This is a genomic window from Herbiconiux daphne (assembly GCF_024979295.1).
Classification (GTDB): domain Bacteria; phylum Actinomycetota; class Actinomycetes; order Actinomycetales; family Microbacteriaceae; genus Herbiconiux; species Herbiconiux daphnes.
Genome location: NZ_JANLCJ010000003.1, coordinates 230,687 through 342,575, shown reverse-complemented (window position 1 = coordinate 342,575; position 111,889 = coordinate 230,687). Strand labels below are relative to the sequence as shown.

General features: G+C 70.7%; 113 protein-coding genes, 1 tRNA gene and 1 other RNA gene (2 of these 115 cut by a window edge). 63 read left to right on the top strand and 52 right to left on the bottom strand.

The features are described from left to right. Positions 1-592, bottom strand: partial view of a pyridoxal phosphate-dependent aminotransferase gene (locus tag N1032_RS10385; RefSeq protein ID WP_259538993.1) — the beginning only. Its footprint begins 614 nt before the window's first position; 592 of the gene's 1,206 nt are visible here — the first part of the coding sequence; the start codon lies at positions 590-592; its stop codon lies off the left edge, out of view. A 150-nt stretch (positions 593-742) separates the two neighbouring features. On the opposite strand from N1032_RS10385, the gene N1032_RS10380 reads away from it, so the two are divergent. The 5 genes from N1032_RS10380 to N1032_RS10360 all read left to right on the top strand — a co-directional run bounded on the left by N1032_RS10380 (position 743) and on the right by N1032_RS10360 (position 6,860). Next, positions 743-2,506, top strand: coding sequence for a S1C family serine protease (locus tag N1032_RS10380; protein ID WP_259538992.1), 1,764 nt, complete (start codon positions 743-745; stop codon positions 2,504-2,506). Between the two features lie 199 nt (positions 2,507-2,705). After that, complete coding sequence (locus N1032_RS10375; RefSeq protein WP_259538991.1) at positions 2,706-3,770, top strand: glycosyltransferase family 2 protein; 1,065 nt, start codon at positions 2,706-2,708, stop codon at positions 3,768-3,770. 2 nt (positions 3,771-3,772) lie between these two features. Beyond that, entirely contained in the window at positions 3,773-4,585 is an 813-nt protein-coding gene (locus N1032_RS10370; RefSeq protein ID WP_259538990.1) for a CDP-alcohol phosphatidyltransferase family protein, read from the top strand. 10 nt (positions 4,586-4,595) lie between these two features. After that, positions 4,596-5,486, top strand: coding sequence for a glycosyltransferase family 2 protein (locus N1032_RS10365; protein ID WP_259538989.1), 891 nt, complete (start codon positions 4,596-4,598; stop codon positions 5,484-5,486). An 87-nt stretch (positions 5,487-5,573) separates the two neighbouring features. Continuing rightward, positions 5,574-6,860 carry a hypothetical protein gene (locus N1032_RS10360; protein WP_259538988.1) on the top strand — a complete coding sequence of 429 codons (1,287 nt, stop codon included), beginning with the start codon at positions 5,574-5,576 and terminating at the stop codon, positions 6,858-6,860. 44 nt (positions 6,861-6,904) lie between these two features. Here N1032_RS10360 and N1032_RS10355 read toward each other — a convergent pair whose 3' ends face one another. Then, positions 6,905-7,153 carry a hypothetical protein gene (locus tag N1032_RS10355; RefSeq protein ID WP_259538987.1) on the bottom strand — a complete coding sequence of 83 codons (249 nt, stop codon included), beginning with the start codon at positions 7,151-7,153 and terminating at the stop codon, positions 6,905-6,907. A 98-nt stretch (positions 7,154-7,251) separates the two neighbouring features. After that, positions 7,252-8,091 (bottom strand): hypothetical protein, encoded by an 840-nt coding sequence (locus N1032_RS10350; protein ID WP_259538986.1) that lies wholly within the window; start codon positions 8,089-8,091, stop codon positions 7,252-7,254. Between the two features lie 49 nt (positions 8,092-8,140). Between N1032_RS10350 and N1032_RS10345 the strand changes: the two genes are divergently transcribed. The 5 genes from N1032_RS10345 (at position 8,141) to N1032_RS10325 (ending at position 11,411) form a co-directional block, all read left to right on the top strand. After that, complete coding sequence (locus N1032_RS10345; protein WP_259538985.1) at positions 8,141-8,878, top strand: acetolactate decarboxylase; 738 nt, start codon at positions 8,141-8,143, stop codon at positions 8,876-8,878. 44 nt (positions 8,879-8,922) lie between these two features. Further along, entirely contained in the window at positions 8,923-9,450 is a 528-nt protein-coding gene (locus tag N1032_RS10340; protein ID WP_259538984.1) for a YbhB/YbcL family Raf kinase inhibitor-like protein, read from the top strand. After that, positions 9,435-10,004, top strand: a complete 570-nt coding sequence (locus tag N1032_RS10335) for an MOSC domain-containing protein (RefSeq protein WP_259538983.1) — start codon at positions 9,435-9,437, stop codon at positions 10,002-10,004. Before N1032_RS10340 ends, N1032_RS10335 begins: the two co-directional genes overlap by 16 nt. 159 nt (positions 10,005-10,163) lie before the next feature. Further along, on the top strand, positions 10,164-11,135 hold the full coding sequence (locus tag N1032_RS10330; RefSeq protein WP_259538982.1) for an LLM class F420-dependent oxidoreductase: 972 nt from the start codon (positions 10,164-10,166) through the stop codon (positions 11,133-11,135). 9 nt (positions 11,136-11,144) lie between these two features. Next, positions 11,145-11,411: a hypothetical protein gene (locus N1032_RS10325; protein ID WP_259538981.1), complete on the top strand. Its 267-nt coding sequence runs from the start codon at positions 11,145-11,147 to the stop codon at positions 11,409-11,411. A gap of 637 nt (positions 11,412-12,048) precedes the next feature. Here the strand turns inward: N1032_RS10325 and N1032_RS10320 are convergent. Continuing rightward, positions 12,049-12,912: an SDR family oxidoreductase gene (locus N1032_RS10320; RefSeq protein ID WP_259538980.1), complete on the bottom strand. Its 864-nt coding sequence runs from the start codon at positions 12,910-12,912 to the stop codon at positions 12,049-12,051. 123 nt (positions 12,913-13,035) lie between these two features. On the opposite strand from N1032_RS10320, the gene N1032_RS10315 reads away from it, so the two are divergent. After that, positions 13,036-13,413, top strand: a complete 378-nt coding sequence (locus tag N1032_RS10315) for a winged helix-turn-helix transcriptional regulator (protein ID WP_259539182.1) — start codon at positions 13,036-13,038, stop codon at positions 13,411-13,413. Positions 13,414-13,429: 16 nt separating this feature from the next. On the opposite strand, the gene N1032_RS10310 is transcribed toward N1032_RS10315, so the two are convergent. Further along, positions 13,430-14,356, bottom strand: coding sequence for an aminodeoxychorismate lyase (locus N1032_RS10310; RefSeq protein ID WP_259538979.1), 927 nt, complete (start codon positions 14,354-14,356; stop codon positions 13,430-13,432). 67 nt (positions 14,357-14,423) lie between these two features. On the opposite strand from N1032_RS10310, the gene N1032_RS10305 reads away from it, so the two are divergent. Both N1032_RS10305 and N1032_RS10300 read left to right on the top strand, forming a co-directional pair. Beyond that, positions 14,424-16,067 carry a CYTH and CHAD domain-containing protein gene (locus N1032_RS10305; RefSeq protein ID WP_259538978.1) on the top strand — a complete coding sequence of 548 codons (1,644 nt, stop codon included), beginning with the start codon at positions 14,424-14,426 and terminating at the stop codon, positions 16,065-16,067. A 7-nt stretch (positions 16,068-16,074) separates the two neighbouring features. Then, positions 16,075-16,875: a class I SAM-dependent methyltransferase gene (locus N1032_RS10300; protein ID WP_259538977.1), complete on the top strand. Its 801-nt coding sequence runs from the start codon at positions 16,075-16,077 to the stop codon at positions 16,873-16,875. Positions 16,876-16,896: 21 nt separating this feature from the next. On the opposite strand, the gene N1032_RS10295 is transcribed toward N1032_RS10300, so the two are convergent. Then, positions 16,897-17,859 carry a helix-turn-helix domain-containing protein gene (locus tag N1032_RS10295; RefSeq protein WP_259538976.1) on the bottom strand — a complete coding sequence of 321 codons (963 nt, stop codon included), beginning with the start codon at positions 17,857-17,859 and terminating at the stop codon, positions 16,897-16,899. Positions 17,860-18,073: 214 nt separating this feature from the next. On the opposite strand from N1032_RS10295, the gene N1032_RS10290 reads away from it, so the two are divergent. From N1032_RS10290 to N1032_RS10280, 3 genes are all read left to right on the top strand, one after another. Continuing rightward, entirely contained in the window at positions 18,074-20,275 is a 2,202-nt protein-coding gene (locus tag N1032_RS10290) for an acyltransferase family protein (protein WP_259538975.1), read from the top strand. A gap of 92 nt (positions 20,276-20,367) precedes the next feature. Then, complete coding sequence (locus N1032_RS10285; RefSeq protein WP_259538973.1) at positions 20,368-20,769, top strand: ArsR/SmtB family transcription factor; 402 nt, start codon at positions 20,368-20,370, stop codon at positions 20,767-20,769. Continuing rightward, positions 20,766-21,287, top strand: a complete 522-nt coding sequence (locus N1032_RS10280) for an SRPBCC family protein (RefSeq protein WP_259538972.1) — start codon at positions 20,766-20,768, stop codon at positions 21,285-21,287. Before N1032_RS10285 ends, N1032_RS10280 begins: the two co-directional genes overlap by 4 nt. Positions 21,288-21,293: 6 nt before the next feature. Here the strand turns inward: N1032_RS10280 and N1032_RS10275 are convergent, their stop codons facing one another. The 4 genes from N1032_RS10275 to N1032_RS10260 all read right to left on the bottom strand — a co-directional run bounded on the left by N1032_RS10275 (position 21,294) and on the right by N1032_RS10260 (position 24,463). After that, entirely contained in the window at positions 21,294-22,067 is a 774-nt protein-coding gene (locus tag N1032_RS10275) for an SDR family oxidoreductase (RefSeq protein ID WP_259538971.1), read from the bottom strand. Next, on the bottom strand, positions 22,064-22,849 hold the full coding sequence (locus tag N1032_RS10270; RefSeq protein ID WP_259538970.1) for an SDR family oxidoreductase: 786 nt from the start codon (positions 22,847-22,849) through the stop codon (positions 22,064-22,066). The genes N1032_RS10275 and N1032_RS10270 overlap by 4 nt, the downstream gene beginning before the upstream one ends. Before the next feature lie 85 nt (positions 22,850-22,934). Continuing rightward, positions 22,935-23,576: a DnaJ family domain-containing protein gene (locus N1032_RS10265; RefSeq protein ID WP_259538969.1), complete on the bottom strand. Its 642-nt coding sequence runs from the start codon at positions 23,574-23,576 to the stop codon at positions 22,935-22,937. Beyond that, positions 23,540-24,463 carry a DMT family transporter gene (locus N1032_RS10260; protein ID WP_259538968.1) on the bottom strand — a complete coding sequence of 308 codons (924 nt, stop codon included), beginning with the start codon at positions 24,461-24,463 and terminating at the stop codon, positions 23,540-23,542. Before N1032_RS10260 ends, N1032_RS10265 begins: the two co-directional genes overlap by 37 nt. Before the next feature lie 40 nt (positions 24,464-24,503). Between N1032_RS10260 and N1032_RS10255 the strand changes: the two genes are divergently transcribed. After that, positions 24,504-24,992 (top strand): MarR family winged helix-turn-helix transcriptional regulator, encoded by a 489-nt coding sequence (locus N1032_RS10255; protein WP_259538967.1) that lies wholly within the window; start codon positions 24,504-24,506, stop codon positions 24,990-24,992. 35 nt (positions 24,993-25,027) lie between these two features. Here N1032_RS10255 and N1032_RS10250 read toward each other — a convergent pair whose 3' ends face one another. The 4 genes from N1032_RS10250 to N1032_RS10235 all read right to left on the bottom strand — a co-directional run bounded on the left by N1032_RS10250 (position 25,028) and on the right by N1032_RS10235 (position 28,203). Further along, the gene (locus N1032_RS10250; RefSeq protein ID WP_259538966.1) at positions 25,028-25,441 is read right to left on the bottom strand and encodes a GNAT family N-acetyltransferase; all 414 of its coding nucleotides are present in this window, start codon (positions 25,439-25,441) and stop codon (positions 25,028-25,030) included. Positions 25,442-25,464: 23 nt separating this feature from the next. After that, positions 25,465-25,926, bottom strand: a complete 462-nt coding sequence (locus tag N1032_RS10245) for an SRPBCC family protein (RefSeq protein ID WP_259538965.1) — start codon at positions 25,924-25,926, stop codon at positions 25,465-25,467. After that, positions 25,923-26,762, bottom strand: coding sequence for an alpha/beta fold hydrolase (locus N1032_RS10240; protein ID WP_259538964.1), 840 nt, complete (start codon positions 26,760-26,762; stop codon positions 25,923-25,925). The genes N1032_RS10245 and N1032_RS10240 overlap by 4 nt, the downstream gene beginning before the upstream one ends. Before the next feature lie 265 nt (positions 26,763-27,027). Beyond that, positions 27,028-28,203: a baeRF2 domain-containing protein gene (locus N1032_RS10235; RefSeq protein WP_259538963.1), complete on the bottom strand. Its 1,176-nt coding sequence runs from the start codon at positions 28,201-28,203 to the stop codon at positions 27,028-27,030. Between the two features lie 109 nt (positions 28,204-28,312). On the opposite strand from N1032_RS10235, the gene N1032_RS10230 reads away from it, so the two are divergent. Beyond that, the gene (locus N1032_RS10230) at positions 28,313-29,545 is read left to right on the top strand and encodes an epoxide hydrolase family protein (RefSeq protein ID WP_259538962.1); all 1,233 of its coding nucleotides are present in this window, start codon (positions 28,313-28,315) and stop codon (positions 29,543-29,545) included. Between the two features lie 170 nt (positions 29,546-29,715). Here the strand turns inward: N1032_RS10230 and N1032_RS10225 are convergent, their stop codons facing one another. From N1032_RS10225 to N1032_RS10210, 4 genes are read right to left on the bottom strand one after another with little or no spacing between them, the layout of a single operon-like run. Next, positions 29,716-30,462, bottom strand: a complete 747-nt coding sequence (locus N1032_RS10225) for an SGNH/GDSL hydrolase family protein (RefSeq protein WP_259538961.1) — start codon at positions 30,460-30,462, stop codon at positions 29,716-29,718. Positions 30,463-30,505: 43 nt separating this feature from the next. Next, positions 30,506-30,859, bottom strand: coding sequence for an iron chaperone (locus N1032_RS10220; RefSeq protein WP_259538960.1), 354 nt, complete (start codon positions 30,857-30,859; stop codon positions 30,506-30,508). Further along, on the bottom strand, positions 30,852-31,349 hold the full coding sequence (locus tag N1032_RS10215; protein ID WP_259538959.1) for an SRPBCC family protein: 498 nt from the start codon (positions 31,347-31,349) through the stop codon (positions 30,852-30,854). Before N1032_RS10215 ends, N1032_RS10220 begins: the two co-directional genes overlap by 8 nt. Next, entirely contained in the window at positions 31,346-31,681 is a 336-nt protein-coding gene (locus tag N1032_RS10210; protein ID WP_259538958.1) for an ArsR/SmtB family transcription factor, read from the bottom strand. The genes N1032_RS10215 and N1032_RS10210 overlap by 4 nt, the downstream gene beginning before the upstream one ends. Before the next feature lie 75 nt (positions 31,682-31,756). On the opposite strand from N1032_RS10210, the gene N1032_RS10205 reads away from it, so the two are divergent. Continuing rightward, on the top strand, positions 31,757-35,758 hold the full coding sequence (locus N1032_RS10205) for a Pls/PosA family non-ribosomal peptide synthetase (protein WP_259538957.1): 4,002 nt from the start codon (positions 31,757-31,759) through the stop codon (positions 35,756-35,758). Next, positions 35,755-37,065: a M1 family metallopeptidase gene (locus N1032_RS10200; RefSeq protein WP_259538956.1), complete on the top strand. Its 1,311-nt coding sequence runs from the start codon at positions 35,755-35,757 to the stop codon at positions 37,063-37,065. Before N1032_RS10205 ends, N1032_RS10200 begins: the two co-directional genes overlap by 4 nt. Before the next feature lie 71 nt (positions 37,066-37,136). On the opposite strand, the gene N1032_RS10195 is transcribed toward N1032_RS10200, so the two are convergent. From N1032_RS10195 to N1032_RS10185, 3 genes are read right to left on the bottom strand one after another with little or no spacing between them, the layout of a single operon-like run. Then, positions 37,137-37,928 (bottom strand): 4'-phosphopantetheinyl transferase family protein, encoded by a 792-nt coding sequence (locus N1032_RS10195; protein WP_259538955.1) that lies wholly within the window; start codon positions 37,926-37,928, stop codon positions 37,137-37,139. After that, positions 37,925-38,836: a polyphosphate kinase 2 gene (gene ppk2, locus N1032_RS10190; protein WP_407933030.1), complete on the bottom strand. Its 912-nt coding sequence runs from the start codon at positions 38,834-38,836 to the stop codon at positions 37,925-37,927. The genes N1032_RS10195 and ppk2 overlap by 4 nt, the downstream gene beginning before the upstream one ends. A gap of 58 nt (positions 38,837-38,894) precedes the next feature. Then, positions 38,895-39,920, bottom strand: a complete 1,026-nt coding sequence (locus N1032_RS10185) for a PHP domain-containing protein (protein WP_259538953.1) — start codon at positions 39,918-39,920, stop codon at positions 38,895-38,897. A gap of 96 nt (positions 39,921-40,016) precedes the next feature. Between N1032_RS10185 and N1032_RS10180 the strand changes: the two genes are divergently transcribed. The 9 genes from N1032_RS10180 (at position 40,017) to N1032_RS10140 (ending at position 47,080) form a co-directional block, all read left to right on the top strand. Next, the gene (locus tag N1032_RS10180; RefSeq protein ID WP_259538952.1) at positions 40,017-40,388 is read left to right on the top strand and encodes a DUF2255 family protein; all 372 of its coding nucleotides are present in this window, start codon (positions 40,017-40,019) and stop codon (positions 40,386-40,388) included. Next, positions 40,385-40,753 (top strand): hypothetical protein, encoded by a 369-nt coding sequence (locus tag N1032_RS10175; protein ID WP_259538951.1) that lies wholly within the window; start codon positions 40,385-40,387, stop codon positions 40,751-40,753. Before N1032_RS10180 ends, N1032_RS10175 begins: the two co-directional genes overlap by 4 nt. A 90-nt stretch (positions 40,754-40,843) precedes the next feature. Then, complete coding sequence (locus N1032_RS10170) at positions 40,844-41,650, top strand: IclR family transcriptional regulator domain-containing protein (protein WP_259538950.1); 807 nt, start codon at positions 40,844-40,846, stop codon at positions 41,648-41,650. Positions 41,651-41,688: 38 nt separating this feature from the next. Continuing rightward, positions 41,689-42,921 carry a CaiB/BaiF CoA transferase family protein gene (locus N1032_RS10165; protein ID WP_259538949.1) on the top strand — a complete coding sequence of 411 codons (1,233 nt, stop codon included), beginning with the start codon at positions 41,689-41,691 and terminating at the stop codon, positions 42,919-42,921. After that, on the top strand, positions 42,918-43,736 hold the full coding sequence (locus N1032_RS10160) for a citryl-CoA lyase (protein ID WP_259538948.1): 819 nt from the start codon (positions 42,918-42,920) through the stop codon (positions 43,734-43,736). Before N1032_RS10165 ends, N1032_RS10160 begins: the two co-directional genes overlap by 4 nt. 5 nt (positions 43,737-43,741) lie before the next feature. Further along, positions 43,742-44,605, top strand: a complete 864-nt coding sequence (locus N1032_RS10155; RefSeq protein WP_259538947.1) for a DODA-type extradiol aromatic ring-opening family dioxygenase — start codon at positions 43,742-43,744, stop codon at positions 44,603-44,605. Continuing rightward, on the top strand, positions 44,602-44,976 hold the full coding sequence (locus N1032_RS10150; RefSeq protein WP_259538946.1) for a hypothetical protein: 375 nt from the start codon (positions 44,602-44,604) through the stop codon (positions 44,974-44,976). Before N1032_RS10155 ends, N1032_RS10150 begins: the two co-directional genes overlap by 4 nt. A 45-nt stretch (positions 44,977-45,021) precedes the next feature. Further along, complete coding sequence (locus N1032_RS10145) at positions 45,022-46,521, top strand: amidohydrolase family protein (protein WP_259538945.1); 1,500 nt, start codon at positions 45,022-45,024, stop codon at positions 46,519-46,521. Positions 46,522-46,525: 4 nt separating this feature from the next. Further along, entirely contained in the window at positions 46,526-47,080 is a 555-nt protein-coding gene (locus tag N1032_RS10140) for an NADPH-dependent FMN reductase (RefSeq protein ID WP_259538944.1), read from the top strand. Here the strand turns inward: N1032_RS10140 and N1032_RS10135 are convergent. Continuing rightward, entirely contained in the window at positions 47,064-47,429 is a 366-nt protein-coding gene (locus N1032_RS10135) for a VOC family protein (RefSeq protein WP_259538943.1), read from the bottom strand. The two genes, N1032_RS10140 and N1032_RS10135, sit on opposite strands and share 17 nt — an antisense overlap. Positions 47,430-47,532: 103 nt before the next feature. Between N1032_RS10135 and N1032_RS10130 the strand changes: the two genes are divergently transcribed. Beyond that, positions 47,533-48,561 (top strand): LLM class flavin-dependent oxidoreductase, encoded by a 1,029-nt coding sequence (locus N1032_RS10130; RefSeq protein WP_259538942.1) that lies wholly within the window; start codon positions 47,533-47,535, stop codon positions 48,559-48,561. Positions 48,562-48,673: 112 nt separating this feature from the next. After that, positions 48,674-49,030: a hypothetical protein gene (locus tag N1032_RS10125; RefSeq protein ID WP_259538941.1), complete on the top strand. Its 357-nt coding sequence runs from the start codon at positions 48,674-48,676 to the stop codon at positions 49,028-49,030. A gap of 46 nt (positions 49,031-49,076) precedes the next feature. Here the strand turns inward: N1032_RS10125 and N1032_RS10120 are convergent, their stop codons facing one another. After that, entirely contained in the window at positions 49,077-50,099 is a 1,023-nt protein-coding gene (locus N1032_RS10120; protein ID WP_259538940.1) for an aldo/keto reductase, read from the bottom strand. A gap of 311 nt (positions 50,100-50,410) precedes the next feature. Between N1032_RS10120 and N1032_RS10115 the strand changes: the two genes are divergently transcribed. Beyond that, a complete protein-coding gene (locus tag N1032_RS10115) occupies positions 50,411-50,902 on the top strand; it encodes an FBP domain-containing protein (RefSeq protein WP_259538939.1) in 492 nt (163 codons plus the stop codon). A 51-nt stretch (positions 50,903-50,953) separates the two neighbouring features. Beyond that, positions 50,954-51,211 carry a hypothetical protein gene (locus N1032_RS10110; RefSeq protein WP_259538938.1) on the top strand — a complete coding sequence of 86 codons (258 nt, stop codon included), beginning with the start codon at positions 50,954-50,956 and terminating at the stop codon, positions 51,209-51,211. A 13-nt stretch (positions 51,212-51,224) separates the two neighbouring features. Here the strand turns inward: N1032_RS10110 and N1032_RS10105 are convergent, their stop codons facing one another. Continuing rightward, the gene (locus tag N1032_RS10105; protein ID WP_259538936.1) at positions 51,225-52,310 is read right to left on the bottom strand and encodes a Gfo/Idh/MocA family protein; all 1,086 of its coding nucleotides are present in this window, start codon (positions 52,308-52,310) and stop codon (positions 51,225-51,227) included. Positions 52,311-52,468: 158 nt separating this feature from the next. Here N1032_RS10105 and N1032_RS10100 point away from each other — a divergent pair, with 158 nt between their 5' ends. Continuing rightward, complete coding sequence (locus N1032_RS10100; RefSeq protein ID WP_259538934.1) at positions 52,469-53,317, top strand: HpcH/HpaI aldolase/citrate lyase family protein; 849 nt, start codon at positions 52,469-52,471, stop codon at positions 53,315-53,317. A gap of 6 nt (positions 53,318-53,323) precedes the next feature. Here N1032_RS10100 and N1032_RS10095 read toward each other — a convergent pair whose 3' ends face one another. From N1032_RS10095 to N1032_RS10065, 7 genes are all read right to left on the bottom strand, one after another. Then, on the bottom strand, positions 53,324-54,232 hold the full coding sequence (locus tag N1032_RS10095; protein WP_259538932.1) for a DMT family transporter: 909 nt from the start codon (positions 54,230-54,232) through the stop codon (positions 53,324-53,326). A 10-nt stretch (positions 54,233-54,242) separates the two neighbouring features. Continuing rightward, a complete protein-coding gene (locus N1032_RS10090) occupies positions 54,243-54,440 on the bottom strand; it encodes a hypothetical protein (RefSeq protein WP_259538931.1) in 198 nt (65 codons plus the stop codon). 44 nt (positions 54,441-54,484) lie between these two features. After that, positions 54,485-55,981 (bottom strand): DHA2 family efflux MFS transporter permease subunit, encoded by a 1,497-nt coding sequence (locus tag N1032_RS10085; RefSeq protein WP_259538930.1) that lies wholly within the window; start codon positions 55,979-55,981, stop codon positions 54,485-54,487. Positions 55,982-56,074: 93 nt separating this feature from the next. Next, positions 56,075-56,791: a hypothetical protein gene (locus N1032_RS10080; RefSeq protein WP_259538929.1), complete on the bottom strand. Its 717-nt coding sequence runs from the start codon at positions 56,789-56,791 to the stop codon at positions 56,075-56,077. Between the two features lie 69 nt (positions 56,792-56,860). Then, positions 56,861-57,964, bottom strand: a complete 1,104-nt coding sequence (locus N1032_RS10075; protein WP_259538928.1) for a Gfo/Idh/MocA family protein — start codon at positions 57,962-57,964, stop codon at positions 56,861-56,863. Further along, entirely contained in the window at positions 57,937-58,635 is a 699-nt protein-coding gene (locus N1032_RS10070) for a ThuA domain-containing protein (RefSeq protein WP_259538927.1), read from the bottom strand. Before N1032_RS10070 ends, N1032_RS10075 begins: the two co-directional genes overlap by 28 nt. After that, a complete protein-coding gene (locus tag N1032_RS10065; RefSeq protein ID WP_259538926.1) occupies positions 58,632-59,636 on the bottom strand; it encodes a LacI family DNA-binding transcriptional regulator in 1,005 nt (334 codons plus the stop codon). Before N1032_RS10065 ends, N1032_RS10070 begins: the two co-directional genes overlap by 4 nt. Before the next feature lie 114 nt (positions 59,637-59,750). Between N1032_RS10065 and N1032_RS10060 the strand changes: the two genes are divergently transcribed. The 5 genes from N1032_RS10060 to N1032_RS10040 all read left to right on the top strand — a co-directional run bounded on the left by N1032_RS10060 (position 59,751) and on the right by N1032_RS10040 (position 65,755). Continuing rightward, positions 59,751-61,040, top strand: a complete 1,290-nt coding sequence (locus N1032_RS10060) for an extracellular solute-binding protein (RefSeq protein WP_259538925.1) — start codon at positions 59,751-59,753, stop codon at positions 61,038-61,040. A 9-nt stretch (positions 61,041-61,049) separates the two neighbouring features. Continuing rightward, positions 61,050-62,081, top strand: a complete 1,032-nt coding sequence (locus N1032_RS10055) for a carbohydrate ABC transporter permease (protein WP_259538924.1) — start codon at positions 61,050-61,052, stop codon at positions 62,079-62,081. Further along, positions 62,078-63,016, top strand: coding sequence for a carbohydrate ABC transporter permease (locus tag N1032_RS10050; protein ID WP_259538923.1), 939 nt, complete (start codon positions 62,078-62,080; stop codon positions 63,014-63,016). The genes N1032_RS10055 and N1032_RS10050 overlap by 4 nt, the downstream gene beginning before the upstream one ends. Positions 63,017-63,105: 89 nt before the next feature. After that, complete coding sequence (locus N1032_RS10045; protein ID WP_259539181.1) at positions 63,106-65,406, top strand: beta-xylosidase/alpha-l-arabinosidase; 2,301 nt, start codon at positions 63,106-63,108, stop codon at positions 65,404-65,406. A 70-nt stretch (positions 65,407-65,476) separates the two neighbouring features. After that, on the top strand, positions 65,477-65,755 hold the full coding sequence (locus tag N1032_RS10040) for a PadR family transcriptional regulator (RefSeq protein WP_259538922.1): 279 nt from the start codon (positions 65,477-65,479) through the stop codon (positions 65,753-65,755). 100 nt (positions 65,756-65,855) lie between these two features. On the opposite strand, the gene N1032_RS10035 is transcribed toward N1032_RS10040, so the two are convergent. Next, on the bottom strand, positions 65,856-66,530 hold the full coding sequence (locus tag N1032_RS10035) for a TetR/AcrR family transcriptional regulator (protein ID WP_259538921.1): 675 nt from the start codon (positions 66,528-66,530) through the stop codon (positions 65,856-65,858). Positions 66,531-66,590: 60 nt separating this feature from the next. On the opposite strand from N1032_RS10035, the gene N1032_RS10030 reads away from it, so the two are divergent. After that, positions 66,591-67,460, top strand: a complete 870-nt coding sequence (locus N1032_RS10030; RefSeq protein ID WP_259538920.1) for an SDR family NAD(P)-dependent oxidoreductase — start codon at positions 66,591-66,593, stop codon at positions 67,458-67,460. A gap of 572 nt (positions 67,461-68,032) precedes the next feature. Here N1032_RS10030 and N1032_RS10025 read toward each other — a convergent pair. Beyond that, positions 68,033-68,527, bottom strand: coding sequence for a GNAT family N-acetyltransferase (locus N1032_RS10025; RefSeq protein ID WP_259538918.1), 495 nt, complete (start codon positions 68,525-68,527; stop codon positions 68,033-68,035). 68 nt (positions 68,528-68,595) lie between these two features. Between N1032_RS10025 and N1032_RS10020 the strand changes: the two genes are divergently transcribed. Then, positions 68,596-69,486, top strand: a complete 891-nt coding sequence (locus tag N1032_RS10020) for an alpha/beta hydrolase (RefSeq protein ID WP_259538917.1) — start codon at positions 68,596-68,598, stop codon at positions 69,484-69,486. A gap of 555 nt (positions 69,487-70,041) precedes the next feature. Here N1032_RS10020 and N1032_RS10015 read toward each other — a convergent pair. Next, entirely contained in the window at positions 70,042-71,328 is a 1,287-nt protein-coding gene (locus N1032_RS10015) for a M18 family aminopeptidase (protein WP_259538916.1), read from the bottom strand. Between the two features lie 35 nt (positions 71,329-71,363). After that, positions 71,364-72,713 carry a Rossmann-fold NAD(P)-binding domain-containing protein gene (locus N1032_RS10010; RefSeq protein ID WP_259538914.1) on the bottom strand — a complete coding sequence of 450 codons (1,350 nt, stop codon included), beginning with the start codon at positions 72,711-72,713 and terminating at the stop codon, positions 71,364-71,366. A 434-nt stretch (positions 72,714-73,147) separates the two neighbouring features. On the opposite strand from N1032_RS10010, the gene N1032_RS10005 reads away from it, so the two are divergent. Then, positions 73,148-73,588: a hypothetical protein gene (locus tag N1032_RS10005; RefSeq protein ID WP_259538913.1), complete on the top strand. Its 441-nt coding sequence runs from the start codon at positions 73,148-73,150 to the stop codon at positions 73,586-73,588. A 91-nt stretch (positions 73,589-73,679) separates the two neighbouring features. Here the strand turns inward: N1032_RS10005 and N1032_RS10000 are convergent, their stop codons facing one another. The 3 genes from N1032_RS10000 to N1032_RS09990 are packed head-to-tail and all read right to left on the bottom strand — an operon-like array spanning position 73,680 to position 76,621. Beyond that, positions 73,680-74,729, bottom strand: coding sequence for a TetR/AcrR family transcriptional regulator C-terminal domain-containing protein (locus N1032_RS10000; protein WP_259538912.1), 1,050 nt, complete (start codon positions 74,727-74,729; stop codon positions 73,680-73,682). Between the two features lie 42 nt (positions 74,730-74,771). After that, the gene (locus N1032_RS09995; RefSeq protein ID WP_259538911.1) at positions 74,772-75,632 is read right to left on the bottom strand and encodes an ABC transporter permease; all 861 of its coding nucleotides are present in this window, start codon (positions 75,630-75,632) and stop codon (positions 74,772-74,774) included. Further along, entirely contained in the window at positions 75,629-76,621 is a 993-nt protein-coding gene (locus tag N1032_RS09990) for an ATP-binding cassette domain-containing protein (RefSeq protein WP_259538909.1), read from the bottom strand. Before N1032_RS09990 ends, N1032_RS09995 begins: the two co-directional genes overlap by 4 nt. Positions 76,622-76,760: 139 nt before the next feature. On the opposite strand from N1032_RS09990, the gene N1032_RS09985 reads away from it, so the two are divergent. Continuing rightward, positions 76,761-77,534 (top strand): PhzF family phenazine biosynthesis protein, encoded by a 774-nt coding sequence (locus N1032_RS09985; RefSeq protein ID WP_259538908.1) that lies wholly within the window; start codon positions 76,761-76,763, stop codon positions 77,532-77,534. A 159-nt stretch (positions 77,535-77,693) separates the two neighbouring features. On the opposite strand, the gene N1032_RS09980 is transcribed toward N1032_RS09985, so the two are convergent. Beyond that, on the bottom strand, positions 77,694-79,220 hold the full coding sequence (locus N1032_RS09980; RefSeq protein ID WP_259538907.1) for an MFS transporter: 1,527 nt from the start codon (positions 79,218-79,220) through the stop codon (positions 77,694-77,696). A gap of 101 nt (positions 79,221-79,321) precedes the next feature. Between N1032_RS09980 and N1032_RS09975 the strand changes: the two genes are divergently transcribed. Together N1032_RS09975 and N1032_RS09970 are read left to right on the top strand one after the other, a co-directional pair. Beyond that, positions 79,322-79,972 (top strand): TetR/AcrR family transcriptional regulator, encoded by a 651-nt coding sequence (locus N1032_RS09975; protein WP_259538906.1) that lies wholly within the window; start codon positions 79,322-79,324, stop codon positions 79,970-79,972. Between the two features lie 64 nt (positions 79,973-80,036). Beyond that, complete coding sequence (locus tag N1032_RS09970; RefSeq protein WP_259538905.1) at positions 80,037-83,798, top strand: TM0106 family RecB-like putative nuclease; 3,762 nt, start codon at positions 80,037-80,039, stop codon at positions 83,796-83,798. On the opposite strand, the gene N1032_RS09965 is transcribed toward N1032_RS09970, so the two are convergent. Beyond that, on the bottom strand, positions 83,761-84,048 hold the full coding sequence (locus tag N1032_RS09965) for a hypothetical protein (protein ID WP_259538904.1): 288 nt from the start codon (positions 84,046-84,048) through the stop codon (positions 83,761-83,763). The two genes, N1032_RS09970 and N1032_RS09965, sit on opposite strands and share 38 nt — an antisense overlap. Positions 84,049-84,088: 40 nt before the next feature. Between N1032_RS09965 and N1032_RS09960 the strand changes: the two genes are divergently transcribed. From N1032_RS09960 to N1032_RS09945, 4 genes are all read left to right on the top strand, one after another. Further along, on the top strand, positions 84,089-84,580 hold the full coding sequence (locus tag N1032_RS09960; protein ID WP_259538903.1) for an SRPBCC family protein: 492 nt from the start codon (positions 84,089-84,091) through the stop codon (positions 84,578-84,580). Positions 84,581-84,592: 12 nt separating this feature from the next. Beyond that, entirely contained in the window at positions 84,593-85,618 is a 1,026-nt protein-coding gene (gene mgrA / locus N1032_RS09955; protein WP_259538902.1) for an L-glyceraldehyde 3-phosphate reductase, read from the top strand. 7 nt (positions 85,619-85,625) lie between these two features. After that, positions 85,626-88,148, top strand: a complete 2,523-nt coding sequence (locus N1032_RS09950; RefSeq protein WP_259538901.1) for an ATP-grasp domain-containing protein — start codon at positions 85,626-85,628, stop codon at positions 88,146-88,148. Between the two features lie 142 nt (positions 88,149-88,290). Further along, complete coding sequence (locus tag N1032_RS09945) at positions 88,291-88,590, top strand: helix-turn-helix domain-containing protein (protein WP_259538900.1); 300 nt, start codon at positions 88,291-88,293, stop codon at positions 88,588-88,590. Positions 88,591-88,605: 15 nt separating this feature from the next. Here N1032_RS09945 and N1032_RS09940 read toward each other — a convergent pair whose 3' ends face one another. From N1032_RS09940 to N1032_RS09925, 4 genes are all read right to left on the bottom strand, one after another. Next, positions 88,606-88,911 (bottom strand): hypothetical protein, encoded by a 306-nt coding sequence (locus tag N1032_RS09940; RefSeq protein ID WP_259538899.1) that lies wholly within the window; start codon positions 88,909-88,911, stop codon positions 88,606-88,608. Between the two features lie 82 nt (positions 88,912-88,993). Beyond that, a complete protein-coding gene (locus N1032_RS09935; RefSeq protein WP_259538898.1) occupies positions 88,994-89,731 on the bottom strand; it encodes an ABC transporter ATP-binding protein in 738 nt (245 codons plus the stop codon). A 2-nt stretch (positions 89,732-89,733) separates the two neighbouring features. Then, the gene (locus N1032_RS09930; protein ID WP_259538897.1) at positions 89,734-90,537 is read right to left on the bottom strand and encodes an ABC transporter permease; all 804 of its coding nucleotides are present in this window, start codon (positions 90,535-90,537) and stop codon (positions 89,734-89,736) included. Between the two features lie 71 nt (positions 90,538-90,608). Next, on the bottom strand, positions 90,609-91,301 hold the full coding sequence (locus N1032_RS09925) for a phosphocholine cytidylyltransferase family protein (protein ID WP_259538896.1): 693 nt from the start codon (positions 91,299-91,301) through the stop codon (positions 90,609-90,611). Between the two features lie 316 nt (positions 91,302-91,617). Here N1032_RS09925 and N1032_RS28390 point away from each other — a divergent pair, with 316 nt between their 5' ends. From N1032_RS28390 to N1032_RS09910, 3 genes are all read left to right on the top strand, one after another. After that, the gene (locus tag N1032_RS28390; protein WP_407933021.1) at positions 91,618-93,024 is read left to right on the top strand and encodes an ABC transporter ATP-binding protein; all 1,407 of its coding nucleotides are present in this window, start codon (positions 91,618-91,620) and stop codon (positions 93,022-93,024) included. After that, positions 93,000-94,571 carry a hypothetical protein gene (locus N1032_RS09915; RefSeq protein ID WP_259538895.1) on the top strand — a complete coding sequence of 524 codons (1,572 nt, stop codon included), beginning with the start codon at positions 93,000-93,002 and terminating at the stop codon, positions 94,569-94,571. The genes N1032_RS28390 and N1032_RS09915 overlap by 25 nt, the downstream gene beginning before the upstream one ends. A gap of 76 nt (positions 94,572-94,647) precedes the next feature. After that, on the top strand, positions 94,648-94,941 hold the full coding sequence (locus N1032_RS09910) for a DUF3039 domain-containing protein (RefSeq protein ID WP_259538894.1): 294 nt from the start codon (positions 94,648-94,650) through the stop codon (positions 94,939-94,941). Positions 94,942-94,979: 38 nt separating this feature from the next. Here N1032_RS09910 and N1032_RS09905 read toward each other — a convergent pair whose 3' ends face one another. Next, entirely contained in the window at positions 94,980-96,287 is a 1,308-nt protein-coding gene (locus N1032_RS09905; protein ID WP_259538893.1) for a nicotinate phosphoribosyltransferase, read from the bottom strand. A gap of 38 nt (positions 96,288-96,325) precedes the next feature. Here N1032_RS09905 and murI point away from each other — a divergent pair, with 38 nt between their 5' ends. The 4 genes from murI to N1032_RS09885 all read left to right on the top strand — a co-directional run bounded on the left by murI (position 96,326) and on the right by N1032_RS09885 (position 99,596). Further along, positions 96,326-97,162, top strand: a complete 837-nt coding sequence (murI, locus tag N1032_RS09900; protein WP_259538892.1) for a glutamate racemase — start codon at positions 96,326-96,328, stop codon at positions 97,160-97,162. Beyond that, positions 97,159-97,917, top strand: a complete 759-nt coding sequence (gene rph / locus N1032_RS09895; RefSeq protein WP_259538891.1) for a ribonuclease PH — start codon at positions 97,159-97,161, stop codon at positions 97,915-97,917. The genes murI and rph overlap by 4 nt, the downstream gene beginning before the upstream one ends. 11 nt (positions 97,918-97,928) lie before the next feature. Then, complete coding sequence (rdgB, locus tag N1032_RS09890; RefSeq protein ID WP_259538890.1) at positions 97,929-98,525, top strand: RdgB/HAM1 family non-canonical purine NTP pyrophosphatase; 597 nt, start codon at positions 97,929-97,931, stop codon at positions 98,523-98,525. 147 nt (positions 98,526-98,672) lie between these two features. Beyond that, a complete protein-coding gene (locus N1032_RS09885; RefSeq protein ID WP_259539179.1) occupies positions 98,673-99,596 on the top strand; it encodes a cation diffusion facilitator family transporter in 924 nt (307 codons plus the stop codon). Between the two features lie 83 nt (positions 99,597-99,679). Here the strand turns inward: N1032_RS09885 and N1032_RS09880 are convergent, their stop codons facing one another. From N1032_RS09880 to N1032_RS09870, 3 genes are all read right to left on the bottom strand, one after another. Beyond that, positions 99,680-100,432 (bottom strand): DedA family protein, encoded by a 753-nt coding sequence (locus N1032_RS09880; RefSeq protein WP_259538889.1) that lies wholly within the window; start codon positions 100,430-100,432, stop codon positions 99,680-99,682. Between the two features lie 74 nt (positions 100,433-100,506). After that, positions 100,507-100,588 (bottom strand) — tRNA-Leu (locus N1032_RS09875). A 41-nt stretch (positions 100,589-100,629) separates the two neighbouring features. Next, the gene (locus N1032_RS09870) at positions 100,630-101,868 is read right to left on the bottom strand and encodes an MFS transporter (protein ID WP_259538888.1); all 1,239 of its coding nucleotides are present in this window, start codon (positions 101,866-101,868) and stop codon (positions 100,630-100,632) included. A gap of 95 nt (positions 101,869-101,963) precedes the next feature. Between N1032_RS09870 and prfB the strand changes: the two genes are divergently transcribed. The 4 genes from prfB (at position 101,964) to smpB (ending at position 105,993) form a co-directional block, all read left to right on the top strand. After that, positions 101,964-103,073 (top strand): peptide chain release factor 2, encoded by a 1,110-nt coding sequence (gene prfB, locus N1032_RS09865; protein ID WP_259538887.1) that lies wholly within the window; start codon positions 101,964-101,966, stop codon positions 103,071-103,073. 102 nt (positions 103,074-103,175) lie between these two features. Continuing rightward, positions 103,176-104,525: a cell division ATP-binding protein FtsE gene (gene ftsE / locus N1032_RS09860; protein ID WP_259538886.1), complete on the top strand. Its 1,350-nt coding sequence runs from the start codon at positions 103,176-103,178 to the stop codon at positions 104,523-104,525. Beyond that, complete coding sequence (gene ftsX, locus N1032_RS09855) at positions 104,522-105,436, top strand: permease-like cell division protein FtsX (RefSeq protein WP_259538885.1); 915 nt, start codon at positions 104,522-104,524, stop codon at positions 105,434-105,436. Before ftsE ends, ftsX begins: the two co-directional genes overlap by 4 nt. An 80-nt stretch (positions 105,437-105,516) precedes the next feature. Beyond that, on the top strand, positions 105,517-105,993 hold the full coding sequence (gene smpB, locus N1032_RS09850) for an SsrA-binding protein SmpB (protein WP_259538884.1): 477 nt from the start codon (positions 105,517-105,519) through the stop codon (positions 105,991-105,993). A 7-nt stretch (positions 105,994-106,000) separates the two neighbouring features. On the opposite strand, the gene N1032_RS09845 is transcribed toward smpB, so the two are convergent. Both N1032_RS09845 and N1032_RS09840 read right to left on the bottom strand, forming a co-directional pair. Next, complete coding sequence (locus N1032_RS09845) at positions 106,001-106,936, bottom strand: oxidoreductase (RefSeq protein ID WP_259538883.1); 936 nt, start codon at positions 106,934-106,936, stop codon at positions 106,001-106,003. Continuing rightward, entirely contained in the window at positions 106,933-107,607 is a 675-nt protein-coding gene (locus tag N1032_RS09840; RefSeq protein ID WP_259538882.1) for an SIMPL domain-containing protein, read from the bottom strand. The genes N1032_RS09845 and N1032_RS09840 overlap by 4 nt, the downstream gene beginning before the upstream one ends. 141 nt (positions 107,608-107,748) lie before the next feature. Here N1032_RS09840 and ssrA point away from each other — a divergent pair. After that, positions 107,749-108,147, top strand: a transfer-messenger RNA (tmRNA) gene (gene ssrA / locus N1032_RS09835). 77 nt (positions 108,148-108,224) lie between these two features. On the opposite strand, the gene N1032_RS09830 is transcribed toward ssrA, so the two are convergent. Both N1032_RS09830 and N1032_RS09825 read right to left on the bottom strand, forming a co-directional pair. Continuing rightward, complete coding sequence (locus N1032_RS09830) at positions 108,225-108,884, bottom strand: histidine phosphatase family protein (RefSeq protein ID WP_259538881.1); 660 nt, start codon at positions 108,882-108,884, stop codon at positions 108,225-108,227. Next, complete coding sequence (locus tag N1032_RS09825; RefSeq protein ID WP_259538880.1) at positions 108,869-109,714, bottom strand: DUF72 domain-containing protein; 846 nt, start codon at positions 109,712-109,714, stop codon at positions 108,869-108,871. Before N1032_RS09825 ends, N1032_RS09830 begins: the two co-directional genes overlap by 16 nt. A gap of 44 nt (positions 109,715-109,758) precedes the next feature. Between N1032_RS09825 and N1032_RS09820 the strand changes: the two genes are divergently transcribed. Both N1032_RS09820 and N1032_RS09815 read left to right on the top strand, forming a co-directional pair. After that, a complete protein-coding gene (locus N1032_RS09820; protein WP_259538879.1) occupies positions 109,759-110,994 on the top strand; it encodes an NAD(P)/FAD-dependent oxidoreductase in 1,236 nt (411 codons plus the stop codon). 69 nt (positions 110,995-111,063) lie between these two features. Beyond that, a protein-coding gene (locus N1032_RS09815) for a S1C family serine protease (protein ID WP_259538878.1) crosses the window boundary here: on the top strand, positions 111,064-111,889 show its 5' portion. It continues 686 nt past the right edge of the window; the window shows 826 of its 1,512 coding nt (coding positions 1-826); it begins with the start codon at positions 111,064-111,066; its stop codon lies off the right edge, out of view.

The following is a 111,889-nucleotide window of genomic DNA, read 5'->3' as shown; positions in this document are numbered from 1 at the left end:
CGACGATCAGTTCGAGCGTCTCGCGCGGCAGCACGGTGCCGGTGGGGTTGTGCGGCGTGTTGATGAGGATGACCCGGGTGCGATCGGTCACGGCCGCCCGCAGCTCGTCGTGGTCGGGCAGGAAGTCGGGCCGCCGCAGCGGCACGGTCTTGTGGATGCCGCGGGCGAGCGAGATGAGTCCGCCGTAGGCGTCGTAGAAGGGCTCGAGGGTCACCACCTCGTCGCCGTCGTCGACGAGCGCGAGGATGGTCGCCGCCAGCGCCTCGGTCGCTCCGGCGGTGACGAGCACCTCGCGGTCGGGGTCGACGCGCAGACCGTAGAACCGCTGCTGGTGCTCGGCGATGGCCTGGCGGAGCGCCGGGATGCCGGTTCCCGGCGGGTATTGGTTCACCCCGTCGGCGATGGCGCGGCGCGCGGCGTCGAGCACCTCGGCCGGGCCGTCTTCGTCGGGGAAGCCCTGACCGAGGTTGATCGCTCCGGTGGCCTGCGCGAGCGAGCTCATCTCGGCGAAGATGGTGGATGCGATGCGTCCGTCGGGTGCGAGCAGTCCTGCTCCGCGCGCAGTGCGTTGCCACGATCCGCTGATGGTCATTGTGTCCCCGGCATTCTGTTCGGCTTCCAACTTAGCCGCTGGCCGATCTAAGCCGAGTCATAACGACACGGCAGTCTGCGCACAGCCTGTCCATAGAGAACCCTCAGGTTCGCTGACGATGCTTGCGAGTGCTTGGAAGGAGCACCCCACATGTCAGACAGCACCGAGAACCGCGACGGCATCGGCGACGACGCGAGCGTGCAGAAGGACGCACAGCACTCGGAGTCGAACGCCGAGGTCGTCCCCACCGCCGAGAACACCCCTGGCGACGCGACCCGCACAGCCGAGACGACCCCCATCGCCCCGGAGTTCCCCTACCGCGACAACACCACCGTCGTCGCCCCGGTCGTGCCGGCCCAGCCCACGGCAGCGCAGCCCACCACCCCGCAGCCCACCGTGCCCCAGCCCACGGCAACGCAGCCCACCGCGCCCCAGCCCACGGCAGCGCAGCCGACGCCCCCCTACACGCAGCCGGCTGGCTACAACCAGCAGGCCCCCTACGGCCAGCACGCCCCCTACGGCCAGCAGCAGACCCCGAACTACGGCAACGGCTCGTTCGGCACCCCCACGGGCAGCACCCCCTCCTACGGAGCGGTGCCCGACCCCAACTTCAACTCGGCCATGTACGCGGCCTCGGGAGCCTACGCCAACCAGGCCCAGGCCACGGCGGCCCCCGCCAAGAAACGGCGCGGAGGCGTCGCCCTCATCGCCGCGCTCGCGATCGGCGCCCTGATCGGCGGCGCATCCGGTGCCGGCGTCACCGCCTGGGCGGTGAGCCAGAACGGCGGCTCCACCACGAACTCGGCCTCGAGCCCGTCGAGCATCACGGTCAACAACCCCGACGACGCCAACCTCATCACCGCGGTCGCCGCCAAGGCATCGCCCTCGGTGGTCACCATCTCGGTCTCGAGCGACCAGGCGGCCGGCACCGGCTCGGGCGTCGTGCTCACCGACGACGGCTACATCGTGACCAACACCCACGTGGTCACCCTCGACGGCGCCACCGCCGACGCGACCATCAAGGTCGAGACCAACGACGGGCGCATCTACGACGCCACCGTGGTGGGCACCGACCCCGTGGCCGACCTCGCCGTGATCAAGCTGACGGATGCCTCGGGCCTCACCCCGATCGAGTTCGGTGACTCCTCGAAGCTCAACGTCGGCGACGTCGCCATCGCGATCGGCTCGCCGCTCGGCCTCAACGGCACCGTGACCAACGGCATCGTGAGCGCTCTCAATCGCAGCATCACCGTCGCCTCGTCGGCCGCTCCCGACGACACCGAGACGAACCCGACCCCGGATGACGGCAACGGCAACGGCGACCAGGGCCCCTACGACTTCTGGAACTTCGACATCCCGGGTCAGGGCGGGCAGAGCCAGTCGCAGACGCCCACGCAGCAGTCGTCGATCTCGCTGTCGGTCATCCAGACCGACGCCGCGATCAACCCCGGCAACTCGGGTGGAGCGCTGCTTGACTCCGAGGGCAAGCTGATCGGCATCAACGTGGCCATCGCGAGCGCGGGCTCGGGCGACACCGGTGCGCAGTCGGGCAGCATCGGTGTCGGCTTCTCGATTCCAGAGAGCCTCGTCAAGCGCATCACCGACGAGATCATCGCCAACGGCGCGGCCACCCACGGTCTGCTGGGTGCGACGGTCGGCGACGCCGCCTCGCAGGAGAACAGCACCACGGCCGGCGCGGTCATCCAGTCGGTCTCGTCGGGCGGCGCGGCCGAGAAGGCCGGCCTCCAGGCCGGTGACGTCGTCACCGAGTTCAACGGCCTGCCGATCACCGACTCCATCGACCTCACCGCGCAGGTGCGCACGCAGCCCGCCGGCGGCGACGCGAAGATCACCTACACCCGCGGCGGCACCTCGAAGACGGTCGACGTCACACTCGGCCAGCTCGCGGGGTAGCACGCATCACCACCACCGGGCGGAGGCCTCCCACGAGGTCGCCCGCGAACAGGCTGGTAGGCTCGTCGTCGCTGTATGCGGCGGCGGCCCGCCGGCCTTTTTCGCGGTGAGCCGCAGCGCGGAGCCGCAGCGCAGCCGCGACGCGGACCCGCCGCGTGCGGCCGCGACACGACGCCCGAACCACCGACGAGCGGATGCGATGACCGAGCACACACCCGACGACCCCATGGCAGAGCTGCCCGGGGTCTCCTACGTCATGCCGGTGCTCAACGAGGTGACGCACGTCGAGGCGGCCATCGCGAGCCTGCTCGACCAGGACTACACCGGCCCGTTCGACGTGATCGTCGCGCTCGGTCCGTCGATCGACGGCACCACCGAGCTGGTGGAGCGACTCTCGACGGTCGACCCGCGCATCCGGGTGATCGACAACCCCACGGGCTCGACTCCGAGCGGCCTGAACGTGGCGATCGGGGCATCCGGGTACCCGATCGTGGTGCGGGTCGACGCGCACTCCCTGCTGCCGCGCGACTACACGCGCATCGCGGTCGAGGCGATGCAGCGAACGGATGCCGCGAACGTGGGCGGCATCATGAAGGCCGAGGGCACGACGCCGTTCGAGCGCGCGGTTGCGATCGCCTACGGCTCGAAGGCCGGGCTCGGCGGCGGCGCCCACCACGTCGGCGGTGAGGAGGGGCCGGCCGAGACGGTCTACCTCGGCGTGTTCCAGCGGGACTGGCTCACCCGGGTCGGCCTGTTCAACGAAGACATCCGGCGCGGGCAGGACTGGGAGCTCAACCGGCGCCTGCGGGCCGCGGGCGGCGTGGTGTGGTTCACGCCGCGCCTCGTGGTGATCTACCGCCCCCGCCCGTCGCTCGAGCGTCTCGCCCGCCAGTTCTTCTCGACCGGCCTCTGGCGCGGCGAGCTGGCGCGCCGGTTCTTCACCGGCAACGCGCTGAAGTACTTCGTGCCCCCGGTGACGGTCACGCTCGCGCTGCTCGGGTTCGTCGCGGGTGTCGTGGGCCTCGTGCTCATCGCCGCCGGCGCCTCCGCGGTCGGCGCCGGGCTGCTGTTCGGCTTCATCGTGCCGGTGGTCTACCTGCTTTTCGTGGGCGTCGCGGCGATCGACGCGGCCCGGCGGGGCGGCGGTCGCACGGGGGCATGGTTTCTCGTAGTCTTGCCCTGCATCCATTTCAGCTGGGGGCTCGGCTTCATTCTGGGCTTCCTCAAGCTGACGAAGAACATCACGGCGCACACGGGAAGGTGACAGTGTCGCAACTTCCTCCGCGCGCGGCGCGTCCGTCGTCGATCGCCGAGCTCAAGGCCGTGGCGCAGCCCCCCGAGGTGCGGGGTCGCCGAAATGCCGAGCACTGGACGGCGTCGCTCTACCTGCGCCGTCTCTCGCCCTACGTCACGTGGCTGCTGCTGAAGACCTCCATCTCGGCCAACGGCGTGACCGGGCTGATGATCCTCACCGGCTGGGCCACCGCGGCCGCGCTGCTGATCCCGGGCTTCGCGGGCCCGGCGCTCGCGCTGGTGCTGGGCCAGCTGCAGATGCTCATCGACTGCTGCGACGGCGAGGTCGCGCGCTGGCGCCGCACGTCGTCGCCCGCGGGGGTGTTCCTCGACAAGGTGGGGCACTACACCACCGAGTCGCTCATTCCGATCGCCCTCGGCATCCGGGCGGCCGGCTACCCGTTCGACACCCCCGACGACTTCCTCTGGACGACGCTCGGCCTTCTGCTCGCCCTCGTCATCGTGCTCAACAAGGCGCTCAACGACATGGTGCACGTGGCCCGCGCCAACGCCGGTCTCGACAAACTGGCCGACAAGCAGGGCGAGTCCGAACCCTCGCAGGCGCTCGTCGCCCGCCTGCGCCGGGCCGCGCGGTTCCTGCCGTTCCACCGTCTCTACCACTCGGTCGAGCTGACCATCCTCATCTTCGTGTTCGCGATCGTGGGGCTCGTCATCGGCGGTGTGCTGGCCGACCGCATCCTGCTGATCGCGCTCGTGCCGCTGTCGATCCTCGCCCTGATCGGACACTTCGTGGCGATCATGGCCTCGAAACGGGTTCGCTCCTGAGAGGCCCGGCATGACCGCGGAGCCGCCCACCATCGGCGTCGTGCTGCTCACCCAGGGCACCCGCCCCGACGACCTGTGGCGGGGCGCCCTGTCGCTGCTCGCGCAGCAGGGCGTCGTGCTCGACATCGTGTGCGTGGGCAACGGCTGGGTGCCCACGGGGCTTCCGGATGCCGCGGCCCCGATGTCGCTCCGCACCCTCGCGCTGCCCGAGAACATCGGCATCCCGGCCGGCCGCAACGCGGGTGCGGCGGTCGTGTCGGGGGAGTACATCTTCTTCCTCGACGACGACGCCAGCCTGCCCGACCCGCGTTTTCTCGCCGACGCGGTCGCGCGCATCCGGAACGACCCCGGCATCGGGCTGCTGCAGCCTCGCGTGGTCGACCCGTCGGGCGCGACGAATCCCAGGCGCTGGGTGCCCCGCATCCGCAAGGGCGAGGCGACCGAGTCGGGAAACGTGTTCTCGGTCTGGGAGGGGGCGACCCTGCTGCCGCGGCGCGTGTTCGACGCCACCGGCGGCTGGGCGGCTCCGTTCTTCTACGCGCACGAGGGCATCGAACTCGCCTGGCGGGTGTGGAACCAGGGTCTGCGCACCTGGTACGACGGCGCACTCGTGGCGAATCATCCGGCCATCGAGCCGACCCGGCACGCCTACTACTACCGGCTCAACGCCCGCAATCGCGTGTGGCTCGCGAAGCGCAACCTGCCCTGGGTGCTCGCGCCGGTCTACGTGGCCACTTGGACCGGCATCCAGGTGCTGCGCTGGGCCCGTCGTCCGTCGGCACTCGCGGCGTGGTTCGGCGGCTGGGCCGAGGGCTGGCGAACGGATGCCGGCGAGCGGCGCCCGATCTCGTGGCGCACGGTCTGGCGCATGACGAAGGCGGGGCGGCCACCGATCGTCTGAGCGCGCCAAGGTCACGATTGCCTAAAGAAGCACCCTCACAGGAGCGATCCGCAGGGGGCGCCGCTCTGGCGTGATTAGCCTTGAAACGTGGGTGTGCTGAACGATCTGAAGCTGGGCTGGAACGTCGTTCGCGACCTGGTGAAGGCCCGCTCGATCCGTTCGAAGCTTGCCGGCCAGCTCGCGGCGCGCGCTCCGCTGCCGCCGCGCCGGTTCGAGATCGGCGTCTACTTCGCCGACGGCGACGTGAACCTCTACCAGATCCGTCAGTGGTACAAACCGCTGGCAGAGCTGTCGAAGACGCATCCCGTGGTGATCTTGAGCCGCAACCCGAGCGGCGCGAGCGCGATGCTCGACGAGTCGCCCGTTCCGGTCGCCTACGTGCGCAGCGTGAGCGACCTCGAGAGCTTCCTCGACGACCACGACCTCAAGATCGTGCTCTACGTGAACCAGAACGCCCGCAACTTCCAGATGATGCGCTACGGGCGCCGCTGGCACGTGTTCGTCAACCATGGCGAGAGCGACAAGATGTACATGACGACCAACCAGTTCAAGGCCTACGACTACAGTCTCGTGGCCGGCGACGCGGCCGTCTCGCGGCTGCAGCGGGTGCTCTGGGACTACGATTTCGACAAGCGCGCCCTGCCGATCGGTCGCCCGCAGGCCGACCACTACGGAGGCGGGCCCGCGCTGCCCGACGACGGTCGCACCGTGGTGCTCTACGCCCCGACCTGGGAGGGCGACCGCCCCGCCGCGGCTTACGGGTCGATCGCCAGTCACGGCGTTGCCCTCATCCGCGACATCCTGTCGTCGCCCGCGCACCGGCTGATCTACCGGCCCCACCCCCGCAGCGGTGTGCTCGACCCCGCCTATGCCGCGGCGAACCGCGAGATCATCGCGGCCATCGCCGCCGCGAACCGCGACGACCCTACGGCCGGGCACATCCACGACACCGGGGCCGAGCTCGGCTGGCAGCTGGCGAAGGCGGATGTCGCGGTGGTCGACGTGTCGGCCATGGTCTACGACCGGCTCGCCACCGGCAAGCCGCTGCTCATCACCCGGCCGGTCTCACCCGATGCCGAGATCGACACGGGCGGCTATCTCTCCGACAGCGAGTGGCTGCTCGCCGACGACGCCCCACGCGTGCTGGAGCGCATCGAGCAGGTCTCGCACGACTCCGCCGCGGGCGTGCGCCTCGGCCGGTGGGTGACGCACTACTTCGGCGACACGTCACCGGGTGCGGCCACGAAGCGCTTCCACGCGGCGATCGAGCAGTTGCTCGCCGAGTGGGACCGCAACGCCGCCCTGCACGCCCGCGACGAACCGATCGATGAGCACGACGCCGAGGCGGCGATCGAGGTCGACGACCGAATCTGATCGCGGCCGGTCATCGCGCCCGGTGGTCGCCGGGCGCGGAGTGGTCAGGAGTGGCTCGACCGCGTCAACGCGTACTTGGCGATGATCACCGTGATGCCGGCGATCAGCAGCACGACGGCCGCCGTGATGAGCATGGGCGTGAAGTCGTAGCCGGTTTGCGCCAGAGTGGGCTGGGCCGCGGGGTCGTCGGCCTCGGAGACCCGCAGAGCGGCGGTTCCCGCGAACGCGGCCGACGCGCCGAGGCCCAGGAAGACGAAGGTGGCGAGCATTGCAGCGGAAACTGCGGCGATCATGCGCTTCACGGCTTCCCCCCAAACGTCGCGATACCTGTGTCTCTGTGTCAAGCCCCTGCTGGTGTCAAGGCTACCACTCCGCTGTGAATAGCCCGCATTCAGATGCGGATGTCAGGAAGTTCGTCCATCGTGTCGCGCGCCGGTGCCGGCGCCTCGATCGCCTTCTTGGCGTTGCGGCCCGGCAGCAGCTTCTTGAGCCCGGTCTTCTCGCCGACCTCGCGCCTCTTCGGCGCCTTGACCTCGCGCGTCTTCGGCGCCTTCACGGTGACCGCGAGCTCGGCCGGGAACGTGAACGGCGCGGGCCCGAACGCCGTGCGGGCACTCTGGATGACCGTGCGCCCGAGCACGAGGTTGCCGACACCGCCGATGGCCGCGCCGATGCCGAAGGGGATGGCGCGCCCCACGATGTTGGTGCCCTGACCCACGGCGAACCGCCGGATGAACACGTTCTTCAGCTGATCGGCCACCGGTCCCACGACGAACTGCGGCAGGCTGCTCGTGACCACCTGCCCCCAGTAGGCGTTGCGCGTGACACCGCCGGTGGCCTGCCCGGCGATCTGCTTCAACAGGTCGCTGCCGGCCTTGCCCATCAGGAGCGTCATCACGAGGGCGCGGGCGCGGTCGGGGTCGTCGACCGCGATGCCGTGCACCTCGGTGACCGACTGCGCGAACAGGGCGGTGGTCTCGAGGAACCCGGCGGTCTCGGCCGCGCTCAGCCCGAGCGAGATGCCGGTGCCCACGAACGGCAGCATCGAGCTCGCGCCGACCGCGGCGCCCCCGGTGGTCACGGCCGTGACGTAGCGGCGCTCGAGGATGACGAGGAGTTCTTGCGGGCTGGCCTGTGGGTGGAGGCGACGGATGCCGCGCAGATGGGCGAGAACCACCGGGCGGTGAACGCTCAGCAGTCGGTCGATGTTGCGCTCGAGTCGAGTGGCCATGCTCCTACTCTGGTGCGTTCTGCTGGGGAGTGCGCGAGAATGAGCGCTTATGCGCCGAAATGCAGCCCGTGAAAAGGTCGTCACCCAGTTCTCGATCGTCGACGCGCTCGTCGCGGGTCTGTTCGACGGGGTCTTCACCGTCGAACAGGTCGGCCGCAGCGGCCATCTGGGCCTCGGCTGCGGCGACCACATGGACGGCGAGCTCGTGGTGCTCGACGGCGTGTTCCGGCTGTTCCACGGCGACGGCACGGTGACCGTGCTCGACGCCGGCGAGTCGGTCGCGTTCGCCGAGGTGGTCGACTTCGAGGCCGACAGCAGCGAGCTCGTCGAGACGGTGCCGTCGCTCGACGCGCTGGTGGCCGACATCCGGCAGCGGGTCGTGAGCGAGAACGTCTTCCACGCCGTGCGGTTCGACGCGCACTTCGCGAGCGTGAGCCTGCGCGAGGCGAAGCGCCAGGCGAAGCCCTACCGTCCGCTCGCCGACGCCGTGCACGATCAGCGCGAGGCGGTGGTGACGGATGTCGCGGGCACCCTGCTCGGGTTCGTCGCCCCCCGCTTCTTTCAGGGCATCAGCGTGGCCGGCCCGCACTTCCACTTCGTCAGCGCGAGCGGCGAGGTCGGCGGCCACGTGCTCGGGCTGACGGATGCCACCGGCGAGCTCTCGATCGAGACCTACGCCGGGGTGACGGTGCGGCTGCCCACCTCGGCCGACTACCTCGCGGCCGACCTCGATCTCGACGACGTCGACGGAGCCATCCGGCACGCCGAGTCCGACCATCAGCACTGACTCCGGCAGCACCGCTTTCCACCATTCAACCGACAGGAGCATCCATGGCAACGCCCTACGACCGCATCGGCGACGTGCCGGCCTTCGAGCTCACGAGCACCGACGTGACCGAGGGTGGCCGCCTGCCCACGGCGCAGGTCAGCGGCATCCTCGGCGCCGGCGGCGGCGACGTCAGCCCGCAGCTGAGCTGGAGCGGGTTCCCGCCAGAGACCAAGAGCTTCGCCGTGACCGTCTACGACCCCGATGCCCCCACGGGGGCCGGGTTCTGGCATTGGGCCGTGGCCGGCATCCCGGCATCCGTCACCTCGCTGCCGAGCGGAGCGGGCGACGAGGGCGGCGCCGCGCTGCCGGCCGGCGCCGTGCAGTTGCGCAACGACGGCGGACTGGCCCGCTACGTGGGCGCGGCGCCGCCTCCCGGCCATGGGCCGCACCGCTACTACATCGCCGTGCACGCGCTCGACGTCGACGACCCCGGGGTCGACGCCGACTCGACGCCCTCGTCGCTCGGGTTCGGCATGTTCGGCCACACGCTCGGCCGCGGAGTGATCGAGACCTGGTGGGAGGCGCAGTAACCACGCGCGAGGTCGAGATCGTGCACCTTCTCGCCTCGTCGCTGCACCGCTACGAGGGGCGCCCCGCCGACGGGCCCCTGCCGGCCCGCGAGGGCGAGATCGAGTCGCGCGAGTCGATCGAGGTGCGGGCCCATCTGGGCGTCGTGGGCGACCGCTACTTCGGGCGCCCGGCCCACCGGCGTGCGGCCGTGACGGTGATGGCGGTCGAGTCGCTCGAGCACGTGCAGTTCGCGCTCGGGCTCGACGCCGCGCTCGATCCGGCCGCCGCCCGGCGCAACATCGTGCTGCGCGGGGTCGACGTCGACGCGCTGCGGGGTGTCGAGTTCAGTCTCGACGCAGGGCTCGGGCCGGTGCTCTTCCAGGGCCACCGGCCCGCGAATCCGTGCGCGTGGATGAACGTGACGCTCGCCGAGGGCGCGCACAAGGCGCTCCGCGGCCGCGGTGGCGTGCGGTGCGAACCCCTGACCGACGGCACGTTGCGGCTCGGCCTGACGCTGCTGCGTGCGCCCGACGGCATCCTCGACGACGTCGGCTCGGCAGCACAGTTGTTCTGAGCCGCGGGTTCTGAGCCGCAGGTTCTGAGCCGCCTGTTCTGAGCCGCGTGTTCTGACCCGGGCGCGCCGTCAACCCCCGTGCGGCTTCGGCGACACCGTGGCAGCGTGGAGGCCGAACGGATGCCGCGACCAGCGGCTGCACGATGAGCGGAGGATGACATGGTGCGCTTCGGCTACACCCTGATGACCGAGCAGAGCGGTCCCAAGCAACTGGTGCGGTACGCCGTGGCCGCCGAGGAGCTGGGCTTCGACTTCGAGGTCTCGAGCGACCACTACTCGCCCTGGCTCACCGAGCAGGGCCACGCCCCCTACGCCTGGACTGTGCTCGGCGCCGTCGCCCAGGCCACGTCGCGCGTGGAGCTTGCGACCTACGTGACCTGCCCGACGATGCGCTACCACCCGGCCGTGATCGCCCAGAAGGCCGCGACGCTGCAGATCCTCTCCGACGGCCGGTTCATCCTCGGGCTCGGCTCGGGTGAGAACCTCAACGAGCACGTGGTCGGCGAAGGCTGGCCGGCCGTCGACGCCCGGCAGGACATGCTCGAGGAGGCCGTGCAGATCATCCGCGAGCTGCACACGGGTGAACTCGTGACCTGGGAGGGCGACTACTTCCGGGTCGACTCGGCGCGCATCTGGGACGCCCCCGACGGGGGCGTGCCGATCGGGCTGGCCGTCTCGGGCGACAAGTCGATCGCGCGCTTCGCGCCGCACGGAGACCACCTCATCGCGGTGGAGCCCGACGCCGACCTCGTGGCGGGCTGGAAGAAGGCATCGGGCGGTGGGTCTCCGCGGTCGATCGGGCAGATCCCGATCTGCTGGGGGCCCGACAAAGAGGCGGCCATCGCCACGGCGCACGAGCAGTTCCGCTGGTTCGGCGGCGGTTGGTCGGTGAACGCCGACCTGCCGACGCCCGCCGGCTTCGCCGCCGCCAGCCAGTTCGTGCGGCCCGACGACGTCGCCGAGTCGATCGCCTGCGGCCCCGACCTCGACGAGATCGCCGAGAGCTTCCGCCCTTATCTCGACGCCGGTTTCACTGACATCGCGCTGGTGCAGGTGGGCGACGAGGGTCAGGACCGGTTCCTCGCCGAGGCCGCGGGCCCGCTGCTGGAGAAGCTGCGCGCCCTCTCCTGATCGGTTCTGGTGGAGGCGGAGACTCTCGCCGCCAACGGCGCGCTGGCATTCCACAAGATCGCAGCCTTGGCGAACCGCGCCTCGACCTCGGTCACGATCGACGGGGTCAAGACGAGCGGCGCGATCGCGTCGACCACCGGCGGGACAGTCCTGTGCCTGGGCGAAACAAAGACGGGAACCCGCCATCTCAATGGCAGCTGCGTGGCCTACGCCACGGTGCAGCGTGTGCTGTCCGACGCTCAGATCGCAACGGCGCTCGCTACGATGATCGCCTGATCACCAGCGGTCGGCGCGATCCTCGTCCGTCTCGGTGAGGACGCGGTAAGGGCTCTTTGGTCGTTCTAGCTGATGCGGTCGAAGATCGCGTCGAGCGCGATGAGTTCGGCCTGCACGCGGTCTCTGATTCGCTGGAGAAGCGTCACTCAGGATTCCTTCGTCTTCAAATTCGTGGAGACCCTCGGTCGAGCAGCCTCATTGCTGGTCACTCGACCGAGGTGTCCCAAGCACGAGTGCCTGGTACGTGCAGCCGCTCGGTTGGGGACCCGAGCTGGCCATCTAGCCCGCCGCCCGGGTGGGGACCTGAAGCGGCTGGCCTCCGTCAGAGTAGGGCTGACTGCGCGTCGCGAAACCGTGCGGAATCCGACGTTGCGGGATTTTTGCGGTTTATGCAGACGCATGCGGTTAACCGCAACGCTGCGGCACCGGGATCGCCGAAGACTGAGCTGATCCCCCAGGTTCAGCCCAGCCGGTGCTGTCGCATGCGATCCGACTCCCTCGAGTCGAATCGGTACGGTCAGCACGACTGTTATTCGGAGCGGCTTCGTGCCTGGATTGCGGTCTTCTCCATCCAACCGGGGTGGCCGGTCCGCCCTGTCGAGGAGCGGCATCGACCCGATCGAGCGTTTCCTCCCGATCAGGCCGAGACGGTCTGGGCCCGGAAGTAGTCGACGAGCGGCTGGGTGGGGTGACCGATGAGTCGCGCGAGCGACCCGTCGGTCTCAGCCAGCAGCCCGGCGCGGATGTTGGCGTCGAGGGCGATGACGAATCCCGCCGTGCCCTCGTCGAGCCCGGCGTCGGCGAGGATCTGCACGTGCTCCTCGGGGGTCACCGAGCGGTAGAGCACCTCACGGCCGAGGGCTTCGGATGCCGCGGCCGCGAACTCGTGCCCGTTCCAGGCGGTGTCGCCCGAGAGCTCGTAGACGGCACCCTCGTGGCCGTCGCCGGTCAGCACGGCGGCGATGGCCTCGGCGTAGTCGGAGCGGGCCGCGCTCGCCACCCGCCCCTCGCCGGTGCTCGCGACGTAGACGCCGGTCGCGGCCACCTGCGGAAGGGTCGCCGCGTAGTTCTCGTGATACCAGTTGTTGCGCAGGATGGTCGCCGGGATGCCCGAGGCGGCGATGAGCTCCTCGGTCACCTTGTGCTCGGGAGCGATCACGAGCTCCGACGTCGTCGCGTGCGGCGCGCTCGTGTAGACGATGCGGCCGACGCCCGCGCGCTTCGCCGCATCGATGACAGCACCGTGCTGGGCCACACGGTGGCCGACTTCGCTGCCCGAGACGAGCACCAGGCTCTCGGCGCCGGCGAGCGCGGCGTCGAGCGAGGCGGCATCCGCGTAGTCGACGACGGCGGTGCCGACGCCCGAGGCGGCCAGCTCGGCCAGCTTCTCGACGTTGCGGCCGACGCCGACGATGCTCGAGGCGGCGACGCCTCGTGCCAGCAGGTGCTCGATGGCGAGGCGGCCGAGGTGGCCGGTGGCTCCGGTGACGACGATGGTCATGGGTGATCTCCTTGTCGTGACCCGCCCGCGCGGGTCGTTCGAGGAGTGGAACCCGGATGCCGCGGTCTTACTTCCCGACGGCGGGTACCCACTTTTCGGTAAGCTAGTGGCGTGCAGGAAAGCATCTGGAACGCCATCCACGCCGACGAGCCGCCCGCGACCACGCCGTTCGCATCGAACTGCCCGAGCCGGGTGGTGCTCGACCACGTGACGAGCAAATGGGGCGTGCTCGTCGTCGTGGCGCTCTCGCGCCGGTCGATGCGCTGGGGCGAGCTGCACCGCTACGTCGAGGGCATCAGCGAGAAGATGCTCGCCCAGACCCTCCGCCTGCTCGAGGGCGACGGCTTCGTGCTGCGCGAATCACAGGGCACGGTGCCGCCCCGGGTCGACTACAGCCTCACCGAACGGGGGCGCGAGCTCGGCGAGCTGCTCATCCCGCTGGTGCAGTGGGTCAGCGACACCGTCGCCCGCACGGATCAGCCGCTCCGCGCGAGCGCCTGACCCCGGCCGTCCGCGCTCAGGCGGGCCCGGCCGCCGCGAGGTGCTCGTTCAGTTGCGCCGTGAGCGTGCGGTCGAACCCCACGTCAGCGCCGTCGAGCTCGATCACGGCGACCGCCTGACGGATGCTCGAGAGCAACCAGATGGCGTCGGCGCGCTTGAGCTCGCTGGCGCGCAGGCGCACGGCATCCGTTTCGAATCCGTAGACGCGCAAGAACTCGAACGCCCGCCGCTGGGTGGTGCCGGGCAGGATGCCGAGCTCGGCCGGCGGCGTGCAGAACCGGTTGCCCTCGCGCAGCAGCACGCTCGCCGTGGGCGCCTCGAGCACGAAACCGTCGGAGCTGATGAAGATCACGTCGTCGGCGTCGCGGCGCGCGGCCTCGCGCAGGGCTGCGGCGTTGAGGGCGTAGGAGAGCGTCTTGGCGCCCTGGAGCAGCCACGGCGAGGTCTGCGCCACGTCGTGGCGGTAGCCGCGATCGAGCGTGACCACGCGGATGCCGTTCTCGCGCTGAGCGGTGAAGTCGCGGGCCGCCTGCGCCACCACCCACCCGGTGGGGCGCCCGGTGCCCTCGATGCCCCGGGTGAGCACGAGCTTGACGGCGAGCACCGGCACCCGCGGGTGCAGGGCGACCGCGGCGGCGATGGCCGAGGTCCAGACGATCTCGTCGGGTTCGGGCAGGTCGAGCAGCCGGGCCGACTCGGCGAAGCGGGCGAGGTGGGCATCGATCGCGGGCGCCTGACCGGATGACACCATGACGGTCTCGAAGATGCCGTCGCCGCGCGTGACGCCGAGATCGAGCACGCTCAGCTGCGGCTCGGAGGCCCGGGCGACCACGAAACCGAGGTCGGAGTGCGGCACCTGGGCCGGGGTGCCGGCGGCATCCGTTCGCTCACCGGCTACGCCCGTGACAGGTCGTGTGACCAGAATGAGAGTAGGGACCGACACACTGTCAGTGTCCTCCGAATCGCATCGTGCAGATGCGGAACGCGCCGTGAAGGAGGAGACCGGATACATGGCCCACACAGTGCAGACCGAGATCGAACGCAAGTACGCCGTCGAGGAGGGAGCCCGGTTGCCCGACTTCACGGGCGCCGGAACGGGGGAGGTCGAGGTGGCGAGCATCGAGACACTCGAGCCCCTCACGCTCGAGGCGGTTTACTTCGACACGGAGGACGGCGCTCTCGCGTCGCACCGCATCGCCCTGCGCCGGCGTCGCGGCGGCCACGACGAGGGCTGGCACATCAAGCTGCCGGCCGACGAGGGGCGCACCGAGCTGCAGTGGCCGCTGTCGCTGGGGGAGGGCGGCGCCGACGGCGAAGGAGCAGGTGGCGACGCGGTGCCCCGCGAGGTGGTCGAGGCCGTGCTCGTGCACGTGCACGTGCGCGACCGCCCGCTGACGCCGCTCGCGCGGGTCGAGACGACGAGGACGGTGAGCAACCTGCTCGACGCCTCGGGAGCCGTGATCGCCGAGATCGCCGACGACGACGTCACCGCCGCCGACGCCCGGCAGGGCACGGTGCGCCTCTGGCGGGAGTGGGAGGTCGAGCTCGGCCCGGCCGCGCCCGAGACTGCGAAGAAGCGGTCCGCCCTGCTCGACGCGCTCGAGAAACGGGTGCTCGCGGCCGGCGCCACGGCGTCGCCGAGCGTGTCGAAGCTCGCCCAGGCGCTCGGGCGCACCGGCCTCGGCGCGTCGCCGGCCGGTGGCGGCACGCCCGACGGAGACAGCGTCGGCACCGGCGTCGAGCGCACGGCCGCCGGCTTCGTGGCGGCGGGGGTGGCGGAGCTCGTGGCAGCGGTCGTCGAGCTCGACCCGGCCGTGCGCGCCGACGACGACGAGGCCGTGCACCGCCTGCGCACCACCGTGCGCCGGCTGCGCAACGTGCTGGCCACCTACCGGCCGCTCTTCGACCAGCCGCCGCTCGAGACCGTGCGCGACGACCTGTCGCGCTTCGGCTCCGTGCTCGGTGAGACCCGCGACCTCGAGGTGCGGGCGGAGTGGGCGGCCTTCGCGCTCGACGAGCTCCAGGCCGACCGTGGCGTCGACGACCCGGATGCGCGCCGCCGCCTGGTCGACGACATCCGCGCGGAACACGACGGCGCTCACGCCCGACTCGTGGCGATGATGTCGGGGCCGGCCTACTTCCGCCTGCTCGACGAGCTTGAGGCGTTCGTGGCCGCGGCGCCGTCGGCGCAGGCGGATGCCGCGGCCGCCTCTGCGCGCAAGACCGCCAAACGCGCCCTGCAGAAGACCGGCAAACGGGCCATCGCGCGCTCGGTCAAGGCCCGGGAGGCCCGCCGGGTGCTCGGCCCCGACATCGTGGCGGCCGCGGGCGCGCTCGGCGCGCTGCACGACGCCCGCAAGGCCGCGCGCCGGTTGCGGCACGCCGCCGAGTTCTCGACCGAGGGCGCCGCGGGCGTGCTGGGCAGCCACGCCGAAGAGATCGGCGACCGCGCCGAGGAGCTGCAGGATGCGCTCGGCTGGCACCGCGACGCGTCGCTGTTCGCCGAGTTCGTGCTGCTGACCTCGCGCCGGGCCGAAGCCGCGGGCGAGAGCTCGTTCACCTATGGGGTGCTCTACCAGCGCTCCGTCGATCAGGCCCGGCGGGCGCTCGACCTGGCCGACGACGCCCGGCGTGCCCTCAAGCACACCCTGTGACCGGGCCATGACCGAGTCGCCCGAGACCGCATCCGGCCACGACGGCGAGACCGGGCCGGAGGTGTTCGTGCCCGACGAGACCTGGTCGCAGATCGCCGGGGAGTGGTCGGCGCTGTGGGGGTCGTTCGCCGATCCGGTGCGGCGTGTGCTGATGCAGGCGACGGGCGTGCGTGCCGGCATCCGGGTGCTCGACGTTGGATCGGGCAGCGGCGAGTTCCTCGAGATGCTCGTGTACGCCGGGGCGGATGCCACCGGCGCCGACCCGGCTCCCGGCATGGTGGAGCTGGCCCGGGACCGGGTCGCCGACGCCCGGGTCGTGCTCGCGCGAGCCGAGGCGCTGCCGTGGTCCGACGCGACGTTCGACGTGGTGGTGGCGGTGAACTCGCTGCAGTTCGCCGGCGACGGGCTCGAGGCGCTCGACGAGCTCACCCGCGTGCTCGTTCCCGGCGGCCGCCTCGCCGTCGCCAACTGGGCCGAACACGCCGAGAACGAGATCGACGCGGTCGAGGCGGCCGTCGCCGGCTACTGGGGCGAGACGCTCGCGCCCGACGACGACCTGCGGGTCGCCGGGGGGCTGGAGCGGCTGCTGACCGGCCTCGAGATCGTCGACGCGGGGCTGGTGGAGGCCGAGTGGGCCGCGGCCGACGACGACACCCTCGTGCGCGGCGTCCTCCTCGGCGAGGACGCGGCCACCCAAGCCGATCTCACGCCGGTCGTGGTGACGGCGGCGCAGCCGTTCCGCACCGCCGAGGGCGGCTACCGTCTGCGCAACGCCTTCCGCTACGCGGTCGGCCGCGTGCCGCACTAGGGCAGCCGAGCAGGCCTGCCGCTAGCCCGGTCGCACCGCCTGGCGCCGGCCGCGCAGGGCCGACGGGGTGGTGCCGGTGCCGGCGTTGAGCGCACGCCGCAGCTCGGCGTCGTTGCGGAATCCGGCACGGGCCGCCACCTCGGCCACGGAGAGCGAGTCGCACCGCGCGTCGCCGAGCATCACGATCGCGGCATCCAGTCGCTGCTGCCGGATCTCACCCGCCACCGTCGACCCCGCTTCCTCGAAGGCCCGCTGCAGTTGCCGCAACGACACGCGCAGGCTGGTCGCGACGCTCTTGGGTGACAGCCCGTGGTCGCCGCGGTAGGCGGCGATGTGGGCGACGGCCTGTTCGCGCAAGGGCTGACGGATGCCGCCGGGCCCGCGCCCCGAGCCCCGCGCCTCGACCACCAGCGCCTCCACCATGGCGCGCAGTATGTCCTCGAACAGGCGCGCGGCCAGCGGCTCCCGGTTGGCCGGGATCGCCAGAGCGCTCTGCACGAAAGCGCGAACGGACGGCACGAGCGACGAGTCCGCGGCCGGGTGCGGCGGCAGCGGGCCGTTCAGCTCGCGGCCGTTCAGCACCGGGCGGGCCGGCAGCGCGCCGTTCGGCACCGCGCCATTCGGCATCGCGCCGTTCGGCATCGCGCCGTTCGGGATCACCTGGCCGTCGCGACCGCGCACCGGCAGTTCGACGCAGACCACGTCGCACGGTCTCGCGCAGTAGAGCGCGGCGGTCATCCACTCCGGCAACCAGGTCAGCGACTGCAGACCGACGACGTACTGGTCGCCATCGCGTTCGCGCACCAGCAGCGGCGCATCCAGCGGCAGCAGCAGGTGCACCGTCGGGTCGCTCACGGCAGCCGAGGGCCGCACCACGACGGCGCCCTTCGGCATGCGGATCACGGTGATGTCGACGGCGCCGATCGACGACGAGCGCGTGCGGAAGCGATTCGTCAGGTCGTGTCTGGTCAGCGTCGCCGTCATCACCGTGTCCCACCCGGCAGGATCGTGCGAACGAGCCGTCGCGCTGCCGTGCTGTCACGGTAGATCGGTGCCGCGTGTCTGCACCGGCGAACCGGTAGAGCCTCGGTAGTGCGCTCGGTAGTGCGGCGGGTGTCGCGCCCGGGGGTGCGACGGCCCGCAGCCCGGGGAGCGGCCGGTGCGTCGACGTCACCGGCGCCCGCTATGCTCATCTGCGATGAAGACCGTGGGGCCTGACGCCGAGACGACCGAGATCGCCGCGGCGACACCGAACGCGAGGCGCGCGGTGCGTGCCGACATCCAGGGTCTTCGGGCCCTCGCCGTGGTCGCCGTCATCCTCAATCACGTGATCGGCTGGCCGGCCGGCGGCTTCGCGGGCGTCGACGTCTTCTTCGTGATCTCAGGCTTTCTCATCACCGGCCTGATCGTGCGCGACCTCGACGCGAACGGGCGTGTCTCGCTGCGCCGGTTCTACGGCAAGCGCCTGCGGCGCATCCTGCCGGCGGCGGTCACGGTGCTCGTCGCCACCTCGGTGGCCGCATGGTTCCTGTTCAACCGGCCGCGGGCCGTCGCGACGCTGTGGGATGCCGTCTACTCGTTCTTCTTCGTGTCGAACTGGCATTTCGCGGCCGAGGGCACCGACTACTTCCATGCCACCGACGCCGTGTCGCCCCTGCAGCACTTCTGGTCGCTGTCGGTCGAGGAGCAGTTCTACCTGGTATGGCCGTGGCTGCTGGTCATCCTGCTGTTCGTCACCGCGAAGCTGGTGCGCACCCGCGCACGCCGGCTGCTGATCGTGGGCGCGGTGGTGGCGGTCGTGATCGCCGTGTCGTTCGCGTTCGCGCTGTGGGAGACAGCTGCGAACCCGACGGTGGCCTACTTCTCGACCTTCTCGCGCGCCTGGGAGCTCGGCGCCGGTGCGCTGCTCGCCGTCGCCGCCCCGCTGTTCGCGAAGCTGCCGATCGCGGTGCGGTTCGTGCTGGGCTGGCTGGGGCTCGCCGGTGTGGTCTGGTCGTTCTTCGTGGTCTCGAGCGAGACGCCCTTCCCCGGCCCGTGGGCGGCGCTGCCCGTGGCCGCGACGGCGCTCGTGGTGGTCGCCGGCATCGGCGGCCCGCAGCGCTATCTCTTCCCCCTGCACAACCCGGTGAGCGTGTTCCTCGGCGACATCTCGTATTCGCTCTACCTCTGGCACTTCCCGATCCTGGTGTTCCTGCTGATGCTGATGCCCCAGCAGACGCAGACCGTGACCCTCATCATCCTGGGGCTCACCCTCGCCGTGTCGATGGTGTCGTACTTCCTCGTCGAGCAGCCGATCCACCGCTCGCCGTGGCTGCAGCGGGTGGGGTCGCAGGAGAGCGACGCCGAGGCCCGGCGCGACGCCCGGCGCGACGCCTGGCAGTCGTGGCGCGACCGGTTCAGTGCACAGTTCATCCTGTCGTCGCTCGGGCTCGTGGTGATCGTGGTCGCGGTGGTCGTGACGGCCCAGGTGACCGTGCGCGGCGGTCCGTCCGCCGCGGGCCCCGGCGGTGGCGCGCCGGCGGCGGCCCCGGCCGACGGGGCTGCGGCAGCGCCCGTGAACCCCGAAGACCAGCTGCAGGCCGATCTCGCCGCCGCGGCATCCGCCACCGAGTGGCCCGGAAACCTGTCGCCCTCGCTCGACGACGCGATCTCGCACACCTCCGACCGCAACCCGGCCAAGAAATGCTTCGACATCGGCTCCACGCCCGACTTCGGCTCGTGCACCTGGGGCGACGGCAACGCACCGAACCACCTGTACCTCGTGGGTGACTCCACCGCGCTCGCCTATGCGCCCGCGTTCAAGGCGTTGGCGGAGTCGAGCGGCGGGCAGTGGAAGATCACCACGATCGGGCTCTACGGTTGCCGGTTCACCGACGTGCTGATGCAGAACGACGGCGCCGGCGTGATGGATGCCTGTCCGCAGCGCAAAGACGACATCGCCCGCGAGATCGCGGCGAACGCCCCTCAGCTGGTGGTGGTGTCGAACGCGTTCGCCCTGGGCAAGTCGGCCGACGGCCGCGCGCTGTCGACGACCGACATTGTGGCGTCGACCGGCGCGGAGGTGGCGCAGTACGGCGCGGCCGGGCGAGTGGTCTACCTCGCCCCGCCGCCGCTCGGCGCGTCGCTCGGGCAGTGCTACTCACCGGTGTCGAGCCCGCAGAGCTGCAACGTGGGTGTCGACCAGGCCTGGCAGGACTTCCTGGCCGCCACCACGGCCGCCGCGTCGGCCACTGGCGACCACGTCGTGAGTTCGCTGCCCTTCAGCTGCGCGAACGGGGTGTGCCCGGCGTTCGCCGGCACCCTGCCCACGAAATACGACACGGTGCACATGACGCCGGAGTACTCGGCGCACATCGCCCCCGCGCTGCGCTGGGAGTTCGCGGCGCAGGGCCTCATGTGACCGGCCACGGAGCCGGCCGTCGGGCGCGACGCCCCTGAGCCGACCCGCACCGAGCCCTTCCTGGCGGCGGCACCTCCGTGATACTTTGCCTTATGGCTCAGTATTCGGATCGGCTCGACGGCATCTTCCAGGCGCTGTCCGACCCCACGCGCCGCGCCGTGCTGCGTCGGCTCGGTGCCGGCCCGGCCAGCGTCGGCGAGCTCGCGGAGCCGTTCGACATGGCGCTGCCGTCGTTCCTGAAGCACATCCGGTCGCTCGAGGCGAGCGGATGCATCCGCACGCGCAAACTCGGCCGGGTGCGCGTGTGCGCGATCGAGAAGAAGGCGTTCACCGCTGTCGAGAGCTGGCTGTCGGCCGAGCGAGCCGTCTGGGAAGGGCGCACCGACCGTCTGGAGGCGTTCGTCACCGGCGTCGCCGGTCCGTTCCCGAACCACACGCTCCCGAACCACGCGCGCCCGTCCGGTCGCCCCTACGAGAAAGAACCCCCGAGATGACCGCGTCGACCTCGAGTTCGGCCCGCACGACCGCTCCGCAGCATCCGGAGCTCGACCTCGTGATCTCGCGGGTCATCGCCGCCCCGCGGGAAGTGGTCTGGCGCGCCTGGACCGACCCGGCGAGCTTCGAACAGTGGTGGGTGCCGGCCCCCGCCGCCTGCCGGGTCGTCGCCATGGAGCTGCGCCCGGGAGGCGCGTTCACGACCGAGATCCGTGAGCCGGGCGGGGAGTTCGGCGCGCACATCACGGGGTGCTTCCTTGCGATCGACGACCTCGAACGGATCGTCTGGACCAACGCGCTCGTCGAAGGCTGGCGCCCGGCGGAGGAGCCGTTCCTCACCGCCGAGATCACGTTCCGCGATCACCCCGAGGGCACGGAGTACGCCGCCCGGGCGATGCACAAGAGCCCGGGCGACGCCGCCCAGCACGCCGAGCTGGGCTTCTTCGACGGGTGGGGCGCCGTGACCGCTCAGCTGGCCGCCCTGGCCCAGGGCCGGGCGCAGGCCGGGGCGCGGTAGCGCCGGTCAGCCCGCCGCGACAGCGGCCGGCCGCACGCCCTTCAGCCACTGATCGAACCGCAGGCTCGAGAGAACGGCGCGGTCGCCGGGTAGCAGCTCGCGCTCGGTGAGGGCACTGCCGAAGTAGCGGGCCAGCGGGTCGGCGCGCACCTCGCGCACGTCGTCTCCGGCCGTGAGCAGGCGTCGCACGAAGTAGTCGAGCCTCCCGGGTTCGGGACCGGCGAACTCGGTGACCGCGCGGGTCGGCGCGCCGAGCGCCGTGCGCACCACGGCGTCCGCCACGTCGTCGGCCGCCATCGGCTGCATCAGCGCCTGCGCCACCCGCACCCGGCCGTCGCGGCTCGCGCTGTCGGCGATGTCGCCCACGAACTCGAAGAACTGTGTCGCGTGCACGATCGAGAACGGCCGGCTCGACGAGCGGATGAGGTTCTCCTGCTGCTGTTTCGCCTGGAAGTAGCCACCCTCGCCCCGGGCGAGCCGGTCGGTGCCCACCACCGAGAGCGCCACGTGGTGCGCGACCGCCGCCGCTGCTCCGAAGGTGAGCAGGTTGAGCGTGGAGGTCTCGAAGAAGTCGAGTGCGCCGGCCTCGTCGAGGTAGGACGAGTTCGAGACATCCACCACCGTGCCGGCGCCGGCCAGCGCCTCGGCGAGCCCCTCGCCGGTGTAGGAGTTCACCCCGGTCGCGCGCGCGGCCACCACGGGATCGTGGCCGAGGGCGCGCAATCGCGCCACCACCTTGGTGCCGATGAGGCCGGTGCCGCCGACCACGACGATCGTCATGACGCGGCCGGTCGTGAGGCCGCTGCCGCGGTGGGGTTGTTCGACGGGAACCAGTCGGTGTAGCTCGTGTGCGCGATCTCGGCGTCGGCCGCGGGCAAGAGCGTCTGCTCGCCCAGCACCTCGCCGAAGTAGCGCGCGGCCGGGTCGGTCACCACCGGCCGGTCGTCGCCGCGAAGACGCAGGCCGGTGCGCACGAACTCGTCGAGCCCGAACGTCTGGGGTCCCGCCACCTCGTGGGTTCCCTCGAGCGGTGCGCTGACCGTGACGCGGGCGAGGGCCGCGGCCACGTCGTGGGCCGCGATGGGCTGAACGCGCGCAGGGGAGAGGCGCACCACCCCGTCATGGGTCGCGGCATCCGCGATGCTCTTCACGAACTCGAAGAACTGGGTGGCGTGCACGAGCGAGAACGGGATGCCGGAGCCGCTGATCAGGCGCTCCTGGGCCACCTTGGCCCGGAAGTAGCCGCTCTCGGGCAGCCGCTCGGTGCCCACGACCGACAGTGCCACGTAGTGGCCGACCCCGGCGGCCTTCGCGGCGGCGATGAGGTTCGTGGTCGAGGTGGTGAAGAAGTCGAGCACCGCCTGGTCGTCGAACGAGGGGGAGTTCGACACGTCGACCACGACCTCGGCGCCGTCGAGCACAGCGGCGAGTCCTTCGCCGGTGAGGGTGTCGACACCCGTGGCGGGTGAGGCGGGCACGGCCTCGTGCCCGTGGGCGCTGAGCGTCGCGACGAGTTTCGAACCGATGAGTCCGGTGCCGCCGATGACCACGATCTTCGACATGATCGACCTTTCTGTCGTGCGGGGCGGCTGATCCGCCACCGTCACTGAAGAATGACCGGGCACCCGGTCGATCTGTGACGCGCGGTCAGAGACCGCGGCGCTCGCGCAGCACGCGCCGGCGTTCCCGGCGGCTCAGTGAGGCGAGGTAGGCGGCATCCCGCTCGCGTTCCTCGTCGGCGGCCCGGCGCCTCGCCGCCCGCCGCTCGTGCCAGCGGGCGACCTCGTCGTCGACGTCGCGCACGGGCGTGACGACCGGCGGGCCGCCGAGCAGCTGCCGTCGCGCCTCGATCACGCGCGCGTTGAAGTCGGTCAGGATGTCGCGCACGGCGTTCTCGGTCGGCGCGGCGTCGAGGCGCTCGTCGAGGCCGGCGTTCTCGGTGCGCAGCGTGAGCGCGGGCGGCCCCAGCCCGGTGAGCTGCTCGCGCTCGATCTTTCGCCGGATCCACCAGTTCGGGTCGTGCGTCTGCGTGAGATGGGTGAGCGGCTTGCCCGCGCCCGGGAGGTCGTCGAAGTCGCCGCGGCGCATGGCCTGGGCGATGGCGATCTCGACGAACTGCGACCGCTGCTCCATCGTGGGCCGGCCGGCGTCGTTGTCACCCTCGGGTTCGGGCTGCCCGGCGCCGACGGCCGGAAGTGCCTCGTCGTCACCGGTCTCGTGGGCCAGGCGCTCGACGCGATATCGGGCGACGTTCAGTCGCGAATCACTTCGCTCCCGCTTGCCGGCCACGACGTCAAGCCTAGGTTTTCGGGGCGCATCCGTCGAGTCGGCGGCCGTCGGTGCTGCCCGAGCAACACGCCCGCCAGCACGAGCGCCGTGCCGAATGCCTGGCGCCAGCCGAACGGCTCCGCGGCCAGCAGGGTGCCGAGCAGCACCCCGGTCACCGGGTTGAGCAGCCCGACCAGCCCGACGGTTCCGGCCGGCAGGTGCCGCAGCCCGGCGAACCACGCGACGAACGCCACCGCCGTCGCGATGACCGTGACGTAGGCGAACCCGGCGAGCGCCGGCCCGTCGAGGGCCGGCACGCCGCCCTCGAACACCAGGGCGAACGGCAGCACCAGCAGACCGCCGCCGATGAGCTGCCACGACGTCACGGCGAGGATCTTCTGGTCGGCCGCCCACTTCTTGGTCAGGATGAACCCGGTCGACGACATCAGCATGGCCGCGACGGATGCCGCCACCCCGAGCGCGTCGACGCCACCCGTGTCGCCGAGCAGCATGACGGCGACCCCGGCGAAGCCCAGCAGCGCGCCGAGGGCGGGCAGCAGCGTCGGTCGGTCGGCGAGGAGTGGCCAGGCGAGCAGCATCAGCACGCCCGCCGACGTGGCCATGATGGTCGAGGCGACACTCGAGGGCAGGAGCTGCGAGGCCAGGTAGATCAGCACGAAGAAGGCGCCGACGTTCAGGGCGCCGAGCACGAGCGACCGCCACCACCACGAGCCGTGCGGGCGCGCGCGGGCGACGGCCATGAGCAGCAGTCCGGCCGGCACCGCGCGCAGCACGGCCCCCCAGAGCGGGCTGTCGTCGGGCAGGAACTGGCGCGTGACGTAGTAGTTCGACCCCCACGCGACCGGGGCGATCGCCGTCACCAGAATCCAGCGCCATTTAGCTTCCATGGAAGCGACTATAGCTTCCCCGGAAGCTATAGTCGAGACTATGGACGACATCGATCACGTTGCACGCATCCAGCAGGAGTGGCGGCGCGAGCGCCCCGACCTCGACGTGTCGCCGCAGGGCATCATCGGCCGTCTGCACCGGCTGGCGGCGCGGCTCACCGACGAGCTCACCGAGGTCTACGCCCGGCACGGCCTGGGCGAGGGGGAGTTCGACGTGCTCGCGACGCTCCGGCGTGCCGGGGCGCCGTTCGAGCGAGCCCCGGGCGAGCTCGCCGAGCACACCATGGTGACCACGGGCGCGATGACGAAGCGTCTCGACCGCCTCGCCGAGGCCGGGCTGGTGGTTCGGCGGGGCGTCGAGGGCGACGGCCGTCGCCGGGTCGTCGCCCTCACCGAGCGCGGCGTCGAGGTGATCGACGCGGCCTTCACCGAGCACATGGCGAACGAGCGTCGCCTCGTCGACCAGCTCTCGGCCGCCGATCGCCGCGCGCTCGAGCCCATCCTCACCCGGTGGCTCGCCCGCGTCTGAGGGCCACTGACAGCGACCCACCCCGGACTGCGACGCTACTCCGCCGGCGCCAGCCTCGGGCCGAACACCGTGCGCACCGCCGGCACGCCGCTGTGGTCATCGCCGTGGTCGTCGCCCATGCGTCGCATGCCGATCTTCTCGGCCACCCGCCCCGACGCCGTGTTCTGCGGGTGGATGATCGCCACGAGCTCCGGCGCGAGCTCCAGCTCGCGGGCGAGGTCGCGGCACGCGGCGGCGGCCTCGGTGGCGTAGCCCAGCCCCTGTTGGCCGGGCAGCACGTGGTAGCCCACCTCGAGCACGCGCCGGCCGCCCGCGACCTGCCAGGTCAGCCCGCAGTCGCCCACGAACTCGCCGTCGGAGGTCTCGACGATCCAGAGTCCGTAGCCCTGCGTGGCGTAGTTGCGCAGATTCCACTCGATCCACTGCCCCGATGTGGCCTTCGGCAGCACCTCGACCCTCGCTCGGGGCTCGCTCAGCCGGCCACCGGCGTCTGGCCGAGCAGCTGGGCGAGCTCGTCGAGCGCGCCGTCCCACCCGTCGTAGAAGCTGTCGTCGCCGCGCATGCCGTCCGCTCCGCGCAGGTCGAACACCAAGCGGGTGAGTTCGCCAAGGGGCTCGATCGACACGGTGACGAGCATGGCGTCATCCGGATCGCCCGACGGGTCGCCCCAGGTGAAGACGAGCTTCTCGTTCGGCACGACCTCGCGGTATTCGCCCCCGGTGGGGTACTCCTCGCCCGAGGCGTCGTCGACCATCGTGTAGGTGTAGAGCCCGCCCACCCGGGCGTCGATGCTCACCGAGTCGCGCGGGGTCGACAGGCCGGCCGGATGCCACCACTGGGCTGCCTGGTCGGGATCGGTCCACGCCTGCCAGATCTGCTCCGGGGTCGCGTCGTAGTTGCGCGTGAGGGTGAACCCCTTGGTCGTGTCGGTCATCTGCCGTTCCTTTCCTTCGTGTCGGTCGACGGAGCGACCTGCCGCAGGATGCGGCGCCACTCCGACACCAGTGCCAGACGCCCGGCCCCGGCCACCCGCACCACCCGGGTGCGCGAGCGCGGCATCCGGCGGCGATACCACCGCCCGTCTTCGACGAAGGCCGACGGGTCGTCGTCGCCGTAGACCAGCAGACTCGTCGCCGTGATGCGCCGCAGGCGTCTGGTCCAATCGCCGTCGCGGATCGCGGTGAAGTCGGCTTTCGCGCCGGCGAGGCCCTGTTCGGAGCCGTCGTCGAGCATGCGGGCGAGCCGATTGCGCAGCCCCGCCCGCTCGAGCACGCGATCGCGCTCGTCGACGCCGAGGCTCGCGAGCGTGAAGGGCAGCCGCTCCTGCACGTCGGGGTCGAACGCGAGTCCGACGGGCGACGCGGTGGCCACGGTGGCCACCCGGTCGATGAGGTCCGGATGCCGCGCCGCGAGAGCGAGGGCCACCATTCCCCCCGTGCCCCAGCCGATGGCCCCGGCCGAGCCGAAGTCGACCCCGCTCTGCGAGCGCGCCGTCGACACCGCCGCCCGCAGGTATTCGGCGAGATCGTCGGCCTGGCGCTCGATCGTGGGCGGCTCGCCGGGACGCAAGGGTTCCGAGGCGCCGTATCCGGGGCGGTCGAGCATCAGCAGGTGCACGCCCGATCGCTCGGTGACCGACGGATCGGGATCGAAGCCACCGGCTCCCGGCGTCGGGTGGCAGAACACCACCAGGCGGTTCGACACCGGATCCCCGGCGGCCGACACCCCGACCGTGCGTCCCGACGCGAGCGTGAACAGGTGATTGGCCATCGCTGGTCCTTCCGGCGGGTCGAAGCAGTGCGCCTCTGGCCAGCATGATCCGGTCGACCGAAGACGGCAACCCCCGTCGATCTGAACCGCCGGCCGGCCTCCGCGGTCGACACTGATCCGAAGGCCGGTCGAGCGGACCGATCACAGGCCACGCAGCGATGTCGTCCGGGCTAGTCACCGGCGACTCTGCCAATGGAAGCGGTGCGGACACCTCAGCGGGCCGAGCTCATCCTACGTCGATTACGACGCCAGTTGAACCCTCGATTCAGCTCTCTGTTCCCGGAACCGGCGGTCCGGTCTGCCAGCGCAGCAGTGCGGCGGCCGCGGCCCCCTCGGGAAGGGTGAGCGGATCGTCGTCGAGCCCGGCCTCGCGCGTGTAGTAGACCCGCGCATCCGTCAGCAGGGCCGCCCGCAGCAGGGCGAGCCGGGCCGGCACCTTCGCGATGATCGACGCCGTCAGGGCGTCTTCGGGCGCGGTTGCGATCCACGGTGCGCCGTCGAGGGCGAGCAGCTCGCGGTCGCCGAGGGCCGCGTCGTCGATCAGCAGTGCGTCGACCTGCGCCGACTCGAGTGCGTGCACGATGCCGCCGACGGTGAGCTCGGCCCGGTTGTCGCCGCGCCCCTCGTGCAGCGCGATCAGGTCGGCGATCGACTTCTCGTCGTCGCGCACGATGCGCTCGACCTCGGCGTCGACCCATTCGGCGAGTCGGGCGTCACTGGCGTCGAACGGCACCGGATCGCTCGGCTCGGTCGTGAGCACGGCCCGCGCGGCGGGCGAGAGCGCATCGCCGAGCAGGGCACGGGCCCGGATGTCGCCGGCCACCACGACCAGGCGCGGGCGGTAGCGGTCGACGGCGGCGTTCACCGCGGCCGCGAGCTCGGACTGGTTGCGCTTCCACACCTCCTCGACGTGCCGGTCGATGTGGTCGCCCCAGAGGCCGCCGCCCTTCTTGGGCTTGTGGATGTCGTCGCTGTCGCCCGAGACGGACTGCTGGGCCGCCGACGCCGAGACCCCGACGCGGTAGAGCGAGATCTCGCCGCCCTCGCGTGAGGTCTCGACCACGAGATAGGGGAACGCCGACAGGGCGTGCTTGACGGCCGGCGTGAGGTCGGGCAGCGGGCCGTACGAGATCGACTCGAGGTCGACGGGGGTCGTGCGCACCACCTCGCTGAGCACCACCTCGCCGTCGCGCACCACGCCGAACACCGTCACCGGGTCGGCCACCCCGTCGGCATCCGACAGCACCTCGCCGATCGCAGCGATGTCGGCGGCCGGAGCGCCGGCCTTGACGAGGGTGTCGTCGACACTCGCCCGCCGTTCCTCGGTCACCTCGTGCGGGTTGCCGGTGTCCCTCGAGAGGTCGAGGTATACCGCGGAGTAGGGCCCGGGTTCGCGGTAGATCTCCGCGAGGGCATGAAGATAGGTCGTCGAGTGATCCACTGGTCGCCTTTCGTCGTCGCTGACCAACTTCTTCGGACGGTACTCGTTCCTCGCGTGGCCCACCAGGCACAATCGTCGAAGGCGATCACATCACCGAGAGGAGCAGCGGATGCCGCGAGCCGACGACACGATCGAACCCTTCCGCTCCGCCGTGCCCGACGTCGAGCTCGCCGCCTTGAGGGCCCGCCTCGCCTCCACCCGCTGGCCCGAGGCCGAGACGGTCGACGACTGGTCGCAGGGCGTTCCGCTCGCCGTACTGCGCGACCTCTGCCGCACCTGGGCCGAGCACTACGACTGGCGGGCGGGGGAGCGCCGGCTGAACGCCGTGCCGCAGTTCCGCACCACGGTCGACGGCCTCGGCATCCACTTCGTGCACGCCCGCTCGCCGCACGAGGGCGCCCTGCCGCTCGTGCTCACGAACGGCTGGCCAGGCTCGGTGTTCGAGTTCCTGCGCGTGATCGAGCCGCTCACCCATCCCGAGGCGCACGGCGGCTCGGCCCGCGACGCGTTCCACGTGGTCTGCCCCACCCTCCCCGGCTACGGCTTCAGCGACAAACCCGGGCAGGCCGGCTGGGGCATCGAGCGCATCGCGGATGCCTGGCTGACGCTGATGCAGCGCCTCGGTTACCCCCGCTTCGGCGCCCAGGGCAGCGACTGGGGCGCGTCGATCACCACCGTGATGGCGCGGAGGGCGCCCGAGCGGCTGACCGGCATCCACCTCATGCCTCCGCTCGTCGCCCCCGACCCAGCCACCTTCGACGACCTCACCGACGCGGAGCGGTCGGCGCTCGCCGCGCTGGAGCACGCGGCGTCGTGGGAGGACGGCTACTCAGCCGAGCAGTCCACCAAGCCGCAGACCATCGGCTACGCGCTCACCGACTCGCCCGCCGCACTCTGCGCCTGGATCGCCGAGAAATACGCCTCGTGGGCCGACGGCGGCCTCGACGCCATCGACCGCGACGTGCTGCTCGACACCGTCACGCTCTACTGGCTCACGGCGACAGGGGCTTCGTCGGCCAGGCTCTACTGGCAGAGCATCCGCGAGGTGCAGAACTGGTTCTCACCGGCGCCGGATGCCGCCTCGCCCACTGCCCCGGGGCTCGACCGGCCCGTGCCCGTGCCGGCTCCGGCCCGCGTGTCGCTGCCCGCACCGGTATCGGTGCCGACGGGTTGCTCGGTGTTCCCCGCCGAGACCATCAGGCCGTCGCGGCGGTGGGCCGAGACCATGTTCACCGACATCCGCTGGTGGGGTGAACCGGCGCGGGGCGGTCACTTCCCGGCGCTCGAGCAGCCGGAGCTCTTCGTGACGGAGCTGCGCGGATTCTTCCGCCGCGTGCGCTGACCGGAGGGCTGGGCCGCGGCGCTCACGGTACCCGAAACGGTGAGCGCCGCGACGCAGCGAGTTCGACAGTAGCGAAAAGGCATGGGACACGCGTTCCCAAACCCCGGCCGCCCCGACAGCCGTTCCGGCGGCCCCGTCGCTCCGCCGGCGCCGCTCCCGCGACCCGCGGCTCAGGCGATGGCGCCGATCGCCCGGAGCCGCTCGTCGACCGCCGGCGCGAAGGTGTCGGCCCAGATGCGGTAGCCGCGGTCGTTGGGATGGAAGAGGTCGCCCGCGAACTGCGTCGACACGCCCCAGAGCCCCTGCCGGTCGGTGGCCCGGTAGAGCGGCACCACCCGCAGTCGCCTCGCCCGGGCGGCGTCGACGAGGATGCGGTTGGCGATGACGACCTTCTTCTGCGCCGGCAAGAAGTAGAAGCTGGGCAGATCGGCGACGATCGCGTGCGACGGCAGCGCGTCGAACAGCGTGTCGACCTGCGCGGCGAACCGGTCGGGGTCGAACGCGGCGATGTCGTTCGCGCCGATGCACACGGTCATCAGCTCGGCATCGAGGGCCGCCAGCCGGGGGAGCTCACGGGCGATCGCGTCGCCGATCGTCGCTCCCGAGATGGCGAGGTTCACCACCCGCACCGGCCGGCCCGTCGCCTGCCGCACGTGCCGGGCGATGAAGCCGACGTAGCTGTGGGCCGGCCGGCTGGCCCCGATTCCCTGCGCGGTGGAGTCGCCGATGGCGACGTAGAGCAACTCTCCCTCGCGGGTGGCCCGGTCGCGCCAGTACTGCGAGTTCACGGGGATGGAGTCGGAGAGCCGCCCCTGCCAGTAGTGCTGGCGGCGGGCCAGGTAGCGCACCCAGAGCGCGACGGTGGCGGTGGCCGCGGCGATGCTGCCGCCCACGAGGAGCCTGGTGCGGGTCGTCATGCGGCCCACCCTACGACGCACGCGGTGCGTGGGCGACCGTCGCTCACGCCCCGCGAAGACCCGCGATCGCGCGCGAGACCCGCTCGATCAGGTCGTAGGGCACCGGCTCCTTCCACGAAAAGGTCACCGAGTCCTTCTCGCTGCGGTAGGGCGCGATCTCGGCCTCGAGTCCGTCGTCGAACACCGGAACCGGGTAGAGCCCGATGTGCTTCTTCCAGCCCGCGAAGTGGATCGCGTAGCGGCCGCCCAGCATGACCGCCGGCATCGCGTAGCGGATCTTCTCGGTCGCACCCGGCACGCCGCGGTGGATGGCGTCGCGCACCCGCTGCAGCACGTCGCGCTGCTCGGCGGGGAACCCCGCGAGGTAGGCGTCGACCGACTCGGGTGTGTCAGGCATCCGGCGCCCCCTCCTGCCGCAGGAACGCCTCGATGCGGTCGAAGGCGCCGACCCAGACGTCGCCGGCGAAGAAGTCGCGCACCTCGACGACCGGGAACCCGGTCTGCTCGACGGTCACGAGCGTGCCGTCGCCCTGCGCGTCGAACCGGATGTCGATGCGGGTGGTCATGGTCATTCCGTCGGGGCTCGACCCCGTCGATTCGGTGACCAGCCGGTTCGGCCGGTCGATCACGAGGAAGGTCTGCGTCTCGCGGAACAGCGTGTTCTCGTCGGGGCCCCAGACCGCCGTCTGCACGCCGCCGACGCGCAGGTCGACCTCGATCTCGACGATGCCGGGCGTCTGGTCGAGGATGCTGAACCAGATCTTCTGCTTGCGGGCGTCGGTGTAGGCGTCGAAGACCTCGTCAGGCGAGGCGGGCAGGTAACGGGTCATCCGCAGGCTGAGGGCGTCGTCGTCGACGGGTCTGCTCGATGCGGTCTGATCGGTCATTTCTCGGTTCCTTTCGTGAGGGTGAAGTAGGCCTCGAGGCCGTCGAGACGGCGTTCCCAGAGGCGCTGGTAGAAGGTGATCCAGGCCATGGCGTCATCCAATCGCTCGGTGCCGAGCCGGCACTGCCGCGCGCGGCCGATCTTCTCGGTCACCACGAGGCCGGCGGCTTCGAGCACCTGCACGTGCTTCTTCATGCCGGTCACGGTGATGCCCGCGGGGTCGGCCAGCTGGCTGATGGTGGCGGGCCCGTCGCCGAGCCGGGTCAGCACGTCACGCCGGGTGGGATCGGCGAGGGCGGCGAACGCCCGGTCGAGCACTTCATGATGAACCATGTGGTTCAGTGTAGAACGATGAACCGAATAGTTCAATGATCTCGCCGTTAACCTTCGTCGGGCACAATGACCCGCATGGCCACACCCTCGATCCAGGCGGTGCTCGATCGGGGCGACGCCGCCGCCCCGCCCCGCACCCTCGTCGACGTGTTCCGCGACACCGTTGCTCGGCATCCGGAGGTCTCGGCCCTCGAAGACGCGAACGGCGCTTTGAGCTACCGCGAGCTGATGGCCCGCGTGCTCGCCACCGCGGGTGAGCTGCACGTGGCCGGGGTGCGCCGGGGCGACCGGGTGGGCATCCGGATGCCGTCAGGGCGGCGTGAGCTCTACGTCTCGATTCTCGCGGTGCTCGTGGCCGGGGCCGCCTATGTGCCGGTCGACGCCGACGATCCCGACGAACGCGCCGAGCTCGTGTTCGGCGAGGCGCGGGTGGCCGGCGTCATCTCGGGCACCGGCGTCTACACGCCGCGGGGCGTCGCGGCGCCGGAACATGATGAGCCGGAGCCGGAGGCGCCGGAACCGGATGCCCCGACCCGCCTGTTCGCCCGCGTCGAGCCGCCGCACGCGAGCACCGCGGCCCTGCCGATCGTGTCGCCGCCCGAGCTCACCGACGACGCCTGGATCATCTTCACCTCGGGGTCGACCGGCACGCCGAAGGGTGTCGCCGTGAGCCACCGTTCGGCGGCCGCCTTCGTCGACGCCGAGGCGCGCCTCTTTCTGAGCGACGAGCCGATCGCCCCGGGCGACCGGGTGCTGGCCGGTCTCTCGGTGGCGTTCGACGCCTCGTGCGAGGAGATGTGGCTCGCCTGGGCGAACGGCGCCTGCCTCGTGCCCGCGCCCCGCTCGCTCGTGCGCAGCGGCATGGATCTCGGCCCCTGGCTCGTCACCCGCGACATCACCGTCGTGTCGACCGTGCCCACCCTCGCGGCCCTGTGGCCGGTGGAGTCGCTCGAGAACGTGCGGCTGCTCATCTTCGGCGGCGAGGCCTGCCCGCCCGAGCTGGGCGAACGGCTCTCGACCGGCGGCCGCGAGGTGTGGAACACCTACGGCCCCACCGAGGCCACCGTCGTCGCCTGCGCCGCCCTGCTCGGAGGCCCGGGGCCCGTGCGCATCGGACTGCCGCTCGACGGCTGGCAGCTCGCGGTCGTGGATGCCGCGGGCGACCGCGTGGCCGAGGGCGAGACGGGCGAGCTGATCATCGGCGGAGTAGGGCTGGCGCGCTACCTCGACCCGGCCAAGGACGCCGAGAAGTACGCCCCGATGCCCTCGCTCGGCTGGCAGCGCGCCTACCGCAGCGGCGACCTCGTGCGCTTCGAGAGCGAGGGCCTGGTGTTCCAGGGCCGCGCCGACGACCAGGTGAAGGTCGGCGGGCGCCGCATCGAGCTCGGCGAGATCGAAGCGGCGCTGCAGAACCTTCCCGGCGTCTCGGGCGCCGCCGTGGCGGTGCGCACGACCGCTGCGGGCAACCAGATGCTGGTGGGCTACGTCGTGGCGGCAGCCCCCGAGTCGTTCGACCGCGACGACGCCGTGCAGCGCCTGCGCGACGAACTGCCGGCGGCGCTCGTGCCGCTCATCGCGGTGCTCGACGACCTGCCCACCCGCACCTCGGGCAAGGTCGACCGGGCCGCGCTGCCCTGGCCGCTGCCCGGCGCCGACACGGGGGAGGAGGGCGACCTCGACCCGGCACTCAAACGGGTGGCCGACCTCTGGACGGCGGTGCTCGGCACCCCGGTGACCCACCCCGACGCGAACTTCTTCGACCTCGGCGGAGGCTCGCTCGCGGCCGCGCAACTGGTGGCGGGGCTGCGCGAGATCGATCCCGAGTTCACGGTGGCCGACATCTACGCGCATCCGCGGCTCGCCGCGATGTCGGCCGAGGTCGACGCCCGGGCCCCCGAGTCGCCGCGGGTGGCGAGCGACTCGGTCGTGCCGCACACCCCCTTACGGATGCGCGTGCTGCAGACGGTGCTGGGGGTGCCCCTGTTCGTGCTCGCGGGGGTTCGCTGGCTCGTCTACCTGCTCACGGCATCCGCTGTTCTCGCCCCCGTCGGCGGCTTCAGGTTCTTGCCGGTGGTGCCGTGGTGGGTGCTCGTGATCGGGCTGGTGCTCTTCGCGACCCCGTTCGGCCGCATGGCGATCTCGGTGGTCGCCTCACGGCTGCTGCTGCACGGCCTGCAGGCCGGTGACTACCCGCGCGGCGGCGGCTGGCACCTGCGGTTGTGGCTGGCGGAGCAGATCGCCCACCAGGTGGGCGCGGTCAGCCTCGCGGGGGCGCCGTGGATCAACTACTACGCCCGCGCCCTCGGCGCACGCATCGCCGACGACGTCGATCTGCACTCGCTGCCGCCCATCACCGGCATGCTCACCGTGGGCCGCGGTGCCGCGATCGAGCCGGAGGTCGACCTCTCGGGCTACTGGATCGACGGCGACACGGTGCGCGTGGGCGCCGTGCGCATCGGCGCCGGCAGCACGGTGGGCGCCCGCAGCACCCTGCTGCCCGGCGCCCGCATCGGCAAGCGGGCCGAGATCGACCCGGGTTCGTCGGTGTTCGGCCGGGTGCCGGCCGGCCAGCGCTGGGCGGGATCGCCCGCGCGGCGCATCGGCAAGGCCCGCGACTGGTGGCCGGCCGAGCGCCCGCCGCGCCGTTCCCGATGGCTGGTCGCCTACGGTCTCTCATCGGTGGGTATGTCGCTCGTGCCGCTCGTCGGCTTCGCCGCCGGTGGGGCCGTGGTGGCGGCGTTCATCCAGGGGTCGCCCACCATCGCCGACGCCGTCGGCCGCAGCGCGATCGCCCTCGTGCCGGCGACCCTCGTCACCGGGTTCGTCATCACGGCACTCGTGCTGGTGTTCACGAGGCTGCTCGGTCTCGGCGTGAGCGAGGGCGTGCACGCCGTGCGGGGCCGGGTGGGCTGGCAGCTGTGGTCGACCGAGCGACTGCTCGACCTCTCGCGCACCCTGCTGTTCCCGCTCTATTCGGGGTTGTTCACGCCGGTCTGGCTGCGGCTGCTCGGCGCCCGCATCGGCCGCGACGTCGAGGCGTCGACGGTGCTGCTCATCCCGGCCATGACCACGGTGCGCGATGGCGCCTTCCTCGCCGACGACACCCTGGTCGGCTCCTACGAGCTCGGCGGCGGATGGATGCACGTGGCCCGCGCCGAGATCGGCGAACGGGCGTTCCTCGGCAACTCCGGCATGGCCGCGGCCGGCCACCGGGTTCCGCGCGAGGGCTTGGTCGCGGTGCTGTCGTCGGCGCCACGCAAGGCGAAGAACGGCTCGTCGTGGCTCGGCTCGCCGCCCGTGCGATTGCGGCGCACGGTCAACGAGTCGGATGCCAGCCGCACCTTCGCGCCGCCCGCCCGGCTGCGCGTGGCCCGGCTGCTGTGGGAGCTCGGCCGCGTGGTGCCGGTGTTCGTGACCTGCGCCATCGGACTCGGGGTGCTCTACGCCCTGGCGGCGCTCACCGTCGCGTTCGGCGCCCTGGTGGCCGCCCTGCTCAGCGGGGTGGTGCTGCTCGTGGCCGGCGCGGTGGCCGCCGGGGTGAGCACGGTGGCGAAATGGGCGCTGATCGGCCGCATCACGCCGGGCGAGCATCCGCTCTGGTCGAGCTTCGTGTGGCGCAGCGAGGTCTCCGACACCTTCACCGAGATGGTCGCGGCACCGTGGTTCGCCCAGGCGGCCGCCGGAACCCCCGCACTCGTGTGGTGGCTGCGCAGTCTCGGGGCCACGATCGGCCGCGGGGTGTGGTGCGACACCTACTGGCTGCCCGAGGCCGACCTGGTGACGCTCTCGGATGCGAGCACGGTGAACCGCGGATGTGTGGTTCAGACGCATCTGTTCCATGATCGAGTCATGAGTCTCGACACGGTCATCCTCGACGAGGGCGCCACCCTCGGCCCGCACAGCGTCATCCTGCCGGCTGCCCGCATCGCCGCCCAGGGCACCGTGGGCCCGGCGTCGCTCGTCATGCGCGGCGAGCTCGTGCCACTCGGCACGCGCTGGAGCGGCAACCCGATCGGCCCGTGGCGCGACGTGCGCACGTCGGAGTACCGCGCGGAACCCGCTCTGGACGCCTCGTGACCGGCCGCGGGGTCGTCTACGCCGGCGACCCCTACACGCCGGGCATCGGCACGTGGGCCTACCGCGTGCTCACCTACGACCTCACCCTCGACTACCGGGTCGAGACCAACCGGCTCGACGGCGTCGCCGTCATCGTGGCCGAGGCGGTGGTCGACCTCGACCACATCCCGCTCGACCTGTCGAAGCTCAAAGCCACGAAGGTGCGCCTCGACGGCCGGCGGGTCAACCGGATGTCGCAGTCCACCCACACCCTCACGGTGCGGCCCGACCGGCCGATCGCGGCGGGCACCCGGTTCGAGCTGCAGATCGACTACGGCGGGCGCCCCGGCCCCCGGCGCAGCGCCTGGGGGCCGATCGGCTGGGAGGAGCTCGACGACGGCGTGCTCACCGCCTCGCAGCCCTCGGGCTCGTCGACCTGGTTCCCCTGCAACGACAGGCCCGGTGACAAGGCCGCCTATCGCATCCGCTTCACCGCCGAGGAGGACTACACGGTCGTCTGCAGCGGCCTGCTCGTGCAGCGCACGGTGCGCAGCGGCCGCGCCACCTGGCTGTGGGAGCAGCCCCGGCCGACCGCCGCCTATCTCGCCACCGTGCAGATCGGCCACTACGCGCGCCGGTCGTCGCTCGGCGAGGTTCCGGTCGACTACGCCTTCCCGGCGGCACTCGACCAGCGCGTGCGCGCCGACTTCAGTCCGCTCGAGCGCATGATCGGCTATTTCTCACAGGTGTTCGGGCCCTACCCGTTCGATCGCTTCGCGGTGGTGGTGACCGATGACGATCTCGAGATTCCCCTCGAGGCCCAGGCGATGGCGATCTTCGGCGCCAACCACGTCGACGGCGAGAGCGGGTCGGAGCGGCTGATCGCGCACGAACTCGCGCACCAGTGGTTCGGCAACAGCGTCGGGGTGGCCGCTTGGAAGGACATCTGGCTCAACGAGGGCTTCGCCTGCTACGCCGAATGGCTGTGGTCGGAGCACGACGGGGGCCCGTCGGCCGATCGGCTGGCGCGCGAGCACTACCAGCGGCTGCGGGCGGCTCCGCAAGACCTCGTCATCGGCGAGCCGGGTGCCGCGTCGATGTTCGACGACCGGGTCTACAAGCGCGGGGCGCTGACCCTGCACGCCCTGCGGCGCGACGTGGGCGACGAGACGTTCTTCGGCATCCTGCGCGACTGGACGGCCGAGCACGCGCACGCCACCGCCGACACCGCCGAGTTCATCGCGCTCGTCGAGGCGCGCACCGGGCGGTCGTTCGGCGCCTACTTCGGCGGCTGGCTGTACTCCAGCGCCCTGCCCGCCGTGCGCTGACCGCCGACACCCTTGTGCCGGCGCCCTGGCGCTGACGTCATACCGGCGCTGCACTCACACCGGTGCCGACGTCACACCGGTGCGCCGGCCGCCACCCTCCGCAGCTGCTCGAGGTCGACGGGCCGCCAACTCGTGAGGGGCACGACCGGCTTCGTCGCCGACGCCCGCAGCGCGACGGCGACGCTGGCCCGCACGGCGGGGTCGAGACGGATGTCGGCGAGCGCGAATCGCGGAACCGCGGTTCCCGGAACATCTGTTTCCGGAACAGCGGGCGTGGTCGCCGAGATGGCGCCGTCGCGGGTCTGGATGGCGACGTCGGCCGGGTCGATCAGCAGTCCCCGGCCGTCGGCCTTCACCACGGCCTCCACCCTCGTCCAATGCTGGATCGGCTCCCAGTTGCGGCCACCGGGCCGAGCCGCCGCCGGAATCAGGGTGCCGATGGCCGCGAGCGACTCGATCGGGGCATCCGCTCGCTCGACATCGATGCCGATCGCGCCGTGCCAGGATGCCGCGACCGCCACGCCGGCGGCGCAGTGCGCGATGCTCGCCTGCAGCCGCTTGCCCCGGCTCTTGCCCTTCGTCTTCGGAGACACCAGGTCGACCTGCGGCCGCCCGTGCGGGCCGCCGCAGACCTGGCACACCGCGGTGACCTCGAGCTCGGCGGGCGCGACCGCGTCGTCGACGAGTTCGGAGGCGAGAGCGCGCAGCGCGGCGCGGCCGATGACGAAACGGCTCGCGGTGGCGGCATCCGGGGTCGACTCGAAGCGCCGTCGCTCCCCGTCGCCGAGCACCGGCAGCAGTTCGGCCACGTCGACGGCTCCCGCGTCGAGCGGGATCCAGCGCACGTGCACCCGGGGGGTCATCGCGACGACCGGTGCTCGCCGCGCTCGTAGACGTCGGCGGCCGAGCCGACGATCGCGGGATCTGCCGTGCCCACGACGCCGGCGTCTTTCTCGTCGTAGTCGAAGAGGTTCAGCACGTAACGCATCGCCTCGAGCCGGGCGCGCTTCTTGTCGTTCGACTTCACCACGGTCCAGGGCGCTTCGGGCGTGTCGGTCGCCGCGAACATCGCCTCCTTGGCGTCGGTGTAGCGCTGCCACTTGTCGAGCGACTCGAGGTCCATCGGCGACAGCTTCCACTGCCGCACCGGATCGACCATGCGGATGGCGAAACGCGTGCGCTGCTCGTCGGCCGACACCGAGAACCACAGCTTCACCAGGTCGATGCCGTCACCCGTCAGCATGCTCTCGAACATCGGCACCTGGCGCATGAACTCGCGGTACTGGTCGTCGGTGCAGAAGCCCATCACGCGTTCGACGCCGGCCCGGTTGTACCACGAGCGGTCGAACAGCACGATCTCGCCGTCGGCCGGGAGATGCCGCACGTAGCGCTGGAAGTACCACTGGGTCGCCTCGCGCTCGGTCGGCTTCTCGAGCGCGACCACGCGGGCGCCGCGGGGGTTGAGGTGCTCGGTGAAGCGCTTGATCGTGCCGCCCTTGCCGGCCGCGTCGCGGCCCTCGAACACGATCACCAGTCGGCGTCCGTCGCGCTTGATCCAGTTCTGCAGCTTGAGCAGCTCGATCTGCAGCAGGCGCTTGGTGCTCTCGTACTCGGCGCGGTCGAGGCGCTCGTCGTAGGGGTAGCCCTCGCGCCAGGTGTCCACCGCCGTGCCGTCGGTGCGCACGAGCACGGGGTCGTCATCGTCGTCGTCGAGCACCGAGAAACCGAGCAGGTCGTCGAGCTCCCTGGGCAGCTCCCGCCCGCTGAACAAGATCGTCACGCGCCACACCGTAACCCCCCGAAGCAAAGTCGAGGTGAACAAGCAGGGGTCAGCCCGCCGCCCACTCGAGCACGCGATCCACCGGCCAGGTGGTCACGATGCGATCGGCCGGCACACCGTTCTTCTCGGCGCGGTCGGCGCCGAGCCCCACGAAGTCGAGGTGGCCCGGGGCGTGGGCGTCGCTGTCGATGCTGAAGAGGCATCCGGCGTCGAGGGCCAGTTGGATGAGGTCGTCGGGCGGATCCTGCCGCTCCGGGCGCGAGTTGATCTCCACGGCGACATCGTTGGCGGCGCACGCGGCGAACACGCGGGCGGCGTCGAAGTCGGACTGCGGCCGGGTGCCCCGTGAGCCGGTGACGAGCCGGCCGGTGAGATGCCCGAGGATGTTCGTGCGCGGGTTCTCGATGCCGGCGAGCATGCGCGTGGTCATGGTCTTGTGGTCGGCGCGCAGTTTCGAGTGCACGCTCGCGACCACGATGTCCAGCCGTGTCAGCAGCGCGTCGTTCTGGTCGAGCTCGCCCGACTCCAGGATGTCGACCTCGATGCCCGACAGCAGGCGGAAGTCGTCGAACTGCTCGTCGAGCCGGGCGACGACGTCGAGTTGCTCGTCGAGCCGTGCCGCCGTGAGGCCGTTCGCGATGGTGAGGTTGGGGGAGTGGTCGGTGAGGGCCACGTAGTCCCGGCCGAGCCAGCGCGCCGCGGCGGCCATCTTCTCGATCGACGTCGTGCCGTCCGAACAGTCGCTGTGGGTGTGCAGATCGCCGACGATCAGCGACCGGATGCCGCCACCGGCCCCCTCGGCAGCGGGCCCCACGCCGGGTTCCGCACGATCGCGCAGCTTCTGCAGATAGGCCGGCACCTGCCCGTCGACGGCCTCGCGCACCACCTCGAAGGTCGTGTCGCCGATGCCCTTCGTGCGGCGCAGCCGGCCGTCGGCCACCCGCTGCGCGATCTCGTCCGACGGGATGCCGGCCAGCACACCGGCCGCCCGCCGGAACGCCTTCACCTTGAACGAGGGCGCGAGCTCGCGCTCCAGCCGGAAGGCGATCTCGTCGAGGGCAGCGATGGCATCCATGCACTCATCTTGCGGCACAACCGCGGCGGGCGGCAGAACGTCTACCGCCACCGGGCCGCGCGGTGGTTGAATCGATCCGAGCGAACGGAGTGAGCCATGACGACTTGGACCACCGACGAACTGCACCGCATCGGCACCGCCGACGAATTGCAGCTCTCCTCTCGCCGCGGCGACGGCACTCTGCGCCCGCCGGTCACCATCTGGGTGGTGCGCGTCGACGACGACCTGTTCGTGCGGTCGGCCTACGGGGCCACGAACCCCTGGTTCGTGCGCGCCGAGGCGAGCGGCTCGGGCCACGTGTCGGCGGGTGGTGTCGAGAAAGACGTCGGGTTCGAGCAGGTCGGCACCGGGTTGCACGAGTCGATCGATGCCGCCTATCACGCGAAGTATGACCATTACGGCCCGAAGATCGTCGGCACCGTGGTGGGGCCGGATGCCGCCCCCAACACTCTGAGGCTCGTGCCGTGACCGATCCCGTGACCTCGACACACGACGTCAGTTCGCCCGATGCCGAGGTGCAGCGAATCATGCGCACGGGCACCGTCTGGGCCGCGGCCGGGGCGTTGGCGCCCGCGCTCGCGCTCGGGCCGCTGATCGCGTCGGGCTGGCGGCCCGGCGATCTGCCCCTGCTGGCCGCGACCGCGTGGTGGGTGGGTGCGGTGGCCGCGGCCGTGGGCCTGGCGCTCTTGGTGTGGGCGGGATGCCCCGTGCTGGGTTTCCGGCTCGACGAGGCGCTCACCCAGAAGGTCTTCAGCATCCGGGTGGGCATCGTGCTCAATCTGGGCGGCATCACCCTCGCCGGACTGGCCGTGCTGCTCTCGCCAGGCGGCTGACGCGCGGCGGCTGACGCCGGGCGGCTGATGTCCGGCGGCTGACGGCGGGCGCCTGTTACTGTCGAGGCGTCGAGTGACAGGAGAGCTGCCGTGGCCGGTCGCGGGGAATCCGCCAACTTCGTCGAGTCGCTCGCGCGAGGGCTCGACCTCATCGGGGCGTTCTCCGACGTGCACACCAGCATGAGCCTCGCCGAGCTCGCGGCCGCCACCGGGCTGGCCCGCCCGACGGCCCACCGGCTGCTGCAGACCCTGATCGAACTCGGGTTCGTGCGGCAGCAGGACTCGACGTTCGAGCTGACCCCCCGGGTGCTCGACCTCGGCTACGCCTTCGTGAGCTCGCAAGGTCTCTGGCAGCTGGCGCGGCCGCACCTCGAAGACCTCGTGCGGGTCACCGGGGAGTCATCGTCGATGGCGCAGCTCGACGGCTCCGACATCGTCTACACCGCCCGGGTGGCCGTGCCGAAGATCGTCGCCCTGCGGGTCGAGATCGGCACCCGGTTCCCGGCGTCGGTCACGTCGCAGGGAAAGGTGCTGCTCGCCGCGCTCGACGCCGACGCGCTGTCGACCGCTCTCGCCACGCCCAGCAGGTCGCGCGTGGTGGTCGCCCCGCGCGACGCCGACGACCTCGGGCAGGAGCTGCAGCTCGTGCGCGAGCGCGGCTGGGCCCTGGCCGATGAGGAGCTCGCTCCCGGCATCCGGTCGATCGCGGCCCCGGTGCGCGACGGCACGGGGGCGGTGCGTGCCACGGTGAACGTCACCGTGCACGCGGCCGAGACCAGCACCGAGCACCTCATCGACCGGCACCTCGACCCGCTGCTGGCGACGGCCGACCACATCTCGGCCGACTGGCGGCGGCTCGCCGAGCGCCCTTTCGTCGCGGTGCTTGACGGGGACTGATCCACGGGACACAATGAAGGTGTCCGCCAGGCGGACAAGTGTCCGCGAATGAGACGGTGACGATGTCGACATCCTTTTCCTCCAGCACCCTGGAGTCCGCCCCGGCCCCCGTCTCCGACGGCGTGCGTTCGGAGGGGCCGCTCGCCGGGCTGCTGGTCGCCGACCTCTCGCGGGTGCTGGCCGGCCCCTACGCCACCCAGATGCTCGGCGACCTGGGTGCCACGGTCATCAAGGTCGAGAGCCCGGTGGGCGACGAGACCCGCGGATGGGTGCCTCCCGCGCGTGACGGGGTGTCGACCTACTACCTCGGCATCAACCGCAACAAACAAGACGTCGTGCTCGACTTCGGCGACGACGACGACCGCCGGCTCGCCCAGGAGCTCGTGCGCCGCGCCGACGTGGTGATCGAGAACTTCAAGCCCGGAGGGCTGGCCAAGTTCGGGCTCGACTACGCGGCGGTGCGCGAGAGCAACCCGGGCGTGATCTACGCCTCGATCAGCGGCTTCGGCACGAGCGGCGGCGCGAAGCTGCCCGGCTACGACCTGATCGTGCAGGCGGCATCCGGTCTGATGAGCCTCACCGGCGATCCCGACGGCCAGGCCTTTCGCAGCGGGGTCTCGGTGTTCGACATCATGACGGGCATGCAGGCCACCATCGGCATCCTGGCCGCCCTCAACCACCGCACCCGCACGGGCGAGGGCCAGCACATCGAGGTGAACCTGCTCTCGACCGCGCTGTCGGCCATGGCGAACCACAGTTCGACCTTCGTCGCCGGGGGGCAGGTGCCGTTCCGCATGGGCAACGCGCACCCGAGCCTGTTCCCCTACGAGCCGCTGCCGGCCGGCGACGGCGAGATCGTGGTGGTCGCGGCCAACGACGCCCAGTTCCGCCGGCTCGCCGATGCGCTCGGCATACCCGAGGTCGCCGACGACGAGCGCTTCTGCGGCACCGGCCTCCGCAACCGCAACCGCGGCGAGCTCCGCCCCATCCTGGTGGAGCGGCTCGCCACCAAGACCGTGGCCGAGTGGTTCGACATCCTCACCGCCGCAGGCATCGCCTGCGGGCCCATCAACACCATCGACGGCGGGGTGGCCCTGGCCGAGCGCCTCGGGCTGCGGCCGGTGGTGACGGTGGGCGACGGGGATGCCGCCATCCCGATGGTGCGCAATCCGATCGACTTCTCGCTCACCCCGGCCGTCTACCGCAGCGCTCCACCGGCGCTCGGCGCCGACGACGTCGCGATCAGGGCCTGGCTCGAGGAGTCCCGATGACCGAGGAGCCGCAGTACCCCACGTCGATCGGCACGAGCACCCGCGACACCATCTCGCTGCTCGGACACGACGTGGCCGGCGACCTGCTCGGCAACGTCACGTTCGGCGAGCTCGCGTTCTGGCTGGTCGCGAAGCGGCGGCCGACCCCCGGCGAAGGGCGGGTGTTCGAAGCCGTGCTGGTGTCACTCGCCGATCACGGCTTCACGCCCACGGCGATCGCGGCACGGCTGACCTACTACAGCGCCCCCGACTCCATCCAGGGAGCGATCGCAGCCGGCCTGCTCGGCGGTGGCTCGCGCTTTCTCGGGGTCACCGAAGACACCGGTCGCTACCTGCACGAGATCGTCGCCGGTCTTCCGGCCGAGGCGAGCGGTTGGGGTGACGACGAGTGGAACGTGGTGGCCGTCGAGGCCCTCGAACGCGCGAAGGCCGAGGGTCGCCGGGTGCCCGGCCTCGGCCATCCCGTGCACAAAGACGGCGACCCGCGCACGCCCGTCATCATCCGCATCGCCACCGAGGCCGGCACCCGCGGCCCGCACCTGTCGCTCTTCGAGGCCATCGGCCGCATGCAACGCGAGGTGCTGGGCAAGAACCTGCCCCTCAACGGGGCCGGAGTCGGGGGAGCAGCGCTCGCCGACCTCGGCCTGCCGGTCGAGATGCTGCGCGGATTCGCGCTGCTGGCCCGCACCGCAGGCCTCGTGGGCCACATCAACGAGGAGCGGCTGAACCCCGTCGGCCCCGCGATCTACGCCTCGGTCGATCGCAACGCCGTGTACGTGCCGCCCACCGACGAACAGTCCCGAGAAGGAGAGTAGGAGCCATGGCCCGACTGAGCGCGGTGCTCGCGACGACGCATCACCCGTTCTACCTCAAGGCGACCCAGCTCACTCCGCCCGAAGAGCGGATGCCGCAGGCCGCGGAGTGGCAGCAGAAGGTCGAGAGCTACCGGGAGACCCTCACGGCCGCCGACCCCGACATCCTCGTGATGGTGGGCGCCGACCACTTCCACCAGTTCTTCTCCGACAACTACCCGACCTTCCTCATCGGCAAGCAGCCGCGCTACGACGCGACCTTCTACAACGAGGAGCGCGAGTTCGGCATCCCGCCCTACCTGCTCGAGGGGCACGAAGACCTGTCGGGCTACATGCTGCAGGGGCTGCTCGACCGCGGTTTCGACTTCTCGGTGAGCCACGAACTCAAGATCGACCACTCCATCATCTGCCCGATCATCACCACCCGGCCGGATGCCGACCTGCCGATCGTGCCGATCTACACCAACATCTTCGCGCCACCGCTGCCGAGCCCGAAGCGCTTCTGGGATCTCGGCCGGGCCATCCGGTCGATCATCGACGAGTACCCCTCCGACGCGCGCATCGCCGCGGTCGGCAGCGGACACCTCTCGCTCGAGCTCGGCGGCCCGCGTCAGTTCGGCGAGACCGGCCCCGACCCGGTGTTCGACCGCAAGGCGATCGACTGGCTGGCGAGCGGCGACATCGACGCGATCCTCGAGAACGTCACCCACGAGAGCATGGCGGGCGCCGGCAACGCGACGCACGGGTTCATGGACCTCATCCTGATGATGGGCATCGCGGGGCCGATCGAGGCGTCCTACGTCGACGAGCTCGACCTGTTCCACACCCGTGAGATGTACATGACGTGGTATCCGGAAGGGGATCCGCGATGAGTCGCTACTACGTGAACAAGTTCCTCTACCAGGTCGACGGCGACCCGGAGCTGCTGGCCGCCTACAAGGCCGAGCCCGAGGCGCTCGTCGAGCGCTGGGAACGCGACTACGGGTCGCGGCTCGGCACGAATCACACCATCGAGCGCACCACCTGGCTGGGGTTCACGCCCGAGGAGCGGCGCGCGCTGGTCGAGCACGACTACGTCACGCTGTTCGAGCAGGGAGCGCACTTCTTCCTCTGCCTCACCATCTTCATCGCCATCTACGACGACGACTACGTCGCCCGCAGCGGGCCGCTCTCGTTCCAGCGCGAGTACGCCCAGAAGCTCGCCCACTGGCTCGGCCGGGACTATCCGACCGTCGCCCTCTGAGCATCCATCGCCCTACCCGCACCAGTCTTCGCCGAAGGAGCCGAAATGACCGAGAACCCCGCCAGCACCCGCACGGCCGATGGTGAGGTGCCCACCGACGGGCGCACCGTCGTGTTCCGGGGCGGAACCGTCGTGACGGTGGATGCCGCCCGTCGCGTTCTCGCCGACACCGATGTCCTGGTGATCGGCCAGAACATCGCCGCCATCGGAACCGCGCTCGAGGTGCCCGAGGGCACGTTCGAGATCGACGCCTCGGGCGGCATCGTGATGCCGGGCATGGTCGACACGCACCGCCACATGTGGCAGACGGCGATGCGCGGCTACGGCGCCGACTGGACGCTGACGCAGTACTTCGTCTGGTACTACCTCGAGCACGGCAAGAGCTTCCGCCCCGAAGACGTGCGGGCCGGCAACCGGCTCTCGGCGCTCGACGCGATCGACGCCGGCGTCACCACCACCGTCGACTGGTCGCACGGCCTGCGCACGCTCGACCATGCCGAGGCCGCGATCGACGCGCTGCGCTCGTCGGCCGGACGGTATGTGCTGGCCTACGGCAACATCTTCGCCGGGCCCTGGGAGTGGACCGCCGACGCGGCCGTGCGCCGGTTCCTCAGCGAGAACAACACCGGGTCGGAGCGGCTGCGCGTGCAGCTCGCGTTCGACGTGACCGGCGATCCCGAGTTCCCCGAGCGTGCGGCGTTCGAGGCGGCTCGGGAGCTGGGGCTGCCGGTCACCACGCACGCCGGTGTCTGGGGTGCGACGAACGACGACGGCATCCGGTTGATGCACGAGAACGGGTTCATGACCCCCGAGACCGTCTACGTGCACGCCGCGACGCTGAGCGACGACTCCTACCACCGCATCGCGGCCACCGGGGGATCGGTGTCGCTCTCGACCGAGAGCGAGCTGAGCTGCGGGCAGGGCTATCCGCCGTCGTGGATCCTGCGTCAGCACGGCATCCCGGTGTCGCTGTCGGTCGACACCAGCGTGTGGTTCTCGAGCGACCTGTTCTCGGCGATGCGGTCGACGCTCGGCGCCGATCGAGGCTGGGAGCACACCCGGGCACACGAGAAGGGCGAGACCGTCACGCACTCGCACCTGCGGGCCGAGCACGTGGTCGACTGGGCCACGCGCGGCGGGGCCGAGAGCCTCGGACTCGGCGACGTGATCGGCAGCCTCGAGCCCGGCAAGCGGGCCGACATCGTGCTGATCAAGAACGACGCGTCGCCCACCATGTTCCCGATCGTCAACCCGAACGGCCACATCGCCCTGCAGGCCGGGCGCGGCGACGTGCACTCGGTGATGGTCGACGGAGCACTCGCGAAATACGCCGGCCGCCTGCTCGGCGACACCCTCGACTCGGTCAGGAACGACATCGAGGCGACGGTCGACTACCTGCACTCGGAGCTCGGCGATCCCACCTGGGAGCAGGGCATGAACCCGGATGCACCGGAGGAGAAGATGCTCGACAACCCCTACACCTACACCGACTACAAAGACGCCTCCACCCACACGGCCGATCGTCAGACCGCCGGGTCGGTGTGACGGAGTGCCTACGCCGCGCCTGCTGATCATCGTCGCCAGTGTCCGCTCCGGCCGGGTGGGTGCGGCGGTGGGCGAATGGGTCGCCGCTCGTGCCGAGTCGGTCGACGGGGTCGAGGTGGATGTCGCCGACCTCGCCGAGGTGCGGCTGCCGCTGCACGACGAACCCCATCACCCGCGGCTGCGCGACTACGTGGGGGAGGACGCCCGACGCTGGAGCGCGCGGGTGGAGTCGGCCGACGGCGTGGTGTTCGTGATGCCGGAGTACAACCACAGCTTCTCGGCGCCGCTCAAGAACGCGATCGACTACCTGCACCAGGAGTGGGTGGGCATGCCGGTGGGTCTGGTGAGCTACGGCGGGCTGTCGGGTGGCACCCGGGCCGTCGTGGCCCTGCAGCCGGTGCTGGTGAACCTCGGCATGCATCTCGTGCGCACCAACGTCGAGATCGCCTGGGTGGCCGAACACGTGCACGACGGCGCCTTCGTGCCCACCGAGCGGCACGAGCGCGCGCTCGAGGCCCTGCTGGCCGAGCTGGCCGTGATGGTCAGTCGACCGGTTTGATGAGGCAGAACGGGTGGCCGGCAGGGTCGAGATAGACGCGGAAGGTGTCGGTGACCGACCCGGTCGCGGTGGCCCCGAGGGCCAGCACCGCCCGTTCGGCCTCGTCGAGGTCGTCGACCTTCACGTCGAGGTGCAGCTGCTGGGGCACGACCTGGCCGGGCCACTCGGGAGCCCGGTAATCGTCGACGCCCTGGAAGGCGACGATCGGTCTGGCGTCGCCCGGGCCCACGAGCTCGGCCCAGCCCGTGTCGTCGACCACCTTCTTCAGGCCGAGCACCTCGGCATAGAAGTCGGCGAGCGCGCTCGGGTTCGGGCAGTCGATCACGATGACGTCGAGGGAGCCGATCATGCGAACACCCTACGACCGCGGCCCCTCAGCCGACCACCCCTCCACCCCTCCCGAGCGAACCGCCGAGCGCCGGGTGAGACCTCCGCGCCGTAGAGTCGGAGGCATGCCAGACGCCTCCGCGCCCCTCCGCCGACTCGGCTTCCTCACCATCGGGCTGTTCGACCCCGCGAACCCGGCGGCCGGTCACGAGACCACGCTCGAGATCATCGAACTCGGCGAGCGCCTCGGCTTCGACAGCGCGTGGTTGCGCCACCGCCACCTGCAGTTCGGCATCTCGTCGCCGGTCGCCGTGATGGCGGCGGCCACGCAGCGCACCTCGCGCATCGAGCTCGGCACCGCCGTGACGCCCCTGGGCGCCGAGAACCCGTTCCGCCTCGCCGAAGACCTCGCCACGGTCGACGTGCTCTCGGGCGGCCGCATCAACCCCGGTTTCAGCACCGGCACCCCGATGCATTTCGACGACTACAAAGACGCCCTCTACCCGCCGCCGGGCGGATGGGAACAGCAGGATCTCGGCTACGACCGCCTGCTGCGCCTGCGCTCCTTCCTGCGCGGCGACCCGGTGAGCGACTTCTCGGGGCGCGAGGGCATCGAGGAGTACTCCGAGCGCGTCGAGCCGCACTCGCCGGGCCTCGCCGATCGCCTCTGGTATGGCGCGGCGAGCCTGAGATCGGCGCGCTGGGCGGGTGAGAACGGCTTCCGTCTGCTCACCAGCAGCGTCATCGCGAACGAGAACGGCACCGCCGACTTCGCCTCGAACCAGAGCGCGCAGATCACGGAATACCGGACGCTGCACCCCGCCGGCCCCGACGCCCGGGTGTCGCAGGGCCTCGTCGTCATCCCGACCGATTCGGCGACGCCGTCGCAACGCCGTCGCTACCAGGACTACGTCGACTCGCGCAGCGCCCGCGTCGGTGTGCCCCAAGGCCCACGGGGCCTGCTGTTCGCGCCCGACCTGATCGGCACCTCCGCCGAGATCGCCGAGCGTCTGCACGACGATCCGGGCTACCGTCAGGTCGACGAGGTGGCCTTCGCGCTGCCGTTCAGCTTCGAGCCCGACGACTACGGGCAACTGCTGACCGACATCGCGGGCGCCCTCGCCCCGGCGCTCGGCTGGAGCCGTTCGGCCTGACGCGACGCGCACCCGCGCCCGCCGTCGATCCCGCCGTCGATTCCGTCTGGGCATCGCCTTCGACGAGATCTCGCCCGACTACCACCATGCCCGCGACCTCGACGGAGCGAAGGTGTTCGCCCTCTGGCCACTCGATCAGGCCGCCGAGGCGACGTTCGGCCGCTCCACCTGGCCCGAGGAGGTGCCCGTGCCCCAGGCCTGGATCGAGTTCGAGGTCGCCTCGCCCCAGGCGGTCGCCGACGCCGCCGCCGAGCTGCGGGCGGGCGGCCACGACATTCTCGTCGACGCCCACGAGGAACCCTGGGGGCAGACCACCGCCCGGCTGCTGAGCCCCGAGCACCTGCTCGTCGGCATCAGCTATCTGCCGAGTTTCCACGAGGTCGCGCCCGGCCCGCCGGCGGATGCAGCGGCATCCGGCGTCGCGGCCGGCGTGGACAACAGCACTCCTGGGGGCGACCGGCCCGAATAGCGCGCCGCTGAGGCTGTCGCGTGGTGAAGTCCACGGGCGAGCCTCCTCAGGTCCAGGCGCGGGCGCTGCGCGCCGCCCAATAGCGCTCGGGCGGCTCGGCGAGCGCGGCCAGCTGCTCCAGCGGCACCGCCGGCACCCGCGCGGCGAGGTTCTCGCGCAACTGCTTGCGGGTCACCGCGCCGCTCAACACGATGTCGGCCCACGGATGCGCGACAGCGGCGCCGACGGCGAGCCCCACGAGCGGCTGGCCGTCGGCCTCGGCGAGAGCGGCGGCATCCGGTTCGTCTCCGTGCGGGGTCAACCGGCCGTTCGCCAGCACCTCCTTCACCACCACGAGCCAGCGCGCGTCGTTCGCCCGCTCGAGGGCCGGGGCGACCGATTGCTCGAGCAGGTTCCAGGTGCTCTGCACCGCCGAGAACGGCGACGCGTCGAGGGTCAAGGCGCGGTCGATCACGGCGGCCTGCTGAGGCCCGCTGGTCGAGAAGCCCACCCGCACGCCGTCGGCCGCGAGCGACCGCAGCCGATCGAGCAGAGCGCCGTCGTCGAGCGCGGGGCTGTCGGGCGTCAGCGAATGGATCAGGTAGACATCGGGGGAGTCGCCGAGCGCCTCGAGCGTCTGTTCCCACTGCCGGTCGAACTGAGCCAGGCTGTGCTCCTTGCGCTCCTGGGTGGGCGCGTCGAGGCGCCAGTCGCCGACGTATTCGTAGCCCCACTTCGACCCGATCGTGAGTTCGTCACGACGGCCCGGATGCGCCTGCAGCCACGACCCGAGGAACGACTCCGCGAGGCCGTACGACCGCGCCGCATCGACGTAGCGGATGCCGAGCCACCAGGCCGCGTCGAGCACGGCGTGCGCCCGCTGCCGCATCGTGTCGACGCTCCGCTCGGCCCCCGCGCCCAGGTCGGCGTCGCGCCCCGTGGTGATGTAGGCCGGGCGCCCGAGCGCGGCGAGCCCGAGGCCGAGGCGTGACGCGAGGCCGCCGCTGCCCGTTTCGCCGCCGCCGGCCGTGTCGTCGCCGGTGCCGCCACGTGCATTGCTGCCGGCCACATCGTCGTCGGAGTCCGTCATATCGCCCCGTCCTTTCCGCGCATCTCAGCTCGAAGCGTATACTCGTCGCCGTGAGTTCATCCATCTCGTCCGCTACGCCCTCGGGGCGTCAGGAGGTCGTCGGCGTTCATTCTGCCGACGCGAGATAGAGCCCTGCCCGGCTCGTGATTCCGAGCGCTCCGAGCGCTCCGCGCATCCACCCCGCGCCGCTACGCTGCGCGCTTCCACCCCTCTCGGCGCCCCCGCGCGCCGACCCTCCGCGCGTCCCGCGCACGTCTGCCCCGGCGACGTGTCCGAGGGCTCCGCACCCGTCAGACAGGGCGAACCCACCCATGCTGCCCCTCACACAGAAGACCATCCAGAACTCCTTCATCAACGCCTCGCTCCGCGAGCGCAACAGCGTCACCTATCCGGCCGCGTTCGACGACCTGCCCTGGCAGCGACTCGACTACCTCGGCTGGCGCGACCCCAAGCTGCCCACGGTCGGCTACGTGGTCGTCGAACTCGACGGCGGGCCCGTCGCGATCATGCTGCGCCAGACCGACGGCCGCATCCGCACCCGACCGCAGTGCTCGTGGTGCGAAGACGTGCACCTGCCGAACGACGTCGTGTTCTTCAGCGTCAAGCGCGCCGGACAGGCCGGCCGCAACGGCAACACCGTCGGCACGCTCGTGTGCGCCGAATTCCAGTGCTCGGCCAACGTGCGCACCCTGCCCCCGGTGGCCTACGTCGGGTTCGACGTCGAGGCCGCCCGGCAGCGGCGCATCGAGACGCTCGGCGAGCACGTTCGCAACTTCGTGCGCAGCGTGCGCGACGGCGACTGAGGCGCTGAGCGGGGCCACGGCCCGCCGGGAACTCGTAGAGTTGGTAGCAGCATGATGCCGACACCCACTCCCGAGCACAACCGGCTGACCCGGCAGTTCCTCGGCTCGCTCCTGGTGGCGATCGCCGGATGCCTCGGCGCCCTGGCCTCGCTCGTCTTCCTCTACCCCGCGCACACCATTGCGGTCGGCGTGACGCTCGACGTCACCCTCGTGGTGAGCCTCGTCGTGATCGTGGCCGCAGCGGTCGTGTGCGTGCGGCTCGCGAGCCGCATCAGCGCCCTCAACCGCGGTTCACGCGGCCGACGCTGAGCTCGCCGGGCCCTCACACGTCGTCGGCCCACACCTGCCTCGCCGATCGCACCGGTTCGCCCGACTGCTCGGCCTGCTGCATGAGCAGCGCGAGGTAGTGGTCCTGGCTCGCCTCGGCCAGCGAATACACCTCGGCGCCGCCCGCGATCCTCGTGCGCATGCCGGCGAGCAGCAGGGCGATCGCGATCTCGTCGTCGGCGAGCCGGCCGGGCCGGAACGGGTTCGTGAACACCCACTCCTCGCCGAGCAGCAGCCCGCGCAGGAACAGGCCCTCGAGGTTTCCGCCCTCACCGGCCATCGACCGCCGGATGCGCGCGAACACCGGGGCCAGGTCTTTCGCGTAGCGCACCTCGAGGTCGTCGATCTCGCCCCGGTCGCCGCGCACCAGCAGCCGGTTGCCCCGGATCCACGAGAAGTACTGCTCCGGAGCGAAGTCGTAGACGCCGAGCCGGTCGCCGAAATCGAAGCGGCCGGTGGTCTGCGTGGCCGTGACGAACTCCTCCACCTCCGGGTCGCCGCCCCGGCCGGGCCCGTTGAGCATCGGGTAGCGGAACACCGATGCCGTGATCGTGGCGTCTTCGGCCCCGATGCCGAGCGCGCGGCGCATGACGCTCACCCCGTGGTAGTCGTGGCACTGGGCAACCAGGGCTTGGCTGACGGTGCCGATGCGACCGCTGCGGGCGATGGCGAGCTGTGCGTTCAGCAGCGGCGACAGGTGGTACTGCTCCGCGATCTGCACGATGCCGCGGTGCGCCACCCGCTCGTAGAGCGTGGTCATGCCGTCGAGATCGAGCGCCGGGGGAGTCTCGCAGAGCACCGGCATCCGCAGTTCGACCAGGCGTTCGATCGTCTCCGGAGCCACCTCCCTCGGCACCGACACCACGACGAACTCCGGATGCCGCGCCGACACGAGATCGGCGACGTCGGCGTGCGTGGGCACTCCCCAGCGCTCGGTGACCGCTCGCGCGGTCTCGAGGTTGCGGGTCACGAGGCCCGTGATCTCGAAGCGCTCGGGCAGGGCCTGGGCGATGCGCAGAAAGAATTCGCTGCGCCATCCGCTGCCCACGATGCCGAAACGGATCGGTTCTTCGGCGGTCATCTGGTTCTCCTTCGAACGGTGCGGGGCAGGTCGGGGGCGGCGCGAGAGCGGGGCGCAGGGGGTGCAGCCCTTCGACGCTACCCGGTTCGGCGGGTGTGGAATAACGGCACCGCCTTTTCACCCGTTAGCCTGGAATCTCCGTCGACGTCGAGGAACCCATGACTCTCACCGCTTCCAGTTCTCAGAACGAGATCTCCCCTGAAATCGCCCGCTCCTGGCTGCTCGTCTCAGGCCGCCGCCCCGACGACTTCGCCGCCGCCCAGCGCTCCCGGGCCGACCAGGTCGTGCTCGACATCGAAGACGCCGTCGACCCGAAGCTGAAAGACGCCGCGCGCGACGACGTGATCGCCTGGCTGTCTGGCGAGGGCTCGACCTGGGTGCGCATCAACGACCGGGCCACCGACTTCTGGAGCGACGACGTCGACGGCCTGAAGGGCCTGCCGGGTCTTCGCGGCGTCATGCTCGCCAAGACCGAGTCGGCCGCCCACGTCACCGAGACCTTCGACCGGCTCGGCGGCTCCACCCCGGTGCTCGCCCTGATCGAGTCGGCCCTCGGCATCGAGGAGTCCACCACCATCGCACGCGCCCGTGGCGCGTTCCGCCTGGCGTTCGGCAGCGGCGACTACCGCCGCGACACCGGCACCAGCGCCGAAGACATCGCCATGGCCTACCCGCGCTCGAAGCTCGTCGTGGCCAGCCGCATCGGCGGTCTGCCCGGGCCGATCGACGGCCCGACGGTGAGCACGAGCCACCCGATCCTGCGCGAGCAGTCCGCCGTCGCCGTGGCGCTGGGTCTCACCGGCAAGCTCTGCCTCGACACCGATCAGCTGCCCGTCATCAACGAGACGATCAGCCCGACCCAGTCCGACGTGGCCTGGGCGCGCGACTTCCTGGCCGACTTCGAGGCGCGCGGGCGGGTCATCCGCGACGGCAGCGACCTGCCGCGCCTGGGCCGGGCGCAGAAGATCGACAAGCTCGCGCGGGCGTTCGGCGTCGTCGCGAACTGACCGGTCTCAGGCCCGTCGGCTGAAGGCCCTCTCGTTGGCGACCGCCACGCCGGCGATCACCACGACCCCGCCGATGATCTGCGCCGCGGTGAACGGATGCCCCGCGATGATGGTGAACGCGGCCGTGAACACGGTGATCAGGTTGAGGAACACGCCCGCGCGCGCCGGCGGGATCTCGCCCAGTGCGCGGTTCCAGAGCAGATACGACAGCACCGACGGGAAGATGCCGATGAAGGCCAGCGCACCCCAGGCATCCGGGGTCTGCGGCAGCGTCGGCCCGCCCGTGATGAGCACGACCGGGGCCAGCGCCACCACCGTGATCGCGGCCTGCAGAGCGGTCGAGGTGATGGGCGGGATGCCGGTGACCCGCCGGCCGACGATGGTGTAGGCGGTCCAGGCCACGATGGCCGCGATCATCAGCAGGTCGCCCACACCGAACCCGGTGCGGACGAGGGCCAGCGGGTCGCCGCCCGAGAGCACGATGAGCACGCCGACCAGGGCGAGCAGGATGCCGGCGATCGCGGCGGGGGAGAGCTTCTCGCGCAGGAACACGACGGCGGCGATCGTGATCAGCGCCGGGTTGAACGCGTTGATGAGCGAGGCGTTGAAGGCGTCGGTGAACTGCAGTGCGCTGTAGAGCAGGAACGTGTAGGCGAAGAGGCCGAAGGCGGCCAGCAGCACGAGGCGGGGCCAGGCGCGGAGCGCGTCGCGCCAACGGGGTCGTTCGACCGGTTGCGCGATGACCAGCAGCGGTCCGACGGCGATCAGCCAGCGCAGGAAGACCAGGCTGAGCGGATCGATCGACGCCACCGCCGCGGCTCCCACCACGTAGTTTCCGGCCCAGAACAGTGTCGCCGCCACGAGCGAGACGACCGCGACGACCGTGCGCCGCCGCGGACCGGCGGGTGCGTTCACGGCGGGGCCGTCACTGGTTCCACCGGCGCACCGCGCCTGGCAGCCGGCGGAACCACTGCGAGATGCGGGCCGTGTGGCGGTCGGTGAACTCGTTCGACAGCCGCAGCGTCTCGTCGCCGAGGTCGCCCCCGGTCAGAATCGACTCGAGGGCTTGCAGGGCACGCTGCTCCTGCTCGGCCGCCCGGCGCATCCGCTCGTCGTCGTTCATCGCGTCAAGCTTAGAGGCGCGGGTCAGGTCAGGTCGGGCCGGGCTCAGGTCGAAGCCGCGTGCGCTCCGTGCCGGTGCGCCGGCGCCGCCACCCCGCGCCGGCGGAACAGCAGCGCCGACAGCACCGCGCCGAAGGCGAAGAAGCCCGCTCCCCACCAGTAGGCGACCGAGTAGCTGTAGACGGCGGCGTCGCCCGCCACCGCCGCCGTGGCCGGCTGGTGGGCGGTGACATAGGCGGTCGCCGCGGTGGCCGCGAGGGTGTTGAGCAACGCGGTGCCGATCGACCCGCCCACCTGCTGGCTGGTGTTGACGAGCGCCGAGCCGACGCCGGCGTAGGCGCCCTCGATGCCGAGCGTCGCGGTCTGGATCGAGGCCGGCATGATCGTGCCGATGCCGAACCCGAGAATGAGGAACGCCGGCAGCAGGTCGGCCGCATAGGTGCTGTCGAGGGTGAGCCGGGTGAACAGCAGCATGCCGATGGTGGCGAGGGTCATGCCGATCGGCACCAGCACCTTCGGGCCGAACCGGGGCACGAAGATGTTCGTCGACAACTGGGCCGCGAGCACCAGGGTGCCGATCATCGGCAAGAACGAGACTCCGGTCTGGATAGGGGTGTAGCCGAGCGACTTCTCGAGGAAGTAGGTGACGAACAGGAACACCCCGAACAGACCGGCGCCCGCGATCAGCACCGCGCTGTAGGCGGCGCCGCGGTTGCGGTCGAGCACGATCGAGAGCGGCAGCAACGGATGCGCGGCCCGCTGCTGCCAGAGCACGAACGCCACCAGCAGCACGCCGCTCGCGATGAGCATGCCCCACGAGAACGGCGAGTCCCAGCCATCCGTCTCGGCGTTCGACAGGCCGTAGACCAGGGCGAACAGGGCCGCCGACACGAGCACGGTGCCCGGGATGTCGAGCTTCGGGCGGGGGCCGGTGCGGGCGACGCTCGCCACGAAGAGTGCGGCGCCGATGACGGCGACCACGGCGATGATGACGTTGACGTAGAGGTTCCAGCGCCAACTGAGATATTCGGTGAGCACTCCGCCGAGCAGCAGGCCGATCGCGCCGCCGGCCCCCGCGATGGCGCCGAACACGCCGAACGCGCGAGCTCGCTCCTTCGGAATCGTGAAGGTCGTCGTGAGCACCGCGAGCGCGGTCGGTGCGAGCAGGGCCGCGAAGGCGCCCTGCACCGCGCGGGCGGCGACGAGGGTGCCGAAGCTGTCGGCGGCCCCACCGAGCGCCGAGGCGGCGGCGAAGCCGATCAGGCCGATGATGAAGGTGCGCTTGCGCCCTACGAGGTCGGAGAGCCGGCCGCCGAGCAGCAGCAGGCTGCCGAACGCGAGCGAATACGCCGTCACCACCCATTGCCGCTCGCCGTCGGTGAAGCCGAGGTCGGCCTGCGCCGCCGGGAGGGCGATGTTGACCACGGTGGAGTCGAGCACCACCATGAGCTGGGCCAGGGCGACGGTGGTGAGCGTGAACCAGCGCAACGAGTGGGCTCGCTGCGCGGCCTGCGGAGGTGCGTCGGGGTCGGAAGCCGCCATGCTGGGCCTTCCGTCGGGCGGGTCGCGAGTGGAGCGGGCTTGGCCGCCAAGGTACCAGCCGCGCGAACGCCCGCGCTAGGTGCGGGATCGGAGCTACCGGGTGCCGCGTCGGGAACTGCCTCGGCTTCGCGCGGCCCGGCGATCGCGCGCCAGCGCCGAGAGGCCGGCGAAGACGCCCCAGCCGGCCACCGCGCCGGCGACGACGACGTTCGACCAAGTCGGCAGTAACCACGGAAACGACCCCACGGCGAACAACACACCGAACGCGATCCCGGCGGCCACCGTGGCACGGCGCGCGCGGAGCGACCTCATCCCGACAGGCAGCGACACGGCGACGACCGCGAGGGCGAGCAGCGACAGATGGACGGTGCCGCTGACCACGCTCGCGAGAAGCACGATCGAGCCGGCCGTGAGGTCGATGTCCGCGACGGGGTAGACCAGACGGCCGAGCGCCAGCAGAATGATCGCGAACCCGACGAGGACGACGCCCAGTGCGGCCGACGACAGGGCGCGTCGCACGGGCGCGCCGGCTGCGTGCGCGCCGACGACGCCCGCGGCCCCGGCTCCCCAAGCGATGATCGCGAAGAAGAGCAACTCTCCGGCCCAGGTCAGCGGGAAGGCGCCGTCTCCGACCCACCCGGAGACGGAGTCGGGGTCGGTGGGCAGAGGCGGCAGCGTAGCCAGAAGGGTGAGCGCGAGGCCGGCGAACACCGTCCCCGCGATCCACAGCCAAGCGAACGCGGTCGCCGCACGACCCGCTGCCGCCTCGCGGTCGGCGGACTCGGGGGCGACGGATGCCACGGGGCTCACGGCCTCACCCTAGTGCCCACGGAGCACACGCTGCGCCGGAGAAGGCCGGGCGCCAGGCGTGGCCGGGCTTCAGCGGGCCAGCCAGACCTCGCGGGGGGTGAGCGGCACGGGCGCGGGGCGTTCGGCGGTCGTGGTGAGCTCGACGCGCCGGCCCTCCGCGGCCGACCGGGTGAGCGACTCCATCACGTCGAGCACGTGCAGGGCGAGGTGCCCGTTCGCCCGCGCGGGGGAGTCGGCCCTCGCCCGCACGAGATCGAGCAGGCCGACGCCCCGTGCCGCATCGGCGAAGCCCGCCGAGAGCGCGAGGCGGCGCCATCCGTCGTCCCCGGTGAGACGGACGGTGGTGTCACCGTCGAAGACGTTCGGGTCGGGCACCGACAGCGTGCCCTCCTCGCCGTGCACCTCGATCGGCGACGCCGCGGTGGCGGTGCCGTCGAAGCTCATGGTGATGGTCGAGACGGCGCCTCCCGCGTGCTCGAGCGCCCCGGTGACGTGGGTGTCGATCGACACCGGGACGACCTCGCCCGCGCGGGCGCCCGTGGCGATGCGCCGCTCCGAGCGCGGCCGGCTCGAGAGGCCGATCACCGCGCGCACGGGCCCCAGCAGGTGCACGAGGGCGGTGACGTAGTAGGGGCCCATGTCGAACAGCGGCCCGCCGCCCGCCCGGTAGTAGAAGTCGGGGTTCGGATGCCACCGCTCGTGCCCCGGCGTCACCATCACCGCGGATGCCGCCACCGGCCGGCCGATGAGCCCGTCGTCGATCGCGGCGCGCGCGGTCTGCAGGCCGGTGCCGAGCACCGTGTCGGGCGCCGAGCCAACCTGCCGCCCCGCTCGCGACGCCGCCTCGATCACGCCGAGGCCGGAGGCGAGGCCGAGTGCGAGCGGCTTCTCGCCGTAGACGTTCTTGCCGCTGTCGACCGCGGCCACGGCGATCTCGGCGTGCGCCGCCGGCACGGTGAGGTTGAGCACCGTGTCGACGTCGGCCGCCGCGAGCAGCTCGTCGACGCTCAGCGCGCGTGCCGCCGGCAGGCCGGCCGCGACGTCGTGCGCCCGGGCGGCATCCAGATCGGCCACCGCGGTCACCACGACCGCGTCGCTCTGGGCGAAGGTGTCGAGGTAGGCGCGCGAGATGACGCCCAACCCGACTATTCCGATGCGGTGCGGCTCGCCCACAGCATGCCCCTTTCGATGATGGTGCGGATGGCGGGGTGCCTCAGCACCTCGAGATCGTGGCCCGGGGTGGTCACGACGATGCGGCCGCGCCCCCACTGCCGCACCCAGACCGCGGGCGACGTGACCGGCCGGGCCCACGGATGCCACGGCGGCGCCGCGTGGGTGGTGGTGGCGAGCACGTCGCTCAGGTCGTCGTGCAGCACCCAGTACTGCTCGGTGGTGAGCGAGAAGTCGTCGAGCGAGGCGGTGACCGGATGCCGCCGCCCGAGCTCGGTGAACCGCAGGTCGTGGCGCACGAAGTTGTCGGTCTCGTCGCCGGCCCGTTCGTGGGGTGCCTTCGCCGGGTGGCTGGCGAACTGGCCGCCCACCAGCTGCAGGTAGTCGCTCGACGCGCGGTAGCTGTCGGCGATGCCGCCGTGCCAGCCGGTGAGCCCGGTGCCGGCCGCGACCGCCCGGCGCAGGCCCTCGACCTGGTCGGCGGTGATCTCGGACATCGTGACGCTCTGCACCACGAGGTCGGTGGCAGCCATGACGGCGGCGTCGGCGTAGACCTCGGGCGAGGTCTCGACCCGCACCTCGAACCCGTTCCGCTCGAGGAACGGGCGGAACAGCTCGGTGCTCTCGACCGGGTGGTGCCCTTCCCACCCGCCGCGCACGACGAGCGCCCTCACGAGACCCTCGGCGGAGCGGTCGTGGCGCGGGGCACGAGACGCGTGGGCAGCCGGATGTGCGTCTGCGCGGGGGTCTCGCCATTCATCAGGGCCACCAGCAGACCGGCCGCCGCCGCGCCGAGCTTCTGCATCGGCTGCCGGATGGTGGTGAGCGCCGGGTTCATCTGCGACGCCTCGGGGATGTCGTCGAAGCCCACCACCGACAGGTCGCCGGGCACCTCGAGCCCGAGCTCGGCGGCCACCTGCACGATGGCGATGGCCGAGAGGTCGTTGGCCGCGAACACCGCGGTCGGTCGATCAGGAGAGCGGAGCAACGAGAGCGCGGGTTCCCGCGCCGTCTCGCGCTGATAGAGACCCACCCGCACGAGCGAGGGATCGAACGGGATGCCGGCTTCACCGAGGGCGCGGCGGTAGCCGGCATCCCGCAACCCGGCCGAGCGAAGGTCGGGGCGGCCGGCGACGAAGCCGATGCGCCGGTGCCCGAGCTCGATGAGGTAGCGGGTGGCCTGCAAGGCGCCGCCGAAGCTGTCGCTCTCGACCGTCGGCAGGTCGGCACGGCCGGTGTGCGGGTCGATGGCCACCACCGGGATCTCGGTCTCGGCCGTCACCACGGTGGGCGTCACCATGATGGCGCCGTCGATGAGGGTGCCGCTCAGCCGGCTGAGCGACCGCCGTTCCCAGCCGTTGCCGTCGTGTTGCCCCGAGCCGCTGTAGGCGAGCAGGTCGTAGCTCGACTCGCGCAGGGCGGCGCCGACGCCCTTGAGGATCTCGGCGCTGAACGGCTCGAAGTCGGCCACCAGGATGCCGATGACGCCGGTGCGCCGCGAGCGCATGCTGCTCGCCACGAGGCTCGACTCGTAGCCGAGCAGCTGCACGGCGTCGAGCACCCGGCGCACGGTCTCGGTGGAGATGCCGTAGCGCCCGTTGACCGCTTTCGACACCGTCGCCACCGAGACGCCGGCGGCCGCGGCGACGTCGTGGATGGTCGCTCGTCGGTTCATGGCCTCAGCATAGGGGCAGACATGGAAAACATTTTCGAAAACGTTTGACACCGGATTTCCGAACCCCAAGATGGAGTCACACCACCCCCTCAATGAAGAGAGCAGGACGATCACATGAAGGCAGGAAGATTTCTCGCCGGATCCGCAGCCCTGATCCTCGGAGCGGTCGCGCTGAGCGCGTGCAGCTCGGGCGATTCCGGAGGTTCCGACGGCGGCGCGGTGACGATGAGTCTCTGGCAGAACTCCACCACCGGCCCGGGCAAGGAGTTCTGGCAGAAGACGGCCGCCGATTTCGAGGCCGCCAACCCCGGTGTCACCATCGACGTGCAGACCGTGCAGAACGAAGACCTCGACGGCAAGCTCCAGACCGCCATGAACTCCGGCGACGGCCCCGAGATCTTCCTGCAGCGCGGTGGAGGCAAGATGGCCGCGATGGTCGCGGCCGGCCAGGTGATGGACATCACCGACAAGATCTCGGATGACGCCACCAGCCAGATCCCCGAGGGTTCGTTCAAAGCCGAGCAGCTCGACGGCAAGACCTACGCCATGCCGGTGGCCGTGCTGCCCGGCGGCATCTTCTACAGCCAAGACCTGTTCACGCAGGCCGGCATCACCGAGACCCCCGCCACCGTCGACGACCTCGAGGCGGCCGCCCAGAAGCTGAAGGCCGCGGGCACGCAGGGCATCGCGCTCGGCGCCAAGGACGCCTGGCCCGCTGCGCACTGGTACTACTTCTTCGCCCTGCGCGAGTGCAGCCCCGACACGCTGGCCAAAGCCGCCGACGAGAAGAGCTTCGACGACGACTGCTGGGTGAAGGCGGGCGAAGACCTCGAGTCGTTCGCCGCCACCAACCCGTTCAACGACGGCTTCCTCAGCACCTCGGCCCAGCAGGGTGCCGGCAGCTCGGCCGGCCTCCTCGCCAACCACCAGGCCGGCATGGAGCTCATGGGCGCGTGGGACCCGGGCGTGATCGCTTCGCTCACCCCCGACACCAAGCCGCTGCCCGACCTCTCGTGGTTCCCCTTCCCCGAGATCTCCGGCGGCGAGGGCGAGCCCGGCTCGATCCTCGGTGGCGTCGACGGTTATTCCTGCGCCGCGGATGCCCCGCCGCAGTGCGTCGACTTCCTCAACTACATCGCCACCCCCGAGGTGCAGGAGGCCTACTACGTGGCCTTCAACGCCCCGCCGGTCAACACCGAGGCGCAGAAGGCCGTCACCGAGCCCTACCTGCAAGAGATCCTCAAGGCCTACAACGCGGCGCCCTACGTCTCGCAGTGGCTCGACACGGTCTACGGCCTCAACGTGGGCAACGCGCTGAACGTCGGGGTGGTCGACCTGCTCGCCGGCAAGAGCACGCCGGAGCAGCTCGTGCAGACCGTCAACGACGCCGCCAAGAAGTCCTAGGACACCGAGATGCAGGTTCGCGAGACCACGGTTCCCGAGCTCGACCCGGCGACCGATCTCGACACCACCGGGGGCGGCGGCACCACGCCGCCGCCCCCGGCGCCTGTGCCCAGGGCCCGCCGCGCGAAGATCAGCTGGACCACCCGGCTCGAGATCGCGCTGCTGGCCGGGCCGGCACTCCTGGTGTTCCTGGCGTTCGTGATCTTCCCGATCGTGGTCGCCGGCTACTACGGGTTCTTCAGCTGGCAGGGCTACGGGCCGGCCGTCGACTTCGTCGGCCTGCGCAACTACCTGACCATCCTGCAAGACCCGTCGTTCCACGAGGCCCTGCTGCACAACGGCATCATCGCGGTGCTGTCGCTCGTGCTCCAGGGCCCGGTGGCCATCCTGCTCGCGCTGCTGCTCAACCGGCGGCTGCGGGGTCAGTCCGTCATCCGTGTGCTCATCTTCGTGCCCTACGTCATCTCGGAAGTCGTCGTCGGCACCGGCTGGAGCCTCATGCTCCAGACCAACGGCGCGCTCAACGGGCTGCTCGAGAACATCGGCCTCGGCGGCCTGGCGCAGGACTGGCTCTCGAACCCCGACCTGGCCATCTGGACCCTGATGGTCATCATCACCTGGAAGTACGTCGGCTTCGCCGTCATCCTCTTCCTCGCCGGTCTGCAGGGCATCCCCGAAGAGCTCACCGAGGCCGCCGCCATCGACGGCGCCTCGTTCTGGCAGATCCAGCGCAGCATCACCCTGCCGCTGCTCGGCCCGACCCTGCGCATCTGGGCGTTCCTGTCGATCATCGGGTCGCTTCAGCTGTTCGACCTCGTGTACATCATCTGGGGCCAGTACGTCTCGTCGACCGCGGGCACCTCCACCATGGTCACCTACATGGTCACCAACGGCCGCAACGCCGGCAGCTACGGCTACGGCAGTGCCGTGGCCGTGGTGCTCTTCGTGATCTCACTCGTCGTCGCCTTGATCTACCAGCGGTTCGTGCTGAGGCGCGACACCGAAGGCGCACTCACCGGAAAAGGAGGCAAGCGCGGATGACCGCCACCATCGCCTCGACCCCCGCCGGCCGCACCTCGGTCGCCGCCGACCGCCTCGACGGATCCACCGGCCGACGCCGCCGCGGCCGCCCGCGCCATCCGTCGAAGGGCAAGGCGCCCCTGCAGCGCGGCAACGCCCTGGTCTACTTCGTGGCCCTCGTCGTGATCGCCCTCATGCTGGCGCCCGTCGCCTACATCATCGTGGGCGGGTTCCGCACGAACTCCCAGATCACCGTCGACCCCGCCGGCCTGCCGAACCCCTGGAACCTGCAGAACTACATCGACGTGATCACGGGAGGCGTGTTCTGGAACCAGGTGCTCAACTCCACCATCGCCGCCGTCGTCACCACGTTCGGCGTCGTGGCGCTCGGCCTGATGGCCAGCTACGTGATCGCCCGCTACGAGTTCCGCGGCCGGGGGGTTCTGTACTCCGTCTTCGCCGCGGGCCTGATGTTCCCGATGACCGTCGCCATCACCCCGCTCTACATCGTGGTGAAGAGCATCGGCCTGATGAATTCGCTCGGCGGCGTCATCCTGCCTCAGATCGCCTTCGCGCTGCCGACGACCATCATCATCCTGGTGCCGTTCCTCCGCGCGATCCCGCGCGAGATCGAAGAGGCCGCCTTCATCGACGGCTGCAGCCGCCTGGGCTTCTTCTGGCGCATGGTGGTGCGGCTCGCGATGCCGGGCGTGATCACGGTCGGCATCCTCGCCTTCATCGCGAGCTGGAACAGCTACCTGCTGCCCCTGTTCATCCTCAACAACGAGGCGGGCTTCACCTTGCCGCTCGGCGTGCAGGCGTTCTCGTCGCAGTACTCCGTCGACACCGCGAAGGTGCTCGCCTTCACCTCGCTGTCGATGATTCCGGCCCTGGTCTTCTTCAGCCTGTTCGAACGCCGCATCGTCGGCGGCCTCACGGGCGCCGTCAAGGGCTGAACGCCCTTCCTTTTCGAGAAAGCGACGTCCACGTGACTCTTCCGTTCCTTCCCGACGTCTCCGACCGGGTGCGCGACCTGCACAACCGCATGACCCTCGAGGAGAAGCTCGCGCAGATCGTCGGCTACTGGGTCGACCAGGGCGGCGAGGTGGTCGCTCCGATGGCCGGTGAGATGGCGACGTCGACCGGATACGCGGATGCGACGGTGCACGGCATCGGGCACCTCACCCGGGTCTACGGCACACGCCCCGTCGACCCCGTCGAACGCGCGGCCTGGCTCTGGGGCGAGCAGCGGCGCCTCAAGGAGACCACGCGGCTGGGCATCCCGGCTCTCGTGCACGAGGAGGTGCTCACCGGACTCGCCGCCTGGAAGGCCGCCACCTTCCCGACCCCCCTGGCCTGGGGTGCGGCGTTCGACCCCGAGCTCGTGACCGAGGTCGGCCGGTCGATCGGCGACTCGATGCGTGCCCTCGGCGTGCACCAGGGCCTCGCCCCGGTGCTCGACGTCATCCGCGACCCGCGCTGGGGGCGGGTCGACGAGTGCATCTCCGAAGACCCCTACCTGGTGGGCACGATCGGCACCGGCTACGTGCGAGGACTACAGAGCTCGGGAGTGCACGCCACCCTCAAGCACTTCGTGGGCTACTCGGCCTCGCAGTCCGGGCGCAATCACGCTCCCGTGCACCTCGGCCGCCGCGAACTGGCCGACGTGCTGCTGCCGCCGTTCGAGATGGCGGTGTTCGACGGGGGAGCGCGCTCGGTGATGAACTCCTACGCTGAGATCGACGGGGCGCCGGTGGGCGCCACGCCCGAGTACCTCTCCGGCATCCTGCGGGAGCTGTGGGGCTTCGACGGGGTGGTCGTGTCCGACTACTTCTCGGTGGCGTTCCTGCACCTCATGCACGCCGTCGCGGCCGACCGGGGCGAGGCCGCCGAGCTCGCGCTCGCGGCCGGCATCGACGTCGAACTGCCCACCGGCGACGCGTTCCTCGCGCCACTCGCCGATCGCATCCGGTCGGGGGCGACGGATGTCGCACTGGTCGACCGGGCCGTGCTGCGCGTGCTGGCGCAGAAGGAGCAACTGGGCCTGCTCGACGCCACCTTCGACGACCCGCCCGCGGTGGTCGACCTCGACTCGCTCGCGCACCGGTCGCTCGCGCGCCGACTGGCCGAGGAGTCGATCGTGCTGCTCACGAACGACGGCGTGCTGCCGCTCGTCTCGCCGAACGGCGCCGGGCCGCGTCGGATCGCCGTCATCGGGCCGAACGCCGACTCGGCCGACGCGCTCATGGGCTGCTATTCGTTCGCCAACCACGTGCTCGCCCATCATCCCGAGGTGCCGATCGGGCTCGACATCCCGACGGTGCTCGAGGCACTTCGGGGGGAGCTGGTGGGGGATTCGGACGGGGCGGACGGGGCTTCGGCCGGCACCGAGGTGGTCTTCGCGCAGGGCGCCGAGGTCGAGGGCGCGGGGGCCGCGGGGGCCGACGGGTTCGCGGCCGCGATCGATGCCGCACGGGGCGCCGACGTCGCGATCGTCGTGGTCGGCGACCGCGCCGGCCTGTTCGGTCGCGGAACGGTGGGCGAAGGCAACGACGTCGAGAGCCTCGAGCTGCCGGGTGTGCAACGGCAGCTCGTCGAGGCGGTGGCGCAGACCGGCATCCCGGTGGTGCTGGTGGTGCTGTCGGGTCGGCCTTATGCCATCGGCTGGGCGGTCGAGGGCCCGTCGGCGGTCGCCGCCGTGGTGCAGGCGTTCTTTCCGGGCGAGGAGGGTGCCGGCGCGATCGCGGGGGTGCTCTCGGGGCGGGTGACCCCGTCGGGGCACCTCCCCGTGTCGTTGCCGAGGTCGGCCGGAGCGCAGCCCTTCTCCTACCTGCATCCCCTTCTCGGCGGGCCGTCGGAGGTCACGAGCGCCGACAGCACTCCGGTGCTGCCGTTCGGTCACGGCCTCACCTACACCACGTTCGAGCGCAGCGGCCTCGAGGCCGACGCCGAGGTGGAGGCCGGTGGCGCGTTCACGGCGACCGTGCGCATCCGGAACCTCGGCGACCACGCCGCGACCGATCTCGTGCAGCTCTACGCCCACGACGTGCACGCGAGCGTCACCCGGCCGCTGGCTCAGCTGCTCGCTTACCAGCGGGTTCTGGTGCAGCCGGGGGAGGAGGTGGTGGTGCGCTTCGAGGTGCCGACCACGCGGCTCGCGTTCACCGATCTGGCCTACCAGCGCGTGGTGGAGCCGGGCGAGGTGCGGCTGTGGGTGGGGCCGTCGTGCGCCGAGGCCGAGACGTCGGCGACCACGTGCATCACGGGGCGGCCCTATCGGGTCACGGTAGCCGACGAGCGGATGGCGCGGAGCGAGGTGCTGGCGGCCGCCGAGCGGCTGGGGTAGGCGCGCTCGTGTGAGTTCCCGCGGGGCCGGGGGCGTGCCCAGCGGTGCGATTGGTGGCTAGGTTGGGGGCATGGAACCGCTGCATCGGGTGACCGCCCAGACCGTCGACGTGCTCGCGCTGATGCTGCAGTCGCCCGAGCCGCTCTGGGGGCTGCAGATCGTGAAGACGCTCGGGCGGCCTTCCGGCACGGTCTATCCGATTCTGGAGCGGCTGGAGCGCCAGGGATGGATCCGGTCGTCGTGGGCGGAACACTCCGAGGTGCAGGAGCGGCGCCGGCGGCTCTACGAGTTCACGGCGGACGGGGCGGATGCCGCGCGCGAGCTCTGCCGCGCGCAGGGGCGCCTCTAGGCGCGGGCCGCGGCGGTCGGCGCGGCGGCGTCTGGCTGCGGCGCTTGGCTGTGGCGCTTGGCTGTGGCGTCGCGTTGCGGGCGGCGGCGTGTGCCCGCGGCTACCGGCCGGGCGTGTCGCCCACGAGGCCCGCGATCGTCGCGGTGAGGATGCGAGTCACCCGCGGTTCGACCTCCACCACCGCGTGGGCCAGCCGCGGGTCGCTGCGGTAGAGGGCGGCGATCTCGGGGCCCGGGGTGGCCATCTGCCAGAGCGCCCCCGACAGCGAGGTGACGGCGGCCACCAGGTCGACGCAGTCGCGCTCGGTCAGGGCCGGCAGGGCGCGTTGCAGCGCGGCGGTGATGAGCTCGACCTGCTCCAGCGTCACGAGCTTGAACGCGAGCACCGCATCGAGCGAGACGTTGCGCTCGAGGTTGAGGGGTGCCTGGGCGAGCAGGTCGCAGAACACGGGCCGGCGGGCGAGCGACTCGGCGAGCGCTTGGGCGACGGTGGCCGGCGTCGGCGACTCGAGGTCGTCGAGTGTGGAGCACAGCTCAGGGCCCCAGTCGCGCCATCCTTCGGCCGTCAGCAGCAAGAAGATCTGCTCGCGCGTCTCGAAATAGCGCAGCAGAGCCGACTTGTGCATGCCCACAGCGTCGGCGATGTCGGTGAGGGTGACCGAACGGATGCCGCGCTCCGCGCCGAGCGATCGCGCGGCGTCGAGAATAGCCGCCTCGCGGGCCTGCTTGGCCTCGGGGGAGCGGGCGCGCTGGAAGGCGGAGGTCGATGTGGTCACGTCGAGAATTCTAACACAACACAGTTGCATAAATAAAGAAACAGTGTTTTACTAATGGTCATGAACGAACAGATTTGGTTTATCACCGGTTCCTCCCGCGGCTTCGGCCGCGAACTCGTCACGGCCGCGCTCGAAGCGGGTGACTCCGTCGTGGCCACCGCGCGCCGGCCCGAGCAGCTCGACGACCTGGTCGAGCGCTTCGGCGAGCGCTTCCTTCCCGTCGCCCTCGACGTCACCGACGCCGATGGCGCTCGCGCCGCCCTCGAAGCCGGGGTCGAGCGTTTCGGCCGGCTCGACGTCATCGTCAACAACGCGGGTTACGCCAACGTGTCGCCGATCGAAACCACGACCGACGACGACTTCCGCACCCAGTTCGAGACCAACTTCTGGGGCGTCTACAACGTCTCGAAGGCCGCCATCCCGCTGCTCCGCCGGCAGGGCGGCGGTCTGGTCATGCAGTTCTCCTCCATCGGCGGTCGCGTCGGCGGGTCGCCCGGCATAGCGTCGTATCAGGCGGCGAAGTTCGCGATCGACGGCTTCAGCCGGGTGCTGCGCGTCGAGACCGCGCCGTTCGGCGTGAAGGTGCTGCTGGTCGAGCCCAGTGGGTTCGCCACCGACTGGGCGGGTTCGTCGATGGTCGTGCGCGACATCCCGGCCGGCTACGAAGCGACGGTCGGAGCGGTGAACAGCCGCCTCCGCCAGTCGTCGGAAGGCCCGGCCGGAGACCCGCGGCGAGCGGCCGAGATCCTCGTGCAGGTCGCGAAGCGCTCGCACATTCCCGAGCACCTGCCCCTCGGCGTGAACGCCACCGAGATGGCCGTGCAGAACGGCCGCGCCCTCCTCTCCGAAGCGGAACAATGGAGCGCCGTCAGCCGTTCGGCCGACTTCGCCGAACCCTTCCCGGTTCCCTTCCCCGCCGACACCCCCTGACGTCCCGTCCGTCCACGCCGTGGCGCCTGGCCCCTCCTTCCGGAGGCCGACCCTCCTTCGGGAGGCCGCTCCGCCCTCCCGAAACACAGCTCGGCGCCAACGGCCTCCCGAGCACCAGGTTCGTGGCCCGCGGCGCCTCGCGAACTGTCCGTCGCGTGCACGTCGTGGCGCTCCACATGTCCCTCCTCCCTCGGGAGGCCGACCCCCCGACGGGCGGCCGCTCCGGCCTCCCGAAGCGAGAGTCGACGCCTCATGGCCTCCGGAACGCCAATTCCGCGCTTAGCGGTCCGACTCCGGAGGGCCGGCGCACGCAGCCGCGACCGACAGATTCTGACTGCGCCCACGCCTGACCCTCCGGAGGCCTCGGCGCCTTCGGGAGGTCATACTGGCCTCCGGAGGAATCGGGCCGCGCGGTCGGGCCTCCCGAGCGCAAGTCTCCGGCGATACAGCGGCGCCTCCCGAGCGCCGCACCGCGCGTAACTCGTGCCCCGACACCGGACTCATCGCTCCCCAGAGGCGCCGACCTCACCCGCGCGCCCCTCACCTGCATACCGCCCTCACCCGCGCGCCCCTCACCCGCGCAGGTCGAGCCCCCACACGTTCGTGTGCAGCGTCGTGCCGCGGAACGGCAGCTCCTCCGTGCCGCGCAACGTGAACCCGCTGCGGGCGCACAGGGCGTTCGAGGCCACATTGCCGACCTCCGGGCACGCGATCAGCAGGTCGTGCTCGGCACGCGAACGAGCGTCACCGATCACGAGTTGCACCGCCGCCGAGGCGACCCCGCGCCCCTGTGCCTCGGGCAGCACGAACCATCCGGTCTCGTGCACATCGACCTCGCCCCACCGGCTCGACCACCAGCCGATGCCGCCGAGCGGCTCGTCGCCGCGCACGATGCGGAACATTCGCGCCTCACCGCTCTGCCAATACCGCAGGTATTTCGCGTGCCGCTGATCGAGCTCGTCGATTGTCTCGGGGCGCCCGAGATGATCGGTCATCTCGGGCGTGTTGGCACGATCGAGCAGCCAACGGTCGCCGTCGGCCCAGGGTTCGATGTGCACCTCTGCCATGGTCCGAGGCTACGCGCGGCGACCGACATCGACGAGTGGCGGCATCCGGCGGGTGGTAAGACGAGAGGATGACGCGAACGATCGCCACACCCGTGCTCGACATCGCCTACCGCCAGTTCGGCGGCGACGACGGCTTTCCGGTGGTGCTGCTGCACGGCTTCCCCTACGACTGGGCGAGCTACGACGAGGCCGGGCCGCTCGTGGCCGACGCCGGCGCCCGGGTGATCGTGCCGTCGCTCCGCGGCTACGGCTCGACCCGGTTCCGCAGCGACAGCACGATGCGGTCGGGTCAGCAAGCGGCACTCGGACGCGACCTCCTCGACCTCCTCGACGCGCTCGACATCGAGCGGGCCGTCGTCGGCGGCTACGACTGGGGCGGGCGCGCGGCCTGCGTGCTGGCGGCGTTGCATCCCGAACGCGTCGCCGGACTCGTCAGCGTCGACGGCTACAACATCCAGCAGATCGCCGCGAGCGGTGAGCCCGAGCCGCCCGACCACGAGAGGGCGCTCTGGTATCAGTGGTACTTCCAGTCCGAGCGCGGGCGCCGGGGCCTCGCCCGCAACCGCGACGACCTGTGCCGCATCCTGTGGCAGGACTGGTCGCCGGAGTGGCCGGATGCCGCGGCCGCGTTCGAGCTCAGTGCCCCGAGCTTGCACAACCCCGACTTCGTCGACGTGGTCATCCACTCCTATCGACACCGTTATGGCAACGCCCCCGGCGACCCCGCCTATGAGGCCGACGAGCGGATGCTGGCGACCCGCCCCCCGATCGCCGTGCCGGCAATCGTGCTCTGCGGCGCCTCCGACGGTCTCGGCGCCGGCGACCCCGACGACGACCGCGCCGACTTCACCGGTCCGTTCCGCGGTGCCGTTCTCCCGGGCGTCGGGCACAATCCTCCGCAGGAGGCTCCCGCCGCCTTCGCGGCCGCCGTCGCCTCGCTGCTGCCGGCCGCCGCCTGACGGCGTCGCCGCAGGTGGCGTCATTTCGCCCTGCAAGCTTGTCGGCCGCGTCGGTTCCCGCTGTCGGGAGGCCATTGGCGCGAGTAGACGCTCGGGGAGGCCGCCGTGGCCTCTGGAAGGCGTCGCGGCCTCCGCAGCGCGCCTCACGGGGGGATCGCGGCCGCCGGAGCATCGCTGGTGCCGACCGCTGCCGGCTGAAGGTGTCGCCACGGCTGTGGCAGTGCCATCGTCCCGCGATCTAGGCGGCCCGGCGCCCGCCGTTGGGAGGCTATACGCGCGGGCAGACGCTCGGGGAAGCCGCCGTGGCCTCCGGAAGGCGTTACGGCCTCCGCAGCTCGCCCTCGCGGGGAGCCGGGGCCACCGAGGCGAGGCTACACAACGGCGCGTTGCGACGGCACCGCGGCCTCGTATCGTGCCCTCGCGTGGGAACGCGGCCACCGAGGCAGGGCGTCCCGAAGACACGGCGGCTTCCGGTAGCGCGCTACTGGAGCGCGCCATTCCCGACGAGTGCAGACATGCCGAGCACTCGCTAGCGCGCCGAACGCGCCCGCCGACCTACCCCGCCGGCGCGAAGAAGGCGCCGATCGCCGCCGACAGCGCCACGAGGTCGTCGACGTGCGCGAGCTCACGGGCCGAGTGCATCGACAGCAGCGGGGCACCGACGTCGACCGTGCGGATGCCGAGCCGCGTCGCCGTGAGCGGCCCGATCGTCGAGCCGCACGGAATCGCGTTGTTCGACACGAACTCCTGGTAAGCCACGCCGGCCCGCTCGCAGGCCCGCTTCCAGAGCGCGGCACCGAACGCATCCGTCGCGTAGCGCTGATTCGCGTTGATCTTGAGCAGTGGTCCACCGCCGGCCACGGGAAGGTTCGCGGGATCGTGCCGCTCGGGGTAGTTCGGGTGCACCGCATGGCCGGCATCCGCCGACAGGCACCACGAGTCGGCGAACGCCCGAGCCCGCTGGTCGACGGTCGCGCCGAGCGACGTGCCGATGCGGGTGAGCACGTCGTCGAGGAAGGGTCCGCTGGCGCCCGAGCGTGATTCCGAGCCGAGTTCCTCGTGGTCGAAGGCCGCGAAGACACTGATGTGCGGGGCGATCGCGAGCGCCTCCGCCTCGGCGACGAGGGCGGTGAGGCCGGCGTGCACCGAGCTCAGGTTGTCCATGCGGCCTGCCGCGAAGAGCACGTCGTCGAGCCCGAACCGGGCCGGAGGATTGGTGTCGGCGGTCAGGATGTCGTAGCCCGCCACCTCGGAACCGTCGGCGAGCCCCGCCAGAGCGGCCAGGATGCCGACGAGGTCGGCCTGCGACCGGTCACCCACCCCGAAGACGGGCGCCGTGTGCCGCTGCTTGTCGAGCACGAGCCCCGAGTTGACATCGCGATCGAGGTGGATCGCGAGCTGCGGAATGCGCAGGAACGGCCCCGTGCGCACGAGCCGCACCTCGCCGTCGAGCGTCACGATGCGCCCGGCGAGCTCGAGCTCGCGGTCGAGCCACGAGTTGAGCAGCGGGCCACCGTAGACCTCGACGCCGGCCTGCAACCAGCCGTTCGAACCGATGGTGGGACGCGGTTTGAGCTTGAATCCGGGGGAGTCGGTGTGCGCGCCGAGAATGCGGAACGGCGTGACCGCCCCCGCCCCCTCGGGCGCCACCCACGCGATGATCGCGCCGTCGCGCAGCACGTAGCGACGGCCGGGCCCGGCCAGCCACTCGTCGGTCTCGCGCTGCTCGGTGAATCCGGCGAGCTCGAGCCGCCGTGCTGCCTCGGCCACCGCGTGATATGACGACGGCGAGGCCCGGATGTATTCGGCGAAGTTCTCGATGTAGCTCGCGGTGTAGGACATGCCTCCATCCAACCATCCACGCCCGACGCCGGTGCTCAGCCGTCGGCGAGCAGCCGTCGTTCGACGTCGGGATCGAGCCCGACCGTCGGCCGGTCGGCGCGCTGTGGCGCCATGCCGCCGACGCTCTGCAGCCAGCGCCAGGTGTCGGCCACGGCCTGCTCGAGCGGCCGAATGCTCAGGCCCGCCGCCAGCGCCTTCGACACGTCGCCTGCGTGCATCATGTCGTGGTCGGCGCCCTCGGGCAGCCAGATGGGCAGCTCGATCCAAGGCGAGACGCCGGCGCTCAGGATGCGCTCGGCCGGCACCCAGAGCAAGCGGGCATCGCTGCCGGTGACGTCGACCGCCGTCTCGAGCAGCCGACCCAGCGTGGCGGCGCCGGCGGGGCTCACCACATTGAACGCGCCGCCCAGCCCGCGACTCCCGGCGTCGAGGGTGAAGGCGGCGAGATCGCGGGCGTCGATGTACTGGATGCCGCCGCTCGGGTCTCCCGGAGCCAGCACCTCACCGCCCTGCGCGATCCGCCCGAGCCACCACGGCAGCCGACCGATGTTCTCCCACGGACCGAGCACCAGGCCGGGCCGCACGATCAGCGCCCGATCGCCGAACGCCTCGACCAGAGCGCGTTCGGCGCCTGCTTTGCCTCGGGCGTAGTCCACCTCGAGCTGCGGCGGCGCGCTCGGCCAGCCTTCGGCGAGTGCGACGGTCCCCTGTTCGCCGTCGCTACCCGTCGCTGGGGCGCCCGCCGTCGCCGCGTTGCGGAGCGCGGGATCGCCGTCGGACAAGTTGGAAGGCACGAGCGGAGCGCTCTCGTCGGCCCCGGCCGGCACCGGGTCGGCGTAGACCGAACGGCTCGACACGTAGGCGTAACGATCGGCGAACGGAGCGAGCAGCCGCGCCGAGTCGCGCACGGCGAATGGCTCCCATGACCAGGTGTCGACCACGAGGTCCCAGCGGTAGTGGGGAAAGTCGAGGTCGGCCACTGTTGCAGTCTTGCCGTCTGCGTCGGCGTGCGCGGCGGCGTCAGCGTCGGCGTCGGCGTCGGCGTGCGCGGCGGCGTCAGCGTGCGCGGCGGCCCCGGTGTGCGCTGCGGCCCGTGCCTGAGCGGCGGTCCCGGCGTGCGCTGCCATCCCGGAGTGCGCTGCGATCTCGGTGTGCGCTGCCATCCCGGAGTGCGCTGCGGTCTCGGTCTGCGCTGCGCTCTTGGCCGCGGCGGCCAGCGCGGCGAGTCCGCTGGCGGTGCGCCGATCGCCGATCAACGCGGTGACACCTGCGGGAGCCGCGTTCGTGCCGCGATTGAAGACGGTCACCTCCCACGACCGGGCCAGCGCCTCCTGCACCAGCGCGCGACCCACGAACTCGGTGCCACCGAGGATGAGTACTCTCATGCCTCGAGTCAACCGCACCCGACCGCTTCGCGGCTCGCCTTCTGCCCACGGCAGACGGCGGACCCGCCTAGGGCGCCAAAAGGCTGCAAATGACCGACACCGAGGCCCTATACGGCTTCGGTCGTCGTGGTTTGCAGCTTTTTCGGGCACGCTCCGGCGTCCGTGCCCGCGTTTTCGCAGCGTCGCGCCCGATGGCGATCAGCCACCTAAACGCGCCCGCCCGTTGTCGTCGTGCACCAAAAAGCTGCAAATTACCGACACCGAGGCCCTATACGGCCTCGGTCGTCGCGATTTGCAGCCTTTTCGCGCAACGAATCCCCGCGCACTGTCCCAGAAGAGCCACCGCCGCACTTTGAGCAGACGGTCACTTTCGTGCCCTATCGTCGGTCGCAGCGGCCCGACCCGTCGCTGACGAACCGCCCGGAAGGTAGACGATGCGCTCCCGAATCGCCGCTCTCGCCGCGATCCCGGCGATCGTGCTGGTCGTGGCGCTCTCGGTGGCCGGCTGCTCGTCGCACCCGACGTTGGCCTACTCGAAGCTGGCGCATCTCGACCAGAGCATGTCGCTCGCCTCGGTGACCCTGCCACCGGCGGTGTCGGGCGTCGACTCCGACATCGTCAAGACCTCGCTTCGGCTGCTCGCCGTGCACGACGACGTCGAGTACTGGGTGGGAGCCACCCGTGACGACCGCATCTGCTTCATCGCCCGAGGGGTGACGACCGAAGCGAAGTGCATCGATGCCGACCAGTTCGGTCGCTACGGCATGACGCTCCAGCTCGACGCACCGGTGCAGCGCGTCTGGCTGCACACCGAGTACATGACGGTCAGCCCCGGCTGGACCGTCGTCTCGCAGAACATCGCCATCCGCGACTGACCCCCAACGAGCGACGATCGGCCCCCGCAACCGCCACGACCGACCGCCGCCGACCTCGCCCCCCACCGCCCCCGCCACCAGCGCGACAGCCTCAGTCGCCCGCGCCCCGCTTCTTGGCCGCGCGCCGCTGCTCGACCTCGGCCTGCTTCGCCGCCCGCTCGCGCGCCTTGGCGAGCAGCTCGCGCTCCTTCTTCAACGCCTCCCGCACCTTCTGCTCGGCCTCGCGAAGACGGTGCTCGGCTTCCCGGCGGGCGTGCGCCGCCTCGCGCACCTTCTCGTCTTTCGGGTAGAAAGCCGCCCGGTCCGCCGCACCCTGATCGGCGGCGTCGGCGGCGTCGGAGGCGGAGGCGGCGTCGGCGACAGCCGCCCACGAACCACTCCGCTCCCGCTCGTCGAGCAGGTGCTGGATGCCGTCGAGAATGCGCTCCAACCCGAACCCGAAGTCGTCGAACGAGTCGGCATCGTGCTCGAAGTCCTCGGTGTAGGCCCCGGATGCCAGCACCGGCAGCAGATAGGGGAACCGCGCCTCCGTCACGAGCTCCCGCAGCGCCGCCGAGTAGTTCGTGCCCGGCACCGCCCCCTGCGGAGCATCGACCGCGCCGGCCCGCCCGATGTCGCGCTCGAGCATTCCGTAGGTGCGCGTGTAGCCCGTGGCCAGCAGGATCGTCGCCATCTTCTCGGTGTCGGTCAACGGCGTGCCGCGAAGGCAGCGCAGCCCCCAGTCGACGATGCGCAGGTTGTTCGGCGTGATCGGCACCCCCTGGATCGGGATGTCGGTGAACCAGGTGTGCGCCCGCACCACGCTCATCGTGAGCACCACCCACTCGCGCAGTTCAGCACGCCAGTCGGCGGTGAGCGGCTCGGGCGGAGTCGGAACGTCGATGGCGGCATCCTGCATCAACAGCAGCAGGTCGTCTTTGCTCGTGATGTAGCGGTAGAGCGACATCGTGGTGAAGCCGAGCGACGTCGCGACCCGGTTCATCGAGAGCGCCGACAACCCCTCGGCGTCGGCGATCTCGATGGCGGTCTCGACGATGCGCTCGATGCTGAGCTCGCGCTTCGGGCCCTTGTGCGGCTGCTCGGCCACGCCCCACGAGAGGGCGACCGCGTGCGGGAGGGAGACGTCGTCGAGATCGGTCATCGTGCTCCCTCCCATCGCGGCGATGTAGCCGGGAGTGTCATTCTACGAGAGCGTGCGGCGACGGTAGGCGAGGGTCGCCGCCAGGTAGCTCACGACGAGCACGCCGACGAGCCAGGCGAGCGCCTCCCACAGCGACGCGCCGACGGGCTGCCCGCTGAGCAGCGCCCGCAAGCTCTCGATGATGGGGGTGAACGGCTGGTTCTCGGCGAACCCGCGCAGCCACTCCGGCATCGTGTCCACCGGCACGAATCCGCTCGACACATAGGGCAGAAAGAGGAACACGAAGCTGATGCTCGCCGCCGCGTCGACGCTCAGGAAGAGCCCGGCCGCGCACGCGAGCCAGGTGAACGCCACGATCACGAGCGCCGCGAAACCGACGGCCGCGACCCAGCCGAGCGCATCCGCCGCGGGGCGATAGCCGAGCAGCAGGGCGATTCCGACCACCGGCACGCACGACGCGAGATTGCGCAGAACACTCGCGATCACGTGCCCGAACAGCACCGCCGGCCCGAACATCGGCAGGGTCTTGAAGCGGTCGATGGTGCCGCTCGTCATATCTTGTGCAACGCCCACCGCGGTCGACGCCGATCCGAAACCGAGGCACAGGATGAGCACACCGGGCACGACGTAGTCGATGTAGCCGCCATCGCTCTGGATGGCACCGCCGAACACCACCACGAACACGAGCATGATCGCCACCGGAATGGCGAAGGCCGTGACGAGGCCGTCGACGCTGCGGATCGTGCGGCGCAGCTCGCGGGCCACCATGGCGCCGATGTCGCCGAACGCGCGGCCGACCGCGATCGCCGGGGGGATCGGTGCGGGCGTGGGGACGGGAGCGGGTGCCGGGGCCGCCGGGCGGCTGCTGCCGGCGGCCCCGAGGGCGGGGGAGTACGTGGTCATGCTGCCACCTCGTCTTTCGTGATGATGTCGTCGGTTCCGGATGCCGCCGCAGCGGCCGAGGCGGGGTGCCCCGTGAGCGCGAAGAACACGTCGTCGAGCGACGGCCTCACGATAGCGATGTCGGCGACGGTGAGCCGGCGAGCGGATGCCTCGGCAAGGGCTGCAGAGATCGCCCGCGCGGGGTCGTCGGTCGGGATGGCGATGCCGAGCCCGTCGCTCTCGACGGCCGGGGTGCCAAGTCCGGCGGCGACGGCCTCGTGGGCCTCGGCGGGCGAGGTGAACACGATCTCGACGCGGCCACCGGTGACCCGTGCCTTGAGGTCGTCGGCGGTGCCCGTGGCGATCACGGTGCCGCCGTCGAGCACGGCGACCCGGTCGGCGAGCTGGTCGGCCTCTTCGAGATACTGCGTCGTGAGCAGGATCGTGGTGCCGTTCGCCGCGAGAGCGCGAACCACGTCCCACATCTGCGAGCGGCTTCGGGGGTCGAGCCCCGTGGTCGGCTCGTCGAGGAAGACGACGGGCGGCTGGGCGATCAGGCTGATCGCGAGGTCGAGCCGGCGTCGCATGCCGCCGGAGTAGGTGCCCGCCCGGCGGTTGGCGGCATCCGTCAGCTCGAACTGCTCGAGCAGATCGTCGGTTCGCAGCCGGGCGGCTCGCGCGCCGAGATGGGCCAGCCGCGACATCATCTGCAGGTTCTCGCGGCCGGTCTGGAACGCGTCGACCGAGGCGTACTGCCCGGTCAGGCTGATGAGCCGCCGCACCCGGTGGGGGTGGGCGGCGACATCGACGCCCGCGATGCGCGCGGTGCCGCCGTCGGGCGTGACGAGCGTGGTCAGCACGTTGACGGTGGTGGTCTTGCCGGCGCCGTTCGGGCCGAGCAGCGCGAAGATCTCGCCCTGGGCCACGGCGAGGTCGACACCGCGCAGCACGGCGTTCGAGCCGTACGACTTGGTCAGTCCGGCGACGTCGATCATCGGTCGAGTGCTCATGATTCCTCCGTTTCTTCTGTGTATGGGGTAAACATGTGTACAAGATACACAGTGTGTATGCCATACGCAATAGACGCGACAACCACCCGTTCCGAAGTGGCGGCTTGATCGCCGACCCCTGCGTGGCCAGACTCGGGGCATGGAATCGCACACCCTCGTCGACGTCGTGTCCGTGTTCGCCGATCAGAACGGAGCGTTCGGCAACCCGCTCGGCATTCTGTGGTCGACCCCCGACACCCGCGGCCGCGAGCAGCAGATCGCCACGACCCTCGGCTTCAGCGAGACCGTCTTCGTCGACGAGATCGTCGAGCACGCCGAGCACGCCGAGCCGGTCGAACACGTCGGCCACGACGAGGGCGGCGACCACCCCGACGGCGCCGACCGCGCCACGCAGCGCCTCGCGCGCATCCGCATCTTCACGCCCGCCCGCGAGCTGCCGTTCGCCGGGCACCCCTGCGTCGGCACGGCCTGGTGGCTCGCGGCCCAGGGCCGGCCGGCGCAGACGCTGCAGGTCGCGGCCGGCGACGTGGCCGTGCGCTACGACGGCGACATCACCTGGATCACCGGCCGCGCATCCTGGGCCCCCGCCTTCGAATGGCACGAGCTCGGCTCGGCCGCCGAGGTCGACGCCCTCGACGCGGGCGCGTTCGTCGACGGCGAGCACTACGCCTGGGCTTACGTCGACGAGGCGTCCGGGCATCTGCGCTCGCGCATGTTCGCCCCCGCCCTCGGCGTGCCCGAAGACGAGGCGACCGGGGCGGCGGCCGTGCGCCTCACCGCGCTGCTCGGCCGCGACCTCGCCATCGACCAGGGCGTCGGCTCACGGCTGCTGACCCGACATCTCGGCGGCGAGGAGGTGTCGGTCGGCGGCCGCACCGTGCGTTCTACGCCGGTCGACCTCGCTCTGCCCTGAGGCCCGAACGCTGCCGGAAACAGACGAACCTCGCGGCATCCGTGCCCTCTGAGAGGGAGGCCGCGAGGTTCGTCTGGGTCCGCCCGAAGCGGTCGATCGACCGCAGGGCCGCCGCGCAGCGCGAGCGCCGCAGCGACCGTCAGTGTGGGTCAGTGCGGGTCAGTGCGCGATGACCGGCTCCGGAGCGTCGGATGCCGCGCCCGCGGCGTGCGGCGACGACAACGACAGCCCCTGCCCGCGCCGACGGAAGAGCAGGGCCGCGAGCACCGCGCCGAAGGCGAAGAACCCGGCACCCCACCAGTAGGCGGTGGCGTAGCTCTGCACGGCGGCTTCGGCGGCCACGGCGGCGGTCGCCGGCAGGTGCGAGGCCACGTAGTCGGCGGCGGCCGTGGCCGCGAGGGTGTTGAGCAGTGCCGTGCCGATCGACCCGCCGACCTGCTGGCTCGTGTTCACCGTGGCCGAGGCCACTCCGGCGAACTCGCGGTCGACCCCGAGGGTCGCGGTCTGCATCGACGCCGGCATGATCGAGCCCATGCCGAATCCCAGGATCATGAGCGCGGGCAGCAGATCGGCCGCATAGGTGCTGTCGAGGTTCAACCGCGTCAGCATCACCATGCCGATGGCCGCGAGCGTCATGCCCGCCGGCACCATGATCTTCGGACCGAACCGGGGCACGAAGATGTTCGTCGACAGCTGCGCCGCCAGCACGAGCATGCCGATCATCGGCAGGAACGACACACCCGTCTGAATGGGCGAGTAGCCGAGCGAGGTCTGCAGGTAGTAGGTCACGAACAGGAAGATGCCGAACATGCCCGCTCCCGCGATGAGCACCGAACTGAAGGCGGCTCCGCGGTTGCGGTCGAGCACGATCGAGAGGGGGAGCAGCGGATGCGCCGCGCGGCGCTGCCAGAGCACGAACGCCACGAGCAGAACACCGCTCGCGACGAGCATTCCCCAGGTGAGCGGCGAGTCCCAGCCATCCGTCTCGGCGTTCGAGAACCCGTAGACGAGTGAGAACAGCGCGCCCGACACGAGCACGGTGCCCGGGATGTCGAGCTTCGGCCGCGGACCGGTGCGCTTCACCGTGGTGACGAACAGCGCGGCGCCGATGATGGCGACGATGGCGATGAAGACGTTGATGTAGAGGTTCCAGCGCCAGTTGAAGTTCTCGGTGAGTACGCCACCAAGCAGTAGGCCCACGGCGCCACCGGCTCCGGCGATGGCGCCGAACACGCCGAACGCGCGGGCGCGCTCCTTCGGGATGGTGAAGGTCGTCGTGAGCACGGCGAGGGCGGTGGGCGCGAGCAGGGCTCCGAAGGCGCCCTGCAGGGCGCGCGCCGCGACCAGGGTGCCGAAGCTGTCGGCGGCGCCACCGAGGGCCGAGGCCACGGCGAAGCCGATCAGGCCGATGATGAAGGTGCGTTTGCGGCCGATCAGGTCGCTGAGGCGGCCGCCGAGCAGCAGCAGGCTGCCGAAGGCGAGGGAGTATGCGGTGATGATCCACTGCCGGTCGCCGTTGGAGAAGCCGAGGTCGGCCTGGGCGGCGGGCAGGGCGATGTTCACGACGGTGGAGTCGAGCACCACCATGAGTTGGGCGAGGGCGACGGTGGTGAGGGTCCACCAGCGACGGGTCGAAGCCGTGTGAGCGCCGGCGGAGGCGGCGACGTCGGAGGATGTCTGAGGCATGAGCAGAACTATATACGGTACTGCCCAGTTTCGGATATCTTTGTTCTAGAATTAGTCCGACGGTAACATGAAGTCGACCCCGCATGAAGGAGATCGTTGCAATGACGCAGCTCGACCTCGACCCCACGAACACCCGCGCTGCCGATGACACGGCCGCCGAGCCGGCCCGTCTGGGCCGCAAGCGCGACCACAGTCGCGACGCCGACATCCTCGACGCCGCCGTCGACGTGCTCGCCGAAGAGGGCTACGACGGCATGACCATCGACATGGTGGCCGCTCGGGCCAAGGCCGGCAAGGCCACGCTCTACCGGCGTTGGGCGTCGAAGGGCGAACTCGTCATCGACGCGGTGGCGTGCATGAAGAAGGACGACCTCGACCTCGATCGGCTGCCCGACACCGGCACCCTGCGCGGCGACCTGATCGGCATGATCAAGCCCCGCACGCTCGAAGAGGCCGAGAAGAAGCTGCAGGTGATGGCGGGCCTCATGTCGGTGCTCGCCCGCTCGCCCGAGCTCTCCGACGCCATCAGCCAGGCCATCATCGAGCCCCGCGCCGAGGTCAACCGCATCCTGCTGCGCCGGGCGATCGAGCGGGGTGAGATCGCCGCCGACTGCGACGTCGACACCATCGCGCTGATCTCGCCGTCGATGGCCGCCTACCGCACCCTGGTGCTCAAGAAGCCGGTCGACCGCGAGTTCCTCGTGTCGATGATCGACGGCGTCATCCTGCCGGCGGTGGGCATCCGGCCCTGAGCATCCCTCGAAGGTCGATGTCGGCGGTGCCGGATAGCCTGATGGCGACCACGAAGGAGAACGGATGATCGTCAGCGGCGAGCCGGGGCACGGCGCCACGATCCTCTACAGCGCCACCGACCTCACGGCGGCGGCCACCTGCGAGTTCGCCCTGGTGCGGCGGCTCGACGCGAAGCTCGGCCGCATCGCTCCACTGCCCGAGGTGGTCGACGAGATGCTCGACCGCACGGCCCGCCTCGGCGACGCTCACGAGCTGCGCACGCTGGAGCAGCTGCGCGCGCGCTTCGGTGCGTTCGACGGCGTGACTCCGGCCGGCGTCGCCGAGATCGCGCGCCCCGAGCGCTCGACGCCCGAGGCTCTGCTCGAGCACCAGCGGCACACCGTCGCCGCGCTCCGCGCCGGGGCCGACGTCGTGTTCCAGGGCACCTTCTTCGACGGCCGGTTCCTCGGCTTCGCCGACTTCCTCGTGAAGGTCCCGGGCACCTCTCGCTACGAGGTCTACGACACCAAGCTCGCGCGCCACGCCAAGATCACGGCGCTGCTGCAGCTCGCGGCCTACGCCGACCAGCTCGAGCTGCTGGGCATCCCGCTCGGCTCGCAGGTGCACCTGCTGCTGGGCGACGGCTCCACATCGACCCACGAACTGCGCGACATCCTGCCGGTCTACCGCAACCGCCGGCAGCGGCTCGAGCACCTGCTCGACGAGCGTCTCGCCGCCGGCGACGGGCCCGAGGCCGCCGTGGAATGGGGCGATCCGCGCTACACCATCTGCGGGCGCTGCGACGTCTGCGCCCCCGAAGTGGCCGCGCACGCCGACCTGCTGCTCGTGGCCGGCATCCGGGTCACCCAGCGATCGCGGCTGATCGACGCGGGCATCACCACCATCGACGAGCTGGCCTCGTCGTCGGGCCCCGTGCCCGGCATGGCCGACAGCACGGTCGAGACGTTGCGCGACCAGGCGCGCATGCAGGTCGCGGGCCGCTCCGGCCTGGCCTACCGGGTGTTCGACGCCTCCGCCCTCGCCGGGTTGCCGCGGCCCGACGCCGGTGACATCTTCTTCGACTTCGAGGGCGACCCGCTCTACTCCGAGCGCGCCGGGCCCGACTGGGGCCTCGACTACCTCTTCGGCGTCATCGAGCACGCGCCGGGCGGCGGCACGTCGTTTCGCCCCTTCTGGGCGCACGACCACGCCGAAGAGCGCGAGGCCCTGCGCCGGTTCCTCGACTACGTCACCGAGCGGTTGCGCGAGCATCCCGGCCTGCACGTCTACCACTACGCGAACTACGAGCGTGCCCACCTGCAATCCCTCGCCGCCCGCCACGGCGTGGGCGAAGACCAGCTCGACGAGTTGCTGCGCCGCGACGTGCTGGTCGATCTCTACCCCGTCGTGAAGAAGACCATCCGCGTCAGCTCGCCCTCCTACAGCCTCAAGAAGCTCGAACCGCTCTACATGGGTGAGCTCTACCGCGACAGCGAGGTGACCAACGCGGCCGACTCCATCACCGCCTATGTGCGCTACACCGAGTTGCGCGATCGAGGGCGAACGGATGCCGCGGCCGCGGTGGCCGCCGAGGCGCAACTGCGTGAGATCGCCGACTACAACGAATACGACTGCCTGTCGACGTTGCGGCTGCGCGACTGGCTGCTCGAGCGGGCGGCCGAGAACGGCGTCGTCTCGCTGTCCGAGCTCGCCGGTCAGGTCGCCCTCGACGGGCTCGCGGCCGACGACGCGGTCGGCGCTGACGCGACCGCTGCCGACACGGCAGGCTCCGAGGGCGACGGACTCGACTTCGAGCCGAGCCCGCTGCACCTGGCGCTCACGTCGCAGATCGCCGGGGTCGACCCGGCCGACCGCACGGGCGACCAGACGGCGATCGCCCTCGCGGCGGCGGCCATCGACTACCACCGGCGCGAAGACAAGTCGTTCTGGTGGGAGCATTTCAACCGCCTCGAGCAACCGCTCGACGAGTGGGCCGACACCCGCGACGTGCTCGTGGTGACCGCCGGTGTGGTCGACCGCGACTGGTATCGCAATCCCGGCCAGCGGGCCGATCGCCGTGAGATCCGGGTGCGTGGCGAACTCGCCCCCGGCAGCCGCCTCGAGCCGGGCGAGGGCGGGCGGTTCTTCGTCTACGACCCTCCGCATCCGTGGTTCGAACCCCGGTCGCGGGCGAGCGCCCGCGTGGCGCATGCCCGCACGGTGCTCGCCGACACCATCGTGCTGCCGAACGGCGTCCCCCAGTACGTCTTCGAAGAGCGTCTGCCCGCGTCCGGCGGCGCCGCCGGCTCCGCCGACGGGGGCTCCGGCTATGCGGCCCTGCCCATCGCTGTCACACCCTCGGCGCCGCCTCGAACGGTGTCGTTGCAGGCGGCGATCGCCGAGTGGGGGCAGGCGCTAGCCGATGGGCTGCCGGCCTTTCCCCGCGACGCGGCCCTCGACATCCTGCGCCGCCGGCCGCCCCGGCGACACGACGGCCGCACCCTCGAGCCCGTGCGCGACGGCGCGCGCGGCGTGATCGAGGCCATCCGCGATTCACTGCTGGCGCTCGACGACTCCTACCTCGCCGTGCAGGGGCCACCCGGAACAGGCAAGACCTTCACCGGAGCCCGCGTCGTGGCCGACCTCGTGAACCAGCACGGCTGGTCGGTCGGGGTCGTGGGGCAGTCGCACGCCGTCGTCGAGAACATGCTCGACGCGATCGTGGCGGCGGGGGTCGACGCCGACCGGGCCGGCAAGGTGAGCGAATCATCCGACGCCCTGTTCACGCCCCTGCCGAAAGAGGGCCACGCCCGATTCCTGGCCCGCGCGGCGGCCGAGGGCCGTGGCGCCGTCATCGGCGGAACGGCGTGGGACTTCACGAACCTCGGCCGCGTCGGCCGCCGTGGACTCGACCTGCTCGTGGTCGACGAGGCCGGTCAGTACTCCCTGGCCAACACCATCGCCGTCAGCGTCGCGGCCCGCAACCTGCTGCTGCTCGGCGATCCGCAGCAACTGCCCCAGGTGACGCAGGGCACCCACCCCGAGCCGGTCGACGCGTCGGCGCTCGGCTGGCTCACCGACGGGCACGACGTGCTGCCGCCCGGGCTCGGCTACTTCCTCGACCTCAGTTGGCGCATGCATCCGGCGGTCTGCGCGCCCGTCAGCGAGCTCAGCTACGAGGGCGAGCTGCACGCGATGCTGCCGGCGACCACCGATCGAGCATTGACCGGTGTGGAGCCCGGCCTGCGACTGCATCCCGTGTCACACCACGGCAACGCGACCGAGTCTCCCGAAGAAGCCGCGCGGGTGGTCGAGATCGTGAGCGACGTCGTCGGTCGCCTGTGGAGCGATCCCGCCGAGGGCGAGGGGATGCCGCGGCCCATCGGCGGCGCCGACATCATCGTCGTGGCCCCCTACAACGCCCAGGTCGAGCGCCTCGCCGCCGCACTCGCGGCCGCGGGGCATCCGGAGGTGGCGGTCGGCACGGTCGACAAGTTCCAGGGTCGCGAAGCGCCGGTCGCCATCGTGTCGCTCGCCACGTCGGCAGCCGTCGACGTGCCGCGCGGCATCGGCTTCCTGCTGATGAAGAACCGCCTCAACGTCGCTGTGTCACGGGCGAAGTGGGTGGCCCATCTGGTGTTCTCGCCGGCGCTCACCGACCACCTGCCCACCAACGAGGGCGAACTGGCGACGCTTTCGGCGTTCCTGCGGCTGATCGGCGACGATGATGCTCGCGCGGCATCCGACGCCGCTGAGCCGGTGCCCGGTGCTGCCGCTGCGGCATCCGGCGCCGACCGCGAGGCCGTCGTCAGAGCGACTCCCAGCGCCCCTCCACCCGGCGGGTGACCTGCCAGGCGATCGGCTCGACCGACACGCGAGCCCCGTCGATCGCCTGTTCGGCGATGAGGTAGGCGGCCTCGTCGGTGTCGGCGGTGTAGCGCACGGTCACCCGGGGTGCGCCGGCCACGATCGCGATGTCGGATGCCTCCACCGTCGTGTAGTCGGCGACGGCGCCGCTGAGGGTGGGCAGCACCTCTTCGGGTCGCACTCCGAGCTCGAGGGTTCCGACGATCATCGTGACGCGATAAGAGGGCATGGTCCAAGCGTGGGGGGAGCGGGGGGCCTACGGTGAGCACATGGAGCTCGTCGATTTCACGGTCGCGGGGGAGGCTCGGGTGCCGCCCCTGACGGCGTTCGACCGGGTCGTGACCCGCGACGACAGCACGTTGTTCCTCGGCTATCTCACGGTGCTGCCGGCGGTCACCGGGGTGTCGGAGCAGACCGGGCCATGGAATCATCCGGGGGAGCAACGCACCGTGCACCTCTCCGACGGCGGCCGCTTCCGCGAAGAGATCACGCGCTATGTGCGGCCGGAGGGACCGGGTTCGCGCGGATGGTTCGACTACCGTGTCACGCAGTACACGAAGCTGCTGGGGCGGCTCGTCTCCGACGCGCACGCGAGCTGGCTCTACGAGCCCGTCGGCGAGGCGACCCGCATCCGCTGGACTTACGGGTTCCGCCCGCTGCCGGGCCGCCGGTTCATCGTCGCCCACGTCATCGGGCCGATCTGGCTGCGCTACATGAAGCGTTCGATGGCGGAATGCGTGCGCGTTGCGAGCGGGTCGTGACAGCATGAAACCATGACCTACCTCGCCTCCGACGACCGCTACGAATCCCTGCCCTATCGCCGCTCCGGGCGCAGCGGCCTTCTGCTCCCGGCGGTGTCGCTCGGCCTCTGGCAGAACTTCGGCGACGAGAAGCCGCTCGACACGCAGCGCGCGATTCTGCGCCGCGCCTTCGATCGTGGTGTGACGCACATCGACCTCGCCAACAACTACGGCCCGCCCTACGGCAGCGCCGAGATCAATTTCGGGCGGGTGTTCGCCGAAGACCTCGCGCCCTACCGCGATGAACTCGTCATATCGACCAAGGCGGGTTACGACATGTGGCCGGGCCCCTACGGCAACTTCGGTTCCCGCAAATACCTGCTGGCCTCGCTCGATCAGTCGCTCGGCCGCATGGGGCTCGATTACGTCGACATCTTCTACTCCCACCGGGCCGACCCCGACACGCCGCTCGACGAGACGATGGGAGCCCTGCACACGGCCGTGCAGTCGGGGCGGGCTCTCTACGCCGGCATCTCGTCGTACTCGCCCGAGCGCACCGTCGAGGCCGCCCGCATCCTCGCCGATCTCGGCACGCCGCTGCTCATCCACCAGCCCTCGTATTCGATGTTCAACCGCTGGATCGAGCACGGTCTGCTCGACACGCTCGGCGATCTCGGCGTCGGCTGCATCGCGTTCTCGCCGCTCGCCCAGGGGCTGCTGACCGATCGCTACCTCGAAGGCGTACCCGACGACTCCCGCGGCGCCCGGGGCGGCTCGATGCAGAAGACCATGCTCACCGACGAGACCCTCGGCCGGGTGCGCGCCCTCAACGACATCGCCGCCGGCCGCGGTCAGACGCTCGCCCAGCTGGCGCTGTCGTGGGCGCTGCGCGACGAGCGGGTCACCTCGGTGCTGATCGGCGCCTCCTCGGTCGAGCAACTCGACGACAACCTCGACGCCACCGCGAACCTCGACTTCACGGCCGACGAGCTCGCCCGCATCGACGAGCTCGCGGTCGACGCCGGCATCAACCTGTGGCAGTCGTCGAGCGACGTCTGACGGGCGGATGACGGCCGTTCTCCTCACCGGGTCGCGCGCGCCGGTCGCACTCGATCTGGCCCGCCGGTTCGCCGAGGAGGGCGCGTTCGTCATGGTGGCCGACAGTCAGCCGGCGATCTCGTCGGCGTCGTCGGCCGTCGGGGCGGCCTACCGGGTGCCGTCGGCCCGGTTCCGGCCGCTCGAGTTCGCCGCCGCCGTGGCGGGCATCGCGCGGCGCCACGCGGTCGACCTCATCGTGCCCACGTGCGAAGAGACGTTCTGGCTCGCGGCGGTCGCATTCGCGCGCCCCGATGGCTCGGGCGCAGCTTCCGAGACGGTCGCCGCCCTCCGCGACCGATTGTTCGCGCCACCGATCGACGTGTTGCGCCGCCTGCACGACAAGGCGGAGTTCATGACGCTGCTCGACGAGCTCGGAGTGGCGCATCCGTCGACCGAAGTGATCTCGTCGGCCATCCGCTGGCGCCGGCGGGCCGAGGCCAGGGCCCGTGGTGCCCGCCCCCCGGTGGTCGTCAAGCCGGCGTTCTCGCGCTTCGGCACCCGAACCCTGCTGGTCGACGAGGGCCAGCCGCTTCCGGCCCTGCCCCGCGTGACTCGTGAAGAACGCTGGCTCGTGCAAGAGCGGCTGACCGGCGAGGAGTACTGCACCTACGCCGTCGCCGTGGGCGGCCGGTTGACCGCGTTCGTGGCCTACCGCCCGGCATGGCGGGCCGGGCGCGGTGCGGGCGTGGCCTTCGAGCGCCTCGACCCCGCGTCGGCACTCGCGCTCGACGCCCGTCGCATCGCCGCGTCGATCGCCGCCCGGCTCACCATGACGGGTCAGTTCGGCCTCGACCTCATGATGACCGCGTCGGGCCCCCAGGTGCTCGAGTGCAATCCGCGGGCGACGAGCGGGCTCCACCTGTTCGCGCCGGGCGGTGGCCTCGCCGGCGCCTTCCGGGGCGTGGAGGCCGCCGGGCCGAGTCGTGCCACCGCGCGCCTCGGTCTGCCGCTCGCGATGTATGCCGCACCCGGCATGCGCCATCCCGCCGACGTCGCGCGCTGGTGGCGTCTGCGCCGGTCTCCGGATGCGCTCCGGCCCCCGGGCGATCGGGTGTCGGTCGCGAAGCTGGCGCGGTCGATCGCCGTGCAGCAACGCACCGCACGCCAGGCCGGCGTCTCGCTGCTCGCCGCCTCCACCCACGACATCGAGTGGAACGGCGAGCCCCTCCCGCCCCGTCAGTCGAGCCCGCCTCTGGCTCCCTCCCGAGCAGCTCCGGATGCTCCGGATGCCGCGTCCACCCCGCACCCGCATGACGCCGCCCCGCCGTCGTCTCCGCACCTCGGGGCGGCATCGGCACCACCTCCCGCGAGTTCCGCTGCCCACGGACGGCCGCGCCAGGCTCCGCCCCCGCCGGACGGCGAATCGGTCGGTGAGTCACCGCGCGACTGGGCAGACGTCTTCGCCGATGGCATGAGCAGCCCCGCCGGCACGACGGGTCTCGTCGAGAACGTCGAGGCGCTGGTCGGCGTCGTCGAGGTCGATGGGCATCGTCTGCCCGTCACGACGCCGCGCCGTTGCACGACCCGCGACGCGCCGCCGCAGAGCTACGTCGTGTCACCCCTCAGCCATTACGTGCATTACGCCCGTGAAGAGCTCGGCAACCTGGAGTCGCGTGCGGCGCGGGTGGTGGCATCCGGAGTGCTCACGGTGCTCGGTCGTGTGCTCGCCACCGGGCGCATCGACGACGTGGTCATCGTGGGCAACGCCCTGCTCTCCACGAACCTGCTCCCCGACGTGGGGGAGGCGGCGCTGCAACGGTTGACGACCGAGCTGGCGGCCGCCCACCCCGGCCGGGCGATCGTCTGGCGCAGCGTGCACGGCCGCGGATCGCGCCTGCCCGACACCCTCCGGCGATCGGGCTACCGGCTCATCCCGTCGCGGAGCGTGCTGTTCACCCCGACGCGCGACGACGAATGGGCGGGGCTCCGCGACAGCCGGCGCGACCGCGCGACCCTCGACGCGTCTGGCTATCGAGCACTGCGCCCGCCGGTTGACGACGCCACCGGGATGTCGCACCCCCACGTGCGCCAACGCATCGCCGAGCTCTACGACCTGCTCTACGTCGGCAAGTACTCCACCCTCAATCCGCGCTACACCGCCGACTTCGTGGGGCTCGCGCAACGATCGGGGCTGCTCGACTTCATCGTGCTGGAGCGGAACGGCCGCATCGACGGCGTCTTCGGCTTTCGGGTGGCGCACGGGCTGCTCGCGGCGCCGCTCGTCGGCTACGACACGGCCTTGCCGCAGAGCGCCGGCCTCTACCGCATGCTCACCTACCTCATCGCCCGCACGGCGCACGAGCACGACGTCGAACTGCACAACTCGAGCGGCGTCGCGCAGTTCAAACGCAACCGCGGTGCAGAGGCGGAGATCGAGTACACCGCCGTCTACACCCGGCATCTGCCGGCGCCGCGCCGCGCCGCCTGGGCCCTGCTCGAGATCGTGGTGCGCCGGATCGCCGTGCCCCTCGTCGCCCGAGACGGCTTGTGACCGCCCGACCTGCGACCACCCGCGCCGACCGTGCGGGCCAATCACCGAACAGCATCTAGCCGCACCCCGCCACCGGAACGGTGCCGACGCGTGCGGCGCAGGCACTCTGGTGACGTTTGCATGGGGCAGGTAGTCATGATCTGTGAGTTCCGTTCATTCCGAGGCCGCCCGTCTGCTGGGTGCGCGCATCCGAGATGAACGGCAGCGATTCGCGATCAACCAGATGGAACTCGCCGATCTGGCCGGCCTGCACTTCACCAACCTCGGCAAGATCGAACGCGGTCAGGCCAACCCCTCGCTGCACACCATCCTGCGCATCGCCGGGGCACTCAACCTCAACCCGGGCGCCCTGCTCGACGGCATGACGGCCGACATGCTGCCCGACCGCCCGCACCGCGTCACCGTGGCCGACCTCATCCGGGCCCGCGAGGCCAACACGTAATCTCCCGCGGCGCGCTCAGAAGCTCACCCGCCAGAGATATTCGTCTCCGTTGGGCCGGAACCAGCGGATGATGAGCACCGCCGATCGCGGCAGGGAGTCGCCGCGGATGTGCAGGCGCACCTCCTGCCCGGGAACCAGCAGGAGCGGTGCGGTCGCGGGCATCACCCCGGAGCCGAGCAGGCTGAACGAGAGCCCCCGCAGGGGTTCGTCACTGATGTTGCTCAGCCGGTAGCTGCGGGGTGCATCGCGTCGATCGAGGCGGAGCGGCACGGGGTAGGCGACGGAATCGGTTTCGTAATGAGTGGTGTAACTGCTTGCCATGGCAGAAAGTAGATCCCGCACCACTGACGAAAGGGCCCCGAAAGCCGGGTGCGGAGCCCGGTTGTGGATAACTTCGTCGAGATCACTCGGCTGTGTCGGAGGCGTAGCGTCGCAGCGCCTCTTCGATCGGGCCGTCGAACACCAATCGGCCCTTGTCGAGATAGAGCCCCCGCGTGCAGAATCGGCGCAGATCGCGCTCGTTGTGCGACACGAAGAACAGCGTGCGCCCGCCCTCGAGCAGCTCCTCGATGCGCCGATAGCACTTCTCGCGAAAACCCTTGTCGCCCACGGCGAGCACCTCGTCGACCAGGATGATCGGCTCTTCGAGCTGCGCGATCACCGAGAACGCGATCCGCACCCGCATCCCGCTCGAGAGGTGCTTGTAGGGCGTGTCGAGAAAGTCGCCGATCTCGGCGAAGGCGATGATGTCGTCGAACCGCTCGTCGACCTCGCGCCGGGTCATGCCGTGCAGGCCGGCGGTGAGGTAGACGTTGTCGCGCACGGTGAGGTCGTCGACGAATCCGCCCGTGATCTCGATCAACGGCGCGACGCCTTCGTTGACGCGCACGTGCCCCTCGTCGGGCAGCACCACTTCGGCCACGAGCTTGAGCAGCGTCGACTTGCCTTGTCCGTTGCGGCCGATCACGCCGATCGCCTCGCCCTGCTTCACCGTGAAGCTCACATCGCGGAGCGCCCAGAACTCGTCGGGACGCGACCGGCGCGCGCGGCCGGCGAACAGGTCTTTGAAGCTGCGCCGGGCGCGCTTGTTGCGTTTGAACCGGATGCCGAGCCGGTCGACGGCGATGACGTCGGGGGCCACGGTCAGATCTCCTTCAGCACGGAGCGCTCGGAGCGCTGGAAGACGAGGATGCCGATGGCCAGCAGCACGCACGACATCAGGGCGCCGACGCCCACCAGATACCAGTCGAGCTGGTCGGGAAAGAAGCCCGCCCGGTAGAGCGAGAACACGCCGCTCAGCGGGTTGAACGCCGCCCAGGGCTGCAGGTTCACCGGCAGGTCGTGGGTGCCGTAGATGATGGGCGAGGCATAGAAGAGGAAGCGCAGCGCGAGCTTCACCGCCCGCTCGAGATCGCGGAAGAACACCACGAGCGGCGCCACGATCAGCGCCACCCCGACGGTGAGCACGGCCTGCAGCACGATGGCCACGGGAAACAGCAGCAGATCCCAGTTGACCGACGCGCCCGCCAGCACGGCGAAGATCGCCAGCACCGGGATGCTGGCCAAGAACTCGATGCCCTTCGAGAGCACGAGACGGTTCACCCAGATGGTGCGGGGGATCTTCGTCGAGCGGATGAGCTTCGCCTCGCGCAGGAACGCGCGCGTGGCATCCGACACCGTTCCGTTGAACCACATCCACGGCAGCAGCGCCGCCAGCAGGAAGACGATGTAGGGCTGCGAACCGACCTGCTTCTGGAACACCTGGGTGAAGACGAACCAGTAGATGCCCGCCATCACGAGCGGATCGAGGATCGACCAGACGTAGCCGAGCGCCGACGTCGAGTAGCGCACCCGCAGGTCACGCCGGGTCAGCAGCCAGAGCGAATGACGATAGCGCGACCATCCGCCGCTCTTGCGATGCAGCGGCAGCTGTGTCGCTGCGCTCACGTGCTGGTGCCCCTCTCCGAACAGCCGGTGTCACTGGCCGTCGGAGGCCACTCTATTTCACCCGAGGGTGCTCAGACGTAGAGGTTCGCCCGCTCGAGGTCTTCGGCGAAGTCGACCTCGACCGCGTAGAGGTCGGAGATGTCGACGGGCTCGATGAGCACACGGTCTTTCTCGATCGCGAGTTCGAGGCCGCGCTCGAAGTAGTCCTGGTCGTTCACGCGCTGCAGGTGGCGGATGAACGAGGCCTTGTCGCGGCTCGAGATGTAGTTGATGCCCACGGCCTCACCGAGGCCGCCCACGACGGTCTTCGACAACTCGTCGATGTAGCCCTCGGCGGTGGTGGTGTACTTCACCTCTTCGTCGGACACCTTCGAGGTGTTGACGGTGACGAACGACTGGTCGCGCGCGATCATGGCGAGCGCCCGGTCGAGAACGGCCGGGTCGAACACGACGTCTCCGTTCATCCACAGCACGCCGCCGGCCGAGGAGGCCTGCAGGGCGCGCAGCAGGCTCTTCGACGTGTTCGTCTGGTCGTATTCCTCGTTGTAGACGAAGGATGCCTCGGGAAAAGCCTCGATGATGTGCTCGAGCTTGTAACCCACCACGATGGTGACCTTGGCCTCGTTGCCGAAGGTGTGGCGGATGTTGTCGAACTGCTGGCCCATGATGGTGCGGCCGTCGCTGAGCTCGGTGAGGGGTTTGGGAAGGGAGCGGCCGAGGCGGCTGCCCATGCCTGCGGCAAGAATGACGACCTGCGTGGTCACGTTGTCTCCTCTGATCAGTAGCGCCGAGTATCGGTGCCGGTCAGGGCGCCGAGGTCTTGGCTTCAGGCGGGGGCGTGAGCATCAGATCAGAGTTCAGGCCCGATTCACCTCACGGTTTCGTTCCAGACACGTCGTTATGCCTTGCTCAAGTGTACTGTGACCCCTTTTTGGGGCAAGGGCGAGCCTGTGTATCGTTTCTGTTTCGTGATAAGAGACTGCGCCCGGAAGGTGTCAGACTGAATGCTCCTCGGCTGTGGTCGCCCGGGGATTTCCGACGCCCGGTGCAGGGCAGCAGAGGGATTGATAGGTTAGTGCGGTGAGCTCAGAGTCAGACACTCCAAATGCCGGGGGAGCACGGTCTGGCAGCGCACGTTCGCCACGCCGGGCCCCTGCCAAGACCGCGGGTGCGCCCGCGTCGTCGACCGGCCGTCAGCCCGTGAAGCGCACCACGCAGAAGCCCGCGACCCCGGGCAAACCGGCGGCCGCGAAGCCCGCTGCGGCGCGTCGGCCCGCCTCACCGGCGAAGCCGGGCACCACTTCGAAGCCCGCCGCTGCCACGCGTTCCGCGGCGGCCGGCACGGCGCCGACGACTCCGGATGCCGTGGCCGAGCGGGTCGAGGTCGTGGAGGTCGTCGAGGTGGTCGAGACCGCTGACGGGCTCGACATCTTCGAGATCGACGACGCCGACGAGGTGCTCGAGAGCGCACAGGAGGTCGACGAGGTGCGCGTGGTCGACGAGGTGCTTGAGTCGGCGGCATCCGCGCCGGTGCAGCCGGTGACGCCCCGCAAGCCCGCTCCGAAGAAGCCGGCGGCACCCCGGAAGCCGGTGCAGCGGAAGCCCGTGCAACGCACGCCCGTCGAGCAAGCGCCGGCACCCGCGGCGCCGCGAACGCCGCGCACGCCCGCCCGGCCCCGAACGCGCACGTCGGCCCCGCCGCTCGTGGTGCGCGATCTCGACCCGAACAACATCGTGCTGTCGATCTCGGGCCTCACGAAGAAGTTCGGCAGCAAGACCGCCGTGGCCGGTGTCGACATCGACGTGCCTCTGGGCTCGTTCTACGGCATCGTCGGCCCGAACGGCGCCGGCAAGACCACGACCCTGTCGATGGTGACCGGCCTGCTGCGCCCCGACGGCGGTTCCATCACCGTGCTCGACCAAGACGTCTGGCGCGATCCGGCCGCGGCGAAGCGCCTCATCGGCGTGCTGCCCGACCGGCTGCGCCTCTTCGACCGGCTCACCGGTCGGCAGCTGCTCTACTACTCCGGCACGCTCCGCGGGCTCGACGCACAGACCGTCAGCCGGCGCAGCGACGACCTCGCGGTGGCCTTCGGGCTCGAAGACGCGCTCGGGCGGCTGGTCGCCGACTACTCGGCGGGCATGACCAAGAAGATCGCCCTGGCGTGCGCGATGATCCACTCGCCGCGCATCCTGGTGCTCGACGAGCCGTTCGAGTCGGTCGACCCGGTGTCGGCCGCGAACGTGGTCGAGATCCTGCAGAAGTACGTCGCCGGCGGAGGCACGGTGGTGCTCTCCAGCCACAGCATGGACATGATCCAGCGCGTCTGCGACCGCGTCGCCATCATCGTGGAAGGCCGGGTGCTCTCGAAGGGCACGGTCGACCAGGTGCGTGAAGGCGGCACCCTCGAACAACGATTCGTCGAACTGGCGGGCGGCCGCAAGAGCGCAGAAGGCATGGAATGGTTGCTGAGTTCGTCAGACTGAGGTTCCGGCTCCTCGGCAACACCGCCCGACGCAGCACCCCGCAGCTCGTCGCCGTCGTCATCGGCATCGCCTTCGCTGCGATCGTGACGATCGCGCTGGTCGCGGTGCTCGTGGGCCTCCGCGACGGCGAACCCGAGCTGACCCGCAACATCGTGGTCGTCGGCGGGTCGCTCGTGGTCGCCGGCTTCCTGCTCGTGCCGATCGTGTTCAGTCTTCCCGACGCCATGGATCCACGGTCGTTCTCTCTGTACGGCGTCTCCGACGACAAGGTCGCCCTCGGGCTGTTCGTCGCCGCCTTCGTCAGCGTGCCGGCGCTCGTCGTGACGCTCGTGAGCCTCGCCACCATCGTCACCTGGTCGCAGTCGCCGGGTTCGGTGCTGCTCGCGGTCGTCTCGGCCGTCATCGGCGCCCTGACCTGCGTGCTCGGCGCCCGGGTCACCCTGTCGATCTCGGCGTTCGCCTTCGCCACCCGGCGGGCGCGCGAGTTCGGTGCCGTCATCGGGGTGCTGGCCCTCATCGTGATCGTTCCCGGCATCCTGCTGCTCGTGCTCACCGGCTGGGGCGCCGACGACGGCGGCTTCTTCAGTTCGCTCGAGAATGTGCTGGGCTGGACGCCGCTCGGCGCGGCCTGGGCCATCCCGGCCGATGCGGCCAACGGCCAGTGGGTGTTCGCCGTGCTGAAGCTCCTGATCGCCCTGGCCACGGTCGCGCTGCTCTGGCTCGCGTGGAAGGGACTCGTGGCGCTCATGCTCGTCAACCCCGGCCACCAGGTCGAGCAGCGCGAGCACGTCGGTCTCGGCTGGTTCGGCCGCACGCCGACCACTCCCACCGGCGCCATCGCCGCCCGCTCACTCACCTACTGGGGGCGCGACGCGCGCTACTACGCCCAGCTGCTGCCGGTGCCGCTGGTGCCGATCGTGGCCGTGGCGGTGTTCGTGTTCGTCGGCATCCCGATCGAATACACGGCGCTGCTGCCGGTGCCGCTGATGTGCATCTTCCTCGGCTGGGTGGTGCACAACGACGTGGCGTTCGACAACACCGCCGTGTGGCTGCACGTCGTCGCGGGCAAGCTCGGCGTCGCCGACCGCATCGGCCGCATGATCCCGGTCGTGCTCATCGCGATTCCGCTGATCGGCATCGGCTCGTTCCTCAGCGTGCTGTTCGCCAACAACCCCGACGCGCTGCCGGCCGTGCTCGGCGCGAGCACCTGCCTGGTGCTCACGGGCCTCGGTCTCGGCAGCATCTTCTCGGCGCGCTTCCCCTATGCCGCCACGCGGCCGGGTGACAGCGCCTTCACGCAGCCGCAGTCGACCGGCCCGACGCCCGTGCTCGCGCAGAGCTTCTCGCTGTTCGGCACCATCGCGCTGTCGACGCCGTCGATCGTGTTCGGGGTGCTCGGCGTGTTCGTCGACCCGGACTACTTCTGGATGTCGCTCTGGACCGGACTCGGCGTCGGCGTCGTCGTGCTGGTGGGCGGCGTGGCCTGGGGCGCGGGCATCTTCAACCGCCGCGGCCCCGAGATCCTCGCCGCGGCGCAGCGCAACTGATCGCGCTCACCTGATCGCGCCGGGCAGATCGCGCCGGGCTGACCGAGACCGTTCCACGAGCCGTAGAATCGTCGTCATGGTCAACCCCGCATCCGCAAGCATCTCCGAGCCGGGCGGCATCCCCACCGGTGGCGGAACGTCGACGCTCGATCGCGAACTCGAAGAACTGCTCACCACCGAGCAGATCGATCCCGGCGACCACGAGCGCTTCTCGCACTACGTCAAGAAAGAGCAGATCCTCGAGTCGGCGATGACCGGCAAGCCGGTAAAGGCCCTCTGCGGCAAGAAGTGGACGCCCGGCCGCGACCCCGAGAAGTTCCCCGTGTGCCCCACCTGCAAAGAGATCTACGAGAACCTCACCGACGACTGAGGCCGACGACTGACGCCGACGGCTGAGGCCGACGACGCCTAGACCTCGGCGTAGACGGTCGGCACCGCCGGTTCGCCGGCAGCGAGACGGAAGGCCTCCGGCGGCAGCTCGCGGAGCGCCGTGGCCCGCCTCTCCCGCGCCGCCTCGACGCCCCGGTGCCCCAGGTGCGCGGGGTCGGCGACGCCGTCGGTCACGAGCGTCGTGTGCAGCGCCCGGCCGCGCACCACAGCGGGGGCGGCGGCGCCGACGTAGATGGTCTCCGAGACCGCGGTTCCGGATGCGTCGAGCAGCCGCACCGGGTGCTTGCGACCGCCGTGGGTCGCCTTCTCGGGCGACTTCTTGGCCACCGACACCCAGTCGCCGTCGGCGCCCTGGCGCGCGACGAGCTTGTAGACCATGCCGGCGGCGGGGGAGCCTGAGCCGGTGACCACCGAGGTGCCCACCCCGAACGAGTCGACCGGCGTGGCGGCGAGCGCCGCGATCGTGTACTCGTCGAGGTCGTTCGTCACCGTGATCTTCGTCGCGGTGTTGCCCAGCCCGTCGAGCTGCCGGCGCACCGACGACACCAGGGTCAGCAGGTCGCCCGAGTCGAGGCGCACCGCCCCGAGCTCCGGGCCCGCCACCCGCACAGCGGTCTCGACGCCGTGGGGCACGTCGTAGGTGTCGACCAGCAGCGTGGTCGACGCGCCGAGGGCGTCGACCTGCGCCCGGAACGCCTCTTCCTCGGAGTCGAACAGCATCGTGAAGGCGTGGGCGGCGGTGCCCATGGTCGGCACTCCCCAGGTGCGGCCGGCCTCGAGGTTCGAGGTGGCGCCGAAACCCGCGATGTAGGCAGCACGGGCCGCCGCCACCGCCGAGTGCTCACCCGTGCGCCGCGAACCCATCTCGGCCAGCGGGCGGCCGAGGGCGGCGGTGACCATGCGCGACGCGGCACTCGCCACCGACGAGTCGTAGTTGAGCACGCTCAGGATGAGCGTTTCGAGCACGACCCCCTCGGCGAAGCTCGACTCGACCACGAGGATGGGCGAGTTCGGAAAGTAGACCTCGCCCTCGCGGTAGCCCGTGATCGACCCGGTGAAACGGTAGCCCGCGAGCCAGTCGAGGGTCGCGTCGCTGACGACCCGGTTCTGCCGCAGGAACTCGAGTTCGGCGTCTCCGAACCGGAAGTCGGCGATGAGCTCGAGCAGTCGCCCGGTGCCCGCGACCACGCCGTAGCGGCGACCGGCCGGCAGTGAGCGGCCGAAGGCTTCGAACACGCTCGGGCGGTCGTGGGTTCCCGCCCGGATTGCCGCATCGATCATCGTCAGTTCGTAGCGGTCGGTGAGCAGCGCGGTTGACTCGGTCACGATCTGAGCTTAGGCCGGTCGGGCTAGGCTGTTGTGTCGTGAGTGATGCGCCGATTGGAATCTTCGACTCGGGCGTCGGTGGTCTGACTGTCGCCCGCTCCATCCGCGACCAGCTCCCGCGCGAGTCGATCATCTACATCGGCGACACGGCGCACTCGCCCTACGGGCCGAGGCCGCTCGCCGAGGTGCGGCAGTTCTCGCTCGAGGTGCTCGACGATCTGGTGGCGCAGGGCGTCAAGATGCTCGTGATCGCCTGCAACACGGCGTCGGCCGCCATGCTGCGCGACGCCCGGGAGCGCTACAGCGTTCCGGTGATCGAGGTCATCCAGCCCGCCGTGCGCACCGCCGTCTCGGTCACCCGCAACAACCGTGTCGGCGTCATCGGCACGGTCGCCACCATCACGTCGCGGGCCTACGACGACGCGTTCGCCGCGGCGCCCCACCTCGAGCTGTTCTCCCGGGCCTGTCCGGAGTTCGTGCGCTACGTCGAGGCCGGCGACACCACGAGCCGCGAACTCGTGGCGCTGGCCGAGCACTACCTCACACCGCTCGTCGACGAGGGCATCGACACCCTGGTGCTCGGCTGCACCCACTACCCGTTCCTCAAGGGCGCCATCTCCTACGTGGTCGGCGACGGCGTGCGCCTGGTGTCGAGCGACACCGAGACCGCGAACGACGTCTACCGCACCCTCGTGAGCGCGGGCCTGGAGCGCACGTCGCCGGGCCGTCCCGACTACCGCTACGAGGCCACCGGCGGCAGCGCCGCCGAGTTCATCCGGCTCGCCGAGCAGCTGCTCGGCCCGGAGGTGTCGGCGGTCGAACTCGTCGAGACCGGCACCATCCCCATCACCCACCCCGCAAGGAGCATCCTGTGACCGACACCACCACGAGCGCCGGCAGCCGCAAAGACGGCCGCACGCTCGACCAGCTGCGCCCGATCACCATCGAGCGAGGCTGGAGCGACCAGGCCGAGGGCTCCGCACTCATCTCGTTCGGCAAGACCAGGGTGCTGTGCACCGCGTCGTTCACCAATGGCGTTCCGCGCTGGAAGTCGGGCTCGGGCAAGGGCTGGGTGACCGCGGAGTACTCGATGCTGCCGCGCTCCACCAACGACCGCATGGATCGCGAGTCGGTGAAGGGCCGCATCGGCGGTCGCACCCACGAGATCTCGCGCCTGATCGGCCGTTCGCTGCGCGCCGTCGTCGACATGAAGGCGCTGGGCGAGAACACCATCGTGATCGACTGCGACGTGCTGCAGGCCGACGGCGGCACGCGCACCGCGGCGATCACGGGGGCCTACGTGGCGATGGCCGACGCCATCGAGTGGGCGCGCGAGAAGAAGTTCATCGGGCAGCGCTCCAAGCCCCTCATCGACAGCGTCTCGGCTGTCTCGGTCGGCATCATCGACGGCACCCCGATGCTCGATCTCGCCTACGTCGAAGACGTGCGGGCCGAGACCGACATGAACGTGGTCGTAACCGGCCGCGGACTCTTCGTCGAGGTGCAGGGCACGGCCGAAGGCGCGCCCTTCGACCGCAGCGAGCTCGACTCGCTGCTCGACCTGGCCCTCGTCGGCACAACCGAGCTCGCGCTGCTGCAGAACGCGGTGCTCGCCGGGCCGGCGGAGTAGGCGGCATCCGGATGCGCGTGGTGCTCGCGACCCACAACCAGCACAAGGTCGAAGAATTCCAGGGCATTCTCGGCGCGGTGCTGCCCGAGCTCGAGATCGTCGCCTACGACGGGCCCGAGCCGGTCGAAGACGGCACCACCTTCGCCGAGAACGCGCTGATCAAGGCGCGGGCGGCCGCCGCCCACACCGGGCTGGCGGCGCTGGCCGACGACTCCGGCATCTGCGTCGACGTGCTCGGCGGGGCGCCGGGCATCTTCTCGGCGCGCTGGGCCGGTCACGGCAAGGGCGCCCAGGCCAACCTCGACCTGCTGCTCGACCAGGTCGCCGACATCCACGACGAGCACCGCGGCGCGCAGTTCGCGTGCCACATCGCCGTCGTGGTGCCGGCCACCGGATTCGAGACGGTGGTGTCGGGTCATTGGCCGGGCCGGCTCGCCCGCAGTGCCCACGGCGGCGGCGGGTTCGGCTACGACCCGATCTTCGTGCCCGACGGCTACGACGTCTCGGCCGCCGAGCTCTCCGCGGCCGAGAAGAACGCCGTGAGCCACCGTGCCCGCGCGTTCGAGGCCGCGATCCCGGTGTTGAAAATGAGCGTCATTCCCAACTAGCGCGGTTTGTGGCGCAGGCCTCCGTGGGGCGGTTACCGTTGAAGGGTGACGAACGCATCCGGCCCCGGCGAGCACGGTTCGCGCGCCGGTTGCGGCCCGCAGACCGAGCACCTCGGCGTGCCCGCGGCCGAACGGGGCGCGGTCGAGGTGCCGGGCGGTCACTCCCACGGTCACGGCCATGGGGCAGGCGCGAACCGCTCGCGGCTCTCGATCGCCATCGCGATCGTGGCGACCGTGCTCGTGGTCGAAGCCCTCGGCGCCTTCTTCACGGGGTCGCTGTCGCTGTTCGCCGACGCCGGCCACATGCTCTCCGACCTCATCGGCCTGGTCATCGCGCTGATCGCCACCATCGTCGCCGCCCGCCCGGCCAACGACCGGCACAGCTACGGCTATCAGCGCGCGGAGGTGTTCGGCGCCCTCGTCAACAGCCTCATCCTCATCGTCGTCGCCGCCTTCGTCACGTTCGAGGCCGTGAGCCGGCTGGTCTCGACCGAGCCCGGCGACGTCAAGGCGCCGCTGATGCTGGTCGTCGCGGCCGTCGGCCTGGTGGCCAACTTCGCGTCGCTGATGATCCTGCGTGGGGGAGCGAAGACCTCGATCAACATGCGCGGCGCCTACCTCGAGGTGCTCGGCGACCTGCTCGGGTCGATCGCAGTCATCCTCGCCGCCGTGGTCATCCTGCTCACCGGCTTCGAGAAGGCCGACGCGATCGCCTCGCTGCTCATCGCGGCCATGATCGTGCCGCGGGCGGTCTCGCTGCTGCGCGATGTGGTGTCGGTGCTCAACCAGTCCACGCCGCCGGCGATGGATGTCGCGCAGATCCGTGCCCACATCCTCGACGAGCCGGGTGTGGTCGACGTGCACGACGTGCACGTCTGGGCCATCACGTCGGGGCAATACGTCTTCTCGGCGCACATCGTCGTGGAGCAGGCCGTGTTCGAACGCGGCGAGACCGGTCCGCTGCTCGATTCACTGAGCGGATGTCTCGACACCCACTTCGACGTCGAGCACTCGACCTTCCAGCTCGAGCCCGCCGAGCACGCCAAGCACGAAGAGAACCAGCACCACTAGCTCCCCGCCCCCGCCGAGTTGCGCCAAAGTGCCCTAACCCTGCGGGTTATAGGGCACTTTGGCGCAACTCGGCGGGGCGGGGGTTACTCGGGGTCTTTGCCGAAGACCTCGGGCTCGAGGGTCAGCTGCTCGGCGGCGCCGGTGATCTCGACCTGCTCGGCGTCGGCGGCCGCGGCATCCCGCTTCGCCTTGCGGGCGGTGCGGATGTAGTGGAACACGGTCGGGATGACGGTGAGCACGACCACGCCGATGAGCACCAGGTCGAGGTAGTTCTCGGCGAAGCTCTTCACGAACGGGATCTGACCCAGCAGGTAGCCGAGTAGCACGATGCCCGAACCCCAGATGAGGGCACCGACCGCGTTGTAGAGCGAGTAGCGGCGGTAGTTCATGTGGCCGATGCCGGCGGCGACCGGGGCGAAGGTGCGCACGATCGGCACGAACCGGGCCACCACCACGGCGAACGGACCGAATCGCTCGAAGAACGCGTTGGTGCGCTCGACGTTCTTCACGCTGAACAGCCCTGATTCCTTGCGCTCGAACACCCTCGGGCCGAGCTTGTGGCCGATCAGGTAGCCCACTTCTCCGCCGAGGAATGCGGCGAGCGAGATCGCGAGGCAGACCCACCAGATGTCGACGCCGAACTTGCCGCTCACCGCGAGCACGCCGGTGAAGAACAACAGCGTGTCGCCGGGAAGCAGGAAGCCGACCAGCAGACCGGTCTCGGCGAACACGATGGCGCACACGATCAGCAGGGCGACCGGGCCGAAAGCGCCCGCGAGAAGAGTGTTCGGGTCGAGCCAGGGGATCAGTGCGGCGGGGGCGGAGGCGGCGATCACAGGTGGTTTCTCCAGTCGTCGGGGCGGGGCATCCGCCCGGCGGCGCATTCTCGTTCAGGTGTGGCGGTCGAAGGTGCGGGAGAAGGGACTTGAACCCTCACGCTCGAAAGCACAGGAACCTAAATCCTGCGTGTCTGCCAATTTCACCACTCCCGCCGGAGTAATTCCAGTGTAGGGGGAGGGTCGCGGGCAGCTTCTCAGCGGGCGGCGGCGGGGCGGATGCGCGGCACATAACGAGGCACGTTACGCACCAGGATGCCGGCACCCACGATGCCCACGACCCCCACGAGGCCGGTGGCGAGCGACAGCGTCGCGATCGCCACGATGCCCGACACGGCGAGCGGTGCCAGCGCGGCCCCGGCGTCGGCGGTGAACCGGAACGCGCCGAGGAACGGCGCCGGATCGTCTCGCGGGGCGAGATCGGCGCTCAGCGTCATGATGATGCCGCTGCCCACGCCGTTCGCCACGCCCATCACGATCGCCACCGCGATGAACCAGCCGGCCGCTCCCGGCAGGTCGTGGGTGAACGACAGCACGATGAGGGCGATGCCCATGCCCACCATCGACGGCACGACGCTCCAGAGCCGACCGAACCGATCCATGATCTGGCCGCTGGTGTAGAAGAGGGCGAAGTCGGCGGCAGCGCCGATGCCGATCACGAGAGCCGTGGTCGACTCCGGCAGGCCGATGCTCACGGCCCAGAGCGGCAGGATCGCCATACGGCTGGCGCGGAGCGCGCCCACGACGCCGGCGCCGCTGCCGACCCGCACGAGCACCCCGCGGTTCCGCCAGATGGTGTGGAAGAGCCCGGCCGACTCGGCGCGCACCAGCTGCGCGCCGGCATCCGGCTCGCCCTTCGGCGCGCGCGGATCGGGCAGGAAGAACAGCAGCACGGTCACCGCGGTGGCGCAGGCGATCTGCACCCAGAACGCGGCCTGCACCGTGCCGGTGAGAGCGATCACCGCGGCGCCGACGAACGGGCCGACGAACCAGCCGCCGCGAAAAGCTCCGCCGAGGGTCGAGAGCGCGCGGGCCCGGAGGGGGACGGGCACGAACGCCGTCATGAACGCCTGGCGGGCGAGGGCGAACACGGCCGCCGAGAGCCCGAGGAAGAAGATGCCCACGCCGAACATGGCCGCGTTCACGGCGAACTGCGCCACGAGCACGGCCGCGATGGCGAGCAGCCCGGCGATGATCATCGCCCGCCGTTCGCCGATCCTCGACACCAGCACGCCGCTCGGGATGTCGCCGACCAGCTGGCCGACCACGATCATGGCGGCGATGAATCCCGCCCCCGCGAGTCCGGCGCCGAGCGACGTCGCGACCCCGGGGATGATGGGGATGACCGCCCCCTCGCCGATCGCGAACAGGAACGCCGGCAGCAGGGCGGGCAGCGCGATCGACCGGAATCGGAACTCGGTCGTCGTGGCGCTCATCCAAACTACTTTACGCCGGGCAACCATCTTCCCGTGCCATTCCCGGTGCAGAGCGGCGGCACACCCCTGGGGCCCGGTCGCTAGACTGGGCCCAAATGCTAGATATCGATCTCTCCGAACAAATCGCCGCGCTCCGAACCACGTTCGCCGACATCCGCTCGGTCGTCGACGTCGACGGCCTCAAGGCCGAGATCGCGAGGCTCAGCGAAGAGGCCGGGGCGCCCGATCTCTGGGACGACACCGACAAGGCCCAGAAGGTCACGAGTGCGCTCAGCCACCGGCAGGGCGAGCTCGCGAAGATCGAGAGCATCGAGAGCCGCCTCGACGACCTCGAGGTGCTGGTCGAACTCGCCAACGAGGCCGGCGACCAGGAGTCGGCCGACGAGGCCAAGGCCGAGCTGACCGACATCCAGCGGGTGCTCGGCGACCTCGAGGTTCAGACGCTGCTGAACGGCGAGTTCGACGCACGACCAGCCGTCATCACCATCCGCTCGGGCGCCGGGGGAGTGGATGCCGCCGACTTCGCCGAGATGCTGATGCGCATGTATCTGCGCTGGGCCGAGCAGCACGGCTACAAGGCGACCGTGATGGACACGAGCTACGCCGAAGAGGCCGGCATCAAGTCGGCCACCTTCGAGATCGACGCCCCCTACGCCTTCGGCACGCTGAGCGTCGAAGCCGGAACGCACCGCCTCGTGCGGATGAGCCCGTTCGGCGCGGCCGGCAAGCGCCAGACCAGCTTCGCCGCGGTCGAGGTCATCCCGCTGATGGAAGAGGCCGCGGCCATCGAGATCCCCGAGAACGACATCCGGGTCGACGTGTTCCGTTCGTCGGGCCCCGGCGGTCAGTCGGTCAACACCACCGACTCCGCCGTGCGCATCACCCACCTCCCCACCGGCACCGTGGTGTCGATGCAGAACGAGAAGAGCCAGATCCAGAACCGCGCGGCCGCCATGCGCGTGCTCGCCTCACGCCTGCTGCTGCTGCAGCGCGAGGCCGAGGCGGCGCAGAAGAAGGAGCTGGCGGGAACCATCACGGCCAGCTGGGGCGACCAGATGCGCAGCTACGTGCTGGCGCCCTACCAGATGGTCAAAGACCTGCGCACCGACTACGAGGTCAACAACCCGTCGGCCGTGTTCGACGGCGACCTCGACGGCTTCATCTCAGCCGGCATCCGCTGGCGCAAGCAGCCCGACCGCGACTGAGACGTCGCATCGCGACCTCCCGAACATGTGAATTCTATGAATCGGCGTGGCCAGCGCGTCGTGCCCGGGAATCGCGGATGCCCTGCTTAGGCTCATCTCGTCATGATTCGGTTTGATCACGTAACCAAAACCTACCGCGGCACGAAGCGGCCCGCGCTGAACTCGATCGACCTCGAAATCCTGCGCGGGGAGTTCGTCTTCCTCGTCGGAGCATCGGGTTCGGGCAAGTCGAGCTTTCTGCGGCTCATCCTCAAAGAAGACCGGCCCACCTCCGGCAACATCCACGTGCTGGGGCAAGACCTGAATGCGATCTCGAACCGCAAGGTGCCCTATTTCCGGCGCAACCTCGGCGTGGTCTTCCAAGACTTCCGCCTGCTGCCCGGCAAGAACGTGTTCGACAACGTGGCCTTCACCCTGCAGGTGATCGGCAAGTCGCGCGGCTTCATCCAGGAGGCCGTACCCGACGTGCTGCAGATGGTGGGTCTCGCCGAGAAGGCGAACCGCCTGCCGCACGAGCTCTCCGGTGGTGAGCAGCAGCGCGTGGCCATCGCCCGAGCCGTGGTGAACAAGCCCGCCATCCTGCTCGCCGACGAGCCGACCGGTAACCTCGACCCCTCGACCAGCGCGGGCATCATGACCGTGCTCGAGCGCATCAACGCCGGGGGCACCACGGTGGTCATGGCCACCCACGACAACGCCATCGTCGACCACATGAAGCGCCGCGTGATCGAGCTCGTGACGGGCCAGATCGTGCGCGACGAAGACCAGGGCGGCTACGGCATGACCGCCGAGATCGCCCTGCAAGACTCCGGGCTCACCGCCGAGATCGCGCTCGGCGACGGTCTCGTGCGCCCGGTGGGGCCCGCCCAGCCGCACGTCGCTCCGCCGCGCTACACGCCGCCGATGCCGGGCACCAACACCACGTCGACGCCGGTCGTGACGGAGGCTGCCGCCGCGCAAGCCGCTGCCGCCGCGCAGGCCGCGGCCCAGGCGGCAGCGGCCCAGGCTCCCGCCGCCCAGCCCGTCCCCGCCCACTCTCCGGCGACACCAGCCCCCGCGCACGCGCACACGCCGGCCGCCGCCCAGCCCGCACCCGTGCCCTCCCGCACCGCACCCCCGGCACCGCCCGCAGCGACTCCCGCCCCGCGGCCCGAGCCCGTGCGCGAACCGGTCACCGTTCCCGCCGCGCGCAGCGAGCAACCGGATGCGCGTGAGCAGTACCAGGCCTACACCCGCCCCGTGACCGGCCAGACCGCACCGGTCGCCGCTCCCGTGGCCGCGCCCCAGGCGCATCCGTCGACGCCTCCGATGCCGCAGACCCAGTCGAACCCGCGGGTCGACCCGGCCGACCCGGCGACCGAGTCGCTCACCCTGGCCGAGAAGCTCGGCCTCCGTGCACCGGGTGCTCCGGCCGACGCGGCGAAAGACCAGAACGTAGGGCCCACCACATGAGATTCGCACTGATCCTGGGCGAGGTCGGCACCGGCCTCCGCCGCAACGTCTCGATGGTCATCTCGGTCGTGCTGGTGACGTTCATCTCGCTGACCTTCGTCGGCGCGGCCATCCTCCTGCAGATGCAGATCGGCCAGATGAAGAACTTCTGGTACGACAAGGCGCAGGTGGCCATCTACATGTGCACCGCGACATCCGGAGGCGACAACTGCGCGGGGGGCGAGGCGAACGCCGATCAGATCGCCACCGTGCAGGCCCAGCTCGACTCGCCGACGCTGCAGCCCTTCATCGACAAGTACTACTTCGAGAACCACGAGCAGGCGTTCGAGAACTTCCAGAAGCAGTTCGCCGGCAACCCGGTCACCGACTACGTGACGGCCGACCTGCTCAGCCAGACCTACTGGGTCAACCTCAAAGACCCGTCGCAGTCCGATGTGCTGGTCGAGAGCCTCTCGGGTCTCGCCGGCGTCGACAGCGTGACCGACCAGCGAAGTTATCTCGAGCAGATCTTCTCGATCCTGAGCGCCGCCAGTTACACCGCGATCGGCATCGCCGCCCTGATGCTCGTGGCCGCCGTGCTGCTGATCGCCACCACCATCCGGCTCTCGGCGTTCTCCCGCCGGCGCGAGCTGGGCATCATGAGGCTCGTCGGCGCGTCGAATCGGTTCATCCAGACGCCGTTCATCCTCGAGGGCATCATCGCCTCGCTGATCGGCTCGGTGCTGGCCGGCGTGGCGATCTGGGCGATCGTGAAGTTCTTCGTGCAGGGCTGGCTGGCGCCGCAACTGCCGTTCACGTCGTTCGTCGGCGACAGCGACACCGTCATCGTGGTGCCGATCCTGATCGTGGTGGGCGCCCTGCTCGCTGCGCTCTCGGCGAAGTTCGCCATCACGCGCTATCTGAAGGTCTAGAACCGCCGAACCCGGCCCGCCGAACCGCTATGCTGGTGGGCTGCCGGATTCGCCGGCGAGAGACTGCCGAGGAGAACACCGTGCCACGCGAACGCGGAGAGAAGGTCGTCGCGACCAACCGCAAGGCGCGGCATGACTACACCATCGAAGACACCTATGAGGCCGGACTCGTGCTGACCGGCACCGAGGTGAAGTCGCTGCGGGCCGGCCGGGCGTCGCTCGTCGACGGCTACGCCTACATCGACGGCGGCGAAGCCTGGCTCGACGCCGTGCACATCCCGGAATACAACGAGGGCACCTGGAACAACCACCCTCCCCGGCGCAAGCGCAAGCTCCTGCTGCACAAGGAGCAGATCGTGAAGATCTCGCACAAGACCAAAGAGGGCGGCTACACCCTCGTGCCCCTACGGCTCTACTTCAGCGACGGTCGCGCGAAGGTCGAGATCGCGGTGGCCAAGGGCAAGCGCGAATACGACAAGCGCCAGGCCCTGCGCGAGCGGCAGGACAAGCGCGAGGCCGACCGCGCCATCTCGAGCCGCCGCAACCTCGGCGACTGACCAACCGTCAGCTGTCCAGGTCGTAGCGCACGCCCGTCAGGTCTTCGGCCAGGCTCCAGAGCCTCCGGCCGATCGCCGGATCGCGCGCGTAGGGCTTCGCGCCCACGACGGCCGGCGCACCCTTGAGCTGCCGCCAGCCGTCGGGGCCCCAGTACTGGCCGCCGGCCGCGCCCGGGTCGACCGCGGCCGCCACGATCGGCAAGGCACCGGCGTCTTTGCCCTGACCGATCACCGAATAGGCCGCGCGCACCGGCGCCGCGCCGCGCTTGGGCCGGGGCAGGATGTCGCGGGCCGGGGCCAGTTCGTCGACCGCGAACCCCGGATGCGCGATGAGGCTCGCCGTCGGCGAGCCCGAGAGCCGAAGCCGACGGTCGAGCTCGAAGCCATAGGTCATCACCGCGAGCTTCGACCGCCCGTAGGTGCGGAACTCCCGGAACCGCGCGGTGCTCTGCAGGTCGTCGAGGTCGAGCCGGAAGAACTCGTGACTGATGCTGCCGAGGTGCACGATCCGGGTGCCGGGGTGCGCGGTGAGGGCGGGCAGCATCCTGCCGATCAGCGCGAAATGGCCGAGGAAGTTCGTGCCGATCATCGACTCGAAACCGTCGGCCGTCTCCTTGCGGCCCTTCGACGACAGCACCCCCGCGTTCGCGATCAGCGCGTCGATGCGCGGCAGCGTCGCGAGCTCTGCGGATGCCGCGGCCACCGACTCGAGGTCGGCCAGGTCGAGGCGCACGAAGCGGGCGTCGGCTCCCGGCACCCGCGCGGCGAGCGACGCGAGCGCAGCGGAGCCCTTCTCGGCACTCCTCGCGGCGACCACCACCGTGGCGCCGGCCGCGGCGAGCTGCTCGCTCGCCCAGTAGCCGAGGCCGCCGGTGCCTCCGGTGACGACGTAGACCCGGCCCTCGAGGTCGGGGAGCGCTTGGCGCGGCGCAGGCCGGCTCATGCCAGCGGGGTCGAGGCCGAGAAGCGGGCGTGCACCGAGGCGTCGACCGAGATCATGCTGGGCCGCAGTTCCATGCCGCCCCCGCCCGGGGCGCCCTTCGCCATCATCATCATGGCGCCCGCGGGCGGCTGTCCGGCGGGGTTGTCGAGCAGGCCGGGGTCGCTGATCGACAGGGCCGTGAGGTCGCCGAGGCCCAGAGCATCGGCGTATTCGTGGGCTTTCGCTACGGCGTCGGCGATGGCCTCCTGGCGGGCCTCCGACTGCAGGGCGCGTTCGGTCTCGCGCGACAGCAGCCAGTCGATGCCGTCGATCGCGATGCCCTCGCGAATGGAGACGACGTCGATCCACTCCGAGAGCGCCTCGAAGTCGTCGAACTCGGCGTCGACGAACACGGCGCTGTGGAATTCCACCGGCAGCCGAGCCCCGTCCTGACTCCAGGGCCGCTGGCCCCACACCCGGATGTCTTCGCTGTGCCAATTGCGCACCGGACCGTTCTGCTCGTCGAGGATCGACTCCAGCGAACCGGTCAGCGACTCGTGGGCCGCGCGCGTGGCCGCCAGCACGCTGTCGCGCTTCGACCCTTCGAAGCCGACCCCGATGCGCACGCGGGCGCGCTCGGGGTTGCGTCGCAGCTGGCTGGAACCCGCGACGGTGATGATGGTCTCAGACATGCCTCCACGATATTCCATGCGGATGCATGCCTCCCGGGTGTGCGCAGCCGGCCGCCGGATGTCGTATACTAGAGGGCTGCCTGAGAGAGGTTTTCGAGGGCGGCTTTGGAAACTCAACAGCGTGCGACAGTGACCCCGCTCGGGGATGATCGGTTTCGACATCGCCTGCGAAACTGCGAGAAGCGGGTCGAGAATGCGGAGTTATCTCGTAAACGTCCTCCGCAAAACATAAGTGCCAATTCAAACAGCACTGTTGCGGCCAAGAAGGCCTCCTTCGCCCTTGCGGCGTAGGACTTCCTTCCTAGCTAATTAGCAACTGTCGGTCCGGGAATGCTCTCTACCCGGGTTCCGGCATTATCTAGAGAGATTGCTGCGTGGTTGTGCCTCAGGGCCACGCGGGACGTGCACTGGGACTGGGCTCGTCGACCTAGATGCCTGTAGCAAAGGTCGGAGCCGAGCAGAACGCCTCAACAGGCTACGCCCGTAGAAGGCGCAGAATCACAGCGATGGACGGGGGTTCAATTCCCCCCATCTCCACCACCGGTCACTGTCGCACGTTGTGAGACCAGCGCGTGAGATCGCCGCGCTCCACCGCTCTGGCGTCAGCCTTCCGGCGATCAGCCGAGCGCCTCGCCCGTGGGGTCGGGCGCCGAGTCGTCGACGAGTTCGAGGCCGCCCACCGGGGTGCCCTGCCAGTGCGTGGTCAGCCAGCCCTCGGCCGCCGAGCCCTCGAGCGTGACCACGCCGGTGTTCTCGAGCGGGTGCGCCCGCGAGAAATCCGCGTCGAGGTTGCGCGACGACCACGACGCCCAGGTGCGGATGGCGGCACCGTGGCTGAAAACGGCCACCGTCCCGTCGGGGTGCCGCTCGCTGATCTCGCCGATCGCCCGGTCATAGCGCTCGTAGAACTCGGTGCCGTTCTCGCCGCCGGGGATGCGCGCGCTGAAGTCGGTCCACCAGGTGAAGATCGTGCTCATGTAGCCGTGGATGGCCTCTTTGTCGCTGCGCCCCTCGAAGTCGCCGGCATCGATCTCCTGCAGGCCCTCGGTGATGACGGGCTGCAGGCCGAGCGCGGCCGCCAGGGGAGCGGCGGTGAGCTGGGTGCGCACCATCGTCGACACGTAGATCGCCTCGATCGGCTGATCCGCGAGCGCGGTCGGCACCGCCGCCGCCTGCTCGAACCCGAGCTCGGTGAGCCCGGGCCCCGGCACAAGGGTGCCGAGGGCGCCGTGCACGTTGTCGATCGTCTGGCCGTGTCTGATCAGGAGGAGTCGCATCCGTTCCAGCCTACGGCCAGCCGCTCCCGCAGGCGCACGGCGTCGAAGGGAGCGTGACCGCGGGCGTCGTTGTCGAAATAGACGTAGACGTCGCGCCCGTCGGCACCACTCAGCCACCCGCGGGCGTCGTCGGCCCAGCGGTCGAGCGCGTCGTCGTCGTAGCCGCTCGCGTAGAGCTCCTCCGCGCCGTGCAGACGCACATAGACGAAGTCGGAGGTCACCGCCCTGATCATGGGCCAGCGGCCGGCCGTGTCGGCGATCACCGTTCCGATGTCGTGAGCCGCCAGCAACGCGGTGAACGCGTCGGTCTGGAAACTCGGATGCCGCACCTCGAGGCAGTGCCGCAGCGGCGCATCCGTCTCCGTCTCGACGAAGGCGCGACCGTCGAGCTTGTCGTCGTGCTGCCGGGCGAGGTCGCGCGCCTGCAGCGTCGTGCGCGGCAGTTCGTCGAAGAACTCGGCGAGCACGTCGGCATCGAACTCGAACCGTTCGGGCAGTTGCCACAGCACCGGCCCGAGCGTGGGCCCCAGGGCGAGCACTCCCGAGGCGAAGAAGTTCGCCAGCGGGGTGCGGATGCCGCGCAGCCTCTTCATGTGGGTGATGAACCGGCCGCCCTTCACCGCGAAGACGAAGTCGGCCGGCACCTCGCTGCGCCAGCGCCGGTAGCTCTCCGGTCGCTGCAACGAGTAGAACGATCCGTTCAGTTCGACCGAGTCGAGGTGCCGGCCCACGAACTCGAGCTCACGACGCTGGGGGAGCCCCTCGGGGTAGAAGTCGCCCCGCCAGCTCGGGTAGCGCCATCCGGAGATCCCCACGATCGCGCGCGCCATGTCGTGGAGCGTACGCTGGTGCCAGCCGCGCCGAAAGGAACTCCATGACGGATTCGCGCACCTTCGTGATCGTCGGAGCCGCCCTCGCGGGCGCCACCGCCGCCTCGACCCTGCGGGAGGAGGGCTTCGACGGCCGCATCGTGCTCGTCGGGGCCGAGTCGCATCAGCCCTACATCCGTCCGCCGTTGTCGAAGGACTACCTGCAGGGGGCGGCCGACCGCTCCACGGTGTTCGTCGAGCAATCGGACTGGTATGCCGCGCACGACGTGGAACTCCTCACCGGGGTGCGGGCGCTCGGAGTCGACCCGGTCGACCGCCTGGTCGCGCTCGACAACCTGCGGGAGCTCCCCTACGCGAAGCTGCTGCTCGCGACGGGGTCGACTCCCCGCCGGCCCGACGTCGAGGGCGCGGAGCTCGACGGCGTGCACATGCTGCGCACGCTCGACGACTCGGAGTCACTGCGCGCCGTGTTGGCCGGCGGTGGCAAGCGGGTCGTGGTGGTGGGGGCCGGATGGATCGGGCTCGAGGTCGCCGCCAGTGCCACCACGCTCGGCAACGACGTCGTGGTGCTCGATCGTGGGCGGGTTCCGCTGGCCTCGGCGCTCGGCGAGCGCGTGGGCGCGGTGTTCGCCGCGCTGCACCGGGAGCACGGCGTGCAGCTGCGGCAGCAGGCATCCGTCGATCGACTGATCGGCACGGGCGGCGCGGTGACCGGGGTGGTGCTGGCCGGCGGCGAGCGCCTCGAGGCCGACGTCGTGGTGTTCGGGCTCGGGGCCGCGCCCGTGCTCGACCTCGCCGAGTCGGCGGGGCTCGAGTGCGCCGACGGGGTGGTGGTGGATGCCGCGCTCCGCACGAGCGCCCCCGACATCCTGGCGGCCGGCGACATCGCGAACGTGCTGCATCCGCGGGTGGGGCTCCGGCTGCGCAGCGAGCACTGGGCCAACGCGCTGGCCACCGGGGCTGCCGCCGCCCGGTCGATGCTCGGGCTCGAGGTCGGCTACGACGAGATCCCCTACTTCTACACCGACCAGTTCGACCTCGGCATGGAATACTCGGGCTACGGTCCGCTCGCGAAGGGTGCGGAGGTCGTGTTCCGGGGAAGCGTCGATGACCGGGAGTTCGTCGCCTTCTGGCTGCACGAGGGCCGGGTGGTCGCGGGCATGAACGTGAACGTGTGGGACGTCAACGAGACGGTGCAGCGCATCATCCGCGGTGGCGCGGTCGTCGACCCGGTCGCCCTCGCCGACACGTCCGTTCCTCTCGACGAGTTCACTACCTGACAAAACGTCATTTCTCTGTACAATCATCAGAGGTGAGCATTTCCCAGCTTCGCCGGATTGGAACAGAGGATGAATCCTTCGTCGGCGCGCCGCGCCTTGACAGTCGTGTCGGTCGGGCTCGTGGCGAGCGCCCTGGGCGGATGCTCCGGCGGCGGTGCCGGCTCGAGCGGAGCCGCCGATTTCTCGGGCGTGCAATCGGCGACGATCCAGATCGAGTCCGACGGCACCTTCGCGAACCCCGACAACGGGCAGACCGAGGAGCAGGCGGGCCTCGGCTCCGGGTTCTTCATCTCGGCCGACGGCCTGGCCCTGACGAACAACCACGTCGTCGTGGGTGCGGGCACCATGAAGGTGCGCGTCGGGGGTGAGGGCTCCGACTACAACGCCGAGATCCTCGGTTCGTCGGAGTGCCTCGACCTCGCGGTGATCAAGGTCGACGGGTCGGGCTTCCCGTTCCTCGACTGGCAGAAGGGCGACGTCACGACCGGCGAGGAGGTCTACGCCGCCGGCTTCCCGCTGGGCGACCCCGAGTTCACCCTCACCAAGGGCATCGTGTCGAAGAACGACACCCCGGGGCAGTCCGCCTGGGCGTCGATCGACCACATCATCGAGCACGACGCGAAGATCCGGCCCGGGAACTCGGGCGGGCCGCTCGTGAACGCGTCGGGCGAGGTGGTGGGCGTCAACTACGCCAGCGTGGCCGAGAACGACTCGAACTTCGCCATCCACCGCGACGAAGCCGAGAAGGTGGTGCAGAAGCTCATCGACGGCGACGACGTGCAGAGCCTCGGCGTCAACGCGCAGGCGCTGCCGCTCGACGACCAGGGTGAGTCGCTCGGCGTCTGGGTGAGTTCGGTCAAGGCCGGGTCGCCCGCCGACGCCGCCGGCATCCTGC

Bases quoted from the DNA above. Each gene is read 5' to 3' on its own strand.
- N1032_RS10240 (WP_259538964.1), bottom strand. From the start codon at position 26,762: ATGGCCAATCACCTGTTCACGCTCGCGTCGGGACGCACGGTCGGGGTG.
- N1032_RS10180 (WP_259538952.1), top strand. From the start codon at position 40,017: ATGACGACTTGGACCACCGACGAACTGCACCGCATCGGCACCGCCGAC.
- N1032_RS10345 (WP_259538985.1), top strand. From the start codon at position 8,141: ATGCGCCGAAATGCAGCCCGTGAAAAGGTCGTCACCCAGTTCTCGATC.
- N1032_RS10260 (WP_259538968.1), bottom strand. From the start codon at position 24,463: ATGGAAGCTAAATGGCGCTGGATTCTGGTGACGGCGATCGCCCCGGTC.
- N1032_RS10015 (WP_259538916.1), bottom strand. From the start codon at position 71,328: ATGTCCTACACCGCGAGCTACATCGAGAACTTCGCCGAATACATCCGG.
- N1032_RS09825 (WP_259538880.1), bottom strand. From the start codon at position 109,714: ATGGCGCGCGCGATCGTGGGGATCTCCGGATGGCGCTACCCGAGCTGG.
- N1032_RS10300 (WP_259538977.1), top strand. From the start codon at position 16,075: ATGACCGAGTCGCCCGAGACCGCATCCGGCCACGACGGCGAGACCGGG.
- N1032_RS09975 (WP_259538906.1), top strand. From the start codon at position 79,322: ATGACGCAGCTCGACCTCGACCCCACGAACACCCGCGCTGCCGATGAC.
- N1032_RS10145 (WP_259538945.1), top strand. From the start codon at position 45,022: ATGACCGAGAACCCCGCCAGCACCCGCACGGCCGATGGTGAGGTGCCC.
- N1032_RS10040 (WP_259538922.1), top strand. From the start codon at position 65,477: ATGGAACCGCTGCATCGGGTGACCGCCCAGACCGTCGACGTGCTCGCG.
- N1032_RS10115 (WP_259538939.1), top strand. From the start codon at position 50,411: ATGCTGCCCCTCACACAGAAGACCATCCAGAACTCCTTCATCAACGCC.
- ftsX (WP_259538885.1), top strand. From the start codon at position 104,522: ATGAGATTCGCACTGATCCTGGGCGAGGTCGGCACCGGCCTCCGCCGC.
- N1032_RS09820 (WP_259538879.1), top strand. From the start codon at position 109,759: ATGACGGATTCGCGCACCTTCGTGATCGTCGGAGCCGCCCTCGCGGGC.
- N1032_RS10220 (WP_259538960.1), bottom strand. From the start codon at position 30,859: ATGCCTGACACACCCGAGTCGGTCGACGCCTACCTCGCGGGGTTCCCC.
- N1032_RS10290 (WP_259538975.1), top strand. From the start codon at position 18,074: ATGAAGACCGTGGGGCCTGACGCCGAGACGACCGAGATCGCCGCGGCG.
- N1032_RS10195 (WP_259538955.1), bottom strand. From the start codon at position 37,928: ATGACCCCCCGGGTGCACGTGCGCTGGATCCCGCTCGACGCGGGAGCC.
- N1032_RS09910 (WP_259538894.1), top strand. From the start codon at position 94,648: ATGGTCAACCCCGCATCCGCAAGCATCTCCGAGCCGGGCGGCATCCCC.
- N1032_RS10000 (WP_259538912.1), bottom strand. From the start codon at position 74,729: ATGACCGATCTCGACGACGTCTCCCTCCCGCACGCGGTCGCCCTCTCG.
- N1032_RS10285 (WP_259538973.1), top strand. From the start codon at position 20,368: ATGGCTCAGTATTCGGATCGGCTCGACGGCATCTTCCAGGCGCTGTCC.
- N1032_RS09950 (WP_259538901.1), top strand. From the start codon at position 85,626: ATGACGGCCGTTCTCCTCACCGGGTCGCGCGCGCCGGTCGCACTCGAT.
- N1032_RS10330 (WP_259538982.1), top strand. From the start codon at position 10,164: ATGGTGCGCTTCGGCTACACCCTGATGACCGAGCAGAGCGGTCCCAAG.
- N1032_RS10365 (WP_259538989.1), top strand. From the start codon at position 4,596: ATGACCGCGGAGCCGCCCACCATCGGCGTCGTGCTGCTCACCCAGGGC.
- N1032_RS09845 (WP_259538883.1), bottom strand. From the start codon at position 106,936: ATGAGCCGGCCTGCGCCGCGCCAAGCGCTCCCCGACCTCGAGGGCCGG.
- N1032_RS09940 (WP_259538899.1), bottom strand. From the start codon at position 88,911: ATGGCAAGCAGTTACACCACTCATTACGAAACCGATTCCGTCGCCTAC.
- N1032_RS09995 (WP_259538911.1), bottom strand. From the start codon at position 75,632: ATGACCACGTACTCCCCCGCCCTCGGGGCCGCCGGCAGCAGCCGCCCG.
- mgrA (WP_259538902.1), top strand. From the start codon at position 84,593: ATGACCTACCTCGCCTCCGACGACCGCTACGAATCCCTGCCCTATCGC.
- N1032_RS10005 (WP_259538913.1), top strand. From the start codon at position 73,148: ATGCGCTCCCGAATCGCCGCTCTCGCCGCGATCCCGGCGATCGTGCTG.
- N1032_RS09840 (WP_259538882.1), bottom strand. From the start codon at position 107,607: ATGTCTGAGACCATCATCACCGTCGCGGGTTCCAGCCAGCTGCGACGC.
- N1032_RS10375 (WP_259538991.1), top strand. From the start codon at position 2,706: ATGACCGAGCACACACCCGACGACCCCATGGCAGAGCTGCCCGGGGTC.
- N1032_RS09985 (WP_259538908.1), top strand. From the start codon at position 76,761: ATGGAATCGCACACCCTCGTCGACGTCGTGTCCGTGTTCGCCGATCAG.
- N1032_RS10025 (WP_259538918.1), bottom strand. From the start codon at position 68,527: ATGGCAGAGGTGCACATCGAACCCTGGGCCGACGGCGACCGTTGGCTG.
- N1032_RS10205 (WP_259538957.1), top strand. From the start codon at position 31,757: ATGGCCACACCCTCGATCCAGGCGGTGCTCGATCGGGGCGACGCCGCC.
- N1032_RS09915 (WP_259538895.1), top strand. From the start codon at position 93,000: ATGGTTGCTGAGTTCGTCAGACTGAGGTTCCGGCTCCTCGGCAACACC.
- N1032_RS10230 (WP_259538962.1), top strand. From the start codon at position 28,313: ATGCCGCGAGCCGACGACACGATCGAACCCTTCCGCTCCGCCGTGCCC.
- N1032_RS10215 (WP_259538959.1), bottom strand. From the start codon at position 31,349: ATGACCGATCAGACCGCATCGAGCAGACCCGTCGACGACGACGCCCTC.
- ftsE (WP_259538886.1), top strand. From the start codon at position 103,176: ATGATTCGGTTTGATCACGTAACCAAAACCTACCGCGGCACGAAGCGG.
- N1032_RS10065 (WP_259538926.1), bottom strand. From the start codon at position 59,636: ATGAACCGACGAGCGACCATCCACGACGTCGCCGCGGCCGCCGGCGTC.
- N1032_RS10255 (WP_259538967.1), top strand. From the start codon at position 24,504: ATGGACGACATCGATCACGTTGCACGCATCCAGCAGGAGTGGCGGCGC.
- N1032_RS10160 (WP_259538948.1), top strand. From the start codon at position 42,918: ATGACCGAGGAGCCGCAGTACCCCACGTCGATCGGCACGAGCACCCGC.
- N1032_RS09965 (WP_259538904.1), bottom strand. From the start codon at position 84,048: ATGCCCTCTTATCGCGTCACGATGATCGTCGGAACCCTCGAGCTCGGA.
- N1032_RS10060 (WP_259538925.1), top strand. From the start codon at position 59,751: ATGAAGGCAGGAAGATTTCTCGCCGGATCCGCAGCCCTGATCCTCGGA.
- N1032_RS10295 (WP_259538976.1), bottom strand. From the start codon at position 17,859: ATGACGGCGACGCTGACCAGACACGACCTGACGAATCGCTTCCGCACG.
- N1032_RS10055 (WP_259538924.1), top strand. From the start codon at position 61,050: ATGCAGGTTCGCGAGACCACGGTTCCCGAGCTCGACCCGGCGACCGAT.
- N1032_RS10355 (WP_259538987.1), bottom strand. From the start codon at position 7,153: ATGATCGCCGCAGTTTCCGCTGCAATGCTCGCCACCTTCGTCTTCCTG.
- N1032_RS10350 (WP_259538986.1), bottom strand. From the start codon at position 8,091: ATGGCCACTCGACTCGAGCGCAACATCGACCGACTGCTGAGCGTTCAC.
- N1032_RS09830 (WP_259538881.1), bottom strand. From the start codon at position 108,884: ATGCGACTCCTCCTGATCAGACACGGCCAGACGATCGACAACGTGCAC.
- N1032_RS09870 (WP_259538888.1), bottom strand. From the start codon at position 101,868: ATGAGCGCCACGACGACCGAGTTCCGATTCCGGTCGATCGCGCTGCCC.
- N1032_RS10225 (WP_259538961.1), bottom strand. From the start codon at position 30,462: ATGACGACCCGCACCAGGCTCCTCGTGGGCGGCAGCATCGCCGCGGCC.
- prfB (WP_259538887.1), top strand. From the start codon at position 101,964: ATGCTAGATATCGATCTCTCCGAACAAATCGCCGCGCTCCGAACCACG.
- N1032_RS10245 (WP_259538965.1), bottom strand. From the start codon at position 25,926: ATGACCGACACGACCAAGGGGTTCACCCTCACGCGCAACTACGACGCG.
- N1032_RS09960 (WP_259538903.1), top strand. From the start codon at position 84,089: ATGGAGCTCGTCGATTTCACGGTCGCGGGGGAGGCTCGGGTGCCGCCC.
- N1032_RS10010 (WP_259538914.1), bottom strand. From the start codon at position 72,713: ATGAGAGTACTCATCCTCGGTGGCACCGAGTTCGTGGGTCGCGCGCTG.
- N1032_RS10380 (WP_259538992.1), top strand. From the start codon at position 743: ATGTCAGACAGCACCGAGAACCGCGACGGCATCGGCGACGACGCGAGC.
- N1032_RS10280 (WP_259538972.1), top strand. From the start codon at position 20,766: ATGACCGCGTCGACCTCGAGTTCGGCCCGCACGACCGCTCCGCAGCAT.
- N1032_RS10020 (WP_259538917.1), top strand. From the start codon at position 68,596: ATGACGCGAACGATCGCCACACCCGTGCTCGACATCGCCTACCGCCAG.
- N1032_RS10030 (WP_259538920.1), top strand. From the start codon at position 66,591: ATGAACGAACAGATTTGGTTTATCACCGGTTCCTCCCGCGGCTTCGGC.
- N1032_RS10275 (WP_259538971.1), bottom strand. From the start codon at position 22,067: ATGACGATCGTCGTGGTCGGCGGCACCGGCCTCATCGGCACCAAGGTG.
- N1032_RS09970 (WP_259538905.1), top strand. From the start codon at position 80,037: ATGATCGTCAGCGGCGAGCCGGGGCACGGCGCCACGATCCTCTACAGC.
- N1032_RS10120 (WP_259538940.1), bottom strand. From the start codon at position 50,099: ATGACGGACTCCGACGACGATGTGGCCGGCAGCAATGCACGTGGCGGC.
- N1032_RS10270 (WP_259538970.1), bottom strand. From the start codon at position 22,849: ATGTCGAAGATCGTGGTCATCGGCGGCACCGGACTCATCGGTTCGAAA.
- N1032_RS10185 (WP_259538953.1), bottom strand. From the start codon at position 39,920: ATGGATGCCATCGCTGCCCTCGACGAGATCGCCTTCCGGCTGGAGCGC.
- N1032_RS10050 (WP_259538923.1), top strand. From the start codon at position 62,078: ATGACCGCCACCATCGCCTCGACCCCCGCCGGCCGCACCTCGGTCGCC.
- N1032_RS10150 (WP_259538946.1), top strand. From the start codon at position 44,602: ATGAGTCGCTACTACGTGAACAAGTTCCTCTACCAGGTCGACGGCGAC.
- N1032_RS10340 (WP_259538984.1), top strand. From the start codon at position 8,923: ATGGCAACGCCCTACGACCGCATCGGCGACGTGCCGGCCTTCGAGCTC.
- N1032_RS10135 (WP_259538943.1), bottom strand. From the start codon at position 47,429: ATGATCGGCTCCCTCGACGTCATCGTGATCGACTGCCCGAACCCGAGC.
- N1032_RS10045 (WP_259539181.1), top strand. From the start codon at position 63,106: ATGACCCTCGAGGAGAAGCTCGCGCAGATCGTCGGCTACTGGGTCGAC.
- N1032_RS10320 (WP_259538980.1), bottom strand. From the start codon at position 12,912: ATGACCATCGTCGTCACCGGAGCCACCGGCCACCTCGGCCGCCTCGCC.
- N1032_RS10155 (WP_259538947.1), top strand. From the start codon at position 43,742: ATGGCCCGACTGAGCGCGGTGCTCGCGACGACGCATCACCCGTTCTAC.
- N1032_RS10085 (WP_259538930.1), bottom strand. From the start codon at position 55,981: ATGGCGGCTTCCGACCCCGACGCACCTCCGCAGGCCGCGCAGCGAGCC.
- N1032_RS09980 (WP_259538907.1), bottom strand. From the start codon at position 79,220: ATGCCTCAGACATCCTCCGACGTCGCCGCCTCCGCCGGCGCTCACACG.
- rdgB (WP_259538890.1), top strand. From the start codon at position 97,929: ATGCGCGTGGTGCTCGCGACCCACAACCAGCACAAGGTCGAAGAATTC.
- N1032_RS10305 (WP_259538978.1), top strand. From the start codon at position 14,424: ATGGCCCACACAGTGCAGACCGAGATCGAACGCAAGTACGCCGTCGAG.
- N1032_RS10110 (WP_259538938.1), top strand. From the start codon at position 50,954: ATGATGCCGACACCCACTCCCGAGCACAACCGGCTGACCCGGCAGTTC.
- N1032_RS10105 (WP_259538936.1), bottom strand. From the start codon at position 52,310: ATGACCGCCGAAGAACCGATCCGTTTCGGCATCGTGGGCAGCGGATGG.
- N1032_RS10100 (WP_259538934.1), top strand. From the start codon at position 52,469: ATGACTCTCACCGCTTCCAGTTCTCAGAACGAGATCTCCCCTGAAATC.
- N1032_RS10130 (WP_259538942.1), top strand. From the start codon at position 47,533: ATGCCAGACGCCTCCGCGCCCCTCCGCCGACTCGGCTTCCTCACCATC.
- N1032_RS09990 (WP_259538909.1), bottom strand. From the start codon at position 76,621: ATGAGCACTCGACCGATGATCGACGTCGCCGGACTGACCAAGTCGTAC.
- N1032_RS10210 (WP_259538958.1), bottom strand. From the start codon at position 31,681: ATGGTTCATCATGAAGTGCTCGACCGGGCGTTCGCCGCCCTCGCCGAT.
- N1032_RS10090 (WP_259538931.1), bottom strand. From the start codon at position 54,440: ATGAACGACGACGAGCGGATGCGCCGGGCGGCCGAGCAGGAGCAGCGT.